The sequence below is a fragment of the Pseudomonas sp. EA_35y_Pfl2_R111 genome, assembly GCF_963970955.1.
Lineage (GTDB): Bacteria > Pseudomonadota > Gammaproteobacteria > Pseudomonadales > Pseudomonadaceae > Aquipseudomonas.
In genome coordinates, this window is sequence record NZ_CAXAOM010000002.1 from 344,730 (window position 1) to 460,072 (window position 115,343).

At 58.1% G+C, this 115,343-nt stretch carries 91 protein-coding genes, 3 tRNA genes and 1 pseudogene (1 of these 95 only partly in view); 44 read left to right on the forward strand and 51 right to left on the reverse strand.

Annotated features, from left to right (window positions below; translation table 11 throughout):
• Positions 1-202: 202 nt before the first annotated feature.
• From hupB to AACY25_RS10210, 8 genes are all read right to left on the reverse strand, one after another.
• A complete protein-coding gene (hupB, locus tag AACY25_RS10175; RefSeq protein WP_010490206.1) occupies positions 203-475 on the reverse strand; it encodes a nucleoid-associated protein HU-beta in 273 nt (90 codons plus the stop codon).
• A gap of 137 nt (positions 476-612) precedes the next feature.
• Positions 613-3,006 (reverse strand): endopeptidase La, encoded by a 2,394-nt coding sequence (gene lon, locus AACY25_RS10180; RefSeq protein WP_339524299.1) that lies wholly within the window; start codon positions 3,004-3,006, stop codon positions 613-615.
• Between the two features lie 149 nt (positions 3,007-3,155).
• Complete coding sequence (clpX, locus tag AACY25_RS10185) at positions 3,156-4,436, reverse strand: ATP-dependent Clp protease ATP-binding subunit ClpX (protein WP_339524300.1); 1,281 nt, start codon at positions 4,434-4,436, stop codon at positions 3,156-3,158.
• A 112-nt stretch (positions 4,437-4,548) separates the two neighbouring features.
• Positions 4,549-5,184 carry an ATP-dependent Clp endopeptidase proteolytic subunit ClpP gene (gene clpP / locus AACY25_RS10190; RefSeq protein WP_090241800.1) on the reverse strand — a complete coding sequence of 212 codons (636 nt, stop codon included), beginning with the start codon at positions 5,182-5,184 and terminating at the stop codon, positions 4,549-4,551.
• A gap of 91 nt (positions 5,185-5,275) precedes the next feature.
• Positions 5,276-6,586 (reverse strand): trigger factor, encoded by a 1,311-nt coding sequence (gene tig / locus AACY25_RS10195; RefSeq protein WP_339524302.1) that lies wholly within the window; start codon positions 6,584-6,586, stop codon positions 5,276-5,278.
• Between the two features lie 127 nt (positions 6,587-6,713).
• Positions 6,714-6,798: transfer RNA gene (locus AACY25_RS10200), tRNA-Leu, on the reverse strand.
• A 52-nt stretch (positions 6,799-6,850) separates the two neighbouring features.
• A tRNA-His gene (locus AACY25_RS10205) sits at positions 6,851-6,926 on the reverse strand.
• A gap of 32 nt (positions 6,927-6,958) precedes the next feature.
• Positions 6,959-7,035 (reverse strand) — tRNA-Arg (locus tag AACY25_RS10210).
• A gap of 271 nt (positions 7,036-7,306) precedes the next feature.
• Between AACY25_RS10210 and folD the strand changes: the two genes are divergently transcribed.
• The gene (gene folD / locus AACY25_RS10215) at positions 7,307-8,161 is read left to right on the forward strand and encodes a bifunctional methylenetetrahydrofolate dehydrogenase/methenyltetrahydrofolate cyclohydrolase FolD (RefSeq protein WP_339524303.1); all 855 of its coding nucleotides are present in this window, start codon (positions 7,307-7,309) and stop codon (positions 8,159-8,161) included.
• Between the two features lie 71 nt (positions 8,162-8,232).
• Here the strand turns inward: folD and AACY25_RS10220 are convergent, their stop codons facing one another.
• The 6 genes from AACY25_RS10220 to AACY25_RS10245 all read right to left on the reverse strand — a co-directional run bounded on the left by AACY25_RS10220 (position 8,233) and on the right by AACY25_RS10245 (position 14,217).
• The gene (locus tag AACY25_RS10220) at positions 8,233-9,975 is read right to left on the reverse strand and encodes an ABC transporter substrate-binding protein (protein ID WP_339524305.1); all 1,743 of its coding nucleotides are present in this window, start codon (positions 9,973-9,975) and stop codon (positions 8,233-8,235) included.
• 83 nt (positions 9,976-10,058) lie between these two features.
• Entirely contained in the window at positions 10,059-10,331 is a 273-nt protein-coding gene (locus tag AACY25_RS10225; protein WP_339410924.1) for a DUF2160 domain-containing protein, read from the reverse strand.
• A 10-nt stretch (positions 10,332-10,341) separates the two neighbouring features.
• Complete coding sequence (locus AACY25_RS10230) at positions 10,342-11,142, reverse strand: carbohydrate ABC transporter permease (RefSeq protein ID WP_339524307.1); 801 nt, start codon at positions 11,140-11,142, stop codon at positions 10,342-10,344.
• Positions 11,143-11,150: 8 nt separating this feature from the next.
• Complete coding sequence (locus AACY25_RS10235; protein ID WP_160014187.1) at positions 11,151-12,014, reverse strand: carbohydrate ABC transporter permease; 864 nt, start codon at positions 12,012-12,014, stop codon at positions 11,151-11,153.
• Positions 12,011-13,123: an ABC transporter ATP-binding protein gene (locus AACY25_RS10240; RefSeq protein ID WP_339524309.1), complete on the reverse strand. Its 1,113-nt coding sequence runs from the start codon at positions 13,121-13,123 to the stop codon at positions 12,011-12,013. The genes AACY25_RS10235 and AACY25_RS10240 overlap by 4 nt, the downstream gene beginning before the upstream one ends.
• The gene (locus AACY25_RS10245; RefSeq protein ID WP_339524311.1) at positions 13,123-14,217 is read right to left on the reverse strand and encodes an ABC transporter ATP-binding protein; all 1,095 of its coding nucleotides are present in this window, start codon (positions 14,215-14,217) and stop codon (positions 13,123-13,125) included. Before AACY25_RS10245 ends, AACY25_RS10240 begins: the two co-directional genes overlap by 1 nt.
• Before the next feature lie 261 nt (positions 14,218-14,478).
• Here AACY25_RS10245 and AACY25_RS10250 point away from each other — a divergent pair, with 261 nt between their 5' ends.
• Both AACY25_RS10250 and AACY25_RS10255 read left to right on the forward strand, forming a co-directional pair.
• Positions 14,479-16,350 carry a sigma-54-dependent Fis family transcriptional regulator gene (locus AACY25_RS10250; protein ID WP_339410914.1) on the forward strand — a complete coding sequence of 624 codons (1,872 nt, stop codon included), beginning with the start codon at positions 14,479-14,481 and terminating at the stop codon, positions 16,348-16,350.
• Between the two features lie 248 nt (positions 16,351-16,598).
• The gene (locus AACY25_RS10255; protein ID WP_445262136.1) at positions 16,599-17,474 is read left to right on the forward strand and encodes a polysaccharide deacetylase family protein; all 876 of its coding nucleotides are present in this window, start codon (positions 16,599-16,601) and stop codon (positions 17,472-17,474) included.
• Positions 17,475-17,533: 59 nt separating this feature from the next.
• On the opposite strand, the gene cysS is transcribed toward AACY25_RS10255, so the two are convergent.
• Together cysS and AACY25_RS10265 are read right to left on the reverse strand one after the other, a co-directional pair.
• Positions 17,534-18,916, reverse strand: a complete 1,383-nt coding sequence (cysS, locus tag AACY25_RS10260) for a cysteine--tRNA ligase (protein WP_339524312.1) — start codon at positions 18,914-18,916, stop codon at positions 17,534-17,536.
• A 205-nt stretch (positions 18,917-19,121) separates the two neighbouring features.
• Complete coding sequence (locus AACY25_RS10265; protein ID WP_339524313.1) at positions 19,122-20,786, reverse strand: glutamine--tRNA ligase/YqeY domain fusion protein; 1,665 nt, start codon at positions 20,784-20,786, stop codon at positions 19,122-19,124.
• A gap of 307 nt (positions 20,787-21,093) precedes the next feature.
• On the opposite strand from AACY25_RS10265, the gene AACY25_RS10270 reads away from it, so the two are divergent.
• The 3 genes from AACY25_RS10270 (at position 21,094) to AACY25_RS10280 (ending at position 23,748) form a co-directional block, all read left to right on the forward strand.
• Positions 21,094-21,588 carry a peptidylprolyl isomerase gene (locus AACY25_RS10270; RefSeq protein ID WP_339524315.1) on the forward strand — a complete coding sequence of 165 codons (495 nt, stop codon included), beginning with the start codon at positions 21,094-21,096 and terminating at the stop codon, positions 21,586-21,588.
• Entirely contained in the window at positions 21,585-22,313 is a 729-nt protein-coding gene (gene lpxH, locus AACY25_RS10275; RefSeq protein WP_339524316.1) for a UDP-2,3-diacylglucosamine diphosphatase, read from the forward strand. Before AACY25_RS10270 ends, lpxH begins: the two co-directional genes overlap by 4 nt.
• 100 nt (positions 22,314-22,413) lie before the next feature.
• A complete protein-coding gene (locus AACY25_RS10280; protein WP_339524317.1) occupies positions 22,414-23,748 on the forward strand; it encodes an SPFH domain-containing protein in 1,335 nt (444 codons plus the stop codon).
• A 47-nt stretch (positions 23,749-23,795) separates the two neighbouring features.
• Here AACY25_RS10280 and AACY25_RS10285 read toward each other — a convergent pair whose 3' ends face one another.
• On the reverse strand, positions 23,796-24,401 hold the full coding sequence (locus tag AACY25_RS10285) for a tRNA-(ms[2]io[6]A)-hydroxylase (protein ID WP_339524318.1): 606 nt from the start codon (positions 24,399-24,401) through the stop codon (positions 23,796-23,798).
• Positions 24,402-24,644: 243 nt separating this feature from the next.
• Here AACY25_RS10285 and AACY25_RS10290 point away from each other — a divergent pair, with 243 nt between their 5' ends.
• Positions 24,645-25,508, forward strand: a complete 864-nt coding sequence (locus AACY25_RS10290) for a universal stress protein (protein ID WP_339524320.1) — start codon at positions 24,645-24,647, stop codon at positions 25,506-25,508.
• Between the two features lie 66 nt (positions 25,509-25,574).
• Here AACY25_RS10290 and AACY25_RS10295 read toward each other — a convergent pair whose 3' ends face one another.
• The gene (locus AACY25_RS10295; RefSeq protein WP_339524322.1) at positions 25,575-26,051 is read right to left on the reverse strand and encodes a DUF1289 domain-containing protein; all 477 of its coding nucleotides are present in this window, start codon (positions 26,049-26,051) and stop codon (positions 25,575-25,577) included.
• 406 nt (positions 26,052-26,457) lie between these two features.
• On the opposite strand from AACY25_RS10295, the gene acnB reads away from it, so the two are divergent.
• The 7 genes from acnB to alaC all read left to right on the forward strand — a co-directional run bounded on the left by acnB (position 26,458) and on the right by alaC (position 35,618).
• Positions 26,458-29,067, forward strand: coding sequence for a bifunctional aconitate hydratase 2/2-methylisocitrate dehydratase (acnB, locus tag AACY25_RS10300; RefSeq protein WP_339524990.1), 2,610 nt, complete (start codon positions 26,458-26,460; stop codon positions 29,065-29,067).
• A 152-nt stretch (positions 29,068-29,219) separates the two neighbouring features.
• A complete protein-coding gene (locus AACY25_RS10305; RefSeq protein ID WP_339524324.1) occupies positions 29,220-29,429 on the forward strand; it encodes a YgdI/YgdR family lipoprotein in 210 nt (69 codons plus the stop codon).
• 214 nt (positions 29,430-29,643) lie between these two features.
• Positions 29,644-30,840 (forward strand): CmpA/NrtA family ABC transporter substrate-binding protein, encoded by a 1,197-nt coding sequence (locus AACY25_RS10310; RefSeq protein ID WP_339524326.1) that lies wholly within the window; start codon positions 29,644-29,646, stop codon positions 30,838-30,840.
• Between the two features lies 1 nt (position 30,841).
• Positions 30,842-31,420 carry an ANTAR domain-containing response regulator gene (locus AACY25_RS10315; protein WP_339524328.1) on the forward strand — a complete coding sequence of 193 codons (579 nt, stop codon included), beginning with the start codon at positions 30,842-30,844 and terminating at the stop codon, positions 31,418-31,420.
• A 178-nt stretch (positions 31,421-31,598) separates the two neighbouring features.
• Positions 31,599-32,711 carry a polysaccharide lyase family 7 protein gene (locus AACY25_RS10320; protein ID WP_339524330.1) on the forward strand — a complete coding sequence of 371 codons (1,113 nt, stop codon included), beginning with the start codon at positions 31,599-31,601 and terminating at the stop codon, positions 32,709-32,711.
• Between the two features lie 195 nt (positions 32,712-32,906).
• Positions 32,907-34,271, forward strand: coding sequence for a pyridoxal phosphate-dependent decarboxylase family protein (locus tag AACY25_RS10325; RefSeq protein ID WP_339524332.1), 1,365 nt, complete (start codon positions 32,907-32,909; stop codon positions 34,269-34,271).
• A 120-nt stretch (positions 34,272-34,391) separates the two neighbouring features.
• The gene (alaC, locus tag AACY25_RS10330; protein WP_339524333.1) at positions 34,392-35,618 is read left to right on the forward strand and encodes an alanine transaminase; all 1,227 of its coding nucleotides are present in this window, start codon (positions 34,392-34,394) and stop codon (positions 35,616-35,618) included.
• A 37-nt stretch (positions 35,619-35,655) separates the two neighbouring features.
• Here alaC and AACY25_RS10335 read toward each other — a convergent pair whose 3' ends face one another.
• Complete coding sequence (locus AACY25_RS10335; protein ID WP_339524334.1) at positions 35,656-36,048, reverse strand: hypothetical protein; 393 nt, start codon at positions 36,046-36,048, stop codon at positions 35,656-35,658.
• A gap of 211 nt (positions 36,049-36,259) precedes the next feature.
• Here AACY25_RS10335 and AACY25_RS10340 point away from each other — a divergent pair, with 211 nt between their 5' ends.
• The 10 genes from AACY25_RS10340 to cobA all read left to right on the forward strand — a co-directional run bounded on the left by AACY25_RS10340 (position 36,260) and on the right by cobA (position 46,708).
• Positions 36,260-36,577, forward strand: a complete 318-nt coding sequence (locus tag AACY25_RS10340; protein ID WP_339524335.1) for a transcriptional regulator — start codon at positions 36,260-36,262, stop codon at positions 36,575-36,577.
• A 448-nt stretch (positions 36,578-37,025) separates the two neighbouring features.
• Positions 37,026-38,414, forward strand: coding sequence for a CmpA/NrtA family ABC transporter substrate-binding protein (locus AACY25_RS10345; protein WP_339524337.1), 1,389 nt, complete (start codon positions 37,026-37,028; stop codon positions 38,412-38,414).
• Positions 38,415-38,472: 58 nt separating this feature from the next.
• On the forward strand, positions 38,473-39,462 hold the full coding sequence (locus AACY25_RS10350) for an ABC transporter permease (RefSeq protein WP_339524339.1): 990 nt from the start codon (positions 38,473-38,475) through the stop codon (positions 39,460-39,462).
• A 27-nt stretch (positions 39,463-39,489) separates the two neighbouring features.
• Entirely contained in the window at positions 39,490-40,284 is a 795-nt protein-coding gene (locus AACY25_RS10355; protein ID WP_339524340.1) for an ABC transporter ATP-binding protein, read from the forward strand.
• 144 nt (positions 40,285-40,428) lie between these two features.
• Positions 40,429-41,118 (forward strand): polysaccharide lyase family 7 protein, encoded by a 690-nt coding sequence (locus AACY25_RS10360; protein ID WP_339524342.1) that lies wholly within the window; start codon positions 40,429-40,431, stop codon positions 41,116-41,118.
• A 119-nt stretch (positions 41,119-41,237) separates the two neighbouring features.
• Positions 41,238-41,684 carry a thioesterase family protein gene (locus tag AACY25_RS10365; RefSeq protein ID WP_275962591.1) on the forward strand — a complete coding sequence of 149 codons (447 nt, stop codon included), beginning with the start codon at positions 41,238-41,240 and terminating at the stop codon, positions 41,682-41,684.
• Positions 41,685-41,847: 163 nt separating this feature from the next.
• On the forward strand, positions 41,848-42,006 hold the full coding sequence (locus AACY25_RS10370) for a hypothetical protein (RefSeq protein ID WP_339524344.1): 159 nt from the start codon (positions 41,848-41,850) through the stop codon (positions 42,004-42,006).
• Between the two features lie 487 nt (positions 42,007-42,493).
• Positions 42,494-43,705 carry a nitrate/nitrite transporter gene (locus AACY25_RS10375; RefSeq protein WP_339524345.1) on the forward strand — a complete coding sequence of 404 codons (1,212 nt, stop codon included), beginning with the start codon at positions 42,494-42,496 and terminating at the stop codon, positions 43,703-43,705.
• A gap of 239 nt (positions 43,706-43,944) precedes the next feature.
• Positions 43,945-45,612, forward strand: a complete 1,668-nt coding sequence (locus AACY25_RS10380; RefSeq protein ID WP_339524346.1) for a bifunctional protein-serine/threonine kinase/phosphatase — start codon at positions 43,945-43,947, stop codon at positions 45,610-45,612.
• A 358-nt stretch (positions 45,613-45,970) separates the two neighbouring features.
• The gene (gene cobA / locus AACY25_RS10385) at positions 45,971-46,708 is read left to right on the forward strand and encodes a uroporphyrinogen-III C-methyltransferase (protein ID WP_339524348.1); all 738 of its coding nucleotides are present in this window, start codon (positions 45,971-45,973) and stop codon (positions 46,706-46,708) included.
• A 191-nt stretch (positions 46,709-46,899) separates the two neighbouring features.
• On the opposite strand, the gene AACY25_RS10390 is transcribed toward cobA, so the two are convergent.
• The 8 genes from AACY25_RS10390 to ppsA all read right to left on the reverse strand — a co-directional run bounded on the left by AACY25_RS10390 (position 46,900) and on the right by ppsA (position 54,869).
• Positions 46,900-47,865 carry an OmpA family protein gene (locus AACY25_RS10390; protein WP_339524350.1) on the reverse strand — a complete coding sequence of 322 codons (966 nt, stop codon included), beginning with the start codon at positions 47,863-47,865 and terminating at the stop codon, positions 46,900-46,902.
• A 99-nt stretch (positions 47,866-47,964) separates the two neighbouring features.
• Positions 47,965-48,564, reverse strand: a complete 600-nt coding sequence (gene sigX / locus AACY25_RS10395; RefSeq protein ID WP_339524352.1) for an RNA polymerase sigma factor SigX — start codon at positions 48,562-48,564, stop codon at positions 47,965-47,967.
• A gap of 88 nt (positions 48,565-48,652) precedes the next feature.
• Positions 48,653-49,468, reverse strand: coding sequence for a mechanosensitive ion channel family protein (locus tag AACY25_RS10400; RefSeq protein ID WP_339524353.1), 816 nt, complete (start codon positions 49,466-49,468; stop codon positions 48,653-48,655).
• A gap of 2 nt (positions 49,469-49,470) precedes the next feature.
• Positions 49,471-49,716: a CrfX protein gene (locus tag AACY25_RS10405; RefSeq protein WP_339524355.1), complete on the reverse strand. Its 246-nt coding sequence runs from the start codon at positions 49,714-49,716 to the stop codon at positions 49,471-49,473.
• A 54-nt stretch (positions 49,717-49,770) separates the two neighbouring features.
• A complete protein-coding gene (locus AACY25_RS10410; RefSeq protein ID WP_339524357.1) occupies positions 49,771-50,766 on the reverse strand; it encodes a zinc transporter ZntB in 996 nt (331 codons plus the stop codon).
• 20 nt (positions 50,767-50,786) lie between these two features.
• Positions 50,787-51,275 carry a ribonuclease E activity regulator RraA gene (gene rraA, locus AACY25_RS10415; protein ID WP_339410865.1) on the reverse strand — a complete coding sequence of 163 codons (489 nt, stop codon included), beginning with the start codon at positions 51,273-51,275 and terminating at the stop codon, positions 50,787-50,789.
• A 65-nt stretch (positions 51,276-51,340) separates the two neighbouring features.
• Positions 51,341-52,348, reverse strand: coding sequence for an alpha/beta fold hydrolase (locus AACY25_RS10420; protein ID WP_339524359.1), 1,008 nt, complete (start codon positions 52,346-52,348; stop codon positions 51,341-51,343).
• Between the two features lie 145 nt (positions 52,349-52,493).
• Complete coding sequence (gene ppsA / locus AACY25_RS10425; protein ID WP_339524361.1) at positions 52,494-54,869, reverse strand: phosphoenolpyruvate synthase; 2,376 nt, start codon at positions 54,867-54,869, stop codon at positions 52,494-52,496.
• A gap of 220 nt (positions 54,870-55,089) precedes the next feature.
• Between ppsA and ppsR the strand changes: the two genes are divergently transcribed.
• Complete coding sequence (gene ppsR / locus AACY25_RS10430; protein WP_339524363.1) at positions 55,090-55,908, forward strand: posphoenolpyruvate synthetase regulatory kinase/phosphorylase PpsR; 819 nt, start codon at positions 55,090-55,092, stop codon at positions 55,906-55,908.
• A gap of 66 nt (positions 55,909-55,974) precedes the next feature.
• Here the strand turns inward: ppsR and prpF are convergent, their stop codons facing one another.
• From prpF to AACY25_RS10455, 5 genes are all read right to left on the reverse strand, one after another.
• Positions 55,975-57,162, reverse strand: a complete 1,188-nt coding sequence (gene prpF / locus AACY25_RS10435) for a 2-methylaconitate cis-trans isomerase PrpF (RefSeq protein ID WP_339524364.1) — start codon at positions 57,160-57,162, stop codon at positions 55,975-55,977.
• Positions 57,163-57,298: 136 nt separating this feature from the next.
• Positions 57,299-59,908, reverse strand: a complete 2,610-nt coding sequence (acnD, locus tag AACY25_RS10440) for a Fe/S-dependent 2-methylisocitrate dehydratase AcnD (RefSeq protein ID WP_339524991.1) — start codon at positions 59,906-59,908, stop codon at positions 57,299-57,301.
• A gap of 8 nt (positions 59,909-59,916) precedes the next feature.
• Complete coding sequence (prpC, locus tag AACY25_RS10445) at positions 59,917-61,077, reverse strand: bifunctional 2-methylcitrate synthase/citrate synthase (protein ID WP_339524365.1); 1,161 nt, start codon at positions 61,075-61,077, stop codon at positions 59,917-59,919.
• 68 nt (positions 61,078-61,145) lie between these two features.
• A complete protein-coding gene (prpB, locus tag AACY25_RS10450) occupies positions 61,146-62,030 on the reverse strand; it encodes a methylisocitrate lyase (protein WP_339524367.1) in 885 nt (294 codons plus the stop codon).
• Positions 62,027-62,782 (reverse strand): GntR family transcriptional regulator, encoded by a 756-nt coding sequence (locus tag AACY25_RS10455; RefSeq protein WP_339524368.1) that lies wholly within the window; start codon positions 62,780-62,782, stop codon positions 62,027-62,029. The genes prpB and AACY25_RS10455 overlap by 4 nt, the downstream gene beginning before the upstream one ends.
• A 307-nt stretch (positions 62,783-63,089) precedes the next feature.
• Between AACY25_RS10455 and rloA the strand changes: the two genes are divergently transcribed.
• Genes rloA through AACY25_RS10470 form a run of 3 tightly spaced genes read left to right on the forward strand, consistent with a single transcriptional unit; the run spans position 63,090 to position 66,149 of the window.
• Positions 63,090-63,626, forward strand: a complete 537-nt coding sequence (gene rloA / locus AACY25_RS10460; protein ID WP_339524369.1) for a retropepsin-like aspartic peptidase RloA — start codon at positions 63,090-63,092, stop codon at positions 63,624-63,626.
• Between the two features lie 5 nt (positions 63,627-63,631).
• Positions 63,632-65,158 carry an osmotic stress tolerance membrane protein RloB gene (gene rloB / locus AACY25_RS10465; RefSeq protein WP_339524370.1) on the forward strand — a complete coding sequence of 509 codons (1,527 nt, stop codon included), beginning with the start codon at positions 63,632-63,634 and terminating at the stop codon, positions 65,156-65,158.
• A 4-nt stretch (positions 65,159-65,162) separates the two neighbouring features.
• A complete protein-coding gene (locus tag AACY25_RS10470; RefSeq protein WP_339524371.1) occupies positions 65,163-66,149 on the forward strand; it encodes an alpha-L-glutamate ligase-like protein in 987 nt (328 codons plus the stop codon).
• 62 nt (positions 66,150-66,211) lie between these two features.
• Here the strand turns inward: AACY25_RS10470 and AACY25_RS10475 are convergent, their stop codons facing one another.
• The 7 genes from AACY25_RS10475 to AACY25_RS10505 all read right to left on the reverse strand — a co-directional run bounded on the left by AACY25_RS10475 (position 66,212) and on the right by AACY25_RS10505 (position 76,989).
• The gene (locus AACY25_RS10475) at positions 66,212-67,360 is read right to left on the reverse strand and encodes a MalM family protein (RefSeq protein WP_339524372.1); all 1,149 of its coding nucleotides are present in this window, start codon (positions 67,358-67,360) and stop codon (positions 66,212-66,214) included.
• A 9-nt stretch (positions 67,361-67,369) separates the two neighbouring features.
• The gene (locus tag AACY25_RS10480) at positions 67,370-68,962 is read right to left on the reverse strand and encodes an outer membrane protein transport protein (protein WP_339410846.1); all 1,593 of its coding nucleotides are present in this window, start codon (positions 68,960-68,962) and stop codon (positions 67,370-67,372) included.
• Between the two features lie 18 nt (positions 68,963-68,980).
• Entirely contained in the window at positions 68,981-69,988 is a 1,008-nt protein-coding gene (locus tag AACY25_RS10485) for a transporter (protein WP_445262137.1), read from the reverse strand.
• A gap of 38 nt (positions 69,989-70,026) precedes the next feature.
• On the reverse strand, positions 70,027-70,788 hold the full coding sequence (locus tag AACY25_RS10490) for a C39 family peptidase (protein WP_339410845.1): 762 nt from the start codon (positions 70,786-70,788) through the stop codon (positions 70,027-70,029).
• 88 nt (positions 70,789-70,876) lie between these two features.
• Positions 70,877-71,311, reverse strand: a complete 435-nt coding sequence (locus tag AACY25_RS10495) for a DUF6160 family protein (RefSeq protein ID WP_339410844.1) — start codon at positions 71,309-71,311, stop codon at positions 70,877-70,879.
• Positions 71,312-71,555: 244 nt separating this feature from the next.
• Positions 71,556-74,279: a LuxR C-terminal-related transcriptional regulator gene (locus AACY25_RS10500; RefSeq protein ID WP_339524373.1), complete on the reverse strand. Its 2,724-nt coding sequence runs from the start codon at positions 74,277-74,279 to the stop codon at positions 71,556-71,558.
• Positions 74,272-76,989 (reverse strand): LuxR C-terminal-related transcriptional regulator, encoded by a 2,718-nt coding sequence (locus AACY25_RS10505; protein ID WP_339524374.1) that lies wholly within the window; start codon positions 76,987-76,989, stop codon positions 74,272-74,274. The genes AACY25_RS10500 and AACY25_RS10505 overlap by 8 nt, the downstream gene beginning before the upstream one ends.
• Before the next feature lie 164 nt (positions 76,990-77,153).
• Here AACY25_RS10505 and pabB point away from each other — a divergent pair, with 164 nt between their 5' ends.
• Positions 77,154-78,503 (forward strand): aminodeoxychorismate synthase component I, encoded by a 1,350-nt coding sequence (gene pabB, locus AACY25_RS10510; protein ID WP_339524375.1) that lies wholly within the window; start codon positions 77,154-77,156, stop codon positions 78,501-78,503.
• Positions 78,504-78,592: 89 nt separating this feature from the next.
• On the opposite strand, the gene thrH is transcribed toward pabB, so the two are convergent.
• Entirely contained in the window at positions 78,593-79,210 is a 618-nt protein-coding gene (gene thrH, locus AACY25_RS10515) for a bifunctional phosphoserine phosphatase/homoserine phosphotransferase ThrH (protein ID WP_339524377.1), read from the reverse strand.
• Between the two features lie 190 nt (positions 79,211-79,400).
• Here thrH and AACY25_RS10520 point away from each other — a divergent pair, with 190 nt between their 5' ends.
• Positions 79,401-80,135, forward strand: a complete 735-nt coding sequence (locus AACY25_RS10520) for a phosphoadenylyl-sulfate reductase (protein WP_339524378.1) — start codon at positions 79,401-79,403, stop codon at positions 80,133-80,135.
• A 68-nt stretch (positions 80,136-80,203) separates the two neighbouring features.
• Here the strand turns inward: AACY25_RS10520 and AACY25_RS10525 are convergent, their stop codons facing one another.
• Positions 80,204-80,485 carry a GNAT family N-acetyltransferase gene (locus AACY25_RS10525; protein ID WP_339410836.1) on the reverse strand — a complete coding sequence of 94 codons (282 nt, stop codon included), beginning with the start codon at positions 80,483-80,485 and terminating at the stop codon, positions 80,204-80,206.
• A gap of 484 nt (positions 80,486-80,969) precedes the next feature.
• Between AACY25_RS10525 and oprI the strand changes: the two genes are divergently transcribed.
• Positions 80,970-81,221 carry an outer membrane lipoprotei OprI gene (gene oprI / locus AACY25_RS10530; protein ID WP_090242095.1) on the forward strand — a complete coding sequence of 84 codons (252 nt, stop codon included), beginning with the start codon at positions 80,970-80,972 and terminating at the stop codon, positions 81,219-81,221.
• Between the two features lie 140 nt (positions 81,222-81,361).
• Here oprI and AACY25_RS10535 read toward each other — a convergent pair whose 3' ends face one another.
• The 3 genes and pseudogenes from AACY25_RS10535 to AACY25_RS10545 form a co-directional block, all read right to left on the reverse strand.
• A complete protein-coding gene (locus AACY25_RS10535; RefSeq protein WP_339524994.1) occupies positions 81,362-82,315 on the reverse strand; it encodes a L,D-transpeptidase family protein in 954 nt (317 codons plus the stop codon).
• A 75-nt stretch (positions 82,316-82,390) separates the two neighbouring features.
• A complete protein-coding gene (locus tag AACY25_RS10540; protein ID WP_339524379.1) occupies positions 82,391-82,672 on the reverse strand; it encodes a hypothetical protein in 282 nt (93 codons plus the stop codon).
• Positions 82,673-82,730: 58 nt separating this feature from the next.
• A pseudogene (locus AACY25_RS10545) lies at positions 82,731-83,018 on the reverse strand (arylesterase); the annotation flags it as partial.
• 46 nt (positions 83,019-83,064) lie between these two features.
• Between AACY25_RS10545 and AACY25_RS10550 the strand changes: the two are divergent.
• From AACY25_RS10550 to AACY25_RS21015, 7 genes are all read left to right on the forward strand, one after another.
• Positions 83,065-84,546 carry a site-specific integrase gene (locus tag AACY25_RS10550; protein WP_339524380.1) on the forward strand — a complete coding sequence of 494 codons (1,482 nt, stop codon included), beginning with the start codon at positions 83,065-83,067 and terminating at the stop codon, positions 84,544-84,546.
• Positions 84,547-85,088: 542 nt separating this feature from the next.
• Complete coding sequence (locus AACY25_RS10555; protein ID WP_339524381.1) at positions 85,089-85,835, forward strand: site-specific integrase; 747 nt, start codon at positions 85,089-85,091, stop codon at positions 85,833-85,835.
• Entirely contained in the window at positions 85,832-86,026 is a 195-nt protein-coding gene (locus tag AACY25_RS10560) for a hypothetical protein (RefSeq protein WP_339524383.1), read from the forward strand. The genes AACY25_RS10555 and AACY25_RS10560 overlap by 4 nt, the downstream gene beginning before the upstream one ends.
• Positions 86,027-86,173: 147 nt before the next feature.
• Entirely contained in the window at positions 86,174-86,329 is a 156-nt protein-coding gene (locus AACY25_RS10565; RefSeq protein WP_339524384.1) for a YegP family protein, read from the forward strand.
• A 543-nt stretch (positions 86,330-86,872) separates the two neighbouring features.
• Entirely contained in the window at positions 86,873-87,868 is a 996-nt protein-coding gene (locus tag AACY25_RS10570) for a hypothetical protein (RefSeq protein ID WP_339524385.1), read from the forward strand.
• Between the two features lie 102 nt (positions 87,869-87,970).
• Complete coding sequence (locus AACY25_RS10575; RefSeq protein WP_339524387.1) at positions 87,971-92,026, forward strand: transglycosylase SLT domain-containing protein; 4,056 nt, start codon at positions 87,971-87,973, stop codon at positions 92,024-92,026.
• A gap of 196 nt (positions 92,027-92,222) precedes the next feature.
• Positions 92,223-92,696 (forward strand): HNH endonuclease, encoded by a 474-nt coding sequence (locus tag AACY25_RS21015; RefSeq protein ID WP_445262148.1) that lies wholly within the window; start codon positions 92,223-92,225, stop codon positions 92,694-92,696.
• 229 nt (positions 92,697-92,925) lie between these two features.
• On the opposite strand, the gene AACY25_RS10580 is transcribed toward AACY25_RS21015, so the two are convergent.
• From AACY25_RS10580 to AACY25_RS10590, 3 genes are all read right to left on the reverse strand, one after another.
• Positions 92,926-93,786, reverse strand: coding sequence for a hypothetical protein (locus AACY25_RS10580; protein ID WP_339524388.1), 861 nt, complete (start codon positions 93,784-93,786; stop codon positions 92,926-92,928).
• An 89-nt stretch (positions 93,787-93,875) separates the two neighbouring features.
• Positions 93,876-95,606, reverse strand: a complete 1,731-nt coding sequence (locus tag AACY25_RS10585; RefSeq protein ID WP_339524390.1) for an ATP-dependent nuclease — start codon at positions 95,604-95,606, stop codon at positions 93,876-93,878.
• A gap of 417 nt (positions 95,607-96,023) precedes the next feature.
• Positions 96,024-96,629 (reverse strand): arylesterase, encoded by a 606-nt coding sequence (locus AACY25_RS10590; protein WP_339524392.1) that lies wholly within the window; start codon positions 96,627-96,629, stop codon positions 96,024-96,026.
• Between the two features lie 10 nt (positions 96,630-96,639).
• Between AACY25_RS10590 and AACY25_RS10595 the strand changes: the two genes are divergently transcribed.
• From AACY25_RS10595 to mnmC, 4 genes are read left to right on the forward strand one after another with little or no spacing between them, the layout of a single operon-like run.
• Positions 96,640-97,323: an ABC transporter ATP-binding protein gene (locus AACY25_RS10595; RefSeq protein ID WP_275962556.1), complete on the forward strand. Its 684-nt coding sequence runs from the start codon at positions 96,640-96,642 to the stop codon at positions 97,321-97,323.
• Positions 97,323-99,821 carry an ABC transporter permease gene (locus AACY25_RS10600; RefSeq protein WP_339524404.1) on the forward strand — a complete coding sequence of 833 codons (2,499 nt, stop codon included), beginning with the start codon at positions 97,323-97,325 and terminating at the stop codon, positions 99,819-99,821. Before AACY25_RS10595 ends, AACY25_RS10600 begins: the two co-directional genes overlap by 1 nt.
• A gap of 33 nt (positions 99,822-99,854) precedes the next feature.
• Positions 99,855-100,352: a transcription elongation factor GreB gene (gene greB / locus AACY25_RS10605; protein ID WP_339524406.1), complete on the forward strand. Its 498-nt coding sequence runs from the start codon at positions 99,855-99,857 to the stop codon at positions 100,350-100,352.
• Positions 100,353-100,363: 11 nt separating this feature from the next.
• On the forward strand, positions 100,364-102,343 hold the full coding sequence (mnmC, locus tag AACY25_RS10610; protein WP_339524408.1) for a bifunctional tRNA (5-methylaminomethyl-2-thiouridine)(34)-methyltransferase MnmD/FAD-dependent 5-carboxymethylaminomethyl-2-thiouridine(34) oxidoreductase MnmC: 1,980 nt from the start codon (positions 100,364-100,366) through the stop codon (positions 102,341-102,343).
• A 32-nt stretch (positions 102,344-102,375) separates the two neighbouring features.
• On the opposite strand, the gene rlmKL is transcribed toward mnmC, so the two are convergent.
• Entirely contained in the window at positions 102,376-104,649 is a 2,274-nt protein-coding gene (gene rlmKL / locus AACY25_RS10615) for a bifunctional 23S rRNA (guanine(2069)-N(7))-methyltransferase RlmK/23S rRNA (guanine(2445)-N(2))-methyltransferase RlmL (protein WP_339524410.1), read from the reverse strand.
• Between the two features lie 424 nt (positions 104,650-105,073).
• On the opposite strand from rlmKL, the gene rmf reads away from it, so the two are divergent.
• Positions 105,074-105,289 carry a ribosome modulation factor gene (gene rmf, locus AACY25_RS10620; protein WP_233685155.1) on the forward strand — a complete coding sequence of 72 codons (216 nt, stop codon included), beginning with the start codon at positions 105,074-105,076 and terminating at the stop codon, positions 105,287-105,289.
• 85 nt (positions 105,290-105,374) lie between these two features.
• Here rmf and AACY25_RS10625 read toward each other — a convergent pair whose 3' ends face one another.
• A complete protein-coding gene (locus AACY25_RS10625; RefSeq protein ID WP_339524411.1) occupies positions 105,375-106,403 on the reverse strand; it encodes a quinone-dependent dihydroorotate dehydrogenase in 1,029 nt (342 codons plus the stop codon).
• A gap of 80 nt (positions 106,404-106,483) precedes the next feature.
• Positions 106,484-106,705, reverse strand: coding sequence for a DUF2835 domain-containing protein (locus tag AACY25_RS10630; protein WP_339410824.1), 222 nt, complete (start codon positions 106,703-106,705; stop codon positions 106,484-106,486).
• A gap of 300 nt (positions 106,706-107,005) precedes the next feature.
• Here AACY25_RS10630 and AACY25_RS10635 point away from each other — a divergent pair, with 300 nt between their 5' ends.
• Complete coding sequence (locus AACY25_RS10635; RefSeq protein ID WP_339524413.1) at positions 107,006-107,878, forward strand: DUF6685 family protein; 873 nt, start codon at positions 107,006-107,008, stop codon at positions 107,876-107,878.
• Between the two features lie 103 nt (positions 107,879-107,981).
• Here the strand turns inward: AACY25_RS10635 and AACY25_RS10640 are convergent, their stop codons facing one another.
• Positions 107,982-115,343, reverse strand: partial view of a retention module-containing protein gene (locus tag AACY25_RS10640; RefSeq protein ID WP_339524415.1) — the 3' portion only. 3,159 nt of this gene lie beyond the right edge of the window; only the last 7,362 of its 10,521 coding nucleotides appear in the window; its start codon lies beyond the right edge, outside the window — the gene reads right to left on this strand; its stop codon occupies positions 107,982-107,984.

Consider the following 115,343-nt stretch of genomic DNA (forward strand, 5'->3'; position numbering starts at 1 on the left):
TGTACAAATAAAGCAGTCGCGCAGTGTGGGTAAAATCCGGATAGAAGAAAGGCGCATCAGTGGATGCGCCTTCTCGTAACTGGCGAAGCGGATCGAACTCAAGCAGCTGATTCGTCTTGCTCAACACAATGTGATTGGCTGAGCATCCCGCCCCGCATCAGATCAGCCAATAACTGATCTGCTGGGCAAAACCGAAAGAGGCTTAGTTGACAGCGTCTTTCAGAGCTTTACCGGCTTTGAAGCCTGGAATCTTGGCAGCAGCGATGCTGATTGGGTTACCAGTTTGTGGGTTACGGCCAGTGCGAGCAGCACGCTCTTTAACAGCGAAAGTGCCAAAGCCAACCAGTACTACGGAGTCACCAGCCTTCAGAGCGCCAGTTACGGATTCAATTACTGCGTCCAGCGCACGGCCGGCAACAGCTTTTGGGATATCAGCAGATGCAGCGATGGCATCGATCAGTTCCGACTTGTTCACTCTTAAGTCCCCTTAATTTCTGTTGAGTTTATTTCTTGCTTTTAAATGTAAGCGAAGCTGGTGCTGGAGAGCCTGCTGACACGATAAGAGCCGCTTTATAACAAGGGCTCTAAAAATGTGTCAAGAAACCCCTCTGGCTAATGCGTGCTAATTCGCTCCTTGGAATCAGTCTCGCGTTTTTCATCCTTTGCAACCATGGGAGCCGCATCAGGCAAGGGCTCCGGGGCGTATTGCAGCGCAATTTGCAGGACCTCGTCAATCCATTTAACCGGTTTAATCTGCAGGTCTTGCTTAATATTCTCCGGAATCTCCTTCAAATCGCGCACATTCTCTTCTGGAATGATCACGGTTTTGATTCCACCGCGGTGAGCCGCAAGCAGTTTTTCTTTTAAACCACCAATGGCTAATACCTGACCACGCAGGGTGATCTCACCGGTCATTGCCACATCCGCACGAACGGGTATTTGGGTCAGGGCTGAAACCAGCGCCGTGCACATACCAACGCCTGCGCTGGGGCCGTCTTTGGGCGTCGCCCCCTCCGGCACATGGATGTGAATATCCTGCTTCTCATAGAAGTCCACAGGGACGCCCAGGCTCTTGGCCCGACTGCGCACAACCGTCTGCGCGGCAGTGATCGATTCCAGCATCACATCACCGAGCGAGCCAGTTTTGATTAGCTGGCCTTTCCCGGGCACCACAACCGCTTCGATAGTCAGTAGCTCACCGCCAACCTGGGTCCAGGCAAGACCAGTAACCTGGCCGATTTGATCTTGCTGTTCGGCCAATCCGTAGCGGTGCTTGCGTACGCCGAGAAAATGCTCGAGCGAGTCCGCTGTCACAGTGACCTGGAAGCGCTTCTCAGTGGAGTGCTCCTTGACAACCTTGCGGCACACCTTGGCAATTTGCCGTTCCAGACCGCGCACGCCGGCCTCGCGCGTGTAGTAGCGGATGATGTCGCGAATCGCAGCATCTTCAAACACCAGCTCAACCTTCTTCATGCCGTTGGCCTGCACCTGCTTAGGTGCTAGGTATTTGATCGCGATATTGATTTTTTCGGCTTCGGTGTAGCCCGGCAGACGAATCACTTCCATACGATCTAGCAACGGCCCCGGAATATTCATCGAGTTAGCCGTGCAGAGAAACATCACATCGGACAGGTCGTAGTCGACCTCCAGATAGTGATCATTGAAATTGTGATTCTGCTCTGGGTCTAGCACCTCAAGCAGCGCCGACGCCGGATCACCGCGCATGTCCTGGCCCATCTTGTCGATTTCATCGAGCAAGAACAGCGGATTGCGCACGCCAACCTTGGTCATCTTCTGAATCAGGCGACCCGGCATCGAGCCGATATAAGTACGGCGATGGCCACGAATTTCAGCCTCGTCACGCACCCCACCGAGCGCCATGCGAACAAACTTGCGATTGGTCGCGCTGGCAATCGACTCAGCCAGCGAGGTTTTCCCCACCCCAGGCGGGCCAACCAAACAGAGCACCGGTCCTTTGAGCTTCTTTACCCGCTTCTGCACGGCGAGGTACTCAAGTATTCGTTCCTTGACCTCCTCCAGGCCGTAGTGATCGGCATCCAGTATGCTTTCAGCGCGCGCCAGATCCAGGCGCACCTTGCTCTGCGCCTTCCACGGCACATTGACCAACCACTCGATGTAGGAGCGCACCACCGTCGCCTCAGCAGACATTGGCGACATCTGCTTGAGCTTGTTCAGCTCGGTATTGGCCTTGGTGTGCGCCTCGGTAGTCAGACCGGCACTCTCGACACGCTTTTTCAGCTCGTCGAGTTCATTATGACCTTCTTCGCTGTCGCCAAGCTCCTTCTGAATGGCCTTCATCTGCTCATTCAGGTAGTACTCACGCTGACTACGCTCCATTTGTTTCTTGACCCGACCACGGATGCGCTTCTCAACCTGCAGCAGGTCGATTTCCGCATCAAGCAACGCCAGAACATGCTCAACCCGCGTAGCCAGATCGGTAATTTCCAGAATTTCCTGCTTCTGCTCAATTTTCAGCACCATATGTGCAGCCATGGTGTCGACTAACCGTCCCGGCTCATCAATGCCGTTGAGCGATGCCAGCACCTCCGCAGGCACCTTCTTGCCGAGCTGAACGTACTGTTCAAACTGGCTGAGCAGGCTGCGAGTAAAAACCTCAGACTCACGCTCGGCAGCATCAACCTCGTCAATTAGCTGCACTTCAGCCCGGCAATGGCCGTCGGCCTCGATAAAGCGCTCAATCTCGCCGCGCTGCTCGCCTTCAACCAAGACCTTCACGGTGCCATCCGGCAGTTTCAGCAACTGCAATACCGTGGCGACGGTGCCAACACGGTAGAGGCCCGCCTCATCTGGATCATCGTCGGCAGGATTTCTCTGCGCGAGCAGCAGAATCTGCTTTTCACCCAGCATCGCAGCCTCAAGGGCTTCGATGGATTTTTCACGCCCGACGAATAACGGAATGACCATGTGCGGATAGACCACAACATCGCGTAACGGCAGGAGAGGCAATTCGATGGTTGTCTTCATGATTTCGGCTCTACGGCGGCCATACGGCCGTAAACAGATGGGATGACCCTTGGCCTTAAGATGGGGGCAGCCCCAACAAAAAACAAGCGCTGGCGCAGCAAAAGCAAAGGGGCCCGCAGGCCCCTTGCTTTCAACATATTACAAAACGGCTACGCGTCAGGCGCAGCCTTAGCTGGCAGCTCGTTATTCTCATAAATGAGTAACGGCTTGGAGGAGCCATCAATAACGCTTTCATCGATAACCACCTTGCTAACGTCGGACTGCGACGGAATCTCGTACATGGTGTCGAGAAGGACACCTTCGAGAATCGAACGCAAGCCGCGAGCACCGGTTTTACGCTCAAGCGCCTTGTGGGCAACCGACTTCAGCGCATCCGGACGGAATTCCAGCTCAACCCCTTCCATCTCGAACAGCTTGCCATATTGCTTGGTCAAGGCGTTCTTCGGCTCGGTCAGAATTTGCACCAGGGCGGCTTCATCGAGCTCATCCAAGGTAGCGATAACCGGCAGACGACCGACGAACTCTGGAATCAGGCCAAACTTAACCAGATCATCGGGCTCAACCGCACGCAGTGATTCGCCAACTTTCTTGCCCTCTTCCTTGCTGCGAACCTCAGCACTGAAACCGATTCCGCCCTTGGTCGAACGGCCCTGAATGACCTTTTCCAAGCCTGAAAAAGCACCACCACAAATAAACAGGATATTGCGCGTATCAACCTGCAGAAATTCCTGCTGCGGATGCTTACGGCCACCTTGCGGAGGAACAGATGCCACAGTCCCCTCAATCAGCTTGAGCAGCGCCTGCTGCACGCCCTCTCCCGATACATCACGGGTAATCGATGGGTTGTCCGACTTGCGCGAGATCTTGTCAATTTCATCGATGTAGACAATGCCCATTTGGGCTTTTTCTACATCGTAGTCGCACTTCTGCAACAGCTTTTGAATGATGTTCTCGACGTCCTCCCCCACATAACCGGCCTCGGTCAGCGTGGTGGCGTCAGCAATCGTAAAGGGTACGTTGAGCAAACGCGCCAGCGTTTCAGCCAACAGGGTTTTACCCGAACCAGTCGGACCGATGAGCAGGATGTTGCTCTTACCTAGCTCAATGTCATCTTTCTTATCGCGCTGGTTGAGACGCTTGTAGTGGTTATAGACCGCTACAGCCAAAATTTTCTTCGCGCGCTCCTGACCAATCACGTACTGGTCAAGGATGCCGCTGATTTCCTTAGGGGCAGGCAATTTATGCGCACTGCTCTCGGCCTGGGCTTCTTGCACCTCCTCACGGATGATGTCGTTACACAGGTCTACGCACTCGTCGCAGATGAAGACCGAGGGGCCGGCAATTAATTTGCGCACTTCATGCTGGCTTTTGCCGCAGAAGGAGCAATAAAGCAACTTGCCGTTGTCCTCGCCGTTGCGGGTGTCAGTCATTCGTTCGATCCAAATCCGATAGGCTTGCAACACAAGATGAAGGCTTATGCGGGCTTTTTCAAGCCCGCCGGAGGCCGGAAAGGCCGCCCCGCCCTATTTTGAGCTGCTTATGTTACGCGGGGCGCTTTTCAATCACTGCGTCAATCAATCCGTACTCACGGGCGGCTTCGGCGCTCATGAAGTTATCACGATTGGTATCGCGCTCGATTTCTTCTAGGGTGTGCCCGCTGTGTTTGGCCATCAGCGTGTTGAGACGCTCGCGGATAAAGAGGATTTCCTTGGCGTGGATTTCGATGTCCGACGCCTGCCCCTGGAAGCCACCCAGTGGCTGGTGAATCATCACACGCGAGTTCGGCAGGCAGTAACGCTTGCCCTCAGCACCAGCGGTCAGCAGGAATGCGCCCATGCTGCATGCCTGACCAATACAGGTGGTCGAAACGTTAGGCTTAATGAACTGCATGGTGTCGTAGATCGACATACCCGCAGTCACCGAACCGCCGGGCGAGTTGATGTAAAGATGGATGTCCTTGTCCGGGTTTTCCGCTTCAAGGAACAACAGTTGCGCACAGATCAGGTTGGCCATGTAGTCCTCTACAGGACCTACCAGGAAGATCACTCGCTCTTTGAGCAGGCGCGAATAGATGTCATAGGCGCGCTCACCGCGAGCCGACTGCTCAACAACCATAGGAACCAAACCGCCAGCGGCTTGGATATCAGGCATTTGCTGCATAAAAGGATTGCGGGACATGCGTGCACTCGCTCCCTAAATAGTCATGTCACAAATACGCATAAGCCAGCACGGAGGCTGGCTTATGGCGTGTTCGAACGAGGTAAAGAAATCAGGCGGCTTGTGGTGCTTCTACCGGCTTGACAGCTTCTTCGTACGAGACCGCTTTATCGGTCACGTTGGCCTTCTGCAAAACAGTATCTACAACTTGCTCTTCCAGTACAACCGAACGCACTTCGTTCATTTGCTGGTCGTTTTTGTAGTACCAGGCAACAACCTGCTCAGGCTCTTGGTAAGCAGACGCCATTTCCTGGATCATTTCGCGAACGCGCGCATCATCCGGCTTCAGCTCACACTGCTTGACCACTTCAGCCACAACCAGACCCAGCACTACACGGCGCTTGGCTTGCTCTTCGAACAACTCAGCTGGCAGCTGCTCAGGCTTGAGGTTGCCACCGAACTGCTGAACCGCCTGCACGCGCAAACGATTTACTTCATTAGTGATCAGCGCCTTAGGCACTTCGATCGGATTGGCAGCCAGCAGGCCGTCCATCACCTGGTTTTTAACCTTGGATTTGATGGCCTGGCGCAGTTCGCGCTCCATGTTCTTACGCACTTCAGCGCGGAAGCCTTCCAGGCCACCTTCTTTCACGCCGAACAGGGCGAAGAAGTCATCATTCAGCTCTGGAAGCTGAGGTGCCGCGATGCTATTGACGGTGACGGTGAACTCGGCGGTTTTGCCCGCCAAATCCAGATTCTGGTAATCAGCCGGGAAAGTCGGGTTGATGACGCGCTCTTCGCCAGCCTTGGCGCCTACCAGTGCATCTTCAAAGCCAGGGATCATGCGGCCAGAGCCGAGAACCAGCTGAGTGCCCTTAGCCGAACCGCCCGCGAAGGCTTCGCCGTCGATCTTGCCAACAAAATCGATGTTCAGTTGATCGCCATTCTCAGCAGCGCGCTCGGCAGCTTCGAAGCGGGTGTTCTGCTTGCGCAGGATTTCCAGCATGTTGTCGACGTCAGCGTCAGCCACGTCAGCCTGCAGGCGCTCGATGGCGATGGACTCGAAGCCGCCAACGGTGAATTCAGGGAATACTTCGAAGGTCGCAACGTATTCCAGATCCTTGCCTTTCTCGAACGACTTCGGCTCAACGGCCGGAGCGCCAGCTGGATTGAGCTTCTGCTCAACAACGGCTTCGTAGAAAGTGGATTGGATCAGATCACCCAGCGCTTCCTGACGCGCAGCATCTTCATAACGCTGGCGGATCACGCTCATTGGCACTTTGCCAGGACGGAAACCAGGGACCTTGGCACGACGGGCAGTCTGCTGCAGACGCTTGTTGACCTCAGTCTCGATGCGCTCAACAGAGACGCCAACGGTCATACGGCGCTCGAGAGCAGAGGTACTTTCAACAGAAACTTGCATGGATAATCCTCGTTGCACAGACATAAGCCGGCCGCTTGCCGGCCCCTAATCAAGGGCATGCATTCTAGAGGGTCGATTTGCAGAAGTCACCCTAGATGCAGGCGGCAAACGGGAGGGAGTTAAAAGATGGTGCGGACGGAGAGACTCGAACTCTCACGCCTTGCGGCGCTGGAACCTAAATCCAGTGTGTCTACCAATTCCACCACGTCCGCGTGGTAAAGCTTTATACAAAAACGCCAGGAATTAACCTGGCGCCTTGGAATATGGGGTGGACGATGGGGATCGAACCCACGACAACAGGAGTCACAATCCTGCGCTCTACCAACTGAGCTACGCCCACCATATTGCATTGCTTGAGCCAAGACCGCCAAATGGCACGCCCGGCAGGACTCGAACCTGCGACCATCCGCTTAGAAGGCGGATGCTCTATCCAGCTGAGCTACGGGCGCCTATCCATCTGCAGATGCAGACTTAAAGCTTTCGGCTTCGGAAAAAACTTTGCAGCTTCGACCTTTGCCGTCTTACCCAGCGACTGGCTGTGCTCGACAAGCGGGGCGAATGTTATAGACGCAGTTTCATGTCGTCAACAGGAAAAGTTAAAAAAATTCAGCCATTTAAAGGAGTTACGCGAAAACCGCGGCGTGCGCCTTTGCCCCACAGCACGGTCATGCGAGAATGCGCGTCCTTTTTCCACCCTTTCTTTATGGTTAACCAAGCGCAATGACCGCACAACTGATCGATGGCAAAGCAATTGCCGCCAGCCTGCGCCAGCAGATCGCCCAACGTGTCGCCGAACGACGTCAGCAAGGCCTGCGCGCACCCGGGCTGGCGGTGATTCTCGTCGGTAGCGACCCTGCGTCCCAGGTCTACGTTTCGCACAAGCGTAAGGACTGCGAAGAAGTCGGCTTCGTCTCGCAGGCCTATGACCTGCCAGCCACCACCGGCCAAGAAGAGCTAATGGCATTGATCGACCGCTTGAACGACGAGCCGAGCATCGACGGCATCCTGGTGCAACTGCCACTGCCAGAACATCTCGATGCTTCTTTATTGCTGGAGCGCATTCGCCCGGATAAAGACGTTGATGGCTTCCATCCTTACAATATCGGGCGCCTGGCCCAGCGCATGCCATTGCTGCGCCCCTGTACCCCGAAAGGCATCATGACCCTGCTGCAAAGCACTGGCGTCGATTTGTACGGTTTGCATGCAGTTGTGGTTGGAGCGTCGAATATCGTCGGCCGGCCGATGGCCATGGAGCTTCTGCTGGCCGGTTGCACCGTCACCGTGACCCACCGTTTCACCAAAGACCTGCCAATGCATGTCGGCCAGGCCGATATCGTCGTAGTTGCGGCCGGCAAGCCTGGCCTGGTGCATGGCGAGTGGATCAAGCCTGGTGCAATCGTCATCGACGTTGGCATCAACCGCCAGACCGACGGCAAACTGATTGGCGATGTGGTGTACGAAACCGCCCTGCCCCGCGCGGGCTGGATTACCCCAGTGCCGGGCGGCGTTGGCCCGATGACCCGTGCTGGCCTGCTGGAAAACACGCTGCATGCCGCCGAGCATTTGCACGACTAAGTGCAACGTGGCTAGAAATAGAAAACGGCACCTTAGGTGCCGTTTTTTTATGCCTAGTTAAACCCGCTGCGTCAGTCGCGGGCTTGCTCCCAGGATTTCAGCAGCTCGCTGTAGCTGATGGTTTCACCCTGAGGTTTCTCGTTGGCCAGCTTGGGCTTCGGTGCGCCTGGCTGATCCAGCCAGTATTGCGGATCTTTTGGCTCGTTTAGCTTAGGTCCACACTCGCCAAGTACGCCCGAACGTTCCAGACGACCCATCATGGTGTCCTGCGCCGCCGCTAGGCCATCCAGCGCCTCTTGTGGCGATTTGTCGCCACTGGCTGCTTCGGCAATAAACTGCCACCACAGCTGAGCCAAGCGTGGATAGTCAGGCACGTTGGTGCCGGTTGGGGTCCACTGCACTCGCGCAGGGCTGCGATAGAACTCCACCAAGCCGCCCAGTTTCGGTGCAACGTCGGTCATGGCTTGCGAGTTGATATCCGACTCACGAATCGGCGTCAGGCCGACCAGGGTCTTCTTCAGCGATACCGTTTTCGACGTGACGAACTGCGCATACAGCCAGGCGGCCAGACGCTGTTTCTCTGGAGTGGACTTGAGGAAGGTCCAGGAACCAGTGTCCTGATAACCCAGCTTCATGCCCTCTTCCCAGTACGGACCTTTAGGTGAAGGCGCCATGCGCCACTTCGGTGTGCCGTCTTCATTAACCACCGGCAGGCCTGGTTTGGTCATATCGGCGGTAAAGGCGGTGTACCAGAAAATTTGCTGAGCAATACTGCCCTGCGCTGGCACCGGGCCGGATTCGGAGAACGTCATGCCCTGGGCTTCTGGCGGCGCGTATTTGCGCATCCAGTCGACATATTTGGTGGTGGCATACACCGCCGCCGGGCCATTGGTATCGCCGCCACGGGCGACACTGGAACCGACTGGCCGGCAACCTTCTACGCGAATGCCCCACTCGTCTACCGGCAAGCCATTGGGCAGGCCTTTGTCGCCGCCGCCGGCCATGGAGAACCATGCATCGGTAAAGCGCCAACCGAGGGATGGATCCTTCTTGCCGTAGTCCATGTGGCCATAGATGCGCTGACCATCGATTTCCTTGACCTTCTCGGAGAAAAACTCGGCGATATCTTCATAGGCTGACCAATTGACCGGCACACCCAGCTCATAACCGTAGATTTCCTTGAACTTGGCCTTCAGCTCTGGACGCTCGAACCAGTCGGCGCGGAACCAATAAAGGTTGGCGAACTGTTGGTCTGGTAGCTGGTAAAGCTTGCCATCAGGCCCCGTAGTAAACGACAGGCCAATAAAGTCTTCGAGATCCAGAGTCGGCGATGTCACCGCCTTACCTTCGCCTTCCATCATGTCGCTGATAGCCACCGCCTTACCGTAACGGAAGTGCGTGCCGATCAGGTCAGAATCGTTGATATAGCCGTCGTAGATGTTCTTGTCCGACTGCATCTGGGTTTGCAGCTTCTCGACGACATCGCCTTCCTGCATCAGGTCGTGCTTGAGCTGGATCCCGGTAATTTCGCTGAAGGCCTTGGCCAGCACCTTGGATTCATATTCGTGGGTCGCGATGGTTTCCGAGGCCACGCTGATGCTCATGCCGCGAAACGGCTCGGCAGCTTTGATAAACCACTTCAACTCTTCGAGTTGCTGCTCAGGCGTCAGGGTCGAGGGACTGAACTCCTCGCCGATCCACTTCTTTGCCGCTTCTTCGTAGGCATCAGCCCAGGCTGCGCCGCTCAAGCCGGACAACGTCAGCAAGGCAGCCAGCGCCATGCTATGTCGAGTTTTGTTGTTATTGTCGAACATAGAGACCTCCATCTCAGGGTTTGGAATGAGGTAAGCGGGTCATGGCCGCGCCCAAGCAACTGGCGCGTCCAGGGCTGCCCGGTTTAGCCCCAACGCATCACTGCAAACAACCAGAACAGGGACAGCACCGAGGCTATCCAGACACTCCAATCGGTCACGCCCACCACCAACAGGTGCAGGTAGGCACTTCCAAGCAGACCGATAAACAACCGATCACCACGGGTAGTGCTAATCGGCAATAAGCCTTTGCGCTCGACGCAGGGCGAACGCAGTTCCCACACTGTCATGCCCACGAGAATCGTGGCGATGCCGCCGAAAAACAGCGCAGTGGGCAAAGTCCAGGCCATCCAATCCATCGTTTCCTCCTTACACCCGGCCCAGGGCAAAGCCCTTGGCCACATGGTTGCGGACAAACCAGATCACCAGCATGCCCGGCAGAATGGTCAACACCCCGGCCGCGGCCAGCACTCCCCAATCGATCCCCGACGCAGACACGGTGCGCGTCATCACTGCGGCAATTGGCTTGGCATCCACCGAGGTCAGGGTGCGCGCCAGCAGCAGCTCAACCCAAGAGAACATGAAGCAGAAGAACGCGGTAACGCCGATGCCCGAGCCAATCAGCGGGATAAAGATCTTCACGAAGAACTTCGGGAAGCTATAGCCATCGATATAGGCGGTTTCGTCGATTTCCTTCGGCACCCCGGACATAAAGCCTTCGAGAATCCATACCGCCAGCGGCACGTTGAACAGGCAATGCGCCAGCGCCACGGCGATATGCGTATCGAACAGGCCGATCGACGAATACAGCTGGAAAAACGGCAGCAGAAACACCGCCGGTGGCGCCATACGGTTGGTCAGCAGCCAGAAGAACAGGTGCTTGTCACCGAGAAAGCGGTAGCGTGAAAACGCATAGGCCGCCGGCAGCGCCACCGTCAGTGAAATCAGCGTATTCAGGCACACGTAGTACAGCGAGTTGAGATAACCCTCGTACCAGCTCGGGTCGGTGAAGATCACCTTGTAGTTGTCCAGAGTGAAGCCATGTGGCCACAGCGTCAGGCCGCCAAGAATCTCGGTATTGCTCTTGAACGACATGTTCAGCAGCCAGTAGATCGGCACCAGCAGAAACAGGATGTAGAGCCCCAGCCCCACTTGTTTACGTAGGTTCATGGTCGGCCTCAGCGGGTCTTATCGTTGTGGGTCATGGCGGTATAGAACAGCCAAGACACCAACAGGATGATCAGGAAGTACACCAGCGAAAACGCCGCCGCCGGGCCCAGGTCGAACTGGCCGATAGCCATCTGCGTCAGGGTCTGGCTGAGGAAGGTGGTGGCGTTGCCCGGCCCGCCGCCAGTGAGCACGAAGGGCTCGGTGTAGATCATGAAACTGTCCATAAAGCGCAGCATCACCGCGATCAGCAGCACGCTCTTGAGTTTGGGCAGCTGGATATGGCGGAACACCGCCCAGTCAGATGCGCGATCGATGCGCGCCGCCTGGTAATACACATCGGGAATGGCGCGCAGGCCCGAATAGCAGAGCAGCGCCACCAGTGAGGTCCAGTGCCAGACGTCCATGATCAGCACCGTGACCCAGGCGTCGCTGGTATTGGAAGCATAGTTGTAACTGATGCCCAGGCTGTTCAGGCTCCAACCCAGCAAGCCAATATCAGCGCGGCCGAATATCTGCCAGATGGTGCCGACCACGTTCCACGGAATCAGCAGCGGAATCGCCAGTACGATCAGTACCAGCGAGGCCATGCGCCCTTTCGTCGGCATGCACAGAGCGATGGCAATGCCTAAGGGGATTTCGATCAGCAGCACGCAGGCGGAGAAGATGAACTGGCGCAATAGCGAGTCATGCAGACGGGTGTCCTGCAGCACCTGCTTGTACCAATCAACACCGACGAAATAGCGCGTAGAGTGGTCGAAGATGTCCTGCACCGAATAGTTGACCACCGTCATCATCGGCACGATGGCGCTGAACGCCACCAGCAGAAATACCGGCAGCACCAGCCACCAGGCCTTGTTGTTCTGCACCTTCATGACTGCACCTCCAGCGCTTGCGCCTCAACCAGGAAGTCATCGGCGTAGAGCATCAGCCACTGCGCCGGAAAGCTCAGGTACACCTGCTGTTGCGGCACGGGCTGATCTTCCTGCAGGCGCACCTTGAGCGACTGCCCATCGAGTTTGAGGGTAAGAATCTTGTAGGTGCCAAGGTCTTCAACATGCACCACCTCGCCACACATCGCGTCCTCGTTGGGACCATCCCAGACATGCACGAACTCCGGACGGATACCAATCTTCAGCTTGGCCCCAGGTAGCTCGGCAAGCCGTTGATTGAGCGCGGCCGGTAACGGCAACAGGGTGTTGTTGAAGCGCACACCGCCTATATCAGGCACTACATCGATCAAGTTCATCCCAGGGCTGCCAATGAAATAGCCGACGAAGGTATGGCTAGGCCGTTCGAACAGCTCACGCGGCGTGCCGAACTGGACGATCTGCCCGCCGTACATGACCGCGATCTTGTCGGCGAAGGTCGAGGCTTCGAGCTGGTCGTGGGTGACGTAAACCATGGTGATATTGAACTGCTCGTGAATCTGCTTGAGCTTGCGCCGCAGTTTCCATTTCAGGTGCGGGTCGATCACCGTCAGCGGCTCGTCGAACAAAATCGCCGAGACGTCATCGCGCACCAGGCCGCGGCCCATGGAAACCTTCTGCTTCTCATCGGCAGTCAGATTACGTGCGCGTTTGTGTAGCAACGGATGCAGCTCCAGCACCTCGGCAATTTCGTTGACCTTGGCCAGGACCTTTGCCTCACTCATGCCCTGGTTACGCAGGGGGAAGGCCAGGTTATCGAATACCGTCATGGTGTCGTAGACCACCGGAAACTGGAAAACCTGGGCGATATTGCGCAGCTCTGGCGGCAGCGCGTTGACCACCTTGCCATCAAACTGCACTTCACCATGGGAGGGGCTGAGCAGGCCGGAGATGATATTCAGCAGGGTCGATTTGCCACACCCAGAAGGTCCGAGCAGTGCATAGGCACCGCCCTGCTCCCACACATGGTCCATCTCGCGAATCGCATAATCGGCCGGTCCGCTCGGGCTGCGGCTGTAACTATGAGCAAGGTTATGCAGGCGAATCTCGGCCATCAGGCAACCCTCCCCAGACGGCGGCTGGGCGCCTGAATCAACTGCCCGTTAGCGGAGAAGACAAACAGCTTGTGGGTGGGGATGTAGATAAGGATCGGCGTATCCACGTCGTACTCATGCACCCCAGGCAGATGCAGCACCAGCACGAACTGCTCGTTACGCACGTGCAGAAAAGTTTCTGAACCGCTGATCTCGGCCAGCTCAACCGTCACCGCCAGCTCCAGATCGTCATCGTTGGAGGGCACCAGGCCGATATGGCTGGGGCGTACGCCGAAACGGTATTCGCCTTCGGCGATGCCTTGCAGGTCCGGGTTGAGCGGGAAATGCACAGTATCGGCAAAGCTCACTTCAGTGCCGCTGACGCGCCCCGGCATCAGGTTGATCGCCGGCTCGGAAAACAGCTCCGCCGCCAGCACCTGTTGCGGACGGTGATAAACCTCAGCAGTCTTGCCGCTCTGCACCACCCGCCCCTCATGCAGGATGGTGGTGGTGCCGCCTAGGGCCAGTGCCTCATTGGGCTCGGTGGTGGCATAGATGGCGATGGTGTGGCGGGCCTGAAACAACTCACGCATTTCCTGACGCAGCTCTTCGCGCAGCTTGTAGTCGAGGTTGACCAGCGGCTCGTCGAAGAGAATCAGCGAGGCATCCTTGACCAGTGCCCGGGCCATCGCCGTGCGCTGCTGCTGACCGCCGGACAGTTCCAGTGGGTAGCGCTTGAGCAAACCATCGATGCGCAGCATTTTCGCGGTGGCGTGGACCTTTTCCAGAATCTCGGCCTTGCTCACGCCAGCCTGGCGCAGCGGCGAGGCGATGTTCTCAAACACCGTCAGGGTGGGGTAATTGATGAACTGCTGATAAACCATCGACACGTTGCGCTGGCGCACCGGCACCTGAGTCATATCGGCGCCATTCATCAGAATGCGTCCGCTTGTGGGCTTGTCCAAGCCGGCCATCAGCCGCATCAGGCTGGTCTTGCCAGACAGCGTGCGCCCCAGCAACACATTGAAAGAACCGGGTTCGAAGCTCAGACAGGCATCATCGATATGCAGCTGGTTATCGACGATACGCGTGACATGCTCCAGGGTAAGTGACATGAGCCGTCCTTATTTCTTGTTATCTGCCCAGCTACAAGGCGAGTTCCGTGCCAATCCCTTTAATTAACTTTAAGCCATTGATTTAAAATAACTTCAGCCACACGCAAGTAATCTACGGAGACTTCAGTGAACACTTTTGAACAGTGCACAGTGAACAACTGAACAGTAGCAACGTTGACATTGAACAGCCTTCGGCGACACTGCATAGGCCCGGCGCAGGCCGTGGCCCATAACAACAAGAACCCGCGCGAGATACCTGTCATGGCTGACGCTGTCACCGCCCTGCCCCACGAGACAATCATCCAGGACTCCTGGACACGCTGCCGTGACTACGGCCTGACCCACCAGAGCACACCGATTTTCAGCCAGCCCGAGCGCGGCCAAATCAGCGCCCTGCTGGAAAGCCAGCACGCCCTGGTGCACACCACCCACAAGGAGGTGCTGCCCTACTACGGCACCATCCTGGCTAACTCCAATTGCCTGATCATGCTGGCCGACCACCAGGGCCAGGTGCTGCAGTCCTGGGGCGACCAACGCTTTATCGAACCCAGCCGCGCGGCCGGCTTTGTCGCTGGGGCCACCTGGCTGGAGCGCTACACCGGTACCAATGCCATCGGCACGGCCCTGAGTTGCGGCCAAGCGGTACACATCCAGCACGATGAACACTTTCTCAAAGCCAATCGCTTTATGACTGGCTCGGCCTCGCCGATTTTTGATGAGCAACGGCAGATGATTGCGGTGCTGGATGTGTCGAGCGACAGCTACCTGCCGCCCTCACACACCCTCGGCATGGTCAAGATGATGAGCCAATCGGTGGAAAACCGACTGATCCTTAACCTGTTCCAGCAGCGGTATTTTCAGCTGAGCTTTAACACCAGCCTGGATAACCTCAGCAGCCCCTGGGCCGGGTTGTTGATCTTCGACGAGCAAGGCCAAGTGGTTTCCGCCAATCGCCGCGCCGATAGCCTGTTGGGCGTGGGCCTGGCCCAGGTGAATATCGAAAGCCTGTTCGACGTGCCGTTGCAGCAACTGCTCAATCAGCCCGAGGCGCAGCCGTTCAACCTGCGCGCCAGCGGGCGCTTTCGCTTTCACGCGCAGATCAAACGTCCGCAACAACCCTCGCCGATCCAGGCCCGTGACTTTCGCCAAGCCCAGCAGCCGCCGGCCAGCGCCAATCGCAATTCGTTCACCCTGGCCTCGCTCAACCTCGGCGACCCACGCGTCGACAAAGCCGTGCGTCAGGCCGAGCGGCTACTGGAAAAGAACATTCCGATTCTGGTGCATGGTGAAACGGGGGTGGGCAAGGAAGTCTTCGTCAAAGCCCTGCATCACGCCAGCTCGCGGGCCAGCCAAGCCTTTATTGCAGTCAACTGCGCGGCCATTCCCGCCGAGTTGGTGGAGTCTGAGCTGTTCGGCTATGAAAAAGGTGCGTTTACCGGGGCCAATCAGAAAGGCAGCGTTGGCCTGATCCGCAAAGCCGACAAAGGTACGCTGTTTCTCGACGAAGTCGGCGATATGCCGCTGCGTGTACAGGCCCGCCTGCTGCGGGTATTGCAGGAGCGCTGCGTACAGCCGCTGGGCAGCAGTGAGCTGTACCCTGTGGATATCCGCCTGATTTCCGCCACCAACCGCCCGTTGCGCCAGGATGTAGAGAGCGGGCTGTTTCGCCAGGATCTCTACTACCGCATCAGCGGCCTCAACCTGGAACTGCCGCCGCTACGTGAACGCACCGACAAGGCGGCCATGATTCAGCGCATCTGGGATTACCACCGCGAGCCACAGCAATGGGCGGGGTTAAGCCAAGACGTGCTGAACCTGTTCGAGCGTCACCCCTGGCCCGGCAACCTGCGCCAGTTGAGTAGCGTCCTGCAGATCGCTCTGGCCATGGCCGAAGACCAGCAGATCCGCGCCGAACACCTGCCGGATGATTTCTTTGCCGATTTGCAACCACCAGTCGCGCAAACACCCACCATCCAGCCATCTCCGCAACCGTTGGCCAGCACCAGCGCGGATGATCTAGCCAGTCAGTACCAAGCCTGCGGCGGCAATGTCTCGCACCTGGCGCGCAGCCTCGGGGTTAGCCGCAACACGTTGTACAAACGGCTACGGGAAACGGGGCTGATGGAACGCTAAATCCTCCTCCCAACCCTGACTGCAGATGGCAGGGACCGGTCAGCGCGATAAACCCATGATCTGCGCCGGCCATGAACCTATAGGGCTCAAACAGGGTCGAATAGACAACAGCCAAACACAGATATTCCCGGCGGCCATAGCCGCATAGACTCCGCGCCCGCCACTATCGCGTTGCTCAATCCCGCTCCCCCTGTCCGTTCGCGAGCCAAAGCCTAATGCGTTACCCGGCAATTCCAACAAACGCTTTTTTGCCAGTTCCGTCGCTGCTCCTATGGAGCGCCGCCGTACTGATCAGCATTCTATTGAGCGCGTGCAGCAGCGTTGCACCACCGCAACCCAACCCAGAAATTGAGCCGATACGCTTTCTCCTGAGTTTTGATGACGGCCCCAGCGCCAGCACCCGCGACAATCCAACCGAGCAGATCCTCGACACCCTGGCAGACAACCCAATTCAGCCGGGGATCAAGGCGCTGTTCTTTGTACAGACTCGCGCCGCAGCAGCCGGCGGCAGCGTTCAAGGCCAGGCGCTGCTGCAGCGACAGCAACGTGAGGGCCATCTGCTGGGTTTTCACACCGCCACCCCAGGCCATGCCAACCACCGCTTTCTCAGCCCGGCTGCTCTAGATCAGTCGCTGAAAGATGGCGTAGCCGACCTCACCGCCATCAGCGGCGCAGTACCGCGCCTGGTGCGGCCACCCTTCTGGAACTACGACGAACGCACCTTCGCCGCCTACCAGGCACATGGCCTGCGCTTGCTGCTGACCGATTTGAGCGCCCACGATGGCAAAACCTGGGGCATCAATGGCAGCCTGCGCCGGCGCAGTAATCTGCGAGACCAGCTCGCCCGCGCGGCGCAGCAGATCAGCGTCGGTGCCTTGCCTGCGATAGACGGGGTTATTCCAGTGGTGGTGACCTTCCACGACCTGAACCCCTACACCGCGCGGCATATGCAGGAATACCTGCAAATTCTGATAGATGTGGCCGAAGACGTTGGCCTGGCCACCGACAAGCTGCCGTTCTATGGCCAGCGCGATGCCCTGCAACGCGCGGCCTTAAGACGCGCCCTCGGCGACCCACAGCAATACGCCCGCCTGCCGGGGTTGTGGAATTGGATTTGGAACTGACAAGCAACACGCAATAAAAAAGGCCGCTCAAAAGCGGCCTTCTCAATCCAACAGCAAAACTAGTCAGCCAAACGCCAAGTTGTTGCGCCTTTGCCGTCTTCGAGCACCACCCCCATGGCCGTAATCTGGTCGCGAATACGATCGGATTCAGCCCAGTTCTTCTCGGCGCGGGCTTGCAGGCGCGCAGCAATCAACGCATCAACTTCGGCAGCATCAACCTTGCCGGCAGCACCGGCCTGCAGAAACGCCTCAGGCTCAAGCTGTAATACACCGAGCACCCCTGCCAGCTCCTTCAATCGCGCCGCCAAACCAGCGGCTGCCTGCACATCGGTTTCCCGCATGCGGTTGGTCTCGCGCGCCAGCTCGAACAATACGGCGCAGGCTTCCGGCGTACCGAAGTCGTCGTTCATGGCTGTGCTAAAGCGTTCAACATAGGCTTCACCGCCAGCCGGCGAAGCTTCCGGCAGACCTTTAAGCGCGTTGTAGAAGCGCTCCAAAGCGCTCTTGGCATCCTTGAGGCTTTCTTCGGAGTAGTTGATCGGGCTGCGGTAGTGGCTGGACACCAGCAGGTAGCGCACCACCTCCGGGTGATACTTCTCCAGCACATCGCGAATGGTGAAGAAGTTGTTCAATGACTTGGACATCTTCTCGCCGTTGATGCGGATCATCCCGCAATGCATCCAGGCGTTGGCGTAAGGCTTGCCGGTGGCCGCCTCGCTCTGGGCGATCTCGTTTTCGTGGTGCGGGAATTCCAGGTCGCTGCCGCCGCCGTGAATGTCGAAGGTCTCGCCCAGGCAGCAGGTGGACATTACCGAGCATTCAATATGCCAGCCCGGACGGCCAGCGCCCCAGGGCGATTCCCAGCTCGGTTCGCCCGGTTTCACGCCTTTCCACAGAACGAAGTCGAGGGGATCTTGCTTGGCTTCGTCGACTTCAATGCGCGCACCGATGCGCAGGTCTTCGATCTTCTTGCGCGATAGCTTGCCATAACCCATGAACTTGGCGACGCGGTAGTACACATCACCATTGCCCGGAGCGTAGGCGTAACCCTTGTCGATCAAGGTCTGGATCATGCTCAGCATGCCCGGAATATGATCCGTGGCACGCGGCTCCATATCAGGCTTGAGAATATTGAGACGCGCCTCGTCCTCGTGCATCGCAGCGATCATGCGTTCGGTCAGCACGTCGAACGGCTCGCCGTTCTCCCGGGCGCGATTGATGATCTTGTCTTCGATGTCGGTGATGTTGCGCACGTAGGTCAGGTCATAACCGCTGAAGCGCAACCAGCGGGTCACTAGGTCAAAGGCCACCATACTGCGGCCGTGGCCGATATGGCAGTAGTCGTATACGGTCATGCCGCACACGTACATGCGCACCTTGTTACCGTCCAGCGGCTTGAAGACTTCTTTGCTTTTGGTCAGCGTGTTGTAGATCGAGAGCATCGGCATTCCTTGGAAAACCACGGGCCGGCGTACCGGCCCGGTTCTAATCAGAGCGACTGGGCAGTAGAGCCTGTTTCGGATCTCGCGAGCTAGAGCGATACAAGGCAAAAATGGCCGAGGAAGCGGAGTTTACAGCTGTAAATGAGCATTCCGAGGCCATTTTTAACGCAGTATTGCCGACGCACAGCAGATCCGAGACAGACTCTTAGGCCCAGGAGTCACGCAACGTCACGGTACGGTTAAACACTGGCGCACCCGGCTTGCTGTCCTTCATATCGGCGCAGAAGTAGCCTTCGCGCTCGAACTGGAAGCGTTCTTCCGGTGCGGCTTCGGCCAGCGATGGCTCGGCGCGACAACCTTTGAGCACTACCAACGAATCCGGGTTGATATTGTCGAGGAAGCTGCCGCCCTCTTCGTCCTTCTCCGGGTTGGCGGAGCGGAACAGGCGGTCGTACAGGCGCACTTCACATTCGACGCTTTCGGCAGCCGGCACCCAGTGAATCACGCCCTTGACCTTGCGGCCTTCGGGGTTCTTGCCCAGGGTGTTTTCGTCGTAGCTGCAGCGCAGTTCGACGATATTGCCTTCGGCATCCTTGATCGCTTCGTCGGCGCGGATCACGTAGCTACCACGCAGACGCGCTTCGCCACCAGGGGTCAAACGCTTGAAGCCGGCCGGCGGGACTTCTTCGAAGTCGCTGGCGTCAATATAAATCTCACGGCTAAACGGCAGCACGCGTACGCCCATCTCCTGTTTCGGATGGCGCGCCAGTTCCAAGTTCTCGACCTGACCTTCTGGGTAGTTGGTGATCACTACTTTCAGCGGTTTGAGTACGCACATGGCACGAGCCGCGTTGGCGTCGAGATCATCACGAATGGCGAATTCGAGCATGCCAACATCCACTACACCGCCTGCGCGATTGACGCCAATCATGTCGCAGAAGGTACGGATCGATGCAGGGGTGTAGCCACGGCGACGGAAGCCCGAGAGGGTCGACATGCGCGGGTCGTCCCAACCATTGACGTGCTTTTCATCAACCAGCTGCTTGAGCTTGCGCTTGCTGGTGATGGTGTAGTTCAGATTAAGGCGGGCGAATTCATACTGACGTGGCTGCGCCGGGACTGGCAGTTGCGCCAAGAACCACTCGTACAGCGGACGATGATCTTCAAACTCCAAGGTGCAGATTGAATGCGTCACGCCTTCGATGGCATCCGACTGCCCATGGGTAAAGTCATAGCTCGGGTAGATGCACCACTTATCACCAGTTTGGTGATGATGGGCATGACGAATACGATAGAGAATCGGGTCGCGCAAGTTGATGTTCGGCGAGGCCATGTCGATCTTCGCGCGCAGCGAGCGGGCACCATCGGCGAACTCGCCTGCTTTCATACGGGAGAACAGATCAAGGTTTTCCTCAACGCTGCGCTCACGGAACGGGCTGTTCTTGCCCGGCTCGGTCAGGTTGCCGCGGTAGGCGCGCATTTCTTCGGCGTTCAGGTCGCAGACAAAGGCCTTGCCGGCCTTGATCAGCTCAATGGCCCAGGCATGCAGCTGGTCGAAATAATTGGAGGCATAACGCTCCTCGCCAGCCCACTGAAAGCCCAGCCACTGCACGTCGCTCTTGATCGCGTCGATGTATTCCTGGTCTTCCTTGGCCGGGTTGGTGTCGTCAAAGCGCAGGTTGCACTCGCCACCAAACTCCTTGGCCAGGCCGAAGTTCAGGCAGATCGACTTGGCGTGGCCAATATGCAGGTAGCCATTGGGCTCCGGCGGAAAACGGGTGATGATTTTCGCGTGCTTGCCGGCATCCAGATCGGCCTGGACGATGGGACGAAGAAAGTTAGCGGCGGCGACAGTTTCTGGCTTGCTCATGGGGTCCTTTGACGAGTGCGGGGCACGATTCAGAGCCTGTTCACAAGCTTGCGAGCTAGAGCCAGACGGTGGCGAAAATAGCCGAGGAAGCGGAGTTTACGACTGTAAATGAGCATTCCGAGGTGGTTTTCAACGCCGTTTAGCCAATGCGCAGCAGGTTGTGGACAGGCTCTCAGGGTAGGCCGGCTTATACAAAGCGCTTATCATAGCCGAAGCTGTCAACCCCCTGACAGGCCCAAGAACCGCTGCAATGCCCTTTGCTGGAAATTCAGCGGCTCACGGATTTATCGACAGAGCGATTACCTACATGATCAAGCTGCACACCAACCACGGCGTTATCACCCTCAACCTGTTCGAAGACAAAGCCCCGGAAACCGTGGCCAACTTCAAGCAGTACGTCCAAGAAGGTCATTACGACAACACGGTGTTCCACCGCGTGATCAGCAACTTCATGATCCAGGGCGGCGGTTTCGAGCCGGGTATGAAGCAGAAAAACACCCGCGCACCGATCAAGAACGAAGCAAACAACGGCGTCGCCAACAAAATCGGCACCGTCGCCATGGCCCGTACCATGGAGCCGCATTCGGCCTCCGCGCAGTTCTTTATCAACGTGGGCGACAACAGCTTCCTCAACCACAGCGCGCCGACCGTACAAGGCTGGGGCTATGCAGTGTTCGGTGAAGTAGTTGAAGGCATGGACGTGGTCAACGCCATCAAGGCCGTTGCAACCACCAGCAAATCCGGCCACCAGGATGTACCGGTTGATGACGTGATCATCGAGCGTGCCGAGATCGTTGAGTGATCCTACTGATCTCCGATCTGCATCTTGAACAGGAGCGCCCGGACATCAGTCGGGCGTTTCTGCATTTTCTCGAAACCCGCGCGGTTCAGGCCCAGGCGCTGTATATCCTGGGAGACTTCTTCGAAGTGTGGATCGGCGACGACGCTATTAGCCCCTTTCAACGTTCGATTGCCCAGGCCCTGCGCCAACTCAGTGAGCGCGGCACACGCATCTACCTGATGCATGGCAATCGCGACTTTCTACTCGGCAAGGCGTTCTGCCGTGAAGCCGGCTGCACCTTGCTGCCCGATCCCTGCGTGATCGAACTGAATGGCGAGCGCGTACTGCTGATGCACGGCGACAGCCTGTGCACCCAGGACATCGGCTATATGAAGCTGCGTCGCTGGCTACGCAACCCGATTTCGCTATTTATCCTGCGCAACCTGCCGCTCAGCACCCGGCAAAAACTGGCGCGCAAGCTGCGCAATGAAAGCCGCACGCAAACGCGGATGAAAGCCAGCGAGATTGTCGACGTCACCCCGGATGAAGTGCCGCGCATCATGGCCGAGCACGGCGTACGCACGCTGATTCACGGCCACACCCATCGCCCCGCCACTCATCAACTGCAAGTTAACGGCCAGGCGGCGCAGCGCATTGTGCTTGGCGACTGGGATAAACAGGGCTGGGCACTGCAGGTCGACCGCCAAGGCTTTCAGCAAAGCGCCTTCGACCTGCAACCCGAGTGAAACTTTGATGGCGCGCACAAAGTGCCGCCCTGCACCCCCTTGACGGATTTTGTGCCGGTCATCAGGATCAGCGCCCTCAAAATGCCATCAGGGACCGATCATGCTGCTCAGCAAGGAACATCTTTTTAAATACGCCATCGCGCCGGTTGCAGTTATTGCGCTCAGCTTTGTCATCTTCAACAGTGTGTTCTTCTATAACGAAGCCGGTTTCGCCACCCATGTGCGGACCATCTTCGGCGAAGAGAAGGTGGTCGACGACGTTGGCTACGCGACCAAATGGTTCGGCCGCGCCACTGCCTGGAAGAAGGCCCTGAGTGTGCAATCGGTACTTACCGAAGCCCTGGCCATCGATGACAGCAGCGACAATGATTCTCTCGGCGCGACCATCGAAGCCTTCCCCATCGTGTTTCTCGGCAACGTCGACGCCAAGGTCGAGTCATCCGCACGCTTTCGTCTGCCGGCGGGCGAACAGTTTCTGAAGATCGCCCAGGAGTACCGCAACCCGGAGAACTTCATCAAAACCGCGCTGGTGCCGGCCATCAAGGAAACCTTGCAAGCCACCGCATCACTGATGAGCGCCGACGACTTCTACGCCGGCGCGCGCAGCGAGTTCGCCGCCGAGTTCGAAAACCAGCTCAATGACGGCCTCTATCTGATCAAACGCAAGGAAGTTCGCGGCCCACGCGGCCATCGGCCAAGCCAGACCGCCATCCTGCAAGCCGGCACCGAACAAGGCGCGTTTGGCGACAACAACGTTAGCCAGTTCATCACCGAGAAGGTCATGGACAACAAAGGCATTCCGGTACGCAAGCAACAGCAGTTCCGCAAATATGGCGTTGAGGTGGTCGAGGCGCGCATCACTAACGTCGATCCCAATCCGCAATACAAACAGCGCATGGTCAAAGTGCAGCAAGCCTTGGCTGAGCTGGCGGTTGCGCGGCAGAACCGCTTGAAGGAAGAGGAAGAAAAGCTGCTGGTGACCGCCCGCGGTGAAAAGGAGGTGGAAGCGCGCCGCCAGGAAACCCTGCGTGATCAGATCGAACGCACCACCCAAGCGGAAACCGAGAAACAACTGGCACGGATCAACGCCGAGCGCGAAAAAGGCCGTGCCGAGATCGAGAAGCAGACCGCCGAGCTGCTACGCGACAAGGCGGCGATCACCGCCGATGCGACGAAGATCACCGCTGACGCCGAAGCCTACGCCCGCGAAGCGGTGATCAAGGCGGACGGTGCCCTGCAACCCAAGCTCGACGCACTGATCGCGATCAACAAGGTCTGGGCCGAAGCCGCCGCCCAGGCACCGGTGCCGAGCGTGATGATGGGTGGCGGCAGCGATGGCGCCAGCAGCCGTCAGGATGAAATCAGTCAGCTGATGGGTGTCCTGGCCACCAAGGCCGCCCGCGACCTGTCGCTGGATCTGAAAGTCCAGCAGTAAGCACCGCACTTGCCCTGCAAAAAGCGCCCGACTGGGCGCTTTTTGCTTTAGAGCGGCGGCACACCACTGTGAAAACGGAACTCCGTGTCCGGCGACTCGATCAGTTCGCGCTCCGCCATCCTCACCCGTTCGATGGCCTGGTCTACATCACGCGCATCGCCGTACTGATAGGCCAGCTTCAGGTAATTCTGGAAATGCCTTGCTTCGCTTTTCAGCAAGCCGAAGTAGAACTTGCCCAGTTCTTCATCCAGATGCGGCACCAAAGCCTCGAAACGCTCGCAGCTGCGCGCCTCGATAAATGCGCCGACCACCAGGGTATCCACCAGCTTGTGTGGCTCGTGAGTGCGCACCACCTTGCGCAGGCCTGAGGCGTAGCGCGCCGCCGACACCGGGCGCAGGCCGATCTTGCGGCGTTTCATGATGCGCAGCACCTGCTCGTGGTGTACCAGCTCCTCACGGGCTAAGCGCGACATGGCGTTGAGTAGGTCGACGTAGGTGCTGTACTTGGCCATTAGGCTCAGCGCAGTGCTGGCGGCCTTGAATTCGCAGTTCTTGTGGTCGATCAACAGGGTCTGCTGATCAGCCAGGGCGGCAGTTATCCAGCCATCCGGCGTGCGGCAGCCGAGAAACTCGTGAATCTCCGGCAGGTTCATCGGCGCACACTCGACATCTGGCCACGCCAGGGCTGATGAGTGGCGCAACGCAGCAAATTATCGATTTCGGCTAACAGATACATAAATTCACAAAAATGGGCGGGCTTGGATGGTGCGGCTTGAAGGTCGCCATTATACGAATGAGCGCGCGAACAGCCACTCGATTGACGCCGATCAAGCAGCAAGCCAGTGGTGGCGATCTATAGTGATAAACAGTACAACTGACTGCACATGGAGATGATCATGCAAGCTATTCGCAGCATTCTGGTGGTGATGGAGCCCAATCACACGGAAGACTTGGCCCTGAAACGCGCCAAGCTGATTGCCGGCGTCACTCAATCGCACCTGCACTTGCTGGTGTGCGACAAGAAAAGTGATCACAGCGGCTACCTGCGCGACCTTACCGGCTTGCTTAACAGCGAAGGGTTCAGCACCACCAGCCAACAGGCCTGGGATGAAAACTTTCACCAGACCATCATCAACGTGCAGCAAGCCGAGGGCTGCGGCCTGGTGATCAAGCAGCACTTCCCCGATAACCCGCTGAAAAAAGCCCTGCTCACCCCCGATGACTGGAAGCTGCTGCGCTACTGTCCGGCGCCGGTGCTGATGGTGAAAACCGAAAAATCCTGGGCCGGCACTGCCATTCTGGCGGCGGTCGACGTCGGCAATGCCGACAGCGAGCACCGCACGCTGCATACCAGCATCGTCAGCCATGGCTTTGATATTGCCGCCCTGGCCAAGGCCGAACTGCATGTGATTAGCGCTCACCCGGCGCCCATGCTTTCCGCTGCCGACCCGACCTTCCAGCTCAAGGAAACCATCGAGGCGCGCTACCGTGAGCAATGCAGGGCGTTCCAGGCCGAGTACGAGATCAGCGATGAGCGTCTGCATATCGCCGAAGGTCCGGCCGATGTACTGATCCCACAGGCAGCGCATCGCCTCAACGCTGGCGTGACGGTGATCGGCACCGTGGCGCGCACCGGGATTTCCGGCGCGCTGATCGGCAATACCGCAGAGGTGATTCTCGATTCGTTGGAAAGCGACATCCTGGTACTCAAACCGGACGACATCATCGCCCACTTGGAAGAACTGGTCGCCCAGCGCTAACTCAGCTGTCGCGCAATAAACAAAAAAGCCGCCTAAACAGGCGGCTTTTGAATTCTAAAGATAAGGTCAGACTCTTATCTCAAGCCCTTCAAGCAGAAATCGCGGCGCGATATAGCGCTCATAGTGCGCTTCGGACAACAGAAAGAACTCGCGATCAATCGCGTCACGCAATTCCGGCAGGCTCCAATAGCGAAACTCCGGCAGCAGCACCATGCCATAAGCCTCCAACTGACTGATTACCCGCGCGCCACGGGCGATCAGCTGGTAGGCCCAGCAATACGGCGACTGCTGCGGCACAAAGCGAATCTTGCGTTGCTCCAGCTGCATCCGTAGGCGATCCGCATCGAAAACCTCCACTTTAGCCGCCATGACCTGCACCAACAGCACCTCCAGGCGAAGCCACACGGCGCGCTTTTCTTCGTCGTTATAGCCGTTCCAGTTGATCACCTCATGGTGGAAGCGCTTGCAGCCACGGCACACCAAATCGCCGTACACAGTGGAGCACAGGCCGACACAAGGGGTTTTGATACGTTGGTTGGACATAACGAAAGGCATGGGTACTGGCGGACAGGCTGGCATCTTAGCCCTTTGTCTAAGGCAGATCACCCCTATATAAACGGGGCCTTTGGCTTAACTTTGTCAAAGCTTTCCAGTAGAATCGGCCGGCCTTTTAGAGGCAGCAACGTCCGTTGGAAGCTGTTTTCAAAGCGTCACGAGCACAGTCAATCCTGCAGGTTCGATGTTGGTGCCGACCCTTGAGCCACCCTTCAAGTGTCGGCACCAGCCCTCATCAAACCCGTCCTGCCGGCGTAAAACTTTGAAAACAGCTTCTGCAAGAAAGCAGCACAACCTCGGCTGAACGGCCCATAAAGCCAAGAAGCGCCTGGTTTGTTGTTTTCTGGATCGCGTCCCGGACAACTCTTTGGGACCACTGATGAGGGTAATAACTGTGCTTGAAGCCTATCGCAAACATGTAGCAGAGCGTGCCGCTCAGGGTATCGTGCCCCAGCCGCTGAACGCCGAACAAACCGCAGGCCTGATCGAGCTGCTGAAAACCCCGCCCGCTGGCGAAGAAGCCTTTCTTCTCGACCTGATCACCAATCGCGTGCCGCCAGGCGTCGACGAAGCCGCCTACGTCAAGGCCGGTTTCCTCTCTGCCCTTGCCAAAGGCGAAGCCACTTCCCCGCTGATCGACAAGAAGCACGCCGTTGAGCTGCTCGGCACCATGCAGGGCGGCTACAACATTGCCACCCTGGTTGAACTGCTCGACGACAGCGAACTGGCTGCCGTGACTGCCGAGCAACTGAAGCACACCCTGCTGATGTTCGACGCCTTCCACGACGTCGCGGAAAAGGCCAAGAACGGCAACGTTCACGCCAAGGCCGTGCTGCAATCCTGGGCTGACGGCGAGTGGTTCAAGAACCGCCCGACCCTGGCCGACAAGATCAGCCTGCGCGTATTCAAGGTCACCGGCGAAACCAACACCGACGATCTATCCCCAGCTCCAGACGCCTGGTCGCGTCCAGATATCCCGCTGCACGCCCTGGCCATGCTGAAAATGGCCCGTGACGGCATCGTACCGGACGAGCAAGGCGTTACTGGCCCGATGAAGCAGATCGAAGCCATGCGCGGCGAAGGTTTCCCGATTGCCTACGTCGGTGACGTAGTCGGTACCGGTTCCTCGCGCAAATCCGCCACCAACTCGGTGCTGTGGTTCTTCGGTGACGATATCCCTAACGTGCCAAACAAGCGCGCTGGTGGTTTCTGCTTCGGCAGCAAGATTGCCCCGATCTTCTACAACACCATGGAAGATGCCGGCGCTCTGCCAATCGAATTCGACGTTTCCAACATGCACATGGGCGATGTGATCGACCTGTACCCGCATGCTGGCAAAGTCTGCAAACACGGCACCGACGAAGTACTGACCACCTTCGAAATGAAGACCCCAGTACTGCTCGACGAAGTCCGCGCTGGCGGCCGTATCCCGCTGATCATCGGTCGCGGTCTGACCGAGAAAGCGCGCGCCGAACTGGGCCTGGGTCCAACCGACCTGTTCAAGCTGCCTGAGCCTCCAGCTGCTAGCACCAAGGGTTTCACCCTGGCGCAGAAGATGGTCGGCAAGGCGTGCGGCCTGCCAGAAGGCAAAGGCGTGCGTCCTGGCACCTACTGCGAACCGAAGATGACCACCGTCGGCTCCCAGGACACCACTGGCCCGATGACCCGCGACGAGCTGAAAGACCTGGCTTGCCTGGGCTTCTCCGCTGACCTGGTAATGCAGTCGTTCTGCCACACCGCGGCCTATCCGAAGCCAATCGACGTCACTACCCACCACACCCTGCCGGATTTCATCCGCACCCGTGGCGGCGTGTCCCTGCGTCCTGGCGACGGCATCATCCACAGCTGGCTGAACCGCATGCTGCTGCCGGATACCGTCGGCACCGGTGGTGACTCGCACACCCGCTTCCCAATCGGCATCTCCTTCCCGGCCGGTTCGGGCCTGGTTGCCTTCGCCGCTGCCACTGGCGTAATGCCGCTGGACATGCCGGAGTCGGTACTGGTGCGCTTCAAGGGCAAACTGCAACCGGGCATCACCCTGCGTGACCTGGTCCATGCCATCCCTTACGTGGCCATCCAGAAAGGTCTGCTGACCGTCGAGAAGAAAGGCAAGAAGAACATCTTCTCCGGCCGCATCCTCGAGATCGAAGGCCTGGACGAGCTGACCGTTGAACAGGCTTTCGAGCTGTCCGACGCCTCCGCCGAGCGTTCCGCTGCAGGTTGCACCATCAAGCTGCCGGAAAAGGCTATCGCCGAGTACCTGCAATCCAACATCACCCTGCTGCGCTGGATGATCAGCGAAGGCTACGGCGATGCCCGCACCATGGAACGTCGCGCCCAAGCGATGGAAGCCTGGTTGGCCGATCCGAAGCTGATGGAAGCCGACAAGGACGCCGAGTACGCCGAAATCATCGAGATCGACCTGGCCGACATCAACGAGCCGGTTCTCTGCGCACCGAACGACCCGGACGACGCGCGTCTGCTGTCCTCCGTTCAGGGCGAGAAGATCGACGAAGTGTTTATCGGTTCGTGTATGACCAACATCGGTCACTTCCGCGCTGCCGGTAAGTTGCTGGAAAAAGTCGAAGGCACCCTGCCGACTCGTCTGTGGCTGTCGCCGCCGACCAAGATGGACCAGCATCAGCTGACCGAGGAAGGCTACTACGGCATCTACGGTAAAGCCGGCGCGCGCATGGAAATGCCGGGCTGCTCGCTGTGCATGGGTAACCAGGCACGCGTTGAGGCGAACTCCACCGTGGTTTCGACGTCCACTCGTAACTTCCCCAACCGTCTGGGCGACGGTGCCAACGTCTACCTGGCCTCGGCCGAGTTGGCGGCTGTAGCAGCCATCACCGGTAAGCTGCCGACTGTTGAGGAATACATGGTCTACGCGAAGCAAATCGACACCATGGCAGCGGACGTATACCGCTACCTGAGTTTCGACCAGATCGCCGAGTTCCGTGAAGCTGCTGCGAACGCCCAGATCCCGGTCGTTCAAGCCTAACGAAACAACGCGTCACGCTGCATGTAACAAGAGAAGCCCCGCCTAGTGCGGGGCTTTTTCTTTGCGTGCCAATTGCACAGGGCCAAGCCAAACGGCTACCTTCTGCGCTTGGGAGGTGCATTTATGCACCGCGTCACCATCAGGAGAAGTCCATGAAGCACGGCATTATCGTCGCACTGTGCTTGCTCAGCCTGGTCGGCTGCAGCAGCGAGTACATCATCAGCACTACCGACGGGCAGTTACTGACCAGCGATGGGAAGCCGAAGCTGGATAAAGGCACTGGCATGATCGAATTCACCGACAGCGAAGGCCGTAAACAGCAGATCCCGCAAAGCTCGGTCAAGCAGATGCTGGAACGCTAAGCCAGCCCTGCCAGATCCAAACCAAACCCCGCTACGGCGGGGTTTGTTCTGTCTGTAGTCCAGCCCGTGCACTGGCATACGCCTTGCTATGAATTAAGGCATGAAGCCTTTCCAACGGCGGAATCGGCTTGAATAGACAATGGTGTCGTTCTAATCGCAGATGAAAGTCGGCGTTTGGTACGGCACCTTTTTGTGTGGGCACAGGAAACGCACCATGACTGAGCACGACATCGGCCGCAGCGATACACCAGAGAAACCGGCATTGAATATCGGCTTTATGGCCCTCACAGACGCTGCATCGGTCATCGTGGCCGCCACTCAAGGCTTCGCCGAGAAGCACGGGCTGACCCTCAACCTGCAGCGCCAGGCCTCCTGGGCTACCTTGCGCGACAAGCTGCTGAGCGGCGAGTTGGATGCAGCCCATAGCCTCTACGGGCTGATTTATGGGGTACAGCTGGGCCTGGGCGGTGCGCCAGCCACCGATATGGCGGTGCTGATGGGCCTGAACCAGAACGGTCAGAGCATCAACCTGTCGCCCGCCTTGCAAGCCGCCGGCGTGAGCACTGGCAGCGCATTGGCGCAACGCGCGCACCAGTCTGGCGCAAAACTGACATTCGCCCAGACGTTCCCCACCGGCACCCACGCCATGTGGCTGAATTACTGGCTGGCCAGCCAGGGCATTCACCCGCTGACTGATGTCGACAGCGTCGTTGTACCGCCGCCGCAGATGCTCGCCCACCTCAAGGCTCGGCGTATCGACGGCTTCTGCGTCGGCGAACCCTGGAGCGCCCAGGCGGTGGATGAGCAGATGGGCTGCACCCTGACCACCAGCCAGGCGATCTGGCCTGATCACCCAGAGAAAGTCCTGGGTTGCACTCGCGAATTTGCCGAACAACACCCCAACAGTGCCCGTGCCCTGATCATGGCGGTGCTGGAGGCCAGCCGGTTTATCGATGAGAGCGAGGAAAATCAACGCAGCACCGCACAATTGCTAAGCGGCAGTGAGTACGTCGACGCGCCGCTGTCAGCGATCCAGCCGCGTTTTCTAGGCCAGTACCAGGACGGCCTAGGCCATGCCTGGCAGGACGCTCATCCGCTGCGCTTTCACGCAGGCGGCGCGGTCAACCAGCCGTACCTGTCAGACGGTATGTGGTTTATGACCCAGTTTCGCCGCTGGGGTCTGCTGCGCGACGACCCGGACTACCTGGCCGTCGCCCGCCGGGTGCAGCAACTTGACCTCTACCGTCAGGCTGCCGAAGCGCTCGGCATCGCCGTGCCAAACGCAATGCGCAGCAGCCAGTTGCTTGATGGCCAGGTCTGGGACGGCAGCGACCCGGCCGGCTACGCACGCAGCTTTGCCCTGCATGCCCTGACCGATGCCCCACTCAGTGCCCAACAGGAGAGCCGTTAACATGCTGCGCATCCTGCTAATCAACGACACTGCCAAGAAGGTCGGCCGCCTGAAAACGGCGCTGACCGAGGCCGGCTTCGAGGTCATCGACGAGTCCGGCTTGACCATCGACCTGCCGGAAAGGGTCGAGGCTGTGCGTCCTGATGTGATTCTGATCGACACCGAATCGCCCAGTCGCGACGTGATGGAACAGGTGGTGCTGGTCAGCCGCGATCAGCCGCGGCCGATTGTCATGTTTACCGACGAACACGACCCCGGCGTAATGCGCCAGGCGATCCAGAGCGGCGTCAGCGCCTATATCGTCGAAGGCATCCACGCCCAGCGTCTACAACCGATCCTCGATGTGGCCATGGCGCGTTTCGAGAGCGACCAGGCGTTACGCGCCCAACTACAAGCCCGCGATGCCCAGCTAGCCGAGCGCAAAAGAATTGAACTGGCCAAGGGCTTGTTGATGAAGATGAAGAGCTGCAACGAGGAAGAGGCCTACACCTTGATGCGCCGCCAGGCCATGAGCCGCCAGCAGAAATTGGTGCAGGTCGCCGAACAGATCATCGCCATGCATGACATGCTCGGCGAATAGCTGTTGGCATTACCCGGAAGCCCGCCACTCGGCGGGCTTTCTGCTTTCTATCTGCACAACTTCATGCCGTGCCGCGCATTCATGACAAAAAGCAATGAACGTGAACCGTCTGGGCAGGTCATGTTTAGGGGCACGGTCGTGTCTGGTGTCCTCTTACTATCAGAAAGGAAACTACCGAATGTTCTGTGCATCCCCATCGCCCCGCCCTTTGGCTGGAGCCGGCACCTGGCTGGCCAGCCTAAGCGTGCTTGGCCTGCTGTGCTCCTCCGCCCAGGCGGATCTGTATTCCGCCGTGGCGCCAGGTGGGAATTTCACCTTGGAAAACTGGTCGCTGACCGTTCCTGCTGATGTCAACGGTGGCACTGACAGCGACGCGCTGACTCTGCAGCCACACCTGCTTAGCGGCAGTAGCGGATACCAGTCCCCCTGGTTCTATACCTCGCCCGATGGCGCCATGACGTTCTGGACACCGCTCAATGGCGCAACCGTCGGCGGTTCCTCCAGCCCACGTTCCGAGCTGCGGGAAATGCTTCTGTCGGGCAACGGCGGCGTCAACTGGGATATTTTTTCAACCTCGATCCTGGATGCCCAGGTTCGCGTGCTGCAAGTGCCCAGCGACGGCAAGGCGATCATCGGTCAGATCCATGGTCACCGCGCGGCGCCACTGGTGATGGTCTACTACCAGTACAACCAGCTAACGGGCACCGGCGAGATCATAGGTAAGTTTCAATACTATCCAGCGCTCGGCCCGCCCTATTACAAGGCTGTACTGGCCAGCGGCATCGACTTGAACGAGCGCTTTTACTACCAGATCAAAGTCACTCACGACGGCGACCATGGTACCGTCTGGGCCTCGGTCAACAACGGTCAACCCGCGCACCTGGATATTCCCCACGACTGGGATACCGAGCGTCTCTACTTCAAGGCTGGCGCCTACCTGCATATGCACGGCGACAGTGCCAGCGAAGGCGCCAGGGTCAAATTCTATCGGCTCGCGACCAGCCATCCGCGCGACAGTTTACTAATCACCGGCAATGCCGCACTGGCGCCGGCGAAAGTCGGCAGCCCCTATGACGTAACCTTGGAGTACAAAGGTGGCGTAGGCGGAGCAAGCTGGTCGTTGGTCAGCGGCTTCCCTCCCAAGGGGCTGGTGCTCGATCGTGACGGTCACATCAGCGGCGTTGCCGACGCCAGCGCCGCGTCGACGACGCCGCACGACTTCATGGCACGCGTTACGGACGCCAACGGCAGCACCTATTCCAAAAAGTTTTCCATACTCGTCTCACCTTGATGACTGAACCCTTCCACCTGGGCCGCTAGCTGGGCAACTCAATGCGTAGCTGTACTGCTTAGCGGCCTACTGTTCCTCTTCGATCCCACTTCTCCAGCGCGCTGTATGGCCATCTGCGGGGGCGGGTGTATCTGCTGCGCCGGCGCTGAGCTGACTAGACTGAACCTCCCCGCCCCCCAGCAAGAGGAGCACAGCATGAGTACAGCCACCGAAGAGCGTGGGCTTCTGGCCGAAGCCGATCGTCGCGCACTGAATTATTTCGACAGCATCGCCACACGGCCGGTATTCCCCAGTGACGAGGCCATCGCCCGATTGGAGGCATTCAACGAGCCCTTGCCGGCGCATGGTCTGGCGGCCTATGAAGTGCTGCGGCGTCTGGATGAAATCGGCTCCCCGGCGACAGTAGCGTCCAATGGTCCGCGTTACTTCGGCTTCGTGATCGGCGCCACGCTGCCCGCCGCCGCTGCAGCAGAACGCATGGTGCTGGCCTGGGACCAGTGCGCCTCGTCATTCGACAACTCGCCGGTCGCCGATGTGCTGGAGCGCACCGCCGGACGCTGGGTGCTGGAAGCTCTCGATTTACCGCGCAGCAGCGCCGTCGGCTTCGGCACCAGCGCCACCGCCTGCACCCTGGCCAGCCTGTCGGCCGCCCGCCGCGCGCTACTGGCGCGCAAGGGCTGGGACTTTGATGGTGATGGCCTGATCGGCGCGCCGGAAGTACGCGTGGTGGTCTCCGCCACCTGCCACATCACGGTGAAGAAGGCCCTGCGCATACTCGGTTTCGGGATGAACCGGCTGATCGTCGCCCCCACCGATGCCGAGGGCCGCATCGACCCGGCGCAGCTGCCGGCCCTGGATGACCTGAGCATCCTCTGCCTGCAGGCCGGAGAGGTGAACACCGGCGAGTTCGACCCCTTCGCCGAGCTGATTCCCAAAGCCAAAGCCGCCGGCGCCTGGGTGCATGTGGACGGCGCCTTCGGCCTGTGGGCCCGCGCCTCCTCTTCCGCGCATCTGGCCACTGGTGTGGAGTTGGCCGACAGCTGGACCTGCGACGGCCACAAATGGCTGAACACACCCTACGACGGCGCCATGGCCATCTGCCGCGATGCCGAGACCCTGGCCACGGCGATGAACAGCGATGCCGCCTATGCCAGCGCGAGCAAGGATGCGCAGAAAAACCTGACCCTGGAGTTTTCCCGCCGCGCCCGTGGCGTCGCAATCTGGGCGGCCCTCGCCAGCCTTGGCCGCGACGGCCTGCGCGACCTGATCGGCCGGCATATTCGCCAAGCCGGCCAGTTGGCCGAACGCCTGCGCGATGGCGGTTACCCACTGCTCAATCGCGTGGTACTCAACCAAGTGCTGGTACGCGGCGACAGCGACGCACAGACCGTGGCCATCCGCGAAGCAGCGCAGGCCAGCGGCGAGGTCTGGTTCGGCCCGACGATTTGGCAGGGCCGCCCGGCCTTTCGCCTGAGCGTCTCGTCGTGGCGCACCACCGATGCCGATATCGAACTGCTGGCCGATTTGCTGCTACGCCTGAAACGACAGATTCCGGCGTGAACATCAGCGCTGCCTGGGGGCTCGACAAAGCCCCCAGGCAGCGCTTATCTTCGCCGCCTGGCCAGCGCACTGGCCAACGTCGCTCGGACGGTTCCGGGCGCTTACGTATCCGAGGAAAGCATGGCTGACCAAGCTTCGCGCCGCTTTGCGCGCATCGATCGACTCCCCCCCTACGTTTTCAACATCACCGCCGAACTGAAGATGGCCGCGCGTCGCCGTGGCGAAGACATCATCGACTTCAGCATGGGCAACCCGGATGGCCCCACGCCGCCGCATATCGTCGAAAAGCTGGTGCAGGTCGCCCAGCGCGAAGACACCCACGGCTACTCCACCTCACGCGGTATTCCGCGCCTACGTCGCGCCATCTCGCGCTGGTACAAGGACCGCTACGAAGTCGAGATAGACCCGGAAAGCGAAGCCATCGTCACCATCGGCTCCAAGGAAGGCCTGGCGCACCTGATGCTGGCCACCCTGGATCATGGCGACACCGTACTGGTGCCCAACCCCAGCTACCCGATTCATATTTACGGCGCGGTAATCGCCGGCGCCCAAGTGCGTTCGGTGCCGCTGATTCCCGGTGTGGATTTCTTCGCCGAGTTGGAGCGGGCGATTCGCGAATCGATCCCCAAGCCGAAGATGATGATCCTCGGCTTCCCCTCAAACCCCACCGCGCAGTGTGTGGAGCTGGACTTCTTCGAGCGCGTAGTGGCGCTGGCCAAGCAGTACGACGTGCTGGTGATCCACGACCTGGCCTACGCCGACATCGTCTACGACGGCTGGAAAGCCCCGTCGATCATGCAGGTGCCGGGTGCCAAGGACATTGCTGTGGAGTTCTTCACCCTGTCCAAAAGCTACAACATGGCCGGCTGGCGCATCGGTTTTATGGTCGGCAACAAGGAGCTGGTCAGCGCACTGGCGCGGATCAAGAGCTACCACGACTACGGCACCTTCACCCCGCTGCAGGTGGCCGCGATTGCCGCATTGGAGGGTGATCAGCAATGCGTGCGCGATATCGCCGAGCAATACCGCCAGCGCCGCAACCTGCTGGTCAAAGGCCTGCATGAACTGGGCTGGATGGTCGAAAACCCGAAAGCCTCGATGTACGTCTGGGCGAAGATTCCTGAGCAGTACGCCGCGCTCGGTTCGCTGGAGTTCGCCAAGAAGCTGCTGCTAGAGGCCAAGGTCTGCGTCTCGCCGGGCATTGGCTTTGGCGATTATGGCGATGACCATGTGCGCTTTGCCCTGATCGAAAACCAGGACCGCACCCGCCAGGCGATTCGCGGGATCAAAACGATGTTCCGCGCCGATGGCCTGTTACCCGGCAAGATGGCCAAGGCCGACGAGTAAACAAACAGAGGGCACCTTAGGGTGCCCTCTGTTTGTTTCAGCCGGAGTAATCCAGCACCGTCCAAACCTTGCTCAGACCGCTGGTAATGACGCAGCCGCTCTGCCCCAGTTGATTGTTGCTGTGCAGCGACATCAGGTTGGTCATACCATCGGCCGCATCAGAGCGTTCGCTCAGCCACTGCACGCGGCCGCAATTAGCCGTTTCGATCACATAACTGGCTGCCACGGCAGAGTTCTCGCTGGGCAGTCTGATCACATCCACCACCGTGCCCTGCTCCTCTACGCGCTTGCCGTCGGCTACCAGTACGGCCCAGGCCTGACCATTCTCGATCACCAGGTAGGTGCCATTTGCCCGAGGTTGATCAAGCTGCGGTTGCGCGCAACCGGCCAGAAGGCCCAGTAGCACAATTGTCATCAGCATCTGTTGCATTGTTCGTGACTCCTCTGCAGTGCCTGTGGCCATTGGCTTTGCGGGCAGATGGCGCGAGTGATCGAGTAGGTGCCGGTTAGGGCCTTGGGCTTACTATTATCGAATACTGTTTATTTGTACAGTATTTTTCGATTACCCTTGGTCATGCCATCCAGCCAACCATGCCGCCCGCCATATCGGGTCCATACAAGGCGTTAACAGGAGTACCCAGATGCTCGACGTACTGCAGCTGAAACACAGCGTAAACCGCATGCCCCTGGAGAAAGTCCGGGCCACCGTCGATGAATTGCAGCTTGAAGGCATCGTCACTGAGGGCAAGACACCGTTTTCTCGGGTGCACTTCAACACCTGCTTTGCCGAGATCGAAGCCCTGCTGCAGCGCGCCGGTTATCACCGGCAGTTAGATGTGGTCGGCTATCAAGGTCTGGCCTACGCCATGTTCGACCCCTCGCGCTGGGAGGCAGTGGAAGTGTTGCGCTGGCTCAAGGAGTTCACAGAAGAGGCGCAGCGCCGGCCTGCTGCGCAGTGAGAATTACTGAGTACGATTTTTCGTGAGGATGCGGCGCTCAGTGCCGCCAAGATCGCTGGCGAACTAAAAGCGCTCAAATCTGTGAACCGCCGTACAGCTATGACTCAGAACAGTGCCTGGCGACCACTCAGGTCGGCATCGCCCGCCTGCTTGCTTAGTGGTCCAACTACTAAAATCACGGTGAGATAACAGCCTTAACACTATGTAGTTAAAGAGATTTATCGGCCTATTTGAGAAACGGACAAGGGGCGTTGCGGCCTCTTGGGCAACAGCACGTGTAAACCTGGCAAGCCCCTTGCAATGATCCTCCCAAGACCTTACACCCGTCTTCGGATCGCCAACGGCGGTGATCGGGACGAATAGACAAAGACGTCAAAGGCAACCTGCTCTCACTGGGCGGTGTTGACCGTTGACGTCTTTTTTCGTTTCTGAGACCTGAGGATTCACCATGCGTAACTTCAACGCTCGCCGTTCGCTACTGAAAAAGACCCTGACTGGATTCGGCTGCGCTGCCGCTTTGTTACTCAACCCACTTAGCTTGCAAATCAGCCTGGCTGCCGAGCTGGAAAAAGACGAACTCAAACTTGGCTTTATCAAGCTCACCGACATGGCTCCCCTGGCCATCGCTTACGAAAAAGGCTTTTTCGAGGATGAGGGGCTCTACGTGACTCTGGAGGCGCAAGCCAACTGGAAGGTATTGCTGGACCGGGTGATCACCGGCGAACTCGACGGCGCGCATATGCTCGCGGGTCAGCCCCTGGGCGCCACCATCGGCTTTGGCACCAAGGCCGATGTGGTCACGGCATTTTCCATGGACCTCAACGGCAATGGCATCACCATGTCCAATGCCGTGTGGGAGGAAATGAAAAAGCATGTGCCGATGGAAAACGGCAAACCGGTGCACCCAATCAAGGCCGATGCACTCAAGCCCGTGATCGAGCAATACAAAGCCAAGGGCAAGCCGTTCAACCTGGGCATGGTGTTCCCGGTGTCCACGCACAACTATGAGTTGCGCTACTGGCTGGCTGCCGGTGGTATCAATCCGGGCTATTACGCCCCCGCCAAGGGCGACATCACCGGCACCCTGAACGCCGACGCCCTGCTCTCAGTCACCCCTCCGCCGCAAATGCCGGCCACCTTGGAGGCCGGAACTATCAGCGGCTACAGCGTCGGCGAGCCGTGGAACCAGGCCGCTGTATTCAAAGGCATTGGCGTGCCGGTAATCACCGACTACGAAATCTGGAAGAACAACCCGGAGAAAGTCCTTGGGGTCTCCAAGGAATGGTCCGACGCCAACCCGGAAACCCACAAACGTCTGGTCAAGGCGTTGATCCGCGCCGGTATGTGGCTGGATGAAAACAACAACGCCAACCGCGCCGAAGCCGTGGAAATCCTCTCACGCCCTGAATACGTCGGCGCCGATGCCAAGGTGATCGCCAACTCCATGACCGGCACCTTCGAGTACGAAAAAGGCGACAAGCGTGACGTACCGGACTTCAACGTGTTCTTCCGCTACAACGCCACCTACCCCTACTACTCCGATGCCATCTGGTACCTGACGCAAATGCGCCGCTGGGGCCAAGTGGGCGATGCCAAACCGGACAGCTGGTACTTCGACATTGCCAAGCAGGTGTATCTGCCGGCGGTGTACCGCAGCGCTGCGGATGAGCTGATTGCTGAAGGCAAGGCCAAGGCCGAAGACTTTCCGCCGGCCAACGAAGAAGGCTTCCGTGCGCCAACCAATGAATTTATCGATGGCCTGAGCTATGACGGGCGCAAACCCAACGCCTACATCGAGCAATTCAAAATTGGCCTGAAAGCCGACTCAACGCTCTAACCCATTCGTCGCCCGGGGGCCGCACCTGCCGCCCCCATCGTTACCAGAGGATATGACGATGAGTAATCCAGCCGTCGCCCAACCCATTCAAGACACCCTGAAAACAGCCCGCGCAGCCGCATTCAAGCGCTGGCTACCGAATTTGTTGATGCCAACCATCGGCGCCCTGGCCTTCTTGTTGTTCTGGCAACTGGTGGCAGGCAGCATCGATACCAGTCTCGGCAAATTCCCGGCTCCGACCCAAGTGGCCAGCCAGTTTGGTGCGCTGGTCAATGAGCACCTGCGCGAACAGAAAAAGGCTGATGCGTTCTTCGAGCGCCAGGAAGTGCGCAATGCCGAAAAGCTGGCCAAAGACCCAACCGCCAAGGTCAGCATTCGCCCATACACCGGCAAACCAACCTTCTTCAAACAGATCCTCACCAGCCTGTACACGGTGATGACCGGTTTTCTAATTGCTTCGCTCATTGCCATCCCACTGGGGATTGTCTGCGGCTTGAGCAAACCCATCTATATCGCCATCAACCCGCTGATCCAGATTTTCAAACCGGTATCACCGCTGGCCTGGTTGCCCCTGGTGACCATGGTGGTTAGCGCCGTGTACACCAGCAGTGACCCGCTGTTCGCCAAGTCCTTCGTCACCTCAGCGGTCACCGTAGCGCTGTGCTGCCTGTGGCCGACCGTGATCAACACCACGGTCGGTGTCGCCAACCTGGACAAGGACCTGCAAAACGTCAGCCGCGTGCTCAGCCTGTCGCCGCTCAGCCACGTGCGCCGCATCGTGCTGCCGGCGGCCATTCCGATGATCTTCACCGGCTTGCGCCTGTCGCTGGCCACCGGCTGGATGGTGCTGATTGCCGCGGAAATGCTCGCGCAGAACCCGGGCTTGGGCAAATTCATCTGGGACGAGTTCCAGAACGGCAGCTCCAATTCCCTGGGACGGATCATGGTGGCGGTGATTGTCATCGGCCTGATCGGTTTCGCCCTCGACCGCCTCATGCTCGCGCTGCAACGCCGCGTCAGCTGGGACAAAAACGCCGACCTGCGCTAAGCGCACCGAAGAACTGAGGAGCCTTACATGAACCGTCCACACCTCGAACTGTCCGGCGTCGGCATTGATTTCCCCACCGACAAGGGCCTGTATTGCGCGCTGCAAAACGTCAACCTGAAGATCGACAAGGGTGAATTCGTCTCCTTGATCGGCCACTCCGGCTGCGGTAAATCCACCGTCCTGAACATCGTCGCCGGGCTTTATCAAGCCACTAGTGGTGGGGTTATCCTCGATGGCCGCGAGGTCAACTCGCCCGGCCCGGAACGCGCCGTGGTGTTCCAGAACCACAGCCTGCTGCCCTGGCTGTCCTGCTACGAGAACATCGAGCTGGCGGTACGTCAGGTGTTCAAGGGCGAGAAAAGCCGCAGCGAAATGCGCGACTGGATCGAGCACAACCTGTCTCTGGTGCACATGACCCATGCCCGCGACAAACGCCCCAGCGAGATATCCGGCGGCATGAAGCAGCGTATCGGCATCGCACGCGCCCTGGCCATGCAACCCAAGGTACTGCTAATGGATGAGCCCTTCGGCGCCCTGGATGCCCTGACTCGCGCACACTTGCAGGATTCCTTGATGGAAATCCACGCCGACCTAGGCAACACGGTGATCATGATCACCCACGATGTCGACGAAGCTGTACTGCTCTCGGACCGCATCGTGATGATGAGCAACGGCCCGGCCGCCAGTGTTGGCGAAATTCTTGAGGTGAAGCTGGAGCGCCCGCGCGAGCGTATCGCCATGGCCCATGACGCGCGCTATCACGAGTACCGCGCGGCTGTGCTGGAGTTTCTCTACCAAAAGCAAATCCGCCCCGCCGCTTGAGTACATTCAGCGGTCCAGTAACCAAGTGCACACCTGGCTACTGGGCTGCTGACAGGACATCGCCCCGCTGGTCAGCTTGAATGAACTTCGCCCACCAATGTCCGCCGAACAGGAGCCCGAAAACCCCGCTTATAAGGATGACCTGTGCTTGACCTGACCACTTGGAACCTCTCGATCCCCACTGACCCAGCCCCTGCCACCATCAGCACCGCCCGATTAAACAACGGCTACAGCAGCCAGTACTTCCACCGTAACGCAGACGACAGCGTGACGATCTGGGTGCCAGTCAATGGCTCCCGCACCGCCGACGCCCGCTACCCACGCAGCGAACTGCGCGAAACCCAGGCGGATGGCAGCCTGAGCAACTGGTACCACGCCAGCGCCGACAGCTACCTGAGCGCAGTGCTGACAATCAATCAGCTACCTAGCAAGAATAAAATCGTGATCGCGCAGGTACACAGCAAGGACCAACCCGGCAGTGACAACGACCCCCTATTGAAGCTGCAATACCACTATCTACAGGGGGTAGGTCGCCTTGAACTGCTGCTGCGCAAACGCCCGGGCGACAGGACAGTGCAAAACATCCTGCTGGCGGAGAACATTCAGCTGAACCAGCGCTTCAGCTATGAGCTGCGCATCACCCCAAGCGGCAAGCTCGGCGTCAAAGTCAGCAGCAGTCATGGTGACAACGGTTCTCTCTATCGACAACTGAGCGGGTACTGGAACACGCAACTGCTCTATTTCAAAGCGGGTGCCTACGTTCAGGACAATTACGGCCCGAGCACTGAAGGTGCCCGGGTGACCTTCTACTGGCTTAACAGCCTACACCGCTAGCTACCTCCTCAATGACCCAACTCGTTATTACGCAATAATTAGCGCGAGTGTATACGGCCATGGATGGCGCCTAGTGCGAGTGGGTAAACTGACCGCCTTTCTCGAAAGCGATCTTACCCATGGCCCGCCTGACCCTTGAGTTTCCTGAAGACCAGTTCTGCTACAGCACCCACTTGACCGTACGCGTAACCGATATAAACGCCGCCAACCACCTGGGCAACGATTCGATGATCTCGATGATTTCCGAAGCGCGAGCGCGCTTTCTGTTTGAGTTCGGTATCGAAGAGACTCAGGAAGACGGCACCGGCATCATTGTCACGGATCTAGCCACCACCTACCGCGCCGAGGCCCACGCCCGCGATCAGTTGCTGTTCGAGGTCGGAGTGATGGACTTCAATACCTACGGCGGCGACATCACCTTCCGCATCACCCGCCCAGCCGACGGCGCGCTGGTGGCCATGGCCAAATCCGGCTTTGTGTTCTTCAACTACAAGCTGGGCAAGGTGGTGCAGATGCCGGCGACCTTCAGCGGCAAATTCAGCAAGGTCAACTGGCTGGGCAAGTAATCTGGGTTACTGGCATAAAGCGCGCGATTGCCCGCCAGATCACGGCTGTTCGCGACAAACGGTCAGATCAAACGCTAATTGTTCAATTATCCAGCTATCGCCGTGACAGCTGGCACATCCTCTGCTACGCCTTAGGCATAACAACAAAAGCAGGGGAATTGCTATGCCGACCACGCGCAGCCATGTCCGCCACGCCGGGCTATTGAGCAACCTACTCGCTCTGGCCCTCCTCACCATTCCGTTACCGACCCAAGCTGCGCATGCAGCCGCCGACACCACACCCGGTGAGCCACGCAGCAGTGCGCTAACGCATATCGGCTGACGCACTCGCACCAAGGCCAATCGAGGCCTGCCTTAGAGAACCTGGTTTGCCAAAACCGGGAACAGATTTTGCGCCCCATTCAAGAGCAAGCCGTCCGCCAACGCCTCCTTTTGCAGCACAGCCGCAGCTATCCAACAGCTGAAAGCCCCGTGAATCCATGGATTTCCCGGTTGGCGCAGCTCTTGCTATAGCCCTGTTACAGGTAGCCAATGGCGGCTGCTCAACAAACGACAAAGACGTCGCATAGACCACGCCCCACGGCGTTCGGCTTATGCGGCGTTTTGCGTTTTACGCCCCAGCGTTTGGGGCTGGCACCTGCCCTGCGATCCAGGGCTCGCGTTAGTAACTCTCTCAACCCAGCTGTGGCTTCGGCCTCAGGGTGGCGTACCACAAGTACACCACCTCCCCGATGGGTTGCGGCCGCCGTGTCCACGACCATGGCGTACCGCACCCCACCGGGACCCTTTTTTGCTGAATGAGGTTTTCGATGAATACAAGTTTCTGGAAATCCGGCCACACCCCAACCTTGTTCGCCGCGTTTCTGTATTTCGACCTGAGCTTTATGGTCTGGTACGTGCTCGGCCCGCTGGCTGTGCAGATCGCCACCGATCTCGACCTGACCGCTCAACAGCGCGGCCTGATGGTCGCCACACCGATTCTCGCTGGCGCCATACTGCGCTTGCTGATGGGCTTCCTAGCCGACCGTCTTTCGCCAAAAACCGCCGGCCTGGTTGGCCAGGTGATCGTCATCGTGGCGCTGTTCTGCGCCTGGCAGATTGGCATCAGCACGTATGAGCATGCATTACTGCTCGGCCTGTTCCTCGGTTTTGCCGGTGCCGCGTTTGCCGTCGCCCTGCCGCTGGCCTCGCAGTGGTATCCGCCACAGCATCAGGGCAAGGCGATGGGCATTGCCGGTGCGGGCAACTCCGGCACCGTGCTGGCCGCGCTGTTCGCCCCGGGGCTGGCGGCCCTGTTCGGCTGGCAGAACGTTTTCGGCTGGGCGCTGATCCCACTGCTGGCGACCCTGCTGATCTTCACCCTGCTCGCCAAGAACGCTCCGGAACGGCCTAAGCCCAAAGCCCTGGCTGATTATCTGAAAGCCCTGGGTGACCGTGACAGCTGGTGGTTTATGTTTTTCTACAGCGTGACCTTCGGCGGCTTTATCGGGCTGGCCAGCGCCCTGCCTGGCTATTTTAATGATCAGTACGGCCTGAGTCCGGTGACTGCCGGCTACTACACCGCCGCCTGCGTCTGCGCAGGCAGCCTGATGCGCCCACTCGGCGGCGCACTGGCCGACCGTATCGGCGGCATTCGCTCGTTACTGATGATGTACACCCTGGCGTCCTTAAGCATTGCCGCGGTCGGTTTCAACCTAGAAAGTTCGACCGCCGCCCTGACCCTGTTCGTCACCGCCATGCTCGGCCTGGGCGCAGGTAACGGCGCAGTGTTCCAGCTGGTGCCGCAGCGCTTTCGCAAGGAAATCGGCGTAATGACCGGGCTGATCGGTATGGCCGGCGGCATCGGCGGTTTCCTCCTCGCTGCAGGCCTGGGCACCATCAAGCAGCAGACCGGTGATTACCAGCTCGGCCTTTGGCTGTTCGCCAGCCTCGGTGTACTGGCCTGGTTTGGCCTCTATGGGGTCAAACTGCGCTGGCGCACCACCTGGGGCAGTGCTGCTGTCACCGCAGCCCGCGTGTAACTGCCGAATGTAGGGTGGATGACGCTTTAATCATCCACCGCAAAACAACGGTGGCTCGGTAATGCGCGAGCCACCCTACACCAAACCATTGGAGCGCTGAGGCAAAGGCGGGGCTGACTGGCAGCGCTTATTGCACTGGTCAGGAAAGGCGGGAGAAGTCGGCAGCGGCTCTCCTTAGCTGCCTCACCAGCCTCGCCTTTGCCTCAGCGCTTCGTCCCCATCTATCCAGGAACCTCTGCATGGCCTTGCAACTGACCTTCGGCGAAGCCAGCGCCACCGGCCCGCGTAGCGAGAATCAGGACGCCATTCGTGTGGTCACCCCGGCGCCCGCACTGGCCGCCAGCAAAGGCTATATGTTCGCCCTAGCCGATGGCGTCAGCCAGTGCGCCGACGGCGGCCTGGCAGCGCGCGCCACCCTGCAGGTCTTGGCCCTAGATTACTACTCCACGCCAGAAACCTGGGCAGTTACTCAATCGCTGGACCGCGTATTGGTCGCGCACAACCGTTGGCTGCAAGCCAATGGCGGCGGCCAGCCGCTGCTCACCACACTGAGCGCACTGATCCTGCGCGGCCGGCGTTTTACCCTCGCGCATGTCGGTGACTGCAGGGCCTATCGCTGGCTGGACGGCATACTCGAGCGCCTCAGCGAAGACCATGTGTGGGAGCAGCCGGGTATGCAACATGTACTCAAACGCGCCATGGGCCTGGATCAGCACCTGGTGATGGATTACCTCGATGGCGAATTGCGAGAAGGCGAATGTTTCTTACTGGTCAGCGACGGTATCTGGGCCACCTTGGGTGACGCAGGCATTCAGCGCATCCTCCATGATGAACAGGACCTGCCTGCCGCCAGCAGTGCGCTGGTCAATGCCGCGCACCTGGCCGGTAGCCAGGACAACGCCAGCGCTCTGCTGCTGCGCGTGGAGGCATTGCCGCAAAGCGATCTGGCCGACACCCTGGCGCAACTGCAGCACTGGCCACTGCCGCCCAAACTGCGTGAAGGGCAGCACTTCGAAGGCTGGCAGGTCGAGCGGCTGCTGGCCGAATCGCGCCAATCACTGGTGTATCGGGTACGTGATGCTCAGGCGCGGCGCTGGCTGCTGAAAACTCTGCCGCCGGGCCGCAGCGATGAGCCGCATGCCGGGCCTGCGCTGTTGCTCGAAGAATGGTTTCTGCGCCGCGTGGCCGGGCGCTTCTTCGCCGAAGTGCATCCGCTGCCACAGCGGCAGCATCTGTATTACGTGCAGCGTGAGTACACAGGGCAAACCCTGGCCGAACACCTGCGCCTGAGCGGCCCGCTGGGCCTGCCGGAATGGCTGGACATCGCCCCACGGCTGATCAAGGCCCTGGGCATGCTGCATCGGCGCAATATCCTGCACCGTGATATCAAGCCAGAAAATCTGCTATGGGGCGATGACGGCGAACTGCGCGTGCTGGATTTCGGCCTGGCCTATTGCCCCGGTCTAACCCGTGACGAAGCTTGCGAATTGCCCGGCACCCCGAGTTATATCGCGCCGGAAGCCTTTACCGGCATAGCACCCAGCCCGCAGCAGGATCTCTACAGCGCCGGCGTTACCCTGTATTTCCTGCTCACGGGGCATTACCCCTATGGCGAAATTGAAGCCTTTCAGCATCCACGCTTCGGCCAGCCGACGCCAGCCAGCCGCTATCGTCCGGATTTACCCAGTTGGGTCGACGACAGCCTCAACCGAGTCCTTAGTGCCGAGCCAAAGCAACGCTATGAAACCGCCGAAGAATGGCTGCTCAACCTGGAGCAGGCGGAACGTAAATCTCTTAGCAGCCGGCCACGGCCACTGCTGGAACGTGAACCGCTATTGGTCTGGCGCGGCGTGGCGTTGTTTTCCCTGCTGCTAAACCTGGCACTGCTGATCGGGCTACTGCGTTAAATCCGCCGCCTGCGCACCAATACTGCGCAGGCCGCCTTTAAAAAGTGCGTAAAAACTTTGCGAAATAGCTGTAACTTGCTGATAAGCCTTGAAAATAGACATCACACAAGTTGGCACAGGCTCTGCATTGATAATTGCACAATTTAATAAAGCGCGGCCTCAACGAAGAAGGCAGCACTTCCCGATAGAACGGGACTTGGACAAAGGCGTCCTCGCTAGGTGACTAGCGGGACGCCTTTTTTGTTTTACGTGAGTTTATTCAGCAGATTACTGGCCATCTAAATGATTGTTGCAACACGGCTGCTGCGTAGCCAAATCAAGCCAATGCTGGTGATGCACAAGAGCTGAGGAGATCAATATGAGCGCAAAAGTCTGGCTGGTTGGCGCAGGCCCCGGTGACCCGGAGCTGCTGACCCTCAAGGCGGTCAAAGCTCTGAACCAGGCCGAGATCGTAATGATCGATGACCTGGTCAACCCCGCCGTACTGGAACACTGCCCCAAGGCGCGGATCATGCCGGTAGGCAAGCGCGGCGGTTGTCGCTCCACCCCGCAGGCGTTTATTCACCGTCTGATGCTGCGCTGTGCGCGCCAGGGCAAATGCGTGGTGCGTCTGAAAGGCGGCGATCCATGCATCTTCGGCCGTGGCAGCGAAGAAGCCGACTGGCTGAACGAGCACGGTATCGAAGTGGAAATGGTCAACGGCATCACCGCAGGGCTCGCGGGCGCCACCAATTGCGGCATCCCCCTGACTCTGCGTGGCGTAGCGCGCGGAGTAACTCTGGTTACCGCGCACACCCAGGACGATAGCAGCCTGAACTGGTCAGCCCTGGCTAAAAGCGGCACCACATTGGTGGTGTATATGGGCGTGGCAAAGCTGCCGGAAATCCGCGAAAGCCTGCTGGCAGGTGGCATGCGCGCCGACATGCCGGTGGCCATGATCGAGAACGCCTCGCTGCCACAACAGCGTGAGTGCCGCAGCAGCCTCGCAGCCATGCAACAAGCCGCCGACGACTTCCAATTGAAAAGTCCGGCCATTCTGGTAATTGGCGAGGTCGCCGCTCAACCCAACATGCAGCTCGCTGCTATCAGTGCCTAACCGCTTCGCGCTCCGCGAAGTTCCCCTTGCCCGCCACAAGCGGGCTTTTTTATAGCGGGGCTTTTTTGCAGACAAAAGAGAATCGGAAAGCACTTTAACGTCGCGCAGCGACGGCCCGCAGGCTGCCAGGGATGGCAGGCCAATAAAAGAAAAACCCGGCCGAAGCCGGGTTTTCTATACAGCCAGATCGATTACTGCTTGATCTGGGCTTCTACTTCAGCTTCTACGCGGCGGTTAACAGCGCGGCCAGCGTCGGTAGCGTTATCAGCAACCGGGCGGGACTCACCGTAGCCAGCAGCGTTAACGCGAGCAGCGTCTACGCCGTACTGGTTGACCAGCACGTCACGAACAGCGCTTGCACGACGCTCAGACAGATTCTGGTTGTAGGCATCGCTGCCGACGGCGTCAGTATGACCTTCAACCACGGTGGTGGTTTGTGGGTACTGCTTCATGAAGTCAGCCAGGTTCTTGATATCGCCGTAGCTTTCTTCTTTAACGCTGGCTTTGTCGAAGTCGAACTTAACGTCCAGCTCAACGCGAACCAGTTCCATCGGCTCTTCAACAGCTACTGGCTCTGGAGTCGGTTCAACTGCAGCAACCGGAGCCGGAGCAGGCTTGCTACCGCCACCGAAGTTCATACCGATGCCGACGCTTGGAGCCCACTCGGTGTCGCCCTGGTCGATGTTGTACTGAGCTTCAACGCCTGCACGGGCATAGAAGTTGTCGGTGAAGTAGTACTTGGCACCGCCGCCAATGTTGGCGAAGGTAGAACCGTTACGACCACCGCGGCCGGATTGACCGATGCTCTGATCCGAGAAACCGGCAGAAACGTAAGGACGCAGTGCGTCGCCAGCGTTGTTGAAGTGGTACAGAGCATCCAGAGCGGTGTTGGAGCCCTTGATGTTGCGGCCATCTTCGCCACGAGCGTTGTGCACTTCGTCGTAAGCAAGGCGCAGTTCAACATCGTCAGTCAGGTAGTAGCCGATGCTACCGCCGAACAGGTTACCGTTGTTCTTGAAGTCACGGGCGCTGTCGAACATTTCTTTCTTGGCAAAACCCTCCACTTCGACAGCGCCTTGACCCTGAGCCAGAACGCTGAGGGAGGATGTGGCCAGCAACGAGCCAATGACAACGCCTAAAGTGTTTTTCAGTTTCATTACTAATGTTCCCTATCTTGGTGGTCAGTAAGTTGTCTGACAAACACAAGACAACTCAGCCGGCAATTCTAACAGAATTAACCGTTAGCTATGATGGCTTTACTCAAGATAAGTTTCAGTGCTATCCGCAAATTTATCGCGCAAACGATCAAGTGCGCGTTTATAGCGCATTTTCGTGGCGCTCAGGCCCATGTGCATAATGTCGGCAATCTCTTGAAACTCCAGCTCTGCGACAAAACGTAGCACCAGTATTTCCCGGTCTATAGGATTTACATGCACCAACCAACGGTCAAGGCCAGCTTTATCTTCAGGCTTTGGTGTTTTTTCCTCGGATGCCTCTTCGAGCGGATCCAAACTTAAGGCATCAATAAGACGACGTTTACGCCGCTCTTTGCGATATTGGGTAATACATTCGTTATAGGTAATGCTATACAGCCAGGTTTTAAACTTAGATTTACCTTCAAAGTTCTTTAGGCCATATAAGACCTTAAGCATGACCTCTTGACAGACATCGTCCGCATCACGGTCATTACCTAAATAGCGCGCGCACACATTGAATAAAGTGCGCTGGTAACGGCGCATCAGCTCTTCATAGGCGCGGGTGATGTGAAATAACTCGTCATGGGAACGCGCCACCAACTCTTCGTCCGAGAGTTCGCGGGGATCGTAACGCAGAGACGCAGAGTGGGCTTTATTCAAAACGAGTCGGGCCGACAGTCAGGACATAAGCCAGCGCAGCCTGCAAATCAGGCTGCGGATTGGCCGCATACAATAACAGGGATTGGCCTTAGCGGCTGCTTACCTGCTGCTCGAGCAAAGTACGGTTAGCCACTGAAACGAGCTCGCCGGCCTCTGTCAGCAGTGTGGTTTTGACCGTACCGATTTCCTCGATCTGCCCTTCGACCGCACCTACCTGCACTTGTTGCCCGACTTCGTACAACTCGCGCACATAAATGCCGGCCAGAATCTGGCTGGCAATATCCCGGCTGCCCAGGCCCAGCGCGAGGGCGACAGCCAGCCCCACCGAGATCAGCACAATGGCGATCACGTTATTGAGCAGGTCAGTCTTCACTTCAAGCTGACCGATCGCCACCGAGATACTGATGATAATCACCAGCCCCTGTGCAACACGCCCCAGGCCGTTGGCGTAATCCAGCCCGACACCTTCCGCCGCGCCACGCACCAGGCCGCTGACCAGCTGCGCCAGCAACACGCCAGCGAGCAATACCAGTGCTGCGCCGAACACTTTTGGCAGGTACAGGGCCAGCACATCCAGCGTTGCGGAAACCCGTTCCAGCCCCAACGACTCAGCGGCCGTAACCAAGAAGATCAACAACACGAACCAGTAAACGATCTTGCCGATCAAGGTCGATACCGGTACCTGGATACCGGCACGGCTCAACAGTTTGGTCAGCCCCGTACCAGCCATCAGACGATCCAGGCCGATCTTGCCAAGCAGCTTGGACAGCAGCGTGTCGAGGAACTTAGCCACCACAAAACCCAGCAGGACCACCACCATGGCGCCAAACAAGCGCGGGATAAAGGCGGCAATCGGGGTCCAAACGCTGGCCATCGCGTCAACCAGAACTTGAGTAAATTCCATGCTCAGTCAGCCTTATTAACAGTTGAATCGTTGGTTTTACGACGCGAGACCGGCGCCACATGCGCCGAACCATTATTCAGCGCAATCATCAGCGCGCCGGCCCAATGCCCCATTAGGGCAAATAGATCACCGGCGCCGACCTGGCGATTGGCGGTTTTCAGCACGCGATGCAGGCAGGCGTCATCGTCGTGACTCGAGGCGGGCGACTTGAGCAAATCGCGCAGTGATTCTTCAAAGGGATCGTGCATGGCGCACCTCACAGGATGTGACGGCTAGACGAGGTGAATACGGGGCAAGTCACATCAGATCCAGCGCAAGCGACGAAACAGCAGCCATTGCACCAGCGCTACCAGTGCCATTAGCGAGCACGCCAGAAGAAACCCATAAGGGCTTTCAGAGCCTGGAATACCGCCGACATTGATGCCGAGCAAGCCGGTGAGAAAACTCATCGGCAGGAATATTCCGGTGATGATGCCGAAGCGGTACATGGTGTGGTTCATCCGCTCATCCATGCGCCGATTTTCAGCCTCCAGCAGCAAGTTGACCCGCTCACGGCTCAACTCCAACTCTTCGAGGTAGCGCGTCAGGCGGTTATTCAGCTCGTTCCAGTAGCTGCTGTCAGCACCCACCAGCCAGGCTTGTGCGCTGGCCGTAAGCTGTCCGTAGATATCGCGCTGTGGCGACAGAAAACGCCGCAGACTGGCAGCTCGGCGGCGGATTTGCAGCAGTACAGAATGATCAGGCGGCTGACTCTCCAGCGCATCGGCGCGCTCTTCCTGATCATCAACCTGCTCGGACAACTCGCCGACCAGCCGCTCGACCTTGTCGGTCAGGTAATGTGCCAGACGCAGAATCAGCTCAGCCGAGGTTTTCGGCCCCCGCCCCGCCAGCAGATCCTCGATCAAGTCCTCAGTCGCGCGCAACGGCCGTAAGCGCAGGGAGATCGCCCGCTGGCTATCGGCAAAGATGCGCACCGAGACCATGTCCTCGGGCTCGGCTCCAGGGTTGAGGTTCAAACCGCGCAGAAACAACAGCAATTGCCGTTCAGGCAGAGCCAGCAGACGCGGACGGGTGTTCTCTTCTAGCAGCAGATCGCAAGCAAAAGCGCTCAGGCCGCTGTCTGCGCGCAACCAGGTTTGCGTCTGCGGGTGACTGCGATCCCAGTGCAGCCAGAGGCTTTCCTGCTCGTCCAGCACCAACCCGTGCAGCTCCTGCCGAGCAATACTGCGGGCGCCGCCCTGACCGTTAAGGACAAAAGCGTGGACCAGCCCCCATTGCGCGTCGTCACCTTCGTGCATGACCGTTTCCTGCAAGCGCCCTACTCCGGCATCTGCAGGGCAGACGGCGAGATGATCACGCCATTGTTGTCGGCATAGATAAACTCGCCTGGGCGAAAGGTCACGCCGCCGAAGGTCACCGCAACATTGAGATCGCCGATACCGCGCTTGTCTGTTTTCATCGGGTGGCTAGCCAGGGCCTGGATGCCCAAGTCGGTTTGCGCCAGTACGTCGACATCGCGCACACAGCCGTACACCACAATGCCTTCCCAGCCATTCTTCGCAGCTTTCTCGGCAAGCATATCGCCCAGCAGCGCGCGGCGCATGGAGGCACCGCCGTCGACTACCAATACCTTGCCTTTGCCCGGCTGGTCGACCTGCTCCTTGACCAACGAGTTGTCCTCGAAGCACTTGACGGTGACGATTTCGCCGCCAAAGGAGTCGCGGCCGCCAAAGTTGCTGAACATCGGCTCAACCACTTGGATCAGCTCCGGGTAGGCGTCACATAGGTCAGGGGTGATGTAGTGCATGGCAAAACTCCTTGAAAGAGAGATGGACGTATAGACCAGTGCAGGCCAGATACTAGTCGCAAAACTTAATCTGACAAAACGGCTTTGTTGCGCTCTAGCTCGCTACTTTCAACCTCGGCAGCAACCTGCGGACTGTTAAGCAACCACTGCTCAACCAGCGGCCAGACCTCGCGTTGCGCTTCTTTGCTGACGAGCATTTCTACATGGCCGAAATCACCGCTAAAGCCATGCTTCTTACCCAAACACAGAAACTCGCTCAAGGGCGAGCCAAATTGCTTGAGCAACTTCTCGCACGCCCAGGCCGGGTCCTGTTGATCGCCCAGTGCGGCCACCGCCATGACTGGTACACGTACCTCGGCCAGGCCAGCCCACCAATCGCGCTCATTATCACCAAAACGGCCGAATAGCCCGTGCCAGCGTAGGCTTTCTATCGCCAGGCCAATCGGCTCATCCTCAGGACCACGCTTGAGCCGCGGGCCGGAGATCACCGAGAAACGTTTAAGCAGTAAGCGACTGCCCCACTCCAGCGGTGGCAATTTCAGCGGCCAATACACCCGGCTGACCTGACTGCCAAACAGTACGCCGGAGGCGACTTTGCTTTCACTCAGGTAATGCCCACCAAGCGCTCCGGCGAGCGTAATCCCGCCAAGCGAATGCCCCAGCCAGTGGGCTTTTTGCGGGTTTTGCTCATAGATAAAGTCAGCAATGGCCGGCAAGTCGTAACGCACGTAGTCACTGACTGTGTTGCGCGAATAGTCGCGATTACGCGGCGACAAGCCATGGCCGCGCATCTCGGCGATCCACACATCAAAACCGGCGCGCGCCAGGTAGGGCCCCAGGCCAATGCACTTGGGCGAATACCAGAAGCGTCGATTGGAAAAGCTGCCAGGAAGCAAAATCACCGGCACGCCACGATCCTGCTCATGCCCGGCACGGCCGAGGCGCGTCAGGGCCAGCTCGACACTGCTGTCCGGGCTATTGCCCGGCTTGAGGCGATAGACATCCTCGCTTAAATCGCCACGCAACTCCGCGCTGATCAAGGCGACGGGGAAAAGCTCACTGCTGCTTTGCATCGATCTTCGCTCTGGTACAACAAATTGCCGGGAGCAATTCTTTCACGTCGCAAGCGACGGCCCGGAGGGGATATAGCACTGGTATGTGCTGGCACAAAAAAGGGCAGGATCAACCCGCCCTTGTATCGACGTTTTACAAGCGCTATCAGGCTGGAGCTTGACCTTCGGCCAAGAAGAACCAGGTATCAAGCACCGAATCTGGGTTCAGCGACACGCTTTCGATGCCCTGCTCCATCAGCCAGCGCGCTAGATCCGGGTGATCCGAAGGACCCTGACCGCAAATACCAATGTACTTGCCGGCCTTATTACAGGCCTGAATGGCGTTGCTCAGCAGCTTCTTCACCGCCGGATTACGCTCATCAAACAGGTGTGCGACGATGCCGGAGTCGCGATCCAGGCCCAGGGTCAGCTGGGTCAGGTCGTTGGAGCCGATGGAGAATCCGTCGAAAAACTCAAGAAACTCTTCGGCCAGAATCGCATTGGACGGCAGTTCGCACATCATGATGACCTTCAGGCCATCCTGACCACGCGCCAGACCGTTGGCGGCCAACAGGTCGACCACCTGACTGGCTTCGCCCAGAGTGCGCACAAACGGCACCATGATTTCAACGTTAGTCAGGCCCATCTCGTTACGCACTTTCTTCAGCGCGCGGCATTCGAGTTCGAAGCAATCGCGGAAGGATTCACTGATGTAACGCGAAGCACCACGGAAGCCCAGCATCGGGTTCTCTTCTTCCGGCTCGTAAAGCTTGCCGCCGATCAGGTTGGCGTATTCATTGGACTTGAAGTCCGACAGGCGCACGATAACCTTCTTCGGCCAGAACGCCGCAGCCAGGGTGCTGATGCCCTCGACCAGCTTCTCGACGTAGAAATTGACCGGATCGTCGTAACCGGCGATACGCTTTTCAACGCTATCCTTGATCTCCGGCGGCAGGCCGGCGAAATTCAGCAGCGCTTTCGGGTGCACGCCGATCATGCGGTTGATGATGAACTCCAGACGCGCCAGGCCAACACCTTCGTTGGGCAGCTGAGCGAAATCGAAGGCGCGGTCAGGGTTACCGACGTTCATCATGATCTTGAACGGCAGATCCGGCATGGCATCGACCGAATTCTTGCGAATGTCGAAGCCCAGCTCGCCTTCGAAGATAAAACCGGTGTCGCCCTCGGCGCAGGAAACTGTCACACCCATGCCGTCTTTCAGCACCTGGGTGGCGTTACCACAGCCGACGACCGCAGGAATGCCCAGCTCACGAGCGATGATCGCGGCGTGACAGGTACGCCCGCCGCGGTTGGTGACGATGGCGCTGGCGCGCTTCATCACCGGCTCCCAATCCGGGTCGGTCATGTCGGAAACCAGCACATCGCCGGGCTGCACTTTGTCCATCTCGGACACGTCATGGATAACCCGCACGCGGCCCGCACCGATCTTCTGACCGATAGCGCGACCTTCCACCAGCACGGTGCCGGTTTCCTTTAGCAGGTAGCGCTCCATCACATTGACGTTAGTGCGACTTTTCACCGTTTCAGGGCGTGCTTGAACGATATACAGCTTGCCGTCATCACCGTCTTTAGCCCACTCGATGTCCATCGGGCGGCCGTAGTGCTTCTCGATGATCATCGCCTGTTTGGCCAGCTCGCTGACCTCAGCATCACTCAGGCAGAAGCGTGCGCGCTCGGCGCGATCCACATCGACGACCTTGACCGATTTACCGGCCTTGGCTTCGTCGCCATAGATCATCTTGATCGCTTTGCTGCCCAGGTTACGGCGCAGAATCGCTGGGCGCCCTGCTTCCAGGGTCTGCTTGTGCACGTAAAACTCGTCCGGGTTGACCGCACCCTGCACCACAGTTTCACCGAGGCCGTAGGCGCCGGTGATAAACACCACGTCGCGGAAGCCCGACTCGGTATCCAGGGTGAACATCACGCCGGCCGTGCCAGTTTCCGAACGCACCATGCGCTGCACGCCGGCGGACAAGGCGACCAGTTTGTGGTCGAAGCCTTGATGCACGCGGTAGGCGATGGCGCGGTCGTTGAACAGCGAGGCGAATACTTCTTTGGCTGCGCGGATTACGTTATCCACGCCGCGAATATTCAGGAAGGTTTCCTGCTGGCCGGCAAAGGAAGCATCCGGCAGATCTTCGGCTGTGGCCGACGAGCGCACGGCAACGGCCATATTCTCGTTGCCGTCAGCCATTTCAGCGAAGGCGGTGCGGATCTGGCTGTTCAGCTCTTCGGGGAAGGAGGCGTCCATCACCCACTGACGGATCTGCGCACCGGTTTTGGCTAGGGCATTGACGTCGTCAACATCCAAGGCATCCAAAGCCTCATGAATCTGCGCATTCAGGCCGCTCAGCTCGAGAAAATCTCGGTAGGCCTGGGCTGTGGTGGCGAAACCACCGGGCACCGAAACTCCGGCACCAGCAAGATTGCTGATCATCTCGCCCAGGGAGGCGTTCTTGCCCCCTACGTGCTCAACATCATGATTGCCGAGCTTATCGAGGGAAACTACGTACTCTACCAAGGTGATCTCTCCACTAAATTGTTGGAAAAGCTCAGAACCTGTCCAAGATTGCTTACAGCTTGAACAGACCATCTTAAGGCAGGGAAAGTTCGGCGGCTTACATGCCCGCACGATTGTGGCCTGGCCCTGGAAAATAAGTAACAATGCCGACCAGATCGGCCCTGCAACGGCGGGCCTATGATAGCCAAGATTCGTCCTCAGCTTAAGGCCCATGGCGCAAATGAAACGAACCGCTTTTTTCATCTCTGATGGCACCGGCATCACCGCCGAAACCCTGGGCCAAAGCCTGCTGGCTCAGTTTGAAACCATCAACTTTACCAAACTCACGCGCCCCTACATCGACAGCGTGGAAAAAGCGCGCGCAATGGTACAACAAATCAACAACGCGGCCGAGAAAGACGGCGCCAGGCCAATCATCTTCGACACCATCGTCAATCAGGATATTCGCGACATCCTGGGCGAGTCCGATGGTTTTATGATCGATATCTTCTCCAGCTTTCTCGCTCCACTGGAGCAGGAACTGACATCGCATTCGTCCTATTCGGTCGGTAAATCGCACTCCATCGGACACAACTCCAACTACATGGAGCGTATCGAGGCAGTGAACTTCGCCCTAGACAATGACGACGGCGCCCGCACTCACTATTACGACAAGGCTGATCTTATTCTGGTTGGCGTCTCGCGCTGCGGCAAAACCCCGACCTGCCTGTATATGGCCATGCAGTACGGTATTCGTGCCGCTAATTACCCCCTGACCGAAGATGACATGGAGCGCTTGCAGTTGCCGGCCGTGCTGAAAAAGCATAAGGACAAGCTGTTCGGCCTGACCATCGACCCGGATCGCCTCACCGCCATCCGCCACGAGCGCAAGCCCAACAGCCGCTACGCCAGCTTTGCCCAGTGCGAGTTTGAAGTGCGCGAGGTGGAAAATCTGTTCCGCCGCGAGAACATCAACTTTATCAACTCCACCTATTTCTCCGTGGAAGAAATATCCGCGAAAATCCTGGTGGAAAAAGGTGTTGAGCGCCGCCTCAAGTAACCCGCACAAGCCGTTGAAGCAAAAACAAAAGGCTCGAACACTTCGAGCCTTTTCTCATTTATAAACCTACGCAGGATCGCCCGGCACGCGCACCCAACCCTCCATCAGGATGCGCGCGCTGCGCGACATAATGGCCTTGGTTACCGTCCACTGGCCGTCAACCAGCGCCGCCTGAGCGCCAACGCGCAAGGTGCCGGATGGATGACCAAAACGCACCGCTTCGCGCGCACTGCCACCCGCCGCCAGATTGACCAAAGTACCGGGAATCGCCGCTGCCGTACCGATGGCCACTGCACAGGTACCCATCATCGCGTGATGCAACTTACCCATGGACAGCGCGCGCACCAGCAGATCGACGTCACCGGCCTGTACCGTCTTGCCGCTGGATGACAGGTAGTCCTTGGGCTTGGCGACAAATGCGATTTTCGGCGTGTGCTGCCGGGTCGCTGCTTCTTCTGCCGTCTTGATCAACCCCATGCGCAAGGCGCCGGCCACGCGGATTTTCTCGAAACGCGCCAACTGTTCAGGATCGCCATTGATCTGCTCGCGCAGCTCGGTGCCGCTGTAGCCAATGTCTTCGGCATTAACAAATACGGTCGGAATACCGGCAGTGATCATGGTTGCCTTGAAGGTGCCGACGCCAGGTACCTCCAAGTCATCAATCAGATTACCGGTGGGAAACATCGAACCACCCTCCTCGCCATCATCGGACGGATCGAGGAATTCCAACACGATCTCGGCAGCCGGAAAGGTCACTCCATCCAGCTCGAAGTCGCCGGTTTCCTGCACCTGGCCATTGCTGACCGGCACATGGGCGATGATGGTTTTCTGGATATTGGCCTGCCAGATACGCACCACACACACGCCGTTTTCCTGGATACGCGCGGGATCGAGCAAACCTGCGTGAATGGCAAAGGCCCCTGCTCCGGTGGACAGGTTGCCGCAGTTGCCGCTCCAGTCGACGAAAGCCTTATCGATGGAGACCTGACCATACAGGTAGTCGACATCGTGATCTGGCTGGCTGCTTTTCGACAGGATTACGCATTTGCTGGTGCTGGAAGTCGCGCCGCCCATGCCATCGATCTGCGCGGCATAAGGATCGGGGCTACCGATCACGCGCATAAACAGCTTGTCGCGCGCCGCGCCCGGCACCTGGCAGCTTGGCGGCAGGTCCTGCAAACGGAAAAACACGCCCTTGCTAGTGCCGCCACGCATATAGGTGGCGGGGATTCTGATCTGGGATGGATGAGGCATGATTTCGTCCTGGCTGAGAGATGAAGGTAGCCCAGAGTGCATCCGGGCTATGCGCCTGGCGTACGGTGGATGGCGCTTCTCCATCCACCGTACAGAGCGCAACGGTGGATCGGTGAGGCGTGATCCACCCTACAGTTCAAGCCACACTGCCTTCCAAGAAGTCCTGAGCGAAACGCTGCAGCACGCCGCCAGCGTTGTACACGTTGACTTCGGCCGCGGTATCCAGACGGCAGATCACCGGCACCTTGACCACCTCACCGTTGCGGCGATTGACCACCAGGGTCAGATCACAGCGTGGCGATACAACGCCTTGGATGTCATAGGTTTCAGTGCCGTCGAGGCCGAGGGTCAGGCGGGTGATACCCGGCTTGAACTCCACCGGCAACACGCCCATGCCAACCAGATTGGTACGGTGAATGCGCTCGAAGCCTTCGGCGACGATCACTTCCACGCCCGCCAGACGTACGCCCTTGGCAGCCCAGTCACGCGACGAGCCCTGACCGTAGTCAGCACCGGCAACGATGATCAGGTTCTGCTTGCGGTTCATGTAGGTTTCGATCGCTTCCCACATGCGCATAACCTTGCCTTCCGGCTCGACGCGCGCCAGCGAACCCTTCTTCACTACGCCGTCAACAATGGCCATTTCATTGACCAGTTCTTTGTTGGCGAAAGTAGCGCGCTGCGCCGTCAGGTGGTCGCCGCGGTGGGTGGCGTAGGAGTTGAAGTCCTCCTCCGGCAGGCCCATCTTGTGCAGGTATTCACCGGCGGCCGAGTTCATCTGGATCGCGTTGGACGGTGACAGGTGGTCGGTGGTGATGTTGTCCGGCAAGATTGCCAGCGGCAGCATGCCCTTGAGCGTGCGCTCACCGGCCAGCGCGCCTTCCCAGTACGGCGGACGGCGGATATAGGTGGACATCGGGCGCCAGTCGTACAGCGGGCTTTCCGCTTCCTCGATAGTGCCCAGATCGAACATCGGGATGTAGATCTGCTTGAACTGCTCCGGCTTCACCGAGGCAGCAACGATAGCGTCGATCTCCTCGTCGCTTGGCCACAGGTCCTTCAGGGTGACGGGGTTGCCGGCCTTGTCGATACCCAACACATCCTGCTCGATGTCGAAACGCACGGTACCGGCGATGGCGTAGGCCACGACCAGCGGCGGCGAAGCGAGGAAGGCCTGCTTGGCGTACGGGTGAATGCGCCCGTCGAAGTTGCGGTTACCGGACAGTACCGCAGTGGCGTACAGATCGCGGTCGATGATTTCCTGCTGGATTACCGGGTCCAGAGCACCGGACATGCCGTTACAGGTGGTACAGGCATAGCCGACAATGCCGAAGCCGAGCTTTTCCAGCTCCGACAGCAGACCGGCATCTTCCAGGTACAGCTTGGCGACCTTGGAGCCCGGGGCGAAGGAAGTCTTGACCCACGGCTTGCGCAGTAGACCCAGCTCGTTGGCCTTCTTCGCCAGCAAACCGGCGGCAACCACGTTGCGGGGGTTGGACGTGTTGGTGCAGCTGGTGATGGCGGCGATGATCACCGCGCCATCTGGCAGCAGACCTTCGGCTTCCGCGACCCTGGACGCAGCCAGCATGGCGTCGCCAGCAATGCCGCGCTCTTGCAGTGCCGAAGTCGGCAGGCGCTTGTGCGGGTTGGACGGGCCAGCCATGTTGCGCACCACGGTGGACAGATCGAAGCTCAGTACCCGCTCGTACTCAGCAGTAACCAGCGCATCGGCCCACAGACCGGTGGTCTTGGCGTAATTCTCTACCAGCTCAATTTGCTCCGGCTCGCGACCAGTGAGCTTGAGGTAGTCGATAGTCTGCTGGTCGATATAGAACATCGAAGCGGTGGCGCCGTATTCCGGGCACATGTTGGAGATGGTCGCGCGATCGCCGATTGACAGGCTATCCGCACCCGGGCCGAAGAACTCGACCCAGGCACCGACCACGCGCTCCTTGCGCAAGAACTCGGTGATGGCCAGGACGATGTCGGTGGCGGTAATGCCAGGCTGGCGCTTGCCAGTGAGCTGCACGCCGACGATGTCGGGCAGGCGCATCATCGACGGCAGGCCGAGCATCACGGTTTCCGCTTCCAGACCGCCGACGCCGATGGCGATCACACCCAGGGCATCGACGTGCGGGGTGTGCGAGTCGGTGCCCACGCAGGTATCGGGGAAGGCCACGCCGCCCCGCGCCTGGATCACCGGGCTCATTTTCTCCAGGTTGATCTGGTGCATGATGCCGTTACCGGCCGGGATCACGTCGACGTTCTTGAACGCGGTCTTGGTCCACTCGATAAAGTGGAAACGGTCCTCGTTACGACGGTCTTCGATGGCGCGGTTCTTGGCGAACGCATCCGGGTCGAAGCCTGGGGCTTCCACGGCCAGGGAGTGGTCAACGATCAGCTGGGTCGGCACCACCGGATTGACTTTGGACGGGTCACCGCCCTTCTCGGCGATGGCATCACGCAGGCCAGCCAGGTCGACCAGAGCGGTCTGACCGAGGATGTCGTGACAGACCACCCGCGCCGGGTACCAGGGAAAATCCAGGTCCTGCTTGCGCTCGATCAGCTGCTTGAGCGAATCGGTCAGTGCATCCGGCTCGCAGCGGCGTACCAGCTGCTCGGCCAGCACGCGGGATACGTAGGGCAGCTTGGCATAGGCACCGGGGGCAATGGCATCCACCGCCTCGCGGGTATCGAAATAGTCCAGCGCGGTGCCGGGCAGCGGCTTGCGGTATTGGCTGTTCATGTTGTTCATTACTTGCGGTCCTTGAGCGGCACGAACTTGAGGTCTTCGGGACCGTTGTAGTTGGCGCTCGGACGGATGATTTTGCCGTCGATACGTTGCTCGATCACATGGCTGGACCAGCCTGAGGTGCGCGCAATCACGAACAGCGGAGTGAACATGGCAGTCGGCACGCCCATCATGTGATAGCTGACGGCGCTGAACCAATCCAGGTTGGGGAACATCTTCTTGATTTCCCACATGGTGCTTTCTAGACGCTCGGCGATGTCGTACATCTTCATATTGCCCTGCTCCACCGACAGCTCGCGGGCGACTTCCTTGATCACCTTGTTACGGGGGTCGCTAACGGTGTAAACCGGGTGACCGAAACCAATCACCACTTCCTTCTTTTCCACGCGGGCACGGATATCGGTTTCAGCCTCATCGGCGCTGTCGTAGCGCTTCTGGATCTCGAAGGCCACTTCGTTGGCACCGCCGTGTTTGGGGCCGCGCAGTGCGCCGATGCCGCCAGCGATGCAGCTGTACATATCGGAACCGGTGCCGGCGATCACCCGCGAGGTAAAGGTCGAGGCATTGAATTCATGCTCGGCATACAGGTTGAGCGAGGTGTGCATGGCACGTACCCAGGAATCTCGCGGCTTCTCACCATGCAGCAGATGCAGGAAGTGGCCACCGATGGAGTCATCGTCGGTTTCCACCTCGATGCGCTTACCGTTGTGGCTGAAGTGATACCAGTACAGCAGCGCGGAGCCCAGCGAGGCCATCAGCTTGTCGGCGATATCGCGGGCGCCTGGATGGTTGTGATCGTCTTTTTCCGGCGACACGCAACCCAGCACGGACACGGCGGTGCGCATCACATCCATCGGATGGGCGGACGGCGGCAGTTGCTCGAGCGAGACTTTCAGCGCCGCAGGCAACCCACGCAGGGCCTTGAGCTTGGCCTTGTAACCAGCCAGCTCGGCCACATTCGGCAGCTTGCCGTGGACCAGCAGGTGGGCGATTTCTTCAAACTCGCAACGGTTGGCAAAATCCAGCACGTCATAGCCGCGATAATGCAGGTCATTGCCCGTGCGGCCGACGGTGCACAGCGCGGTATTACCGGCTGTGGTGCCGCTCAGGGCCACGGATTTTTTCGGTTTGAAGCCTGGGGTGGTTTCCGGGGTCGCACTCATCGCTAATCTCTCCTCATCCGATCCGGTCGGTCGTTCTTTTAAGCAGGCGGCTAAGACCTGCGTTCCGGTTATTTTTTGGCGGCAAACAGCACGTCGAGGCTCTGCTCGAAGGCGTGATAATTGATGCGTTCGTACAGCTCCATGCGGGTTTGCATGGTGTCGACCACATTCTTCTGCGTGCCGTCGCGGCGCACGGCCATATAGACGTTCTCGGCCGCCTTGTTCATGGCGCGGAAGGCCGACAGCGGGTACAGCACCAGGCCGACATCCACCGAGGCAAGCTCTTCGGTGGTGTACAGCGGCGTGGCGCCGAACTCGGTGATATTGGCCAAAATCGGTGCTTTTACCCGGTCGGCGAAGGTCTTGTACATCGCCAGTTCGGTGATGGCTTCTGGGAAGATCATGTCGGCACCGGCCTCGACACAGGCCGCGGCGCGGTCCAGCGCGGAGTTAAGGCCTTCCACGGCCAAGGCATCGGTACGTGCCATGATCACAAAGCTGTCATCGGTACGCGCATCGACCGCTGCCTTGATGCGGTCGACCATCTCCTGCTGGGTGACAATCTCCTTATTAGGGCGATGACCGCAGCGCTTGGCACCGACCTGATCTTCGATATGAATCGCCGCAGCGCCGAACTTGATCATCGATTTGACCGTGCGCGCGACGTTGAACGCCGAAGCGCCGAAGCCAGTGTCGACATCCACCAGCAGCGGCAGGTCGCACACGTCGGTGATACGGCGTACGTCGGTGAGTACGTCATCCAGGCCGGTGATGCCCAGATCAGGCAATCCGAGCGAACCTGCCGCGACACCGCCACCGGACAGATAGATCGCTTTGAAACCAGCGCGCTTGGCGAGCAGCGCATGGTTGGCGTTGATCGCGCCAATAACTTGCAGCGGATGCTCTTCGGCAACGGCATCACGGAAACGCTGGCCTGGTCTCTTCAAGCTCATGATTCACCTCGGGTTTTGGCTGTCTTGGGATGCGCGCCCTGCCCCATGCTCATGGCGCTAGCGGCGCTCATGGAATAGTGGCGCTCGATATTGCGTTTGGAGGCACCGATATGCCGGCGCATCAACAACTCGGCCAGCTCACCATCACGGTCGGCAATGGCATCGAGAATACGGTGGTGCTCGGCGAAGGCCTGGTGCGGTCGATTCGGCGTGGCGGAAAACTGCAGGCGGTACATGCGCACCAGCTGATACAGCTCGCCGCAGAGCATCTGGGTCAGGGTCTTGTTACCGCTACCTTGGATAATCCGGTAGTGAAAGTCGAAATCGCCTTCCTGCTGGTAGTAGCCGACCCCGGCTTTAAAGGCAGCGTCCTGCTCATGCAAGTCGAGCACAGTGCGCAGCTCATCGATTTCCGCCTGGGTCATGCGCTCGGCAGCTAGGCGACAAGCCATACCTTCCAGCGATTCACGAATTTCATAGAGTTCGATCAGTTCGGCGTGACTGAGCGACACCACCCGCGCGCCGATATGCGGCACACGTACCAGCAATCGCTGGCCTTCCAGACGGTGAATCGCCTCACGCAGCGGGCCACGGCTGATGCCGTAGGTGCGCGCCAGCTCAGGCTCAGAAATCTTGCTGCCGGGAGCAATTTCGCCCTTGACGATAGCCGCCTGAATACGCCGAAAAACCTGCTCGGAAAGGGTTTCAGAATCGTCTTGACTGGACTCTAGCGGCTCAATGACATCAAGCATATTGTCAACACTGCGCGAATTAAGTGCCTAAAAATTACTCCTAGAAGGTTAAAGTGTCAAACAACTCAACAACATTGTTGACAGTATCCATTACGACTTTAGCCCTCTACAGCCGCGACGTTACTTGCATAAACGCTTATAAGCGCCTGTCCTGACTGAAAAAGCCCATGATAGAATGCGCCCCGTTTAACGCTTGCAGAGGAATTTCCGCCTGCCTGCTAGACTCCAACCCCAGGCCCGCCAATAGCACCACGCGCGACCGACATTATTTGCTCGCCCCATCGTCAACGCCACGCCTTCAGGACTTATGACACTAAAGCCCTCCATCCTACTGCTATGCCTGCTACTTGCTCCCGGCCTGAGCCTGGCTGCGGAAAAGACAGTCTATGGGCTAAATGAATACGTCAGATTGTTCGACCTTGATCTGAAGCTGGCCGCCAAGCTCGACACTGGCGCCAAAACCGCTTCACTCAGCGCTCGCGACATCAAGCGTTTCAAACGCGATGGTGATACCTGGGTGCGCTTCTACCTGGCAATTGACGAAGCACACAGCAACCCAATCGAGCGCCCCTTGGCACGCATCAGCAAAATCAAACGGCGGGCGGGCGACTATGATCCAGAAGAAGAAAAAACCTATACCGCACGCCCCGTAATCGATATGGATGTATGCATGGGCAATGCTTTACGCACTATCGAAGTGAACTTGACCGACCGCAGTGCATTCCAATACCCGCTGTTGATAGGCTCCGAAGCGCTTAAACGTTTTTCAGCCCTAGTCGATCCGAGTCTTACATACGCAGCAGGCAGACCTGCCTGCGCCCCTGACGCAAACCTTGGCGAGTAACTTCCATGCGCTCTCTTACCCTCCATCTGAAAGTCCTGGTCATAGTCCTAGTGAGCCTGGGCGTTCTGATCACGGCTTATCAGATTTTCATTCTCGGTATTCCGATGACCGAAGACGAGACTGATGATTTGTGGAACATCGACGCCAAAGTCGAATTTCAGGCCAGCCCACGCGAACCGGTAAAACTGCAGATGTTCGTGCCGCCCCTGGCCCAGGATTACGTCAGCCTGAATGAGAGCTTTATCTCGAATAACTACGGCGTGAGCATCAATCGCGCCGATGGCAACCGCAAAGTCACCTGGTCCGCACGCCGCGCCAGTGGCAAGCAGACCCTCTATTACCGACTGGTGCTGACTAAGCGCTACAGCGGTGAACAGGCCAAGGCTAAAGGACCTATCTTCCGCGACAGCATCCCAGTAGAAGGCGCAGAGAAAATTGCCGCCGAAGCACTGCTCGCGCCGATTCGTCAGCACTCGGCAGACGTCGAAACCTTTATCAGCGAGACCATCAAACGCGTCAACAACGCAGGCGATGACAACGTCAAACTGCTGCTTGGCGGTGATGCTTCCACCTCGAATAAAGCCAAAGTCATCGAGCTACTTTTGTCGATCGCCCATGTGCCAATGGAGCGCGTACATACCATTCGCCTGGCTGCCGATATTCAGCAGAGCCCTGAACTGTGGCTGCGCAGCTTCAATGGTGAAAAGTGGCTGTATTTCAATCCGGAAAGCGGCGAGCAAGGTATGCCAGTTGATCGCCTGGTCTGGTGGGTCGGCGATGGCAGCCTGGTAACGCTGGAAGGCGGCAAACAGGCGCAAGTCAGCTTCAGCCTGGACAATAGCGAGATGAACGCCATCCGCCTGGCCAAGCTAACCGACGAAAACACCGACGCTGATTTCCTCGAATACAGCCTGTATGGCCTGCCGCTGCAGACTCAGCAGACCTTTATGATCATGGTGATGATCCCGATTGGCGTGCTGGTGATCCTCGTCCTGCGCAACCTTGGCGGCCTGCAGACACTCGGTACCTTCACCCCAGTGCTGATCGCCCTGGCCTTCCGCGAGATGCAACTGGGCTACGGCATCATGTTCTTCACTATCATCACCGCACTGGGTCTGTCGCTGCGCTCCTACCTGGAACACCTGAAACTGCAGATGCTGCCGCGCCTGTCCGTGGTACTGACCTTCGTCGTGGTCTTGATCGCTGCCATCAGCTTGTTCAGCCACAAGCTGGGCCTTGAGCGCGGCCTGTCGGTGGCACTGTTCCCCATGGTGATTCTGACCATGACCATCGAGCGTCTTTCGATCACCTGGGAAGAGCGCGGAGGTGGCCATGCCTTTAAAGTGGCTATCGGTACTCTGTTCGCAGCCACCCTGGCGCACCTGCTGATGAGCGTGCCGGAGCTGAGCTATTTCATCTTCACCTTCCCGGCCGTATTGATGATTCTGGTAGGTTTCATGTTGGCGATGGGTCGCTACCGCGGCTACCGCCTGACCGAACTGTTCCGCTTCAAAGCCTTCCTCAAGGACTAATGCCATGTTCGGTCTGATCAAGACGTGGAAAGCCCTTGAAGCCAAAGGCATCATGGGCATCAATCGGCGTAACGCGGACTATGTGCTGAAGTACAACAAACGGCACCTGTATCCGATCGTTGATGACAAGATCATCACCAAAGAGCGGGCTATCGAAGCCGGTATCGATGTACCCGAGATGTACGGGGTGATCGAGACTGAAAAAGGCATCGACAAGCTGCGCGAGATCATCGGTGATCGCCCGGACTTTGTGGTCAAGCCGGCCCAGGGCGCCGGCGGCGATGGCATCCTGGTGATCGCCGATCGCTTCGAGGAAAAGTACAAAACTGTCTCGGGCAAGATCATCAGCCATGAGGAGATCGAGCATCAAATCTCCAGCATCCTCACCGGCCTTTACTCCCTGGGCGGGCACCGCGATCGCGCGCTGATCGAATACCGCGTAACCCCGGATCAGATCTTCAAAAGCATCAGCTACGAAGGCGTCCCGGATATCCGCATCATCGTGCTGATGGGCTACCCGGTGATGGCCATGCTGCGCCTGCCAACCCGCCAATCCGGCGGCAAGGCTAACCTGCACCAGGGCGCCATCGGTGTCGGTGTGGACCTGGCCACTGGTGTGACCCTGCGCGGCACCTGGCTGAACAACAAGATCAGCAAGCACCCTGACACCACTAACGCGGTGGACGGCGTGCAACTGCCGAACTGGGACGGCTTTATGAAGCTCGCTGCGGGTTGCTATGAGCTGTGCGGCCTTGGCTACATCGGTGTGGACATGGTGCTGGACCAGGATAAAGGCCCGCTGATTCTCGAGCTCAACGCCCGTCCCGGCCTGAACATCCAGATCGCCAACGACTGTGGCCTCACCCACCGCGCCCACGCCGTCGAAGCCCGCATCGCCGAACTGCAGAAAAAAGGCATCGTCGAAACCGCCGAAGAGCGTGTGCGCTTCTCGCAGGAGCTGTTTGGTCACGTCTCGATTGCGCAGATCTGATTGAGCCGATAAATAAAAAAAAGCCCGGACGAGTCCGGGCTTTTTTATGGCTGTTTGATTTTCTAACGCACAATCGCCAGCTCAAACGCGCCTTCATCGCTGTGCGCATGGGTCTGCATGCCTGCCTCATCGACTGCCAACGCCTGCAAGGGGCGCTTGAACGGTTTATTATCCAGCGTTTGCAGGCTGCGATCTTCATCCGTGGTCAATAGCAGCACATAGTGCTCACCGGCGGCCGCTCGCACCGGCACAGTGCCTTCGATAAAGGCATAGCGGTACCAGGTTTCCGCGTGCAACTGGTACACCGCATCACTGACCAGGCGAGTTGGCTGCTTGGCCTGATCGAGGAACAACAAAGAGGGATAAGCCACCTGTTTGTTGGCAAAGCTGCGAATACGCAAACCGAAGTCGTACTGCGAGCGGGGCAACCTCAGGGCCGCGTAATAGCTCTTGCCCATGGGGAAATCCAGGCTGGGGGAAAAACGGTTCAGCTCTTCATAACGCGGCTCATCGGCACTGAGGGGAGTGAAATCCTCCTCACTCAATTGCCCGCAGCAACGCTCGACTAACGCCTGATAGCGCCCCTCAACCTTCTCTTCAGTTCCGGCCAGCAAAGCCTGCATAGCGGCAGTGGGCTGCCCATCCAGCCCCGGCAAGGCTTGTGGTTTGGCGTCAAAGCTCACTTCCCTACCCTGGGTCAGCGGCGCATTGTGCAAGGTGGGTGTCGGCGCTTTGGCGCCCTTGGGCGGCACCTTGGAGTTACGCATGCGTCCCTGCTCATCCACCCAGGTAAAGTAGCGGCCATCTTGCTCATCACGGGCAAAATCGCGCCCTTCCAGTACGTCAGAACTGATATAGGAACTGGAGCGCTCGCCAGTGCCCAGAAGAACCTCATTACCACCCGCCTGCACCTGCTGGCCGGCGTAGAAGCTGTTCTGCAGATTGCCGCTGGCATCCACCCAGGTGAAATAGCGCCGCTTGCTTTCACCACTGCTCTTACTACCAGGCCAGACCGCTGCCTCACCCTCATTCAACCGTGCCTGATCGCTGCGCTGTATATTGCCGGCAGCAGTGCGTTGATGGGCCATATAACGATTGTCGACAAAGCTGTTGTGCACCCGCCCCTGGTCATCGACCCAGGTCAGGTAGCGGCCGCTGGCACTGGCCTGCGTAGCCGCCAAAAACCCCATCAGCATCAGCACAATGCGCATGACTGAACCCTAGAAAGTAGTGCGGTAGGTCAACGCCAACACATAGGCTTTGACGCTGGTTTTCACATCCAAATCGGCATAGGGGTTGTACACCATGCTGTCGATGGATGAGCAGTTGATATTGCAGCTAGAGCGCGCCGGAATGTCCTGCTTGCTGACCAGGTAGTTGAAGCCCAGGTCAATTACTGTGTCCTTATCCCACTGGTAACCCAGGCCTAGGCCATAGAGCTTGGCGTCACCCAAAGGCGCCAGAACATCCGCCTTGTCGCCAGGGATGGCTGAAGGCCTTGGCTCATAACCCATACGCAGGCTCAGGCGATCATTGACTTGATACTCGACACCGATGGCCCAGCTCCAGACGGACTCATAGCCGCGGTCAAGAATGATGCTGGTGGACGTGGCATTCTCCGGGGAGAACAGGCTAGCGATGGTCAAGATGTCCAGCTGGCGATCGAACTCCAGCTCGAATTTGTCCCAGGCGGCGTAGTCGGTCCACTTCACATCCAGGTTGATCTGCCAACGCTCATGCGGCTTGAACTTGATACCGCTGGCAAAGTGCGCCGGGTAGGTCATGTTCAACGAAACATTGCCCTGTTCCTTATCAAACAAGCCATCGGGAGTCAGAGTATTGAACACCGCACCGATAAACGAGCCATCCAGGCCCTGCCAGAAACCCTGCCAATTCTCCGAATAGTCCACCACATAGCGCCCTTTCAAACGCATCTTGGCCTCGCTCTGATACACCGCACCGAGGGCAAACCAGTCGTTTGGCTCCCAGAGAAAACCGACGTTCCAAGTGGGTGAAAGGGTCTGCTGCATATCGATGTCGATATTGGCGATGTCGGTAAAGGGCCCCAGTTCCCCGCCACAGATATTCAGGAAAACTTCGAACGGGTTGCCGTCAACGATGCATAGCGCCTCCTGCGCCACCCCGACAAAACCGGTGAGAATGCCCGGCGCACGAAAGTCCTGATTAAGCGCCATGGCCTGATGCGAAAAACCGATAGACAGCCCCACCGACAACTCATCGTTGACTTGATACGCCAGCGAAGGTGAGAAATAAGTCAGCCGCTGAATCACCAACTCCTTACCCTGATAGCGTCCTGGATCGTCATCATCACGGGCAAAGCCAAGCGCTTGGGGCGTGTACATATTGGTGGCGAAGGTCAGTTTTGAACCCGGTGGAGTGATGGACAGCCCGGCCAGTGGCGCAAACAGCATCGGCAACTCGGTTGCGCCCCCAACACCCGGCAGATACATCATCGCCGCACCTGCTCGACTGGACGAATTAGCCACCGAATCGTTATCCAGGCCCAGAAAATTGCCGCCATAACCATCAGGCGCATCAAAGTCAGCACGAATGTCCATCATCCCGGTAATGAATTTGACCGTTGTTTGCCGGCCCTTGAGTTTGCTCAGGGCTGCCGGGTTGTAATGCACCGCATCGATACCGGTGAAATCGGCGGTTACCGCGTTGCCTAATGCCATGGCCTTGGGGCTGCCAATTGTCAGGTTTTGCGCCAGCTGGGCCTGGGCGAGCCCGCAGCAGAGCGAGGCTGCCCAAAAAATCGCCTGCGTGAGCAGCGAAATTCGCGTGTTCATAGGAAGGTTCGCTCGCGTCTATTGGGCCTTCAGGCCTTTGATATCCAAAGGCATGGAGATGCCCAACAGCACATCTGGCGAATCTTCGGTCATACCGAAACCGGCGTTGACGTTGACGATGCGCTCCGGCGATGTACGCAAGCCCAGCGAGAAATTCATCACCGCACTGGTCTGTCCACGACCCTCAGCCTCGCCATCGGCAAAGGTGAAGGTAGGCTTCAACGAATGCGACATCTGATAAGAAGTCGCCAGCGATACGTCATAGGACAGTGCATAGGCAAAACCCATGCTCAGGGAGAATGACGAACCAGGGTCGACTTCTTCGAGCAAGCGGCCGCCACGCACCTGGCCAATGCCGGTGATGGGCATGTTGTAGGTGTAACCAACGGAGCCAAATAACACGACGGGGTCAATCACGTAGGACATATTCGCGCCAACACCCAAGCTGTAGGTGCCACTGCCCGTAGACAGATCGCTCCCGCTATTGATGTCGTAGGGGCTGTTACCCGTTGGCAAACCAAGGGTCGCATACAGGGTGGTCACCGGCTTGCCACGCAACGAGGTCCAGGGCTGCCAGCGCAGGCTGGCAGAGACATCGCCCAGGCTGTAGGCATCCAGATCACGTTCGGTGTCGTACTTGGCGACCATGGGCAGACGCACGCTGAAGGTCAGGTTGTCCCACACGCCGTAGTCGAAGGTGAACGAGTTGGTAAAGGTGTGCTGAGCCTCACTCTGGCCAATCACACTGAATACGTTATTGCCGGTGCGCACGGTCTCGATCACCGTATCGCGCAGCAGCGAGTAATCGAAACCATAGGTCAGGGTTCGCTCGCCCTTTTTCAGCAAGGTGTAGCTTTTTTCCGCAGCCTGAAACACTTCCTCCAGCGCCTTGGCGCTATCGGCATCGTCTTCCTGCTTGCTCAATGCTTCACGTGCCTGGTCGACCGAAGCCGGATCGTCGGCAAACACCGCTGAACTGGCAGCTCCTGCCAGCATGGCCAGCCATACATAATGCAAAACTCTCATGGCGCAGCCCCCAAATATTTATTGTTATGCCGGGCGTTTTACTTGCGTCGGATATAGCGAATATCGCCGTCTGAACCCAGCTCTGTGGCTTGGTTCTCGGTGAATTTGGTCATCTGTGGAAACTCGCGAAATGCCAGCAAGCTGATGGTTCGGTCATCAATGATGCGCAAATCCTGCTCGCTCAAGGCCAGGGCATTCGGCGGCTCATTGCCGTTGGGGAAAATCACGAACAGCACGTTCTGATCCCAGATTTCCTCGAAACGCGTACGGGTAAAACTGATATTGCCGAGTGCCGGATCCGCCACAAATACGTGATCGTTGTGCACATCGCGCACCACCACAAAGTGTTTAAAACCGGCATATTCGATTGGCACGATGGCCGGGTGCTCGAGCGCGTCGAGATCAGCAAAGGCCGCGCGAAATCCACCGCTTTTGTAACCCAGCGCCGTAACAAACCGCTTCATATCGAGCAGGGAAAAACCGCGTCGCTCAACGATCTTGTCGGCCTCGCCAAACTGCAACAGGCCCTCCATCACCTGGCGCTCCTGCAGGTTACGACCGAGGAAATAATCCAGCAGAGAGGTCAAGGCAGCCGAACCGCAGCTGTAGTCATAGGCCTGACGAATCACATTGCGAAACTGCAACTGGCTCATTGGCTCTAGCGTCACCGTCTCGCGCAAGGGCCCATTCGGCAACAGATGCTGATTGATATGCACGGTGCCCGGTGCCGGCGGTTTGGTATCCACCGCCTCGGTAAAGCCCCACACGCCGATCAGGCTGCCCAGCAGAATCTCGATCATCAGCCAACCGCACTCCTATCCGGCAAGGGAAGAGCCCTACCCGCCTAAGCCGGTAAGGCTCTTCATCACACGGAACTACTAAGCGAACTTAGTGGCCCCAGACTTTTACCGTGGTGCCGGCCATGTTCATGTCGTTAACAGCCAGGGAGCCGATGCTCGCGGCGCTACTGTCACCGATTTTGATGGCACCAACGCTCAGCTGACCGGTGATGGTCGGCAGGCTGATTTGCAGTTGCTGGGTACCGCTGCCGTTGGTGACCACGTCAACCATGACCGGAGCGTTGTCGTCAATGTTGAAGCCAGTGAAGGAGACGGTTTCCATGCGCAGCGAACCGCCGTTAGTGTCGCCATCGGTGTAGACCAGGCTACCGATGGTGCCGTTGAAGCTACCGGAAATGCTGATGCCATCCTGACCGGTTACGGTTGCCAGAGCAGTGTCATCCATGGCCTTGAGCTCAGCCTGAGCCATGAAAGGAACAGCCAGAACAGCGGTGGCGAGGGCCAATTGCTTGAGGGTTTTCATTGTTATTGTCTCCACAGTTCACTTATGGGTTGTCCCCGGCAGGCTGCTCTGGACTCCTGTCCGTCTCAGCTACAGCGGCGTGCGCCGCTCACCAGGTCTGACACTGCTTCCCTATTCGCGCCAGGCTTGGAATCGTGAAGCACCATGCTTCTCGTCCTGACGCTAAAACTACTGGTGCAAGCCCTGGCTGCCAGCCCATCCAAGGGATGGAGCGCCCATCTGGCGCAAATCAGGCAGCAAAACCTCAGGCCTCGCTCAGCAAACCCAGACTCTTGCCCTTCAAAACCGCTTGGGTACGACTGCGTACGCCCAGCTTGGCGAACAGGTTGTGCAGATGCCATTTGATCGTGGCCTCTGACAAATGCACCGCCTGGGCGATATCGCGGTTCGACAAACCGGCCGCAACAAAGCGCAGAATTTCTCGCTCACGATGACTAACATCTTGATTTTCATCGAAAGTTTCTAGATCAATCGATAACCGACGGCATTGTTCACGCAGTTGCTCGGCCAGCCCATGCCAGGCGCTGGCGCGCTTGGGTTCGGCACTGTGCCAGGCGTCCCAGAGCGGGAGTAGCCAGAGTGCGTCATCGAGAAACATGCGCCGATAGCCGCTAGCCCAGGCGTCTTCAAGCGTAGTTTTGAGCAATGCAAACGCCTTGTCGCTGTTACCTTTGCGCCAGTACGCCACAGAAAGTAACAAGGAAAGACGCAGGCGCCGATCGCGCTGATGCTCGGCCGTCTGTTTGGCCAGGCACGCCTCAAGTACCGCTTGCGCCTTGTCAGCACGGCGTTCAGATAAAGCCAGACGTGCTTCAGACAAGACCTGCACGGTTTCCGCATCGGCATAGCGGCCCGGCGGCAATACCGCCAGATGGCGCTGCAACTGTAGACAGGTGCGCTCGGCTTCGTTGGGCTTCCTTAGCCAGAGCAGGAATTGCACCTTACAGCTCATGCCCAGTGCGTAGACCCGCTCATAGCCTGGGCCATGCAAACCCGCAAGCCATTCATCCAGCTCCGCCAGAGCCGACTCGCCCTCGCCAGCAAAGAAACGCGCCTTGGCCATGACCAGCTTGCCGCGACTGATCAACTCAATCGGCGTGGCCACATCGCGCCAGGTGGTCGCCAGCGGCAACTCGGCAAGAATCGCCGCATGGCGATCCTGCTCATATAGCAGGTCGGCATAGGCCAGGGCCAGCGGACCGCCGACCCGGCTACGGCGGCCGAACACCTGCTCGACCCGAGCCCGCGCAGTTTCCGCCAAAGCGCGGCCACGCTCAGGTTGACCCATCTCCTTGCAGATCAAGGCTTCGATCAGGCTGACCACCGCGTGCAGGTACTCACTGTCGGCCTGCTCCAGATTGTCGCGCGCCACCGCAATCGACTTGGCCGCATCGCCGAACTCGCCCAGTAGCGCATAGGCCGCGGCCTGAATACAGGACATGCTGGCGCGGAAAATCGGCTGGTTATCCGGCACCAGCGCCAGCCAGTGCCGCGCCACCTTCAAGGCGGCCTCCAGCTTGTCCTGATACAGCAGCACCAGCGCCTTGAGCACTTGCGCCACAGCCAACAGCACCGCCAGACCAAAGTGCATCGGCTTGCCACGCCCCTGCATCAGGCGCGTGCTGACCTCCTCGATCAGCGCCTCGGCCTCGGCGTATTTCTGCTCGAAGGCCAGCTGCCAGGCGTAGAAAATCTGGAACACCGGGTGCTCGCGAATCACCTCTGACGGCACATCCTTGAGGATCGCCAGAATGCCGTACACCTGATTGCCGGCAATCAGCGTTGCGCCCTGGCGTTCCAGCAGCTCGGCGGCAAAGGCGTAGTCACGCGCGCGCAAGGCGTACTTGACTGATTTATCGGTCAGCTCATGGCTTTCGCACCAACGAGCAGCAGCGTGCAACAGATGGGTCGGGTCACCGGCACGACTCAGGCGGCCCTGCAGGAACTCGGCAAACAGATGGTGATAGCGAAACCATTCACCCTGCTCGTCCAGCGCGATGATAAACAGCTGAGCGGTCTGCAGACGCTTGAGCATCTGCTCGCCATCTGTGCGACCGGTCAGGGCGTTGCACAACTCGGCATTGAACTCATCGAGCACCGAGGTCTGGTCAAGAAACAGCTGCTGATCCTGCGGCAGATGATCCAGCACGTCCTCTGCCAGGTAATCGGCAATATTGCGCTCGGTCCCGGACAGCCCAGCGAGAAAGGCGGTGCGCTCGGGGTGCCGCGCCAACGCCAGCGCCACCAGGTGTAGGGCAGTAATCCAACCCTCGGTACGCCGGTGCAGCAAATCCAGCTCGGCACCGCTCAGCTGTAACTGCTTGAGTTCGTGGAAATAGGCTTCGGTCTCACTCCGAGTGAGGCGCAGCTCATCGGCCTTGACCCACAACGCCCAGGGCGTAACGACCGGCTGTTCATCGAGAAAGCGCGGGTTATAGCGGGTGCTACCAATCATCCGCACATTGGCTGGCACTTGTTTGACGAAGTAACTGACCAGCGGCCCCAGCTCCGCATGCCGCACCCGGTGAAAGTCATCGAAGATTAGGTATAGGTCGCCCTGAACCCTCTTCAGGTCGCCAATAAACGAATCCAGCAGCAGCTCATTTGGCACGCTCAGGTCATCACGCAACAGGCGTGCGGTGCTCGCGCCAAAGCCCGGCAGCTGCGCCTCAATGGCCGCGATCAGGTAGTGCAGCAGACGTTGCGGTTCGCTGTCGGCTTCATCGCAGGATAACCAGGCCACCCGCGCACCGGTCTCCAGCAAACGCAGACGAAACTGACTAAGCACCGTGCTCTTGCCAAAACCGGCCGGCGCGCTGAGCAAAATCAGGCGCTGCTCACGGGCATTGAATAAGCGGTCGAGCAAGGCAGAACGAGCCAGCAAAGGACGACCGGCAGATTCAGCAGGAAACAGCTTGGTGCGCAGTAACGGCAATTTGCCCTTGCGGGGCATCGATTGGCTATTCATGGTCTAGAAGACTCAGTTCACGGGCGCGACGGATAGCTTGCGTGCGGTTACGCACCTTGAGCTTTTCGTAAATGTTGTGCAGGTGCCATTTGACCGTACCAAGGGCCAGTGACAGTTGTTGGCCGATCTCATCATTCGACATGCCCTGAGCCGCCAGGCAGACCACCTCGCGCTCACGCTCGGTCAACCCTTCCTCAAGTACCTCCAGCGACTGCCGCGCGCTATTGCCCGGCCAGATGGCCAGCAGACCGCGAATAAACCCCTGCAGCGCGGGCTGGCGTTCGGCGGCTTCCAGTTGCTGCAACAACAGCCGAATAGCCTCGCCCTCCTCGACGAACAGGCTGCGCACACCCTCGCGCTCGGCGCCGATCAAACATTGCACCAACAGGCTTTGCGCACGCTCCTGATAGCCCAGGCGCTGATAACTCAGCGCGGCCAGCAGGTCGAGGCGCAGGCGCTGCAGGCCATGCCAGTTATCCAGCAACATACCGCGCAATTGGGTGATTTCATGCAACGCTTCGCTGTAATGGCCGCGTGCCTGCTGCAAGCGAATACGGGTCAGACCACGCACCCATAGCACCGGGTTGAAGCGCATATGCTGGTAGTGCTCGGCCAGCTTGTTCCAATCCACCGTTTTGAGCCTTTGCTCGGCGCGCTTGAGCCGGTCCGCCGCTGGCTCCTGGAGAATCTGTACCACCTCATCGGCCACCGCCTGGGCGTAAAAACGCCAGGACTGGTTGCGTGCAGCGAGGTTCTGCATCAGCACCAGACTGGCGTAAGCATCCTTGGAGTTATCCTGCATGCGCTGCACATGGGCCATGCACAACATGCCCTGGGCATACAGATCGATCGGATTGATCACGTCAACCGTGGCCAGCGCCCAACGCAGGCGTTCCTCGATACCGTCCAGGCGGCCCTGGTTATAGGCGATCAGGGCTTCGGTGATGGTCGGCAGCGCCAGGGCCCGCGATCTATCGGCAAACCAGGGAATAACCCGCGCACGCAGCTGCGCGAACAGCAGCTCGGCCTGACGGATCTGCCCTTGTTCCAAGCACAGCAACACCTCGACATTGGCCAGCTGCATATCCAGGTAGCGCCCTTCGAGAAAGTGATTGCGCTGCTGCGCCAGGGCCAATAGACGTTTGGCCTGATCGGGCTGGCCGATCATCACATTGGCCAGTGCACCGATAATCAGCATCGCCACTTCAAGAAAGGCGGTGTGCTGACCCAACTGCACTTCAACCCGCCGTGCCAGGGTAATGCAGGTCTGCAAATCATCCTTCTGCAAGGCGATAACTGATTTGATCGCCAAGGTCGCCAGCAGCTTGTCGCTCAACGGCGCACCGGGCTTCGCTTCAGTCCAACGCTCAAGCAGCTCATCAAGCATGCGGTTGGCTTCCACCAGGCCCAGCTCGGCGGCGCGAGTCCAGACATCGGCGAGCACCAACACCGGAAAGCGCTCGGCAATCTCGTCCGGCACGTGCTGACGCCATTTGTAGATCAGGTTGAGCTGGCCACGATTGATCAGTTCCAGGCCGCAACCGTCGACCAACGCCGCGAGCATTTCCGGGTCTTCGGCCAGACAGGCATGCTCGATGGCCAGGTTCTGCATATGGTGGTTGGTGAACCACAGGCTGGCATTGAAATGCAGCTGTTTGAAACGCTCGGGGTCGCGCTCTTTCAGGCGGCCGCGCAAGAATTCGGCGAACAGGTTGTGAAAGCGATACCACTGCCGTTCACGGTCCAGCGGCAAGAGGAACAGCTGCATGGCTTCCAGCTCTTCCAGCAGCTGCTGGCCGTCATGCCGCCCTGTCAGGGCATTGGCCAGGTCACCACTGAGCTGCTGAGCCACACCCAGAGCCAGTAATAGCTCCTGCTTATCGGCCGGCAGCTGCTCGAACACACTGCGCAGCAGGTAGGCACCCACCGCCGCCTGGTCGGTGCCCATATCGGCAATCTGTGCGGCAGCCTGGGGCTGATGGCGTAACCACAGGCTGGCCAGATGCACACCGACCATCCAGCCTTCGGTCTGGCTGTACAACGCAGAAAATGCCACGGCGTCTAGTTGCAGACCGCAACGTTGCAGGTAATCGCGGGTTTCCGCCTTGCTCAGGCGCAATTCCTGCTCACCGATCTCCACCAGCAGATCTTTGGCGCGCAGGGTGGCCAGGTTCAGCGCCGGCTGTGAGCGACTGCCGATAGCCAGGGTAAAACCGTCGGGGGCAAATCTAATCAGGCGATTGAGCGCGCTAAGCAGCTCGGCGTCTTGGATCAAGTGCAGGTCATCGAGCACCAGAAGCAGCGTGGTTTCCAGCTGCGCCAGTTCCACTAACAGGCTTTCCATGACTGCAGAAACCGGCACACGCATGGTGTTCTGCAGATAAGCCAGAGCTTCTGCGCCAAAACCCGGCAACTGACGGGAAAGCGCCTCGGTCAGTTGCAGCAGAAAACGCGAAGGCTCGTCATCGCCAGGGCCGAGCGATAGCCAGGCCACCGCTTGGCCACTCTGTTCACGGGAGTGGGCCAACGCGGCTAACGCACTGGTTTTGCCAAAGCCAGCCGGGGCAGCCAATAGAAGCACGCGCGCATGGGTGTTGGCGCACAAGGCAGCGTCAAGCTGCGGCCTGACCAGATATTCCGTAGAAGCCTGAGGCGGCATCAGTTTTGCGCGCAAAAGGCTACCAGCGGCAGGATCCATTACTTCATCCATGGCTTTGATCCCATAGTAATTATTGTTTTATGAGACAGATCGAACATCCGGGGACCTTTCCATACTAATGAGCGGCAGCATCCCGAGTAAACCCATGCGCAAGCTCTAGGATGAATGTTGGCGACGTTCTACAATCGGCATCCGCGCACCCTCGAAAGTGTCATATGCCTACTTGCCTTGTACAGGCTCTGCCCTACCTTGCAGACCCTTCGCGTTACTTCAGCTGCGTCATGCATGCACCCGGCGCCGTTCTACTGGATGCCGGGCGGCCAACTGCGCAGCGTGGACGCTATGACCTTATCAGCGCCTGGCCATTGGCAGAGTTGGCGCCGACGCCTGACGAAACGGCCAAAGCTTTCCTGCAACGCCTGCGCCAGAGCCTTGCAAGCCTAGGCGAGTGCCAGCCACCGGCGGATAATCCGCTCCCATTCGTCGGCGGGCTGATTGGCTACCTGAGTTACGACTTCGGCCGCAGACTGGAACAGCTGCCGGCTCAGGCCATCGACGATCTCGATCTGGCCGACGCCCGCTTTGGCATTTACCCCTGGGCGCTGATCAGCGATCACCAGCAGCAACGCAGCCAACTGATATTTCACCCAAGCCTGGATGCCGCCGAACGGCAACGTCTGACTGACCTGTTCACTTTGCCGGCTGCCCCCGCGCCGCAACCCTTCAGGCTGCTGACGCATTTTCAAGCCGACATTAGCGAAGCCGAGTACCAGCAGTGCTTTGCGCGCATTCAGGCATATATCCAGGCCGGTGATTGTTATCAGGTGAATTTTGCTCAGCGCTTTCGCGCGGGCTATCAGGGCTCGCCATGGACTGCTTACCAAGCCTTGCGCGCCGCCTGCCCAACGCCATTTTCGGGTTATCAAACGTTGCCAGGAGGCGGTGCGATCATCAGCCTGTCGCCTGAGCGTTTCTTACGTATCAGCGCAGGCCAAGTGGAAACACGACCAATCAAAGGCACTCGCCCACGACACGCCGACCCTGAGCAAGACCAAGCGCAAGCCGATGCCCTGCTAGACAGCCATAAAGACCGCGCGGAAAACCTGATGATCGTCGACCTGCTGCGCAATGATCTGGGCCGTAGCTGCCAAGTCGGCTCGGTGCGAGTGCCGGAACTTTTCGCCCTGGAAAGCTACCCCAACGTGCACCATCTGGTCAGCGTCGTAACCGGCGAACTGGCAGCTGACAAGGATGCGTTGGACCTGATCGCCGGCAGCTTCCCCGGCGGATCAATTACCGGCGCGCCGAAAATCCGCGCCATGCAAATCATCGACGAACTCGAACCAACCCGCCGCGCGCTGTATTGCGGCTCGCTGCTATATCTGGATGTGCGCGGGGAAATGGACAGCTCAATCGCCATCCGCAGTCTGCTGGCCAAGGACGGGCAGATAAGCTGCTGGGGGGGCGGAGGTATCGTTGCAGACTCCAACGGCCAGGCTGAATACCAAGAGTCGATTACCAAGGTCAAAGTGCTGCTGGATACCTTGGAGCAGTTCTGCGACTGACCTGGGCGACGGCCCGAAGGGTGGCCGCCATGGATGGCAGGCCACAAAAAAGCCCGCTCAACTGAGCGGGCTTTTCAATACCGGCCTGATTACAGGCTCAGCTCGCGGTTGGACGCCTTGAGGAACTCACGCTTGAGATCTTCATAAGTGTGCACCGCAGGAAACTGCGGGAACTCGCGAATCACGTTGTCCGGCGCATGGAACAGGATGCCGGCGTGGGCTTCGCTGAGCATGGTGGTGTCGTTATACGAGTCACCCGCCGCAATCACGCGATAGTAAAGGCTTTTGAACGCAATGACCGACTGGCGTTTGGGGTCCTTCTGGCGCAGTTGGTAATCCACCACCCGATCCGTTTCATCGGTGATCAGCTTGTGGCATAGCAGAGTCGGGAAACCTAGCTGTCGCATCAGCGGCTGGGAGAACTCGTAGAAAGTGTCGGAAAGAATCACCACCTGGAAACGCTCGCGCAGCCAATCGACAAATTCCACCGCGCCTTCCAGAGGTTTGAGGGTGGCGATCACGTCCTGGATATCGGACAACTTCAAGCCATGCTCGTCCAGAATGCGTAGGCGCTGCTTCATCAGCACGTCGTAGTCCGGAATATCCCGGGTGGTCGCTTTCAGTGATTCGATGCCAGTTTTTTCCGCGAAGGCGATCCAGATTTCCGGGACCAATACGCCTTCCAGGTCGAGACACGCGATTTCCACAGGACACTCCTAGCTTGGATTTATTTTTTGAGAGGCGGCACTCTAGCGACTCCCCTCCAGCTCTGCAATGCAGGGGCTTATGCCCAAATACAGGTCTAACGCCGCACTTGGTTATTTAGTCGCATAACCGGCTTTTGCTACCATCGCCACACAAGACGCCTGACGTCACCATAACTAGGAATTCAGCCCGATGAGCCACCCCTTCGATGTAGCCGAGCTGGCGGCAACTTACGCCAACAAATCGCCACAGGACATTCTCAAACTTGCCTTCGAACATTTTGGCGACGATTTGTGGATTTCCTTCAGCGGTGCCGAAGACGTGGTACTGGTGGATATGGCCTGGAAGCTCAACAAAAACGTCAAGGTCTTCAGCCTCGACACCGGCCGCCTGCATCCCGAGACCTACCGCTTTATCGACCAGGTACGCGAGCATTACGGCATTAGCATCGAAGTACTCAGCCCCGACGCCGCAGCACTGCAAGCGATGGTCAAGGAGAAAGGCCTGTTCAGCTTCTACAAGGATGGCCATGGCGAGTGCTGCGGCATCCGCAAGACAGCCCCGCTACGCCACAAGCTTGCCACCGTAAAGGCCTGGGCCACCGGCCAGCGCCGTGACCAGAGCCCGGGCACACGCAGCCAGGTTGCCGTGGTAGAAATCGACGGTGCCTTTTCTACTGCCGACAACACCCTGTACAAGTTCAACCCGCTGGCGCAGATGAGCAGCGAAGACGTCTGGGCCTATATCCGCATGCTGGAACTGCCCTACAACGGCCTGCATGAACGCGGCTTTATCAGCATCGGTTGCGAGCCCTGCACGCGCCCAGTACTGCCGAATCAGCACGAGCGCGAAGGCCGCTGGTGGTGGGAGGAAGCCACGCAGAAAGAGTGCGGCCTGCATGCCGGCAATCTAATCACCAAAATCTGATACCGATGATGTAAGAACAGATATAAAAAAGGCCAGTCATTGACTGGCCTTTTTCTTTTGCGCATCACTCAGCTCTTATCCGCAGGGCGCTGACGGCGCACCATATAACGCTCGACGTAGGAGCACGAAGGAATCACCGTATAGCCCAGCCGCTCGGCATACTGCAGGGCATGCTCGGTCAACTCCGCTGCAATCCCACGCCCACGTAACGAATTGGGCACAAAGGTGCGATAGATATCCAGGGTTTGCTTCCCGAGATCCATATATGCCAGGTACGCCCGATCACCATCCACAGTGGTCTCGAATTGATGGCCTGCCAGGTCATGGTGAATGGACAACGCCTCGCTCATCGCAACTCCTCTATCAACTCATGCAACCCGCCCTTGGCTTTCAGCAACGGGTTACAGCGTCTTGTACCTGCTTAGTTGTAGCCAATTGTCATGAGCTTATCAGGCCAAAACCTGCGAGGCCACGCGAATCAATGGCTTAGGTCACAGGCAGAGGCATTTCAACGCGTGCGTAACCCAAGCCTTGCACGTCTGAGCAATGCATATAGATCCAGCGTTCTTTAATAAATCACACGTGAGAATTTCGACTACTTATCAAAGTGACAGAACACACTGCGCAAAGAGCTGCCAGCCACCCCAGAACTGACTGTTTTTTAACCAAAAAATGAACCACATTCAGGCAACAGTAGAGCAAATAGAAAAAAAACTGCACGGCTTGCCTTGCCTCCGTTTACTTACTACAAGTTACAGGTAGTATGTACGCCGGCTAATTTCCTACTATCAGGAAATTGCTTTTATGGAAAAACTCCACCTCAAGGGGAACACGATGAACAACGTTCTGAAATTCTCTGCTCTGGCATTGGCCGCAGTTCTGGCTACCGGTTGCAGCAGCATGTCCAAAGAAACTGAAGCTCGCCTGACTGCAACTGAAGATGCAGCTGCTCGCGCTCAAGCCCGTGCTGACGAAGCCTACCGCAAGGCTGATGACGCTATGGCCGCTGCTCAGAAGGCTCAGCAAACTGCTGACGAAGCCAATGAGCGCGCTCTGCGTATGCTGGAAAAAGCCAGCCGCAAGTAATAGCTCACAAGGCTATGAAAAGCCGGCCCAGTTTCTGGGTCGGCTTTTTTATTGGCCAAAAAAAGAATTACCAGCCAATGAATTGATAATAAAAAACCCGTCAGCGATTACGCATAACGGGTTTTTGAAACAAACGAAAGTCAGATAGCAGGCTCAGTCGCCACCATAACCTGATCAGGTTGAACAATTTCAACCGGCAAACCATCTTCAGCAGCTACCACTTCACGCAGCATGTCCCAATCCAGACGCAGATCAGCGAATTGATCATTTTTCAGCAGCGCATTGATCACTGCGGTGTGCTTATCGACGACCGAAGCATCACCGGAATCATCCAGCGGTGCATGTGCCTCCAAATAGACCTTACCGCCACTGCGGCCAAACTTGTAAGGCTCGTTGATAATGCGCACCGAGGTGCCCACAGAAACCATCGAAGCCAACTTCAGTACGTTGTGGTTGAGCATACGGAAGCAGCCATGGCTAACCCGCATACCGATACCGAATTTCTTGTTTGAACCATGAATCAGGTAACCCGGCACTGACAGGCCAAGCTTGTAGGGCCCCAGTGGATTATCCGGGCCTGGCGGTACATAAGCTGGCAACGGATCACCTGCAGCCGCATGCTCTGCAAGAATCGATTTCGGCGGCGTCCAGCCCGGGTTCGGTGTCTTGGCAGTAATGCGCGCATCGGCAACCGGCGAGCTCCAGCCCTCACGTCCAATACCCAACGGATAGGTGTAAACCACATCACGCCCTTTTGGGTAATAGTACAGACGGTACTCGGCGAGATTGATCACCACCCCCTCACGCGGGCCAGGCGGCAGGATATAGCGAGTCGGCAAAATGATCTCGGTACCTTCACCCGGCAACCACGCATCAACACCTGGATTGGCCACGACCATTTCCAGATACCCCAGATCATTGACCACCCCAAGATCGGCGAAGGTATCTTCATACTTGGCCTGGATCACCTGCACTTCGCCAACGATATCCTCGCCCGGCGGCGGCAAAGGAAATTCAAGCGCATTGGCAGACGCTACCGCGAAGAGAGCGGCAAGCGGCAGGCAGCGGGTGACGGCAAGGGCACGCGACAACATCCGGATATTCCTGACGAAAATGGTTGGTAAATGTAAGCGGCGATTGTACACCGATTGATCAGCGGCTTGGATAGCTCAACGCCCCGGTAATGCTGGACGATCACCGCGCTTCTGCGCCTCAAGGGTTGCCCGACACGCCGGACATAAACGCTTATCACGCAGCATCGTCTTATCCAGATCGCGCCACACCGGTTGAGCGGGCAATAACCCCCCGCATAACGTTCGATCGGCAAACTGTCCCAACTCGAGCTGACGCACCAATAGATGCACGCGCACTTCTCGGCAGGCGAACAGGTCAAGCTGCTCGTCTGGCTCGATCAGTTGGTAAGCATGCAAGGACCAGGCAGGGCGCGGCATTGAGGGCTCCAGTGCGGGGCCGCCACATTAGCCGAAAGGCAGGTTACAGAAAAGCCTGTCAGAGCAAAGGTTTTAGGGTCGGCCAGACGTTATCCAGCAGCTTGGGTTGCGCTACGGCAGCAGGGTGAAGACCGTCGCTCTGCATCATCGCAGGCACGCCACCTACGCCTTCCAGCACGAAAGGCACCAGGGCAGTGTCGTACTCCTGCGCCACCTTGGGGAACACCTCAGCGAACGCCGTGGTGTAACGCACACCGTAATTCGGTGGTAGCTGCATACCCAGGATCAGCACCTTGGCACCTTTTTGCTGCGATGCCTGCACCATGGTCGCAAGGTTTTGTTGCAATCCCTCTTGAAGGAAAGGAACCCCATAAATTCAAGGGTTCCAGACGATGACCACTCAGCAGCATGCCAAAAGCGTTAGAAATCTGTTAGAAAACGCCCCGCCCAAACTGGCCACCCAACTGGCGAAGCCTTGGCACTACAGACGCAACGGACGCTATTACCTCCGCTTCCGCCCCAAAGGCCGACCGTTCGTCACCTTCACCCTCTCTCTTCGCACTACTGACCGGACCACTGCAATGGAACTCTCGAAGGACATCCTCCGGGCTCTCGCCGTCTTTCACCTCGATCAGCCTCAAGCAACCTGGGACGAGCTGAAGGCGCAGCTTATCGTGATCGCTGAGGAATGCCTGTCGATGGCACACGGTGATGAGTCGTTGATTGCCTACAGCATGATCTACGACGAAGTTAGGTCTGCCCTGGCTCAAGGAAGCGCTAAGGCATCCCTGAATGTGGACCAGCAGCGCGCATTAGGTGTCGGCCAGCAGATACTCAGGGCCGCCCAAGCCCGCCTGCATGGTCAGCCAGACGCACTTGTAGAGATCATTGACCAACTCAATGAAAGAGGCGCCAGTGATAGCCAAGTCCTTGCTTCCCCGTCCCTATCTGTAGGACCCACTAAGGAACCGCTTAGTTGGGACTCGCTGTCTGACCTCTACATGGCCGAGCGTGGCATTAACCTTAAGCCCAACACCCGGAAATCCATGCTGACCAATTACAAGGTCATCAGTGAAGCCTTCATGGCCATCGGCGTGTCTGACCTGAGGAAACACACGCGGGAGGACCTAACAGCTCTTCGGGCAAAGCTCCTTGAGGGTCGTGCAGAGTCCACCGTAAACAACTTGATTCAGAAGCTGACCACAGTGCTGACCTGGGCAGTCGATAACGACAAGCTGGCTAAGGCTTATGCATCGAAGCTGAAGATCACCAAGGACGCAGAGAGCAAGCGGGAAGCGTTCACACGGCCCCAGGCGATTACCCTGATGGAGCACACCGGGACTCTGCCGGCTGACTCCTGGGAGCGCTGGGCGCTGTCCTTGGCGATCATCACAGGGGCTCGTGTCGGAGAGATTGCCTACCTGACCAAGGCCGACATCAAACAGGTCGATGGGCTCTGGTGTATCGACATCAACGAAAACGATCCCGGTAAGTCGATCAAGAACAAACACAGCGCCCGCATGGTCCCGCTTGTAGATGGTGCCCTTGGGTTCGACCTTGGAGCATTCCTTCAGGCTGTCGAGGCTAACGCCCTGCCCTCTGCTCATGGCATTGCCCCTTGGAAAGCCAGCAAGGTGCTTAACCTGCGCATCCAGAAGGCCCTTGGGACTGTCGCTGGCGGTGACCAGACACTTCATTCACTGAGACACCACTTCGCCTCCTCCATGCAGGCCGCTGGGGTTCCGGTAGCTTTCGCACAGGCGGTCACCGGGCACTCCTCGGGGACGATCACCTATGGCACCTATGGGTCAGGCATTCCGATTCAGAAGGCATACGAAGCGATTCAGCAGGCTCTCATGGGGGCAGCGCAATGAATTCTTTCGTCACAGTAAGCGCTGAAGCTGCGGCACTAAGGGCCAGCTATGACGCTGAAGGGATGTCCAATCCAATCGGCATATTCATCTGCCCACACTGTCATCAAGCTGCTGATGTTGAATATGAAGCCCCCCACCTCGACTTCCCCAGCGGTAAGCGCGGATACATTGGTGGCAGTGATTTCGTGGACGCAGCTCGGTGCTTTCGATGCAGCGGGGTGTCTTATTGGGTGATGGATGACTTTGATTTACATGACGGACTGGACTGGCGGGACTTCCCCAGGACTCTGCTATGGCCGCGCGGCGAGCACCTGCCACCATCGCAAAGAGTAACGCCCGCTGAAGCCCCTGTAGAGGATCAGAATGCCCCTACAGCTGGGCTCACCTTCAGCCACTTATCGACCCTGTACCTTGCAGAGCAGGCTGATCAGTTAAAGCCAGCGTCACTGCGGGATATGAAGAGCTGCTGCAAGACTCTAACGGCGGCACTCACTGACCCTAACGGCCACGAGCTGGACCTAAGGACCCACACTCGGGAGGATATGACCAAGCTGAAGGCCACACTGATGGAGGGCCGCAAGCCGCTCACAGTGAACAAGCTGCTCACCCGTATATCCACGATCTTTACCTGGGCGGTGAACAGTGGGTATCTCGAAAAGACCTACAACAAGGGCCTGAAGATCAGCAAAGGCGCTGAGAGCGACCGTAAGGCGTTCTCCCCTGAGCAGGCTAAGAAGGTGATGTCCGCCATGGGTCAACTCCCAGAAGACTCGTGGAAGCGCTGGGCGATGTCCATTGGGGTCATCACTGGGGCTCGCATCGGGGAGGTCTACCAGTTGACCAAGGAGGATGTCCGTAAGGTAGGCGACACGGTTGTCATCGACCTCAACGAGACCGGGAACAAGTCCCTGAAGAACAAGCACTCGAAGCGCCTTGTGCCTCTCGTGGATGGGGCCTACGGGTTCGACCTGAAGGCTTTCCTTGGGTACGTTGAGTCATGCCCTGACAAGTTGTTTGATCGTACAAGCCACAACTTCACTCGGGTTCTCAATGAGACCCTGAGGGACATCCTTGATCTGGAGTCTGGTGAAGGCTTGACGTTCCACTCCCTGCGGCACTCCCTGGCTTCCTTGATGAAACACCACGGGATCCAAGTTAGCATCGCCCAGGACATCCTTGGGCACAGCTCCCAGACGATCACCTTCGACCTCTATGGGGGCGATATGCGTCTGGCTATTGGGAAACTCGAAGATGCTCTCAAGGAGTCCTTCGAGGTGGCTACCGTATGATTCAAGACACTTTAGGTAACCGGCTGCTGGCCCTGGCGGACATCCTGATCAAAGGCGTTTCGTTTCTGCTGGTGCTCTTCCTGATTCTCTTAATGATCATCGGGGCACCCATGACAATGCTTGGGGGCGTTGCCATGCTCACCGCCGTTATCAACTGGCCGCTGATGGCCTACAGGCAGAGGCGTAGGTGACTGAACAAAAAAAGATGGCAATATGCCTTGAAAATGCCATCACGTGCCCCCATAAACATCTTGCACGTTGAATGTTCATCGTGTGGCCATGATGTCTCTCCAACACGGAAGAAGTTGGCACTATCATCCAAACCTGAGGTAGTGAACATGGATAAATGGGAATTTTATACAGACTCGAGTGGCGAGCACCGCTGGCGGCGCACAGCACCGAATGGCCGGATTGTCGGCGCTTCGAGCCAGGGTTATGCAAACCGTTCCGATTGCGTAGCTAACGCGCAGCGCAATGGTTACACAGGGTCATAACCGCCGTTACACAGGGGATAGCTTGCAATGTATCCCCTATTGGCATCGAGCTGGACATCCTGACCGGCCACCCAGCGCACGACGTCCTGTTCATCGCTACGCCGGTAGCAGGGCAGCGGGTCTCAAGGACGCCAGTTACGCATCCTGCACCTTCGCTAAACAGGCCACCAATGGCCACGCAATCCAGGCTGGTGTGTTAAATAGGTCTTGGGAATCCCTCAAGCCTCTCAAATTCCGCCTTCAGAAAACCTCTTGGCTCTTCACAGAAGCCGCCACCTACAGATGCTCCTCCGGGGTCACACCCCGCAGTCCGATCCCTTTCATAAGTGGGTCACAGAGGTAGTGCTTCCGTCCATCCGCAAGACTGGGAAGTTTGACGTGAACGAGGCCCAGGACAAGGAGTCCTTGTAGCTCGCAGGAAAGTTCGCTGCTGAATGCATAGATCACAGGATTCAAGGGCTGAGTGCTGCGATCTTGAAAGAAAAACATGAAGCTAAAGAGTGATTAATGAAAGCCAAGACGATTATCACGAGGGAAGTTTAAGTGCAAAGCACAAATGAAATATTCCAAAAAAACCTCGATGAAATCGCACTATCTTTGATCAATACATTTGGCTTGAAATTCAAACAAGAAGAAGCACATTTAAGCTCCCCCTTACTTAGATGGCTCGATTTTAGATGTCGCTATGTTGACCCTATACCTCGACCCGTGGCGTACTCTTGTAAATTCCCTAAGGTCAATCTTCCTGCATGTGCGGCATCGGGCTTGGCTTCGCTGGTGGCAAAATTTAAGTCCGGGGAGAATGTTAATCCATACCAAGGCAGAGGGTTAGTTCTTAGGAATGACATCAGCGCTTCCAAGCGGCATACCAGAACCGACCTGTTATATGCCGATTGGAATCTCCTACACTTCCACTTGAGCAATGAACCTATCCCACCTGGACAGTTCTTCTCTAAACCATCCGACTACCTCGCCTTCTGTCTGGTGGGCAGCAATGTGGCCGCTGTCGTAGACGTCCTGCCACACCCAGATCGCTCTGGGTTTGCTAATACTGAGCTGTTTGAGACTATGGCAAAATCTTGGCCTGCCTATATTGAGCAATTTAGACTCAAAGGAATCTCTGGTGAGAGGGAGCTGTCCACCTTGGATATTAGCCAGATGAGAGAGGCTGGACTTAGCACATTTAGCCAGTACAACGGAAAGCTATATATGAGCCCAGGTGGGGGAATCACATCGGCCGCAACTCCTTTGCGATTAAATGACATTCACAGCCATCTAAGAAGGAATGTTCATGCGCTCGCCACAATGATTGACGACCCTACTGGGCAAGTCAGAACAACCCCCCGAATTCAACAAATCTACGCACCTGACTTTTCCCTTAACTTAGATTCGTTAGGGCTTTCTGTACGAGAGAATATTAGCCAGACTCACTTCATTATTAAAAAACCGGAAGTGGGAGGAATGATCACATGGCAGGAGGAAATAAGCGATGCACTTTCTCCTCAATGGGCTATAGATGCTTTATCTAAAGCCTCCTAAAGATTAGAGCCGTCTCGAACTATGTACTTGTACTGACGATCAATAGCTGATCGACAAAACCCCTCACTGGAAGACAACTCAATGTTTCCCAGGAGGAAAACCATGAAACAGTTCAACGACTACGCCAAGGTCAAAGCCGAGGGAGGTCCTTATGACTCCCTGATTCAGACCGCAGCAGCAAACCACGGGGTCTCCTACGACCTCCTGCACAAGCAGCTCTTCAAGGAGTCCTCATTCAATCCAAACGCCAAGAGCCCAACGGGACCTCGTGGCATCGGGCAATTCACTAAGGCCACCGGGCTTGCCTACGGCCTGGAGCATGATGAGGACTTCTACAACCCAGAGAAGTCCATCGACGCAGCTGCTCGGCACATGCGCGACAACATCAAGATTGCTGGTGGTGACGAACTCAAAGCCCTCCTTCTGTACAACCAGGGCGGGGGCCGAGTGGGCCGCAAGCAACTCGAAGCGTATGACCGTGGGGACTTCACTGGGGTCTCCCAGGAGGGACTGGGCTACCTTCAGGCTCTTATGGATGTCACCAACACCGGCAAGAAGGCTGAGCTGGATGCCTTCGTAAAGCCAGACGGCGGGTTTGAGGCTCCCGCTGGCATTGAAGCAACACCCAAGGCTGTCCCAGGGAATGTCCCCGACACCTTCGCCTCCTTCGACTTGGCCGGTCAGGACGTAGCACCTAAGGCGACACCGTTTGCCCAGGAGCTGTACGAAACCACCGGGAAAACCAGTGATGAAGACCAAGGGTTCTTCGAGGGGGCCGGTAACAACGCCTCCGTGGAACTCAAGACCTCAGTGCTCGGCATGATGATTCGTGCAGTGAACGAGGCCCCACCTGAAGCTGACTTTATACAGACCTACACGGTCGTTCAGGACCTGTTCAACGATCCGTTCGACCTGGGGCGACTCAGTGACTGGCAGGATGAGGACTACGACAAGCTGCGTTCCTCGGGCCTGGACCCTCAGTATTACGATGTGGTCCTCCGGGGCTATCGCCGCAACTTCGACCAGAACCTGGCTCTCGCTATGGAGAACCAGCGGATGGCAGAGACAACCCAGGGTGATCGCCTTGGGGCCTCTCTCGTGGGTGGTGGTGCCGGGATGCTCGGTGATCCCTATTCCCTCGTGAATCCCGCTAAGGGTGCAGCGGGAAACCTGGGGGCTCGCCTGTTGGGTGGTGCGGTTGCTGGTGGTGCCATCGGTGGCCTATCGGAACACAACACAGCCAAGGTGTCAGGCCGTGAGGAGCACCTTGGGATGGCTATCGCTGGGGGCGCTGCCTTCGGCGGTACGCTTAATGGTCTCCTCGGGGCTCGTCCTAATAGCCGAGCATCGTGGGACCTACCGGATGACGACTTGGCTCCCGTGGATGCCGCTGAGTTTGCTCCGATTGACTTCATGGCCCCGCACGACCTCCAGTCCCTTCTAAATGGCACGACACAACGCCTACAAAGCCGCGAACAAGCGCGCCTGAAGGGCCTGGATGAAGACCCCGCAGCAATGCCCTTCCGTGAAGATGAAGAGGTCAAGCGAAGCGCCTCCGGGGATTATCTGGATGTCCCCTGGGACCCGGACGCAACTCGCACCCTGGACGGTTCAATCCACAGCGGTGGGAGTCCGATCAACCCGAAGACCATCGAGGAGTTCACTGAGCTGCATAAGGGGGATGACCGAGCAGCATGGGGCGTTCACCTCGGAGACATCACAGAGATCGGCCTACGCCTCGGCTCATCGGAGAACCCTGAAAGACGCGCACTGGCGGCTGACCTCTTCAGGTCATCCACTGGCTATCAGGATGGCTCCAGTGGGAAGTTCGGAGCGACTGCCTCGGACATCTCTGAGCGACTGCGCAGCCAGGACAACGTGGTTCACAACAAGCTGGCCGAAGGTTTCGATGAGGCCCTGAAGGACCCCTTCTGGCGTGGCCAGCGGATGTCCAAGGGTGCTAAGCACGAGCTGATCAGTCGGCGCGTAGTGGAGGCCCTGGAGTCCCAGCAGCCGGCCAAGTTGTCCCCACCGGAGATGAAGCTACTGGAAGAGCTGCGCACCCACATGAACCAAAAGTGGGACTACATCAGCAACCCAGCGCAGTTCGGAGACCTCCGGGCGAAGGCCCTACTGGAGGACACTCGGCACTTTTCCACGTACTTCCCTCAGCGCTACAGCTCTGCGGCGAAGTCCCAGGCAGTCCAGCGGTTCGGTGGTGAGGAAGGCTTGCAGCAGGCCATCGCTCACTCGTGGATGGCTTCTTATATGTCCCGACCTCATGTTCGTCAGCGGGTGGACAAGATGATTCAGGAAGGTTTCGAGAAGGCCAACAAGGGCAAGCTGGACGCCAAGCCAATGACCCCGGAGCAACTTCGGGAGGCCGTTGAGAAGTACGCCAACGACAAGGCTTACGGCATCAGCAACTCCGACCGCTTCACGGCTAACTCGCTTGTAGAGGAGCACCTGAAGGATGGCGCTGGTCTGGAGAACAACGACTACCTCGAAGCGCGGAACCTATTCGACTCCGATATGCAGGTCCAAGCACCTGACGGTGGGATGTTCTCTGTGAACGACCTAAGGGACTTCAACCTCCTACGGGTGGTCCCGCAGTACGACCGCAGGGTGAACGGTGACATCGCCATTATGGGCGGCACCGGGAAGTCCACGCAGGAGCTGAAGAACCTCGTCAACGGGATGCGCCAAAAGGCAGGCCCAGGTAAGGACACACTGGAGACTGACGCTCTACTCGATGCGATCAAGATGTTCACCGGGCGTGCTCGGAGAGACCCTGATGGTGTCTGGGCGACCTTCGCTCGGTCCCTGAACGATGTTGGCTTTATGACGAAGAACGCCTACATGGGCGCTCAGAACATCACTGAGGCCGCTTCGTTGATCGTTAAGGGCCACCAGCGGATGCTCCTAAAGGGCGTCCCTTTGCTCAAGCAGTGGACCACGGCTAAGGCCGAGCTGGCACCAGAGGACATCAAGCAGATGCACGGCTTGCTATTCGGACGGGAACTGGACGATCTCATTCGGCCAGAGCGCCAGGACATCGTGGACAACCTTCGCCAGAACAGCAGCGAGATAGGCGCTCAGGTCGCAGGTGGCGTTAAGTACGCCACTCAGGAACTCTCGGCTCGCTCACCGTTCACTTGGTTGCTCAGGGAATCCGGCAACTACCTCATGGATGCTGGCCGCCAGGGTGCCCTCGTGGACCTTATCGACCACACGCTGAATGGCAAGGTAACTGACTTGTTCAGCCCTGAGCGTCTGCGCTCTGCCTCGGTGTCCCCTGAGCAATTTAAGGGGATTCAGGACCTGATCAAGGCCCACTTCAAGCAGGACCGCAAGTCAGGCAAGTGGCGCATTCAGAACTCCGAAGGGCTGGCCTCGGATGTCCGTTCTATGGACCTCTACCGGCTTGGGGATCGTGTGGCTGATGAATCCATGCTGCGTCCCCACAAGATGTCCTTTGCGCCCTCCAAGCAGTACGGGGCGGGCTGGGCGATGGCCCTTCAGTTCAAGATGTTTGTCCTGAGGAGTCTCAATGGCCGCATGGCCCGTGGCTGGATGGAGGCAACCCGCAATGGGCAAGTCCTCGATCAGACCATGCAAGTGCTTGTCTCGGTGGGTTTGGCCACTGCGTTCTATGCCGCAAGTGCCCACACGAAAGCCTTGGGACTGCCTGAGCGAGCCCGTGAGAAGTATCTGGAGAAGGCCCTGAGCCCAAGCATGATGGCCTATGCGGCGATCTCAAGGAGTTCCCATGTGGGTGCTCCGCTGGGCGTGGCGAACTTCATCAGCGCACCTCTGGGGTTCGATCAGGCGGCCATGTTGCGGACCTCTATTCTCCCGCGAGAAAAGCGAGAGCAGCAGGCCGGCCGAGCGATCAAGTACAACCCGCTTCAGTCCGACCTCGTTAGCGGTTTCGTCGGGGGCGTAGCAGAGCAAATCCCAGCGGCTAACGTCGCAGCACATGGGGTCCAAGCTGGCTACTCAGCGATCAACCTGATGGGAGATCAACCCCGAGCCGACAAGCAGGGCCACATGACGGGGCTCTGGAATGCCCTTCGCCAATTCGTACCTAATGACCCGCTAAGCCAAAGTCTGATGCAGCGCCTTGCTGAGGACCAGGGCGTAGACCGGGTTCGGTGACAGCTTCCTGATGAATGCCGTGGGTAATCTATCTGGGTAACCCACGGTATTGGCGGGAACCCAGCACACAACATGCTGTGCCACGCCAACTATTAGACCACAACATATAGCCCCTCACTTTAAGGAAACCACACCATGCATAAATGAAGGAGCCACATTGAAAACGATCAAACCACTCCCACCGATGGCAGAGCTTATGAACTGCTTCCGCATCGACTCTACGGCCCCCAGCGGGCTTGCACGAATAGGCTCCCCTGGACGCAAGCCCGGAAAGCTCGGGGCCACTGGCGGAATCGGCTCAGACGGGTACTGGCGGGTGAACCACCGAGGTTCCAGCTACCGAGTCCATCGCATCATCTGGGCGCTCGGAAATGGACGGGACCCTGGAGAGCTACTGGTAGACCACCGAGATGGGGACCCACTGAACAACTGCACGGGCAACCTACGCGCATGCACAGATGCGGAGAACTTGCAGAACAAGCGATCACCTGGGAGAAGGTCCAGCAACGGCTTGCCAAAGTGCATCACAAAACAGGGCAGCCGTTACATTGTCCGGATCATGGCGAACGGGGTACGTGAAGAGGTCGAGCTTTTAAACCTCAAAGCGGCCACGCAGTACGCCAAGCAGCGGCGCGCCGAGCTTCACGGGGAGTTCGCCCGAAACGACTGAGACCCTGCAAAAGTCCTCACTAATAGGGGGGCCCCTTAGGTTACTTCTTAAAGTTCCTCTTCCTGCCTTCTCTTGGTTGCCACGTGAGATGGTCAGTTTCTCCATGGGCTGATCATCTTCATTGACCACTACCCTCACCCGTCGCTGGGCACTCCATTAACACAGCCTTCCGATTGCTCCTCGGCCAACCGCACCTGGGAGGAACGTTAGCCTGTCTGACGGACTCCACTCACGATAACGCTGGGGAAAAACTGGCGTGAATGGCGGCACGCTGACTTTGCTCTACATTCGGGAGATGCCCCTTCAGCCAAATTAGAACATCCCACATCCCCATTTGGCCAAAGCTCCAAACAAGCAGACCAAAGCGCTCATCGCCCTCATATTTCCTGATCAGTTTCTTAGCTTCCGGCACTGGAATTGAGCGCCCGAGCTTAGCGAGGACGTAGCAGTACGAGACCCCGTCTATCGCGGCCAGCTCTTTCAGAACTGCTGGTTCGGCTTCGGCTATTCGCAAAAACAAACGTGAAACCATCCAGCCTTCGGACAATTGAGGTAGCAGCTCATCTTTCAACGAGAAGAGCATTTCAACCGGCAGAAGCTTCACCAAAAGCCAAGAGCACTCCCGATCACGAAACTCCCTCCAAGCGGTAATCAGACGATCCAGCATTGGCTCCGCTTCATGCGCCATGGCCTTATAAGCCCTTCTCCGGAGCCCTACGTAACGAGAGTGAAGGAACGTCAAGTAGACGTCATGCTTTAGGTCCATGGGGAGCGCGGGCAGTAGAGAAGACAATGAAAAACCTATCCCTTGTCTGGTGCGCCCATTTGAGACGGCGAGTGCCGTAATGAGGTGCCCGATTAACTCACGGTGAACGGGAAGAATCTCTTTCTCCACGTCCTGAACTACTTTCTTTAAGGCCGCATTTCGGAGCTTTGAAGACCTACCTGCCTCAACCCGTAACAACTCAGCGGCTTCCTCAGGCGCAAGGCAATGAGCAAAGGCTGCGATCAACCCAAAGTCATAAGGGGAATCCATATCTGCAGCCATTAAGGCTAAGGCGGATATACGCACGGGGGACACAACGATCATCGAACTGATCCCAACCTGTAGCAAAATTGTGCTGCCCCTAATCGATGGAAAGAGGACAGGCAAAGTGTTAGCAAAAACCTTAAGACAAGCTATTTGAGTCCAAGGTTAAGTGCATCCGAAAAAACCTTTCGCAAGGTTACTAACTTCTCTACAGGAATTTGTTGAGTTTCAAGGGGCTTCAGTATCTCAACAGGTTTTTTGTCATCACGCTCTGGCAACTGCAATCCGAGAAACGACTCCATGCACCCTGGCAACAGCTCCGGCTCTGCCAACCTATTGGAACCCGCCAGATTTTTAAGCATCTCGTTGATCGCCTTGTGATGATTCTTGTCGTTGTCGTCATCGAGGATTAGGCCATAAGGGATCGAGAAGCCTTCGAGCAAAGCGATAAATCGATGAAAATTGTACTTCCCGAAAACATCTATAACGCTTATCCGATGGGGCGTTAGATCATGCCAATCTCGGGCAAGAAGGTATGTGAAAAGAGCTTTTTCTGTAGCGCCTTCTACAAGCAAAACTCTATCGGCGAAAAACATTGAGGAACGATCGGAGTCAAGCCATAACTGATAACGGAAACGTTCTTCTTGCGATGCAACCTCTTGATCAGTAGGGGCGCTCTTAATGAGCGTCCGAGCATCTTTTTTCTTCTCTTCTCCCACTGCGATCTCATTTACAAACGCTTCCAGCGCCAACACTAAGCCTCCGCCGGCCCCTAACACCTGACTAAGGTCACACCGTTGAATTTGAGATGCAGTGGAAATTCCTTTAGCCCGGTGAGATCGAACTATCTGACATAAGTCATCAGCGGCTTTTCCAACAAAAACCGGCGAATGAGTAGTAATTATGACTTGTGAGGCCACCCCGGAACCGAGTCGACGTAGGTGGTAGGCCATATTTTCCTGCTGGCTGGGATGCAAGAATGCTTCTGGTTCCTCGAACAAAATCAGCGTGAAATCCGGATCAAACTCTTTTTTATCCCCCTTTTTGGCATCCACGAAAGAAGGTGCAAGCTTGATCAGCTCATAAAGAAACGAGCGCTGAAAGCCATGCCCATAACGCTCAAGCGCGAATACGGTGTCGCCAAGCATTGCATCTACAAATCCATGCCTCACGAGGCTCTTAGTGATTTCCTCAGGGGAAATGGGATTTACGCCCATATCAAACTTAATGCCCCAATGCTCTATGGCCTGATTGATGGGCTTAGATATTTTCGACAGAAATCCCTGATCACCTCGTGCTTCTTCATTTAGCTGCCCGAAGGCGGTCTCTAAACCCTTGTAGGCTGCACTGCCTGATACGAGTTGCTTAAACATAAAATTGAGCATATCCCGCAGGGGGGAAGGCCCAGAGGTCTTCATCTGCTCTGTAGCCGTAGTCAGCGCAGGGATGTAGATCAGTTGGCCGACCTTGGCCGTACTTATGTTCTTCGCACCGTAGAACATTTCTTTTTCAGGATTATCCCCAATGATCGCGTGAATGTTGCTCTGGTTGGCCTTCACTTCAATCACTGCCGAAGCAAAATACCGTCTTACAGCCAGTAACCGCTCCCCACCATCAACCTTGTACTTATCAGCGAGCCCCTCCCATTCGACCTCATCAAGCAGGAAAGTGAGTTCAACCCAAGACTCGCCATCAGCCGCTCCTACCTTAGGGACGTCTTCGGAGGAAAACTTAATATCCTCATAGAAAACGCGCAAAGCCGCGAGGATGTTGCTTTTCCCCGCGTTATTGGCACCCACGATCATTGTGTAGTCTTGCGTTTCAATATCGGCGTCTATTACTGATCGGAAGTTATGAATCTTTAAGCGCCGCAGCTTCATCTCGATGTCCTTGATGTGATTAGGGCTTCCAAACCTACTGGCACGGCTCCCTCGAATCCGTTCCAACGCTCAGCGTAGCAATACTCTTTTGCCATCACCAAAAACCGTCCCTGAGAGATGAGGTAAGGCCAGAAATTGTTTGGGGGGACGGAAGAAGGAGGTCTGTCAGCAGGCGGCGATTTCAAGAGGCCGGCTCACGGATGTCTTTTAGAATTTGGGCCAAAAATCTGAGCACCCTTACCAATAGGAAACCCAGCCAGATTACCCCCCAGGCCCACCCTCAACGGCATGCCAGGAACACCCGCCCCAGAGCCCTTGAGTGTTAGAAAGATGTTCAACGTTTGTTAGAAAAACCTGTTGACGCACTCAGGGAGGCACCCGCTAAGATGCCACCTCCTGACCTTCATTAGGACAGCATCAGAGCAAAGGTTTTAGGGTCGGCCAGACGTTATCCAGCAGCTTGGGTTGCGCCACGGCAGCAGGGTGAAGGCCATCGTTCTGCATCATTGCAGGCACGCCACCTACGCCTTCCAGCACGAACGGCACCAGAGCGGCGTCATGCGCCTGCGCCACCTTGGGATACACCTCAGCGAATGCCGTGGTGTAGCGCACGCCGTAGTTAGGCGGTAGCCGCATGCCCAGGATCAGCACCTTGGCGCCTTTTTCCTGCGATGCCTGCACCATGGCCGCAAGGTTTTGTTGCAATTGCGCAGGTGGCTGACCACGCAGGCCATCGTTGCCTCCCAACTCGATAATCACCAGCTCCGGCTGATGCTCTGCAAGCAGCGCAGGCAGCCGTGCGGCACCGCCTGCACTGGTATCGCCACTGATCGAAGCATTGACCACCTGATGATTAAAACCCTCCTCGACCAGGCGCTTTTCCAGCAAAGCGACCCAACCCTGGCGGGTATCCAGGCCAAAAGCCGCGCTGATACTATCGCCGACGACCAGTACGGTACCCGCAAACGCCGCCGGCCCCCACAGCAGCAGGCTCAGGGCAGTACCGATCAACCACTTACGCATTGGATTCTCCATGAGCTCAAGTATTCTCACCGCGCGAAACCTTAGCAAAGTGGTCCCCAGCACGGAAGGCGAGCTAACCATACTCCATGATCTGTCGCTGGAGCTTGTATCCGGTGACAGCCTGGCGATTGTCGGCAGCTCCGGCTCGGGCAAATCCACCCTACTCGGCCTGCTCGCCGGGCTCGATCTGCCCAGCAGTGGCAGCGTGGTGCTGGCTGGCAACGACCTGGCCAGCCTGGATGAAGATCAGCGCGCGCGTGTTCGTGCCGAGCACGTTGGCTTTGTCTTTCAGTCCTTCCAGTTGCTCGACAGTTTGAATGCCCTGGAAAACGTCATGCTGCCACTGGAGCTTGAGGGCCATGCCGATGCCCGCCAGCGTGCCCGAGCCCTGCTTGAGCGCGTCGGCCTGGGCCAACGCCTGACCCATTACCCACGCCAGCTGTCAGGCGGTGAACAGCAACGCGTGGCCATCGCCCGTGCCTTTGCCGCCGAGCCAGCGGTGCTGTTTGCCGACGAGCCCACCGGCAACCTCGACAGCCATACCGGTGAGCGCATCAGTGATCTGTTGTTCGAGCTGAACAAGGAGCGCGGCGCGACCCTGGTGCTGGTCACCCATGACGAGCGCCTGGCGCACCGCTGCCAACGCCTGATCCGTCTGGAGGGCGGCCACCTGGTCGACCACGTGGAACCCTGATGAATCATCTGCCGTTTACCCGCCTGCTCTCCCTCGCCAGCCGCCAATTGCTGCGTGATGCCCGCGCTGGCGAGCTGCGTGTGCTGTTTTTCGCCTTGCTGATCGCGGTCGCCGCCAGCACGGCCATCGGTTATTTCAGCGCACGCCTGAATGACGGCATGCTGCTGCGCGCCACCGAATTTCTCGCCGCCGACCTGCGCCTGACCGGCAGCTCGCCCAGCACACCCGAGCAGATCAGCAGTGGCAAACAACTAGGGCTGGAACACGCGCAGCTGGTCGAATTCTCCAGCGTGGTGGCCAGCGATGCCGGCATCCAGCTGGCCAGCGTCAAAGCAGCGGACAACGCTTATCCACTGCGCGGTGAACTGAAGAGTGCCGCTGCGCTGTACGACACCGAACACACTGGTCCCGGTCCGCAGCCCGGCGAAGCCTGGGCCGAGGCACGCTTATTTGTCGCGCTTAACCTCAAGCCAGGCGATAGCGTGGAAGTCGGCGCAAAAACCCTACGTCTGACCCGCGTATTGACCTTTCTCCCGGACGAAGCCGGCGACTTCTATAGCCTGACTCCACACCTGTTGATGCACCTGGATGACCTCGCCGCCACCGGCGTTGTGCAGCCGGGCAGCCGCGTGCGTTATCAGGAGCTGTGGCGCGGTGAGGCTGATGCCTTGGCGCAGTATCGTCAGGGAATTACCCTCGCCCCCAACCAGCGCCTGGAAGACGCCAAAGATGGCAATCGTCAGGTCGGCAGCGCCCTGGGCCGCGCCGAACGCTATCTGAACCTCGCCAGCCTGGCCGCCGTGCTGCTGGCCGGGGTTGCGGTGGCCTTGTCGGCGGCACGCTTTGCCGCCAGGCGTTTCGATGCCAGCGCACTGCTGCGCTGCCTGGGGCTGTCCCGCAACCAAGCACTCGGCCTGTTTAGCCTGCAGCTGGCGCTGCTAGGCATTACCGCCAGCCTGATCGGCGCATTGCTAGGCTGGCTGGCTCAGCTGGCACTGTTCAATATGCTGCAGGACCTACTCCCAGCGCAGATTCCCCCTGGCGGCCTGTGGCCCGCGCTGGCAGGTATGGCCACCGGCCTTGTGGCGCTGGCCGGTTTCGCCCTGCCGCCGCTGGCCGCGCTGGGCCGTGTGCCGCCGTTGCGAGTTCTGCGTCGCGACCTGTTGCCGGTGCCGGCCAGTTCCTGGCTGGTGTATGGCGCAGCCTTGCTGGCACTCGGCCTGATCATGTGGCGCTTGAGCCTCGACCTGCAGCTGACCTTCGCCCTACTCGGCGGCGGCCTGGTAACCGCATTGCTGCTGGGCGGCCTGCTGCTACTCGGCCTGCAGAGTCTGCGCCGCATGCTGGCCGGCGCTTCATTGCCCTGGCGGCTGGGCCTGGGCCAATTGCTGCGTCACCCACTGGCGGCAGCCGGACAGTCGCTGGCGTTTGGCCTGATCATTCTGGCCATGGCGCTAATCGCCTTGCTGCGTGGCGAACTGCTCGACACCTGGCAGGATCAGTTGCCCGAAAATGCGCCAAACCACTTCGCCCTGAATATCCTGCCGGCAGACAAGGACGCCTTCGCCGCTCGCCTTAATGAACTATCACCGCACCCCGCACCATTGTTCCCCGTGGTGCCCGGTCGACTGGTGATGATCAATGGCGAGCCGGTACGGCAGATCGTCAGCAAGGAATCCCAGGGCGAGCGCGCGATTCGCCGCGACCTAAGTCTGACCTGGGCTGCCGATTTGCCGGCAGACAATAAACTCATCGCTGGGAGCTGGTGGACGGATGCCAATACCAGAGAGTTGCCAGGCGTATCGGTGGAGTCTGAGCTGGCCGAAAGCCTGCAATTGAAGCTGGGCGATCGCCTGAGCTTCAGTGTCGGCGGGCTTAACCGCGACGCAGTGGTCAGCAGCCTGCGCGAAGTCGACTGGAACAACTTCCAGCCCAACTTCTACATGATCTTCCAACCTGGCACCCTGCAGGACCTACCGGTCACCTACCTGACCAGCTTCTACCTGCCGCCGCAGCACGAAAAGCAACTGGTTGAACTGTCGCGCGCCTTCCCGGCCGTGACGTTGCTACAGGTCGAAGCGCTGTTGGCGCAACTGCGCAGCATCCTTGCCCAGGTCACCTTGGCCATCGAGTTCGTCCTGCTGTTCGTCTTGGCGGCGGGGCTTGCCGTGCTGTTCGCGGGACTGCAGTCCACGCTGGATGAGCGCATCCGCCAGGGCGCGCTGCTGCGGGCCCTGGGTGCCGAACGCAAACTGCTGATCAAGGCGCGCCGTGCCGAGTTCGGCCTGCTTGGCGCATCAAGCGGACTGCTCGCGGCCTTTGGCTGTGAGCTGATCAGCTTCCTGCTCTACCGCTTTGCCTTCGACCTCACCTGGCAGCCGCATCCCTGGCTGCTCTTGCTGCCTTTGATCGGTGCGCTGCTGGTAGGTACGGCTGGCGTTCTCGGTACTCGCCGCGCCTTGAATATCAGCCCGCTGACGGTGCTGCGCGAGGGCTGATAGACTCGCGCACCACTTCCAACAAGCTGAACTATGAGCCGCTACCGCCCACCCCGCTCCGCCGGCACAGCCCTGATCACCCCCGAGGGCGAGGCCCGTATGCGCGCCGAGCTGCATGAGCTGTGGCATGTGCGCCGCCCCCAGGTGACCCAGTCGGTCAGTGAAGCCGCCGCCCAGGGTGATCGCTCGGAGAACGCTGAATACACATACGGCAAGAAAATGCTGCGCGAGATCGACAGCCGCGTACGCTTTCTGACCAAACGTCTGGAAAACCTCAAGGTGGTCAGCGCCCGGCCCAGCGATCCGGATAAGGTCTACTTCGGCGCCTGGGTCACCCTGGAAGATGAGGACGGGGCTGAATCGCGCTACCGCATCATCGGCCCGGACGAGCTGGACCTGAAAAACAACCTGATCAGTATCGACTCCCCCCTGGCCCGTGCCCTGATCGGCAAAAGTCTGGACGCCGAAGTGCGGGTGCAAACCCCAACCGGCGAGAAGACCTGGTACATCGTCGCGATCGACTATCCGTGACCGAACCGAACATGCCCCCCGCCCCTGACGCACCACACCAGCAAGCCCACATTAAGTGGGATGAGCAGGGCCAACCCCTGTCCAGCCAATTTGCTGATGTGTATTTCTCCAACGAGAACGCTCTGGCCGAAACCCGCTATGTGTTTCTCGCCAACAACCAGCTGCCGGAACGTTTCGCCGCGCTGATGACCGATCAGCACTTGGTAATCGGCGAAACCGGCTTCGGCACCGGGCTGAATTTTCTCTGCGCCTGGCAGCTGTTTGAACAGCACGCCGTGGCGGGCGCACGCCTGCACTTTGTCAGCGTGGAAAAATACCCGCTGAATAAGGCCGACCTGCAACGTGCACTGGCGCTGTGGCCAGAACTTGCGCCCTACGCCGAGCAGTTGCTGGCGCAATATGTGGCGTTGCACCCAGGCTTTCAGCGCCTGATTTTTGCAGGCGGGCGTATCGTCCTGACCCTGCTGATCGGCGATGCTCTGGAGCTGCTCGGACAGTTGGATGGCCAAGTCGACGCCTGGTTTCTCGACGGCTTTGCCCCAGCGAAAAACCCGGATATGTGGACGCCAGAACTGTTTGACGAATTGGCCAGACTGTCCCATGCCAGCACAACCCTGGGCACCTTTACCAGCACCGGTTATGTGCGCCGTCGCCTGAACGATGCCGGCTTCAAGATGAAGCGTGTACCGGGCCTGGGCAAGAAATGGGAAGTGCTTAAAGGCGGCTTTATCGGTACAGCTGAAACCACCGAAAAGCCCTGGTTTGCTCGCCCACCTCAACCTGCTGGCGCCCGCACCGCACTGGTGATTGGCGCAGGGTTGGCCGGTTGCGCTACAGCCGCCAGTCTGGCCCAGCGTGGCTGGCAGGTCACTCTACTGGAGCGGCACGGCGCCATCGCCCAGGAAGCCTCAGGCAATCCGCAGGGCGTGCTCTACCTCAAGCTATCGGCCCACCACACCACGCTGTCACGCCTGATCGTCAGCGGCTACGGCCATAGCCGCCGGCTGCTGGAACGGCTGCATAAAGGCACGGACTGGGATAACTGCGGCGTGCTGCAACTGGCCTTCGACGCCAAAGAGGCGCAACGCCAAGCGCAGCTGGCAGCGGCATTCACTACCGATTTATTAACCACTCTGGATAAAAACGCCGCCGAGGAAAAAGCGGGAATAACCCTGCCAACCGGCGGCCTGTTCTATCCCGACGCGGGCTGGGTGCATCCGCCGGCCCTCTGTGCACTGCTTAGCCAGCAGGCGAATATCCAGCTGCAACTGCATCAGGAAGCCTTGGAGCTGCGCCGTGAAGGAGATAGCTGGCAGGCCTGGAATGGCGGGCAACTGCTGGCCAGCGCCAACGTGGTGGTACTGGCCAGTGCCGCCGAGATCAAGGGTTTCAGCCAAAGCGCAGGCTTACCGCTGAAACGTATCCGCGGGCAGATCAGCCGCCTGCCAGCCACAGCAGCCAGCCGCACATTGAGCACCGTGGTGTGCGCTGAGGGTTATGTCGCCCCGGCGCGCCAAGACGAGCATACCCTGGGTGCGAGTTTCGATTTCAACAGTGACGATTTGACGCTGAACAGCGCCGATCACGCTAGCAATCTGCAGCTACTGGAAGAGATTTCGCCTGAACTTTCCGGCGCACTAAACGCCGCAGCACTCGACCCCGAGCAACTGCAAGGCCGCGCCGCCTTTCGCTGCACCAGTCCGGACTATCTACCGATAGTGGGGCCGCTAGCCGACTCCGCCGCCTTTGCCGAAGCCTATTCGGTACTGAGCAAGGACGCTCGCCAAGTACCGCAAACTCTCTGCCCTTGGCTGGACGGTCTGTATATCAACAGCGGGCATGGCTCGCGTGGGTTGATCACCGCACCGCTATCTGGTGAGTTGATCGCCGCCTGGCTGAATAACGAGCCGCTGCCAGTGCCCGCCGATGTAGCACAGGCCTGTCATCCAAACCGCTTCGCGTTGCGCGCGCTCATTCGCAACAAGAATTAGCGTTGCGCGCCTGTTAAAGGCGCACGCAAGGATCAGCCGCGCAGGCTAAAACGCCAGGCGCGATGGATCTTCGGGTTGCGGGCAAAGTCCGGATCAAGCGTCGAAACGCTGATTTCCTCGACCTGATAACGCGCGGCCAAGCTCTCATCTAGCTCAAACTTGCGGAAGTTGTTGGAGAAATACAACACGCCGTCCTTGGTCAGTCGGGCCATGGCCAAGTCGAGCAACTGCACATGATCGCGCTGCACGTCGAAGATGCCTTCCATGCGTTTGGAATTGGAGAAGGTCGGCGGGTCGATAAAGATCAGCTCGTACTCGCCGCGATCATCGGCCAGCCAGGTCATCACGTCGCCCTGTTCCAGACGGTTCTTGTCCGAATAGCCATTGAGCGACAGGTTGCGCCGCGCCCAGTCCAGATAAGTCTTCGACAGGTCGACGCTGGTGGTGGTGCGCGCGCCGCCCTTGGCCGCGTGCACGGTGGCCGTGGCGGTGTAGCAGAACAGGTTGAGGAAACGCTTGCCGGCGGCTTCTTTCTGGATGCGCAGGCGCAGCGGGCGGTGATCGAGGAACAGCCCGGTATCCAGGTAATCGGTCAGATTGACCAGCAGCTTCACGTCGCCCTCGCTGACTTCCAGAAACTGGCCCTGCGTGGCCTGGCGCTGGTACTGCTTGGTGCCGCTCTGGCGTTCGCGGCGCTTGATCACCACCTTGCTCTTGTCGACGCCCAGCGCCTGCGGAATCGCGGCGATGGCGTCAAACATACGGGCCTTGGCCTTCTCCGGATCAATGGACTTGGGCGCGGCATATTCCTGCACATGCACCCAGTCACCATACAAATCCACCGCCATGGAGTATTCCGGCATGTCGGCGTCGTACAGGCGGTAGCACTCAACGCCTTCCTTACGCGCCCATTTGCCCAGCTGTTTGAGGTTCTTCTGTAGGCGGTTGGCAAACATCTGCCCGCCTTCGCTCAGGCGCGCCGGTTCAACCACCGGAGCAGGTGCCGGAGCGGGCTTAATCGGATTACCGTTCTTGTTGTACTGACGCTCCAGCGGCTCAAGCGGTGCCTTGTCGGCTTCAGCCTGTTCACGCTCGCGTTCACGCTGCTCTGGAGTACGGCGCTCGCCGGTCACGAACTGCTCGGGTTGTACCTTGATCAGCAGTAGCTTGCACGGCAGTGCGCCGTTCCAGAAGGCGTACTGCTTGTGGCTGCGGATACCCATGCGCTTGCCCAGGTCCGGCGCGCCGGTGAATACCGCCGCTTCCCAGCCCATACAGGCCTGACGCAGACGCTCGCCGAGGTTCTGGTAGAGGTAGAGCAAGCTGGCTTCATCACCCAGACGCTCGCCGTACGGAGGGTTGCAGATGACCAGACCTTTTTGGTTCTGATCTGGACGCGGCTCGAAGGTCGCCACTTCGCCCTGATAGACCTTGATCCAATCGCTCATGCCAGCGCGTTCGATGTTATTGCGCGCCGGCTGAATCAGCCGTGGATCGGCTTCATAGCCGCGTATCCACAGCGGTGGCTTGGCCATGCCGGCTGCTGCGCGCTGCTCGGCCTCGGCATGCACTTTCTTCCACAAAGCCGGCACGTGGCCCAGCCATTTGCTGAAGCCCCATTGCTCACGGGTCATATTCGGCGCGATGTCGGCGGCGATCATTGCAGCCTCAACCAGGAATGTACCGACACCGCACATCGGGTCAGCCAGTGCGCCACCTTCGGCTGCAATACGCGGCCAGCCGGCGCGAATCAATACCGCGGCGGCGAGGTTTTCCTTCAGCGGTGCCGCGCCCTGCTGCAGACGATAACCGCGTTGATGCAGGCTATGGCCGGATAGGTCGAGGGACAGAATCGCCTCGCCGCGATCCAGACGCAGATGCACGCGCAGGTCCGGGTTGAGCTTGTCGACCGAGGGCCGCGTACCGTCCTTCAAGCGCAGCTTGTCGACGATGGCATCCTTGACCTTCAAGGCGCCGAAATGGGTGTTGTCGATGCCCGAGCCGTTGCCGCTGAACTCCACAGCCAGGCTGCCGGTGGACTCCAGGTGCTCGAACCAATCAACTTCCAGCACACCTTCATAGAGGCTCTGGGCGTCCTGCACGCTGTAGCGCTTGAGCACCAGTAGCACGCGATTGGCCAGGCGCGACCACAGGCAAAGGCGATAGGCAGTTTCCATGTCAGCCATGCCACGAATGGCCGAAGTGTGCTCACGCGCATCTTCAAGGCCGAGGCTGCTGGCTTCTTCGAGCAGCAGGCCTTCGAGACCCTTGGGGCAAGTGAGGAAGAGTTCGTAACGATCCGACATGGGAGTTTCCAGTGCCTAAGGCAATCAACGGCGCGCAGACAAATCAGCACGGCCAAAATAAGTGACAAAGCGTCGCGGTGCGACCCTTCGTCGGAATAAACAACAGTCTCAATCGCAATTCATTCGCGATAGCACAACACCAGCACACCCAGCACATAAGCCCACAGCATAGGCGTTACAGAACAAATACCGAGCGCTGGTCAAACCCCTTATGGCCTGACCCTCAAAAAGGTTACGGCCTTATGACGAAACAGTCATTCACAGGCACCCGCGCATTCGTTAGAAATCTACCTAGGCCAGCACTGCAACGGTGTTGGCAAGGAGGCTCGCGACGCCGGCAGCGGACTCCGTAGGCAGAACTTTTCTGCCTGACCTTGCTAGAAGGTCTAAGGGACATAACAGTCAACATTGAGGGCTTCACCCTATGAGAAGACTTAAGCGTGATCCGTTAGAAAGAGCTTTTTTGCGCGGCTATCAATACGGCATCAATGGTAAATCCCGCGAACTCTGTCCATTCACCCTCCCCTCTGTCCGCCAAGCCTGGTTAAACGGCTGGCGCGAAGGCCGCGGTGACAATTGGGACGGCATGACCGGCACCGCCGGCATCCATCGACTTAACGAACTTCACGCTGTCGGCTGATTCAGGAACCTACCGACTCACCATGCGCGCTCCATCCGAGCGGCGGGCGCAAGCCCAGGGGCTCCTTTAAGGAGCCCTTTTTATTTCAGGCCTTATGCGGCAGCGCCGCGATTGCATCGACCGCTTCGCGAATCAATACAGGGCCTTTGTAGATAAACCCGGAATAAATCTGCACCAGGCTGGCACCGGCGGCGATCTTCTCAGCCGCATGTTTGCCCTCAGTAATGCCACCCACTGCGATGATCGGCAAACGGCCTTTCAACTCACCGGCCAGTACCTGAACAATGTGCGTGCTTTTCTCACGCACCGGCGCACCGGATAGCCCGCCCGCCTCATCGGCACACTCCAAGCCATGCACACCTTCGCGACCCAGCGTGGTGTTGGTGGCGATCACCGCATCCATGCCGGCCTCAACCAACGCATTAGCCACTTCAATGGTTTCTTCATCGCTCATGTCCGGCGCAATCTTGATCGCCAGCGGCACACGCTTGCCATGCTGTACGGCCAGGTCTTCCTGACGCTTGCGCAGCGCTTCGAGCAACTGCTTGAGCGAATCGCCAAACTGCAGGCTGCGCAGCCCTGGAGTGTTGGGCGAACTGACGTTGACCGTCACATAGCTAGCATGTTGATAGACCTTATCCAGGCACAGCAGGTAGTCATCCACTGCGTTCTCGACCGGCGTATCGAAGTTCTTGCCAATATTGATGCCCAGCACGCCTCGGTATTTGGCTGCCTGCACGCGAGTAAGCAGGTGATCAACGCCGTGATTGTTGAAGCCCATGCGATTGATGATCGCCTCCGCTTCAGGCAAACGGAACAGGCGTGGTTTCGGATTCCCCGGCTGCGGCCGCGGCGTTACGGTACCGATTTCAACAAAGCCGAAGCCCAGCTGAGCAAAACCATCGATGGCGTCGCCGTTCTTGTCCAGGCCGGCAGCCAACCCGACCGGGTTGGGGAACTCAAGCCCCATCACCTTGACCGGCAGCGCGGCCGGGCTTTTGGTCAGTAAGCCGTTAAGCCCCAGCCGACCGCCGGCACCGATCAAATCGATGGACAGTTCATGGGAGGCTTCGGGGGAAAGTTTGAACAGCAGCTCGCGGGCCAGGGTATACATGGGCAGGCTTAGCTCGATAAAGTTACAAAGGCCGCGATTATAGCCGCCTGCGCACCTGATAGGCGAGGCGCGCAGCGCTATCAGCCCAAGCGGCGCAGGCGGATTAACTCACCGGCAGCGCTGAACTCAAGCTCGAAGGAACCATAGACACCGTCATGGGTCAGAAATGGCCGAAAATGGTGGGCCGGCACACTGACACTCCGTCCGTCGCGACTTTGCACTAATATCCGGTTGGCACGCCCTTGATAGACCACACGCAAGCGCTCTGCCGGTAACGCAATATCAAACACCAAACTGGGCATGGAGGCACCTTTGCAACTGACTGCACCAATCTTGCCATACGCCGCGCGCCTGCTAGGTAAAAAACGGCCGGAAGCCATTTCTTACCTCGCCTACAACGCCTCGCAAGGTGGCCGGCCATGGACTGAATGTCATAAAAAAGCACCGGCAGAATTTTTGAACTCCACGCAACAACGACCCCAAAGGTGGCCGACCGGGATGGCAGGCCTTAAAAAACCTGTCGCTACGGCCGATAAAGCCTGTGCAGGCCCGCTTGGGCTCTGCCAAACTGGCAATGGTGATCTTGGAGTTCGTACCTGGCCATGAGTCTGTCTGAGCAGCCTTCCACCCTCAGCTCACGCCTCGGTGCCTTAGCGCAACGGCTAGGCCTTATTGGTCGTGGACAACGCCAGATACTTGAGCGTGCCAGCCAGCTTCGCCTGCCCTTCAACCCCCTGCCGCAATTGCGAGACAGCATTTGCTGGCAAGACGGCCCGCAGCTACACCGCCTTATAGACCTACCGCGCAGCGCACTCTCCGGCCCGGTTCAGGAAGACAAGGCGCAAGCCCACGCCATGCTGGTGCGGGTGATTGAAGCGCAAGAACAGCAGTTAACTTCATTCGACCTGCGCATGATCGACGGCCTATCGACCTGCAACCCTCAGCAGGCAAACCACGTCAGCTTCGAGGCTTTCGCCGCCAGCGAGCCCTGTCGCCAGGTACGCATCATAAGCTACAAGGATTTCGTCAAAGCCATCAGCCAGCCACTACCGCGTTTTCTCGCAGGTGAGCGCATCAGCCTGCGCCAAGCCAGCTGGCGCGGCGACCGCGTGTTCTGGGCTGGCGAGCATCACAGCGAAGCTTTTGCATGCGCCATTGCCTACGCCCGCCGGCGCGGGCTGGAGGTCAACCTACCGGCGGAACTCAGCCATTACCGCCTGAGCGAGCAAGGCCTCAGCAACCTGCAGCAGCATTACCACGTACTGGGCATGCCCAATGCGGCCTGGAGCGATCCTGCGTTTATGGCACTACTGCTGGATAACGGCCTGCCCTATGCGCGCTTATCCTTGCTGGGCGGCCCAAGCTCACCGGAATTTCTCCTGCTGCCCAAGCATTCAACCGAAGCTACAGCCTTGGGTGAAGGTCTTCGCTTAGCGGGTGCGCCGGATGTGGTGGCATATCTGCAAAAGCTGTAATCGCAACATAGCCGCCATCCAAGTGAGCTTTTAATAAACAAAGTAAGAAAAAGCCCGCAGTCTGATTAGGATTGCGGGCTTTAGTCTGGCTACCAACCTACGTTCATACTACCTGCAAGGCGTTATCCCCCAGCAGCCCATTAATGACACTAGCTGTATCAGCACCTCCTGAAATAATGCCACCACCTCCAGGAGTCACTCCGTATTCAACAGCCACATTAAAGCCAGTCAACTCAATGGTTGTAGTTGCAGCACCGCCTGACGTAGGGCTAACCGCAATAATGGTGCTGTTATCGACTACCGAGAAGCTAAGGAAATCATCCAGCGATCCGGCATTGTAGGACTCACCAATCAACAACTGGGTGAGATCCAATTTGTCTCCCTCATCAGGTTTGAAATCGAGCACCTTGTCGGTCCCCGTGGTATCAGCCGATAGCCAGCGGAAGGTGTCCGCACCCGCGCCACCAGAGAGGATATCGTTGCCCAATCCACCGATGAGAATGTCATTACCATCACCACCAGACAGCACATCGTTGCCAGCCAAACCACTGAGCGTGTCATTGCCACCCAGGCCAAAGAGGTAATCAACTCCAGCGGTACCAGCCAGATTATCCACGCCGGCAGTACCATCCACCGACAGCGAATCAGGAACCAACATAGCGCTGAGCACACTACTTACACTGTCCCCATCACTATCAGTACCTACGATGTCGTGAGAAAGATTAATGGGCTGTCCGATGCTTGCCTGCTCATATTCGAAGAAACCTAATTTGAAGGTTTGACCGCTACCACCACTGATCTGCACGGCGCTGAAGTTATTGGCGGAGCTGACTTCGTACCACCACCCTTCCTCCATGCCCGTTACACGAATCGAATTACCCAAATCAGTGAGGCCAACCTCGCTGGTTTTGTCCACCTCTACACCGCCCTCAATGGCGTAAACGCGGATATTGCTGGTACTTAGGTTCCGAGTGGTTTCACCTGAAGCGTCGCCGATAAAGTTGTAGTCATTGTCGGCCAACAGCACCGCGATCACGAAGGTTGCGGTCCCTGCACCGCTAGGGCTAACCCAGGCAACTTTCTGGGCGAAGCGATTGGTGGTGTTGTGGCTGGTGTAGGTGAAGCCGGTGCTATTGGCACCTCCTGTTGCCAGGCCGTTAACCAGATCGATACGCAGCTGCTCGCCATTCTTGATGCTGTTGCCATCGCTAATGCCAATTTCGGTGCTGTTGGAATTGATGCTCTGCCCCGAGGTGCTCGACAACAACGCATCAAACGTTGTCCCTCCCATGTCGATCAGTCCTTTGAAGGCGGAGTTACCACCACCAACACCGGTCAGATTCGTGGCGGACACCTCTGAACCGTTGGCAATCGGTCCATAGGTGGTCAGCGTGTAGCTATCGGTCGAGGCATCCATATCAATGCGATAACCGAGAGTTCCACTGGCGCTGGTCTTAGCCTCGATAATGGACTGGTCACTGCCATAGAACAGGTACAACTGTTGACCGTTGAGGCTCAGCAGATTACCGCTGGCATCCCGAGCAGCAGCACCCTGAACGATAGAGAAGTTCACCTCATCAGGGCCATCAGCACCCGCCGAAGCCTCGAAACGCAGATCGGCGATGATGGAGCGGGTTTCACTGACCTGATCAACTAGCAGCGCCGTAACCGGGGTGAAGGCAATCGGCACATCATCTTCAACCTGGATTAACAGATCGCCAGCGATCGGCAAGGGATTAACACCATTGCTAGCCTTGATGGCGTTGGTCAGGTTCAGCGTAAGGAACTCATTGTCGTTAATGCCTGCACTAGGATGGTCCAGCGGGCCCAGCAGCGTGAACGTATAAGTGCCATCGGTCAGCACCTTGAGCGTAAATACATCGCTACTGCCAGCTTTAGCGGTCAACGTGTCACCGGAGAAGCTGTAAGTAACCGCTACACCGCCTGAGGTTATCGTCGGCATAATCGCTGGCGACGTGTTCAAGCTGAACTGCCCACTATTGGTACCCACCAGCAAATCCACCAGGCTGCCGGTGGCAACTGTATTGACGCTGTCACCATCGGTGATGCCGCCAGGTAGCTCGTCCTCGTCCACCCGCCCGACAACCGGAGAGGCGTCTTCAATATTGACGGTTAGAGACGCACTAGATGGGTCGCCATCCTTGTCGACGATGGTGTAGCCGAAACTTTCGCTGGTATCGGCGAGCACATTCTGCGGAGCCGTATAGCTCCAAGCGCCTGAGGCAAAGTTAAAGCTGAGTTTGCCTGTCAGGCCTGTAGAAATATCTGTCAGCTGATTACCGGCAATGCTGCCGCCACTGCTGACATTTATCGTGCCAGTGCCATTCCAGGTATATGTCACGCCATTGATGACGATCGACTGAACATACCCAGGACCATCAGCACCGAATGCATCATCGTCACCACCGCCTACAGCGTTGTCGCTACCCAGCAGCACATTGCCACTCACCACTCCACCATTGATCTGGTCAAGCAGGGTATCAATCAAACCGTCGAAGTTAGCGACCAGAATCGGCGAACCACTGCCGTCGACATCCACATCCTGCAGGCGGGCCGCATTGATACCGTCACCGACGCCGATGGTGGTTACATTGATGCCGTTGTTATCGACAAAATTATTCCATGCAGTCGCTGCCGTTGTGGTCAGTGAGGTATTTCCTGGGCCAGTTTGCTGGTTTGGATTACCGTCGCTGATAAAGAACACCTGATTGCTCCAGCCTGAAATTGGGCTGTAGACCGCCATGGTCTCCTCGATGGCGTCAGTAAAGTCGGTCTGCCCACTGAACGGCCGATTGGCAATGATGTTATCCATCAGGGCATTGAAAGACTCCAGGGTAGTAACCGATGGATAAGACAGAGAGGTCGACGAAAACGCCACAACAGTGACTTTCACATCCCCTTCCGTACCGGAATAAAGTGCCTGCCCTGCCGCTTTTACAGCGTTCATCATGGTGCTGAATTCGCTGTCACTGATACTGCCGCTGGAGTCGAGAACAAAGGCCACGTTGAAGTCCGAACCACTGGCTTCGGCAACATGAGCAGTGTCATTTTTGGCCTGCGGCGTGTCGTCATCGACATTGACTGACAGTGTGCCAGTTGCCTTGTCGCCATCCTTGTCGGTTACCTGATAGCTCAGGGTAAAGGCCTGATTGTTCTCCAAATCGGCATTGGCATGTTGAATCGGTGCGTTCTGGGTGACGCTATAAACACCAGTAGCGGTGTTCAGCGTTAACGTCAGCACTGTAGTGCCGCCCTGCTTAACCAGCAGTTGCGAACCGTCCGGGCTTGCCTGATAGGTAAATCCACCAGGCGCTCCCGATTCCAGCCATTTCACCGTACCGGCACCGTCAGCACCGAAGTTGTGCTGCAAAGTCCCACCGGCATTCACCGAGTCGGCATCGTCGGTACCGCCGGGGCCACCCGCTATGCCATTTGCCAGCGCATCATCATCCAATTGCACGGGGGCATTGGCACTGACGGTTGGCACATCGTCTTCAATCTGTACCAGGAAGCTGCCCGCCAGTGGCACAGGGTCAACCCCGTTGCTGGCCTGCAAGATACTAGCGAAATTCATCACCAGCAGTTCGTCGTCATCACCGTTGCCCAGTGGATGGTCGAGTGGTTTAAGCAACGTGAAGGTGTAATCGCCGTCGCTTTCCACCTGTAGGGTGAAGACGGTATCCGTACCCGCCTTGGCGCTCAATGTATCGCCAACCACACTGTATACCAGAGGAGTCCCACCGGATGAGGCACCATCCAAACCGCTGGTATTACCAGACAGACTGAACAGCACGGCGGCAGATGGCCCGACCACCAAGTTACTAACACTGCCGGTGGCGATAGTGGTTTCCCCATCGCTATCGGTAATACCGCCAGGCAATTCGTCCTCATCAACTTTGGCAATGACCGGGCTTATGTCCTCCACATACACCGTCAGAGTCGCTCCGGACGGATCGCCGTCCTTGTCGACAAGGACGTAGTTGAAGGTCTCGACCTTGTCGCCGCCGCCACTAGTGGGAGCCCGATAGGTCCAGGCACCCGTAGCGAAGTTGAAGTCCAACTCACCGCCATGAGTGGTGGGGATGTCGCTCAGCAACTGGCCACCATCGAGTACACCATCCCAGGTATAGGTGGAGCCATTGATCTCGATAGACATAATCCGGCCAGGACCATCGGCGCCATAGCCATCGTCGTCACCAGTGCCACCGTTATCGACACCGTCACTACCGTGCAGCACGTTGCCATTGACCAGACCGCCGACTACGTTATCCAGCAGCGTATCGACTAGGTCATCAAAATCATCAGCTCGCAGCGGGTCGTTGTTCGGCCCAGCGTCCATATCAACGTCTTCTAGGCGCTGGTCAATGATGCCGTTGCCTACACCGACTGTGGTGACAGTGATCCCATTAGTGTCGACAAAGGTATTCCAGGCCGTCGCAGTTGCGTCAGTCAGTGAATGGCCTCCTGTACCTGTCTGCTCGTTGGGATTGCCATCACTGATAAACACGACCTGATTGTTCCAGCCAGGCTGTGGCACATAGGAAACCATGGTCTGCTGGATCGCATCGGTGAAGTCAGTAGTACTGTCTAGAGGCCGAACCCCACCTGGCTCCAACGGGTTGAGGGAGTTCACCAAATTAGTGAACGCAGTGATGTCGCTGGTTACCGGGTAGCCGATCGAGTCGTTCGAAAAAGCCACAATCTGAATCTGCACCGCACCGGCGGCGTTGTTGAACAGTTCCTGGCCGGCCGTACGCACGGCATCCAGCATCTGATTCAGTTCGCCATTGTCGATACTGCCGCTAAAGTCGAGCACGAACACCATGTTGATATTCTGGGTCTGTCCGGTGCTGACATAGGCCACATCGGCCTGGGCCACCGGGGTATCGTCATCAACGTTAATAGCCAAGGTTCCATCGGCTGTATCACCATCTTTATCGGTAACCCGATAATTAAGGATGAAGGCCTGATTATTCTCCTGATCAGCATCGGCATGCAGGATTGGTGCGTTCTGCGTAACGGAGTAGGCACCGGTCGCACTGTTCAGCGTCACAGTCAGCACTAGGGTTGCGCCCTGACTGACCAATAATGAGCCATCAGGACCTGCCGAATAGGTGAAGTCTACCGGCGCACCACTGGTAAGCCACTGCACATTACCCGCACCGTCTGCCCCGAAGTTAAGTCCCAATGTGCCGCTGATTTCCACGGCATTGTCGTCGTCACCTATCCCGCCCGGAATACCATTGGCCAGAGCATCATCGTCCAGTTGTACCAGAGCGTTAGGCATCACACTTGGGCCGTCATCTTTGAAGCTGATGGCTGTACCGATATCAATACTTGCGTTGGCTTGGTCGCCATCACCATCCACCACTGTGGCGGTCAGACTGACGTGCCCTGCGCCAAGGAACTTGGCTTCGTCTGGGTCACCCGTTGGGTGAACAATGGCGCGAATCTGATCCAGGGTGACAGTGCCTGTCGCATCAACACTCAGGGTAAATACCAGTTGGTTGCTGACCGAGGTGCGGCCCTCAATGACCCCCGCATTCAGGCTAAGGATTACGTCCTGATTGGTTTCGGTATCGACCAAACCTGAGTTGGCATCCTGCACGCTCAGGTTGTAGGTCAGGCTTTGCAGGCCATCAGCGCCAGGCTGCACGTTGAACACACCACTGAAGTTAGCGGTTGCATCAATATGGAAGGCCGATTCATCGACCTGCAGTGCGGAACCCCAGGTGAGATTGGTGCTGACATCGTTGTAGTCGTAGTCCGAGGTAAGTGTTTTGTCTTCCCAGTTCTGATTGCCTACGTTGCCGGTGTCCTGCAAATGCGAGCCGCCAGGATTCAGGCTGGCATCGCTGAACAGCACATTGGCGCCGTCAGCACCTACTAGTGGCACACCACCTAGCTGCGCCTGCCACTGGCCGGCGACAAACTCGAAGGTCACAACCGAGCCATTAGCCAGATCGGCATTGGCTCCGCCGTTAGGGATGATAAAGAAGCCCGTGTTGGCTGGGTCCAGGCCACTGAGGTCGGCCACATCGCCAACGGACTGAGCATGCACATTGGCCCAGATCACTTTGCCGTCTAGCGGTGAACCATCGGGAGCCTTGTTGTAATAGCCATAGGAATTACTAAAGCCGGCATCGGTCCCCTGGAAGGTGACGAAGGAGCTAACGCCAATACTCCCGGCCTGAATGGTCGGCGTATCGTCATCAATCGTTACGACCAACGAGCCCATGGCCGAGTCGTTATCACCGTCAGTTACCGTGTAACCAATGTTCAAAGTGATGTCGTCTTCGGTGCCGCTGACTGGGTGCATGAGCGGTTGCAACAAGTTGATGGTGTAGGCGCCAGTGGCTGGGTCAGTGAGCACCACTGTCAGCAATGCGCCGCGGACAGAGCTGATGGTCAGGGTATTAGTTGGGGCATCCCAGTTGGATGTCACAGCCTCCGAGCCCAAGTTCAGCGGGCCGCTAAGCGCGATGGATTTGAGGCCATCAGCACCGGCATTGAATGCCAAGTTCCCACTGGTGCTGGTAGCTGCGCCCGCAATGTCGCCTGGGCCGCCATTGATACCGCCAGGGAGACCTTCGTCGTCAAGAACAACTGCTGCGGTTACCTGGCCGGCAGTTGGAGCATCGTCTTCGAAACGAATCACATGACCGATATCGACGTTGTCGACTGCCACATCGCCGTCGCCATCAGTAACGGTCAGCACTGCTTTGATTTTGCCACTGAGACTCAGCGACTCGTCTGCGTTGCTGCCATCAGGATGTTTAAGGGAAATGTACTGCGCAATGCTCAGCGTACCGTCACTGCCGATCGCTACAGCAAATGCTGCCTTGCCACTATCGGCACCGCCATCAACACGGCCGACGACCAGATCGCCCTCGACATGCAGACGGATAGTGAAACCATCGGTGGTTTTCAGCCCTGAGTCCATGCCATTGCTGCCCTGCAGAGCCAGGCTCAGAACAGTTGTTGCGCCCTCTTCATCTTGGCCAACACTGCTACCCGCAACACTGACGACCGCACCACTGCTTTGCGCGTAGCCGATTGGATCCAGATCAGTACCCGGTGTACCGACCGCAGCGAAGAGTGCTGACAGATCAGCCACGTCATTGTCGTTGGCATCCCCCGGAATCAGTGGAGTGGCGACTGCATTTTGCAGCCCTGCAGACTCATCGTGGGTAACCCCGGCATTTCTCACCAGGCTGATGTTCGCGGTGGGGCCGTCATCCTCGAAGCGGATCACGCTACCAATATCGACCTTATCGACCGCTACATCGCCGTCGCCATCGGTGACAGTCACAACCGCCTGAATCTTGCCCGCCAGGCTAACGGCTTCATCGAAGCTACTGCCACCAATCGGATGCTCAAGCGACACGTATTGGGCCAGGCTCAGCGAGCCGTCGGCGCCGATGGCAATAGCAAATGCGGCCTT

Bases quoted from the DNA above. Each gene is read 5' to 3' on its own strand.
- AACY25_RS10560 (WP_339524383.1), top strand. From the start codon at position 85,832: ATGATTCAAGACACTTTAGGTAACCGGCTGCTGGCCCTGGCGGACATC.
- mnmC (WP_339524408.1), top strand. From the start codon at position 100,364: ATGCCCCCCGCCCCTGACGCACCACACCAGCAAGCCCACATTAAGTGG.
- AACY25_RS10400 (WP_339524353.1), bottom strand. From the start codon at position 49,468: ATGGAATTTACTCAAGTTCTGGTTGACGCGATGGCCAGCGTTTGGACC.
- AACY25_RS10495 (WP_339410844.1), bottom strand. From the start codon at position 71,311: ATGAAAACCCTCAAGCAATTGGCCCTCGCCACCGCTGTTCTGGCTGTT.
- AACY25_RS10325 (WP_339524332.1), top strand. From the start codon at position 32,907: ATGAGTACAGCCACCGAAGAGCGTGGGCTTCTGGCCGAAGCCGATCGT.
- AACY25_RS10240 (WP_339524309.1), bottom strand. From the start codon at position 13,123: ATGGCCGAGATTCGCCTGCATAACCTTGCTCATAGTTACAGCCGCAGC.
- prpF (WP_339524364.1), bottom strand. From the start codon at position 57,162: ATGCCTCATCCATCCCAGATCAGAATCCCCGCCACCTATATGCGTGGC.
- oprI (WP_090242095.1), top strand. From the start codon at position 80,970: ATGAACAACGTTCTGAAATTCTCTGCTCTGGCATTGGCCGCAGTTCTG.
- AACY25_RS10555 (WP_339524381.1), top strand. From the start codon at position 85,089: ATGACCAAGCTGAAGGCCACACTGATGGAGGGCCGCAAGCCGCTCACA.
- AACY25_RS10550 (WP_339524380.1), top strand. From the start codon at position 83,065: ATGACCACTCAGCAGCATGCCAAAAGCGTTAGAAATCTGTTAGAAAAC.
- AACY25_RS10590 (WP_339524392.1), bottom strand. From the start codon at position 96,629: ATGCGTAAGTGGTTGATCGGTACTGCCCTGAGCCTGCTGCTGTGGGGG.
- rraA (WP_339410865.1), bottom strand. From the start codon at position 51,275: ATGCACTACATCACCCCTGACCTATGTGACGCCTACCCGGAGCTGATC.
- AACY25_RS10280 (WP_339524317.1), top strand. From the start codon at position 22,414: ATGCTGCTCAGCAAGGAACATCTTTTTAAATACGCCATCGCGCCGGTT.
- cysS (WP_339524312.1), bottom strand. From the start codon at position 18,916: ATGCTCTCGATCTACAACACGCTGACCAAAAGCAAAGAAGTCTTCAAG.
- AACY25_RS10305 (WP_339524324.1), top strand. From the start codon at position 29,220: ATGAAGCACGGCATTATCGTCGCACTGTGCTTGCTCAGCCTGGTCGGC.
- AACY25_RS10380 (WP_339524346.1), top strand. From the start codon at position 43,945: ATGGCCTTGCAACTGACCTTCGGCGAAGCCAGCGCCACCGGCCCGCGT.
- AACY25_RS10315 (WP_339524328.1), top strand. From the start codon at position 30,842: ATGCTGCGCATCCTGCTAATCAACGACACTGCCAAGAAGGTCGGCCGC.
- AACY25_RS10250 (WP_339410914.1), top strand. From the start codon at position 14,479: ATGGCTGACGCTGTCACCGCCCTGCCCCACGAGACAATCATCCAGGAC.
- AACY25_RS10490 (WP_339410845.1), bottom strand. From the start codon at position 70,788: ATGATCGAGATTCTGCTGGGCAGCCTGATCGGCGTGTGGGGCTTTACC.
- rlmKL (WP_339524410.1), bottom strand. From the start codon at position 104,649: ATGTCGGATCGTTACGAACTCTTCCTCACTTGCCCCAAGGGTCTCGAA.
- AACY25_RS10225 (WP_339410924.1), bottom strand. From the start codon at position 10,331: ATGGATTGGATGGCCTGGACTTTGCCCACTGCGCTGTTTTTCGGCGGC.
- AACY25_RS10270 (WP_339524315.1), top strand. From the start codon at position 21,094: ATGATCAAGCTGCACACCAACCACGGCGTTATCACCCTCAACCTGTTC.
- AACY25_RS10405 (WP_339524355.1), bottom strand. From the start codon at position 49,716: ATGCACGATCCCTTTGAAGAATCACTGCGCGATTTGCTCAAGTCGCCC.
- alaC (WP_339524333.1), top strand. From the start codon at position 34,392: ATGGCTGACCAAGCTTCGCGCCGCTTTGCGCGCATCGATCGACTCCCC.
- AACY25_RS10475 (WP_339524372.1), bottom strand. From the start codon at position 67,360: ATGCGCATTGTGCTGATGCTGATGGGGTTTTTGGCGGCTACGCAGGCC.
- pabB (WP_339524375.1), top strand. From the start codon at position 77,154: ATGCCTACTTGCCTTGTACAGGCTCTGCCCTACCTTGCAGACCCTTCG.
- AACY25_RS10335 (WP_339524334.1), bottom strand. From the start codon at position 36,048: ATGCAACAGATGCTGATGACAATTGTGCTACTGGGCCTTCTGGCCGGT.
- folD (WP_339524303.1), top strand. From the start codon at position 7,307: ATGACCGCACAACTGATCGATGGCAAAGCAATTGCCGCCAGCCTGCGC.
- AACY25_RS10370 (WP_339524344.1), top strand. From the start codon at position 41,848: ATGCCGACCACGCGCAGCCATGTCCGCCACGCCGGGCTATTGAGCAAC.
- AACY25_RS10320 (WP_339524330.1), top strand. From the start codon at position 31,599: ATGTTCTGTGCATCCCCATCGCCCCGCCCTTTGGCTGGAGCCGGCACC.
- AACY25_RS10635 (WP_339524413.1), top strand. From the start codon at position 107,006: ATGAGTCTGTCTGAGCAGCCTTCCACCCTCAGCTCACGCCTCGGTGCC.
- AACY25_RS10245 (WP_339524311.1), bottom strand. From the start codon at position 14,217: ATGTCACTTACCCTGGAGCATGTCACGCGTATCGTCGATAACCAGCTG.
- lon (WP_339524299.1), bottom strand. From the start codon at position 3,006: ATGAAGACAACCATCGAATTGCCTCTCCTGCCGTTACGCGATGTTGTG.
- prpB (WP_339524367.1), bottom strand. From the start codon at position 62,030: ATGAGCTTGAAGAGACCAGGCCAGCGTTTCCGTGATGCCGTTGCCGAA.
- AACY25_RS10485 (WP_445262137.1), bottom strand. From the start codon at position 69,988: ATGAGAGTTTTGCATTATGTATGGCTGGCCATGCTGGCAGGAGCTGCC.
- cobA (WP_339524348.1), top strand. From the start codon at position 45,971: ATGAGCGCAAAAGTCTGGCTGGTTGGCGCAGGCCCCGGTGACCCGGAG.
- AACY25_RS10390 (WP_339524350.1), bottom strand. From the start codon at position 47,865: ATGAAACTGAAAAACACTTTAGGCGTTGTCATTGGCTCGTTGCTGGCC.
- AACY25_RS10375 (WP_339524345.1), top strand. From the start codon at position 42,494: ATGAATACAAGTTTCTGGAAATCCGGCCACACCCCAACCTTGTTCGCC.
- rloB (WP_339524370.1), top strand. From the start codon at position 63,632: ATGCGCTCTCTTACCCTCCATCTGAAAGTCCTGGTCATAGTCCTAGTG.
- AACY25_RS10540 (WP_339524379.1), bottom strand. From the start codon at position 82,672: ATGCCGCGCCCTGCCTGGTCCTTGCATGCTTACCAACTGATCGAGCCA.
- AACY25_RS10310 (WP_339524326.1), top strand. From the start codon at position 29,644: ATGACTGAGCACGACATCGGCCGCAGCGATACACCAGAGAAACCGGCA.
- AACY25_RS10295 (WP_339524322.1), bottom strand. From the start codon at position 26,051: ATGTCCAACCAACGTATCAAAACCCCTTGTGTCGGCCTGTGCTCCACT.
- rloA (WP_339524369.1), top strand. From the start codon at position 63,090: ATGACACTAAAGCCCTCCATCCTACTGCTATGCCTGCTACTTGCTCCC.
- AACY25_RS10350 (WP_339524339.1), top strand. From the start codon at position 38,473: ATGAGTAATCCAGCCGTCGCCCAACCCATTCAAGACACCCTGAAAACA.
- AACY25_RS10355 (WP_339524340.1), top strand. From the start codon at position 39,490: ATGAACCGTCCACACCTCGAACTGTCCGGCGTCGGCATTGATTTCCCC.
- ppsR (WP_339524363.1), top strand. From the start codon at position 55,090: ATGAAACGAACCGCTTTTTTCATCTCTGATGGCACCGGCATCACCGCC.
- AACY25_RS10455 (WP_339524368.1), bottom strand. From the start codon at position 62,782: ATGCTTGATGTCATTGAGCCGCTAGAGTCCAGTCAAGACGATTCTGAA.
- rmf (WP_233685155.1), top strand. From the start codon at position 105,074: ATGAGAAGACTTAAGCGTGATCCGTTAGAAAGAGCTTTTTTGCGCGGC.
- AACY25_RS10625 (WP_339524411.1), bottom strand. From the start codon at position 106,403: ATGTATACCCTGGCCCGCGAGCTGCTGTTCAAACTTTCCCCCGAAGCC.
- AACY25_RS10565 (WP_339524384.1), top strand. From the start codon at position 86,174: ATGGATAAATGGGAATTTTATACAGACTCGAGTGGCGAGCACCGCTGG.
- AACY25_RS10410 (WP_339524357.1), bottom strand. From the start codon at position 50,766: ATGCACGAAGGTGACGACGCGCAATGGGGGCTGGTCCACGCTTTTGTC.
- AACY25_RS10265 (WP_339524313.1), bottom strand. From the start codon at position 20,786: ATGAGCAAGCCAGAAACTGTCGCCGCCGCTAACTTTCTTCGTCCCATC.
- AACY25_RS10470 (WP_339524371.1), top strand. From the start codon at position 65,163: ATGTTCGGTCTGATCAAGACGTGGAAAGCCCTTGAAGCCAAAGGCATC.
- AACY25_RS10520 (WP_339524378.1), top strand. From the start codon at position 79,401: ATGAGCCACCCCTTCGATGTAGCCGAGCTGGCGGCAACTTACGCCAAC.
- AACY25_RS10345 (WP_339524337.1), top strand. From the start codon at position 37,026: ATGCGTAACTTCAACGCTCGCCGTTCGCTACTGAAAAAGACCCTGACT.
- AACY25_RS10480 (WP_339410846.1), bottom strand. From the start codon at position 68,962: ATGAACACGCGAATTTCGCTGCTCACGCAGGCGATTTTTTGGGCAGCC.
- AACY25_RS10535 (WP_339524994.1), bottom strand. From the start codon at position 82,315: ATGTTGTCGCGTGCCCTTGCCGTCACCCGCTGCCTGCCGCTTGCCGCT.
- AACY25_RS10575 (WP_339524387.1), top strand. From the start codon at position 87,971: ATGAAACAGTTCAACGACTACGCCAAGGTCAAAGCCGAGGGAGGTCCT.
- AACY25_RS10580 (WP_339524388.1), bottom strand. From the start codon at position 93,786: ATGATCGTTGTGTCCCCCGTGCGTATATCCGCCTTAGCCTTAATGGCT.
- AACY25_RS10340 (WP_339524335.1), top strand. From the start codon at position 36,260: ATGCTCGACGTACTGCAGCTGAAACACAGCGTAAACCGCATGCCCCTG.
- AACY25_RS10365 (WP_275962591.1), top strand. From the start codon at position 41,238: ATGGCCCGCCTGACCCTTGAGTTTCCTGAAGACCAGTTCTGCTACAGC.
- clpP (WP_090241800.1), bottom strand. From the start codon at position 5,184: ATGTCCCGCAATCCTTTTATGCAGCAAATGCCTGATATCCAAGCCGCT.
- AACY25_RS10420 (WP_339524359.1), bottom strand. From the start codon at position 52,348: ATGCAAAGCAGCAGTGAGCTTTTCCCCGTCGCCTTGATCAGCGCGGAG.
- AACY25_RS10220 (WP_339524305.1), bottom strand. From the start codon at position 9,975: ATGTTCGACAATAACAACAAAACTCGACATAGCATGGCGCTGGCTGCC.
- AACY25_RS10290 (WP_339524320.1), top strand. From the start codon at position 24,645: ATGCAAGCTATTCGCAGCATTCTGGTGGTGATGGAGCCCAATCACACG.
- AACY25_RS10630 (WP_339410824.1), bottom strand. From the start codon at position 106,705: ATGCCCAGTTTGGTGTTTGATATTGCGTTACCGGCAGAGCGCTTGCGT.
- AACY25_RS10595 (WP_275962556.1), top strand. From the start codon at position 96,640: ATGAGCTCAAGTATTCTCACCGCGCGAAACCTTAGCAAAGTGGTCCCC.
- tig (WP_339524302.1), bottom strand. From the start codon at position 6,586: ATGCAAGTTTCTGTTGAAAGTACCTCTGCTCTCGAGCGCCGTATGACC.
- AACY25_RS10500 (WP_339524373.1), bottom strand. From the start codon at position 74,279: ATGAATAGCCAATCGATGCCCCGCAAGGGCAAATTGCCGTTACTGCGC.
- prpC (WP_339524365.1), bottom strand. From the start codon at position 61,077: ATGAGTGCGACCCCGGAAACCACCCCAGGCTTCAAACCGAAAAAATCC.
- AACY25_RS10585 (WP_339524390.1), bottom strand. From the start codon at position 95,606: ATGAAGCTGCGGCGCTTAAAGATTCATAACTTCCGATCAGTAATAGAC.
- AACY25_RS10525 (WP_339410836.1), bottom strand. From the start codon at position 80,485: ATGAGCGAGGCGTTGTCCATTCACCATGACCTGGCAGGCCATCAATTC.
- AACY25_RS21015 (WP_445262148.1), top strand. From the start codon at position 92,223: ATGAACTGCTTCCGCATCGACTCTACGGCCCCCAGCGGGCTTGCACGA.
- greB (WP_339524406.1), top strand. From the start codon at position 99,855: ATGAGCCGCTACCGCCCACCCCGCTCCGCCGGCACAGCCCTGATCACC.
- clpX (WP_339524300.1), bottom strand. From the start codon at position 4,436: ATGACTGACACCCGCAACGGCGAGGACAACGGCAAGTTGCTTTATTGC.
- acnD (WP_339524991.1), bottom strand. From the start codon at position 59,908: ATGAACAGCCAATACCGCAAGCCGCTGCCCGGCACCGCGCTGGACTAT.
- AACY25_RS10505 (WP_339524374.1), bottom strand. From the start codon at position 76,989: ATGGATGAAGTAATGGATCCTGCCGCTGGTAGCCTTTTGCGCGCAAAA.
- AACY25_RS10235 (WP_160014187.1), bottom strand. From the start codon at position 12,014: ATGAAGGTGCAGAACAACAAGGCCTGGTGGCTGGTGCTGCCGGTATTT.
- AACY25_RS10600 (WP_339524404.1), top strand. From the start codon at position 97,323: ATGAATCATCTGCCGTTTACCCGCCTGCTCTCCCTCGCCAGCCGCCAA.
- AACY25_RS10285 (WP_339524318.1), bottom strand. From the start codon at position 24,401: ATGAACCTGCCGGAGATTCACGAGTTTCTCGGCTGCCGCACGCCGGAT.
- AACY25_RS10230 (WP_339524307.1), bottom strand. From the start codon at position 11,142: ATGAACCTACGTAAACAAGTGGGGCTGGGGCTCTACATCCTGTTTCTG.